The organism is Lentibacillus halophilus (assembly GCF_055395055.1).
In genome coordinates, this window is the sequence record NZ_AP043750.1 from 1,324,621 (window position 1) to 1,439,963 (window position 115,343).

104 protein-coding genes and 4 riboswitches (1 of these 108 running past the window's edge) are annotated in these 115,343 nt (G+C 43.8%); of the genes, 77 read left to right on the forward strand and 27 right to left on the reverse strand.

The annotated features are described in order from the left end of the window. On the forward strand, window positions 1–737 hold the 3' portion of the coding sequence (gene ltrA, locus ACZ5Q7_RS06500) for a group II intron reverse transcriptase/maturase (protein ID WP_464432767.1). The gene continues 718 nt to the left of window position 1, outside the view; only the last 737 of its 1,455 coding nucleotides appear in the window; its start codon lies beyond the left edge, outside the window; its stop codon occupies window positions 735–737. 185 nt (window positions 738–922) lie between these two features. After that, entirely contained in the window at window positions 923–1,399 is a 477-nt protein-coding gene (locus tag ACZ5Q7_RS06505; RefSeq protein ID WP_343751995.1) for a nucleoside deaminase, read from the forward strand. Window positions 1,400–1,685: 286 nt separating this feature from the next. Here the strand turns inward: ACZ5Q7_RS06505 and ACZ5Q7_RS06510 are convergent, their stop codons facing one another. Then, window positions 1,686–2,312, reverse strand: coding sequence for a Type 1 glutamine amidotransferase-like domain-containing protein (locus tag ACZ5Q7_RS06510; protein ID WP_343751996.1), 627 nt, complete (start codon window positions 2,310–2,312; stop codon window positions 1,686–1,688). 155 nt (window positions 2,313–2,467) lie between these two features. On the opposite strand from ACZ5Q7_RS06510, the gene rlmD (ACZ5Q7_RS06515) reads away from it, so the two are divergent. Next, window positions 2,468–3,955, forward strand: a complete 1,488-nt coding sequence (gene rlmD, locus ACZ5Q7_RS06515) for a 23S rRNA (uracil(1939)-C(5))-methyltransferase RlmD (protein ID WP_343751997.1) — start codon at window positions 2,468–2,470, stop codon at window positions 3,953–3,955. Window positions 3,956–3,968: 13 nt separating this feature from the next. Here the strand turns inward: rlmD (ACZ5Q7_RS06515) and ACZ5Q7_RS06520 are convergent, their stop codons facing one another. From ACZ5Q7_RS06520 to ACZ5Q7_RS06535, 4 genes are read right to left on the reverse strand one after another with little or no spacing between them, the layout of a single operon-like run. Next, window positions 3,969–4,640, reverse strand: coding sequence for an ABC transporter ATP-binding protein (locus tag ACZ5Q7_RS06520; protein ID WP_343751998.1), 672 nt, complete (start codon window positions 4,638–4,640; stop codon window positions 3,969–3,971). After that, window positions 4,633–5,748, reverse strand: a complete 1,116-nt coding sequence (locus ACZ5Q7_RS06525; RefSeq protein WP_343751999.1) for an ABC transporter permease — start codon at window positions 5,746–5,748, stop codon at window positions 4,633–4,635. The genes ACZ5Q7_RS06520 and ACZ5Q7_RS06525 overlap by 8 nt, the downstream gene beginning before the upstream one ends. Continuing rightward, window positions 5,745–6,965: an ABC transporter permease gene (locus tag ACZ5Q7_RS06530; RefSeq protein WP_343752000.1), complete on the reverse strand. Its 1,221-nt coding sequence runs from the start codon at window positions 6,963–6,965 to the stop codon at window positions 5,745–5,747. Before ACZ5Q7_RS06530 ends, ACZ5Q7_RS06525 begins: the two co-directional genes overlap by 4 nt. Before the next feature lie 16 nt (window positions 6,966–6,981). Further along, window positions 6,982–8,553, reverse strand: a complete 1,572-nt coding sequence (locus ACZ5Q7_RS06535) for a DUF6583 family protein (RefSeq protein ID WP_343752001.1) — start codon at window positions 8,551–8,553, stop codon at window positions 6,982–6,984. A gap of 569 nt (window positions 8,554–9,122) precedes the next feature. On the opposite strand from ACZ5Q7_RS06535, the gene ltrA (ACZ5Q7_RS06540) reads away from it, so the two are divergent. Beyond that, the gene (gene ltrA / locus ACZ5Q7_RS06540; RefSeq protein WP_464432767.1) at window positions 9,123–10,577 is read left to right on the forward strand and encodes a group II intron reverse transcriptase/maturase; all 1,455 of its coding nucleotides are present in this window, start codon (window positions 9,123–9,125) and stop codon (window positions 10,575–10,577) included. Between the two features lie 113 nt (window positions 10,578–10,690). On the opposite strand, the gene ACZ5Q7_RS06545 is transcribed toward ltrA (ACZ5Q7_RS06540), so the two are convergent. Both ACZ5Q7_RS06545 and ACZ5Q7_RS06550 read right to left on the reverse strand, forming a co-directional pair. Next, window positions 10,691–11,773 carry a GerAB/ArcD/ProY family transporter gene (locus tag ACZ5Q7_RS06545; protein WP_343751635.1) on the reverse strand — a complete coding sequence of 361 codons (1,083 nt, stop codon included), beginning with the start codon at window positions 11,771–11,773 and terminating at the stop codon, window positions 10,691–10,693. A 394-nt stretch (window positions 11,774–12,167) separates the two neighbouring features. Further along, window positions 12,168–13,031: an SDR family oxidoreductase gene (locus tag ACZ5Q7_RS06550; RefSeq protein WP_343751633.1), complete on the reverse strand. Its 864-nt coding sequence runs from the start codon at window positions 13,029–13,031 to the stop codon at window positions 12,168–12,170. Window positions 13,032–13,175: 144 nt separating this feature from the next. Here ACZ5Q7_RS06550 and ACZ5Q7_RS06555 point away from each other — a divergent pair, with 144 nt between their 5' ends. From ACZ5Q7_RS06555 to ACZ5Q7_RS06565, 3 genes are all read left to right on the forward strand, one after another. After that, the gene (locus ACZ5Q7_RS06555) at window positions 13,176–14,075 is read left to right on the forward strand and encodes a TetR/AcrR family transcriptional regulator (protein ID WP_343751631.1); all 900 of its coding nucleotides are present in this window, start codon (window positions 13,176–13,178) and stop codon (window positions 14,073–14,075) included. After that, a complete protein-coding gene (locus tag ACZ5Q7_RS06560) occupies window positions 14,069–15,523 on the forward strand; it encodes an MDR family MFS transporter (RefSeq protein ID WP_343751630.1) in 1,455 nt (484 codons plus the stop codon). The genes ACZ5Q7_RS06555 and ACZ5Q7_RS06560 overlap by 7 nt, the downstream gene beginning before the upstream one ends. Window positions 15,524–15,867: 344 nt before the next feature. Beyond that, window positions 15,868–16,278, forward strand: a complete 411-nt coding sequence (locus ACZ5Q7_RS06565) for a DoxX family protein (protein ID WP_343751628.1) — start codon at window positions 15,868–15,870, stop codon at window positions 16,276–16,278. Between the two features lie 91 nt (window positions 16,279–16,369). On the opposite strand, the gene ACZ5Q7_RS06570 is transcribed toward ACZ5Q7_RS06565, so the two are convergent. Further along, the gene (locus ACZ5Q7_RS06570) at window positions 16,370–16,606 is read right to left on the reverse strand and encodes a hexameric tyrosine-coordinated heme protein (RefSeq protein ID WP_343751627.1); all 237 of its coding nucleotides are present in this window, start codon (window positions 16,604–16,606) and stop codon (window positions 16,370–16,372) included. 287 nt (window positions 16,607–16,893) lie between these two features. On the opposite strand from ACZ5Q7_RS06570, the gene modA reads away from it, so the two are divergent. From modA to ACZ5Q7_RS06605, 7 genes are all read left to right on the forward strand, one after another. Continuing rightward, complete coding sequence (modA, locus tag ACZ5Q7_RS06575; RefSeq protein WP_343751626.1) at window positions 16,894–17,679, forward strand: molybdate ABC transporter substrate-binding protein; 786 nt, start codon at window positions 16,894–16,896, stop codon at window positions 17,677–17,679. A 5-nt stretch (window positions 17,680–17,684) separates the two neighbouring features. Continuing rightward, window positions 17,685–18,374 (forward strand): molybdate ABC transporter permease subunit, encoded by a 690-nt coding sequence (gene modB, locus ACZ5Q7_RS06580; protein ID WP_343751624.1) that lies wholly within the window; start codon window positions 17,685–17,687, stop codon window positions 18,372–18,374. A 15-nt stretch (window positions 18,375–18,389) separates the two neighbouring features. Continuing rightward, a complete protein-coding gene (locus ACZ5Q7_RS06585; RefSeq protein WP_343751622.1) occupies window positions 18,390–19,019 on the forward strand; it encodes an ATP-binding cassette domain-containing protein in 630 nt (209 codons plus the stop codon). Window positions 19,020–19,202: 183 nt separating this feature from the next. Beyond that, window positions 19,203–20,675: an aldehyde dehydrogenase family protein gene (locus tag ACZ5Q7_RS06590; RefSeq protein WP_343751620.1), complete on the forward strand. Its 1,473-nt coding sequence runs from the start codon at window positions 19,203–19,205 to the stop codon at window positions 20,673–20,675. 116 nt (window positions 20,676–20,791) lie between these two features. Continuing rightward, window positions 20,792–21,892: an amidohydrolase family protein gene (locus tag ACZ5Q7_RS06595; RefSeq protein WP_343751618.1), complete on the forward strand. Its 1,101-nt coding sequence runs from the start codon at window positions 20,792–20,794 to the stop codon at window positions 21,890–21,892. Next, complete coding sequence (locus ACZ5Q7_RS06600; protein WP_343751615.1) at window positions 21,889–22,245, forward strand: Rieske (2Fe-2S) protein; 357 nt, start codon at window positions 21,889–21,891, stop codon at window positions 22,243–22,245. Before ACZ5Q7_RS06595 ends, ACZ5Q7_RS06600 begins: the two co-directional genes overlap by 4 nt. A 629-nt stretch (window positions 22,246–22,874) precedes the next feature. Continuing rightward, the gene (locus tag ACZ5Q7_RS06605; RefSeq protein WP_343751637.1) at window positions 22,875–23,534 is read left to right on the forward strand and encodes a GntR family transcriptional regulator; all 660 of its coding nucleotides are present in this window, start codon (window positions 22,875–22,877) and stop codon (window positions 23,532–23,534) included. Between the two features lie 256 nt (window positions 23,535–23,790). Here the strand turns inward: ACZ5Q7_RS06605 and ACZ5Q7_RS06610 are convergent, their stop codons facing one another. From ACZ5Q7_RS06610 to ACZ5Q7_RS06620, 3 genes are all read right to left on the reverse strand, one after another. Continuing rightward, window positions 23,791–24,117, reverse strand: coding sequence for a cupin domain-containing protein (locus tag ACZ5Q7_RS06610; RefSeq protein WP_343751613.1), 327 nt, complete (start codon window positions 24,115–24,117; stop codon window positions 23,791–23,793). A gap of 63 nt (window positions 24,118–24,180) precedes the next feature. Further along, entirely contained in the window at window positions 24,181–24,738 is a 558-nt protein-coding gene (locus ACZ5Q7_RS06615) for an HD domain-containing protein (protein WP_343751611.1), read from the reverse strand. Window positions 24,739–24,767: 29 nt separating this feature from the next. Then, the gene (locus ACZ5Q7_RS06620; protein ID WP_343751609.1) at window positions 24,768–25,562 is read right to left on the reverse strand and encodes a class II aldolase/adducin family protein; all 795 of its coding nucleotides are present in this window, start codon (window positions 25,560–25,562) and stop codon (window positions 24,768–24,770) included. Between the two features lie 306 nt (window positions 25,563–25,868). On the opposite strand from ACZ5Q7_RS06620, the gene ACZ5Q7_RS06625 reads away from it, so the two are divergent. The 13 genes from ACZ5Q7_RS06625 to ACZ5Q7_RS06685 all read left to right on the forward strand — a co-directional run bounded on the left by ACZ5Q7_RS06625 (window position 25,869) and on the right by ACZ5Q7_RS06685 (window position 41,889). Continuing rightward, window positions 25,869–26,954 carry an amidohydrolase family protein gene (locus ACZ5Q7_RS06625; protein ID WP_343751607.1) on the forward strand — a complete coding sequence of 362 codons (1,086 nt, stop codon included), beginning with the start codon at window positions 25,869–25,871 and terminating at the stop codon, window positions 26,952–26,954. 821 nt (window positions 26,955–27,775) lie between these two features. Then, window positions 27,776–28,912, forward strand: coding sequence for an ABC transporter ATP-binding protein (locus tag ACZ5Q7_RS06630; RefSeq protein ID WP_343751606.1), 1,137 nt, complete (start codon window positions 27,776–27,778; stop codon window positions 28,910–28,912). Beyond that, a complete protein-coding gene (locus ACZ5Q7_RS06635; protein WP_343751604.1) occupies window positions 28,913–29,575 on the forward strand; it encodes an ABC transporter permease in 663 nt (220 codons plus the stop codon). A gap of 17 nt (window positions 29,576–29,592) precedes the next feature. Further along, window positions 29,593–30,480, forward strand: coding sequence for an ABC transporter substrate-binding protein (locus ACZ5Q7_RS06640; RefSeq protein ID WP_343751602.1), 888 nt, complete (start codon window positions 29,593–29,595; stop codon window positions 30,478–30,480). Window positions 30,481–30,492: 12 nt separating this feature from the next. Continuing rightward, window positions 30,493–31,128: an ABC transporter permease gene (locus tag ACZ5Q7_RS06645; protein ID WP_343751600.1), complete on the forward strand. Its 636-nt coding sequence runs from the start codon at window positions 30,493–30,495 to the stop codon at window positions 31,126–31,128. 402 nt (window positions 31,129–31,530) lie between these two features. Beyond that, on the forward strand, window positions 31,531–32,712 hold the full coding sequence (locus ACZ5Q7_RS06650; RefSeq protein ID WP_343751598.1) for a M20 metallopeptidase family protein: 1,182 nt from the start codon (window positions 31,531–31,533) through the stop codon (window positions 32,710–32,712). Between the two features lie 185 nt (window positions 32,713–32,897). Continuing rightward, a complete protein-coding gene (locus ACZ5Q7_RS06655; RefSeq protein ID WP_343751596.1) occupies window positions 32,898–34,067 on the forward strand; it encodes a Glu/Leu/Phe/Val family dehydrogenase in 1,170 nt (389 codons plus the stop codon). 36 nt (window positions 34,068–34,103) lie between these two features. Then, on the forward strand, window positions 34,104–35,810 hold the full coding sequence (locus tag ACZ5Q7_RS06660) for a thiamine pyrophosphate-binding protein (RefSeq protein ID WP_343751595.1): 1,707 nt from the start codon (window positions 34,104–34,106) through the stop codon (window positions 35,808–35,810). Between the two features lie 506 nt (window positions 35,811–36,316). After that, on the forward strand, window positions 36,317–37,453 hold the full coding sequence (locus tag ACZ5Q7_RS06665) for an ABC transporter ATP-binding protein (protein ID WP_343751593.1): 1,137 nt from the start codon (window positions 36,317–36,319) through the stop codon (window positions 37,451–37,453). Next, window positions 37,454–38,116 carry an ABC transporter permease gene (locus ACZ5Q7_RS06670; protein ID WP_343751591.1) on the forward strand — a complete coding sequence of 221 codons (663 nt, stop codon included), beginning with the start codon at window positions 37,454–37,456 and terminating at the stop codon, window positions 38,114–38,116. It begins immediately after the preceding gene. Window positions 38,117–38,134: 18 nt separating this feature from the next. Further along, complete coding sequence (locus ACZ5Q7_RS06675) at window positions 38,135–39,043, forward strand: glycine betaine ABC transporter substrate-binding protein (protein ID WP_343751590.1); 909 nt, start codon at window positions 38,135–38,137, stop codon at window positions 39,041–39,043. Window positions 39,044–39,054: 11 nt separating this feature from the next. Continuing rightward, the gene (locus ACZ5Q7_RS06680) at window positions 39,055–39,687 is read left to right on the forward strand and encodes an ABC transporter permease (protein ID WP_343751589.1); all 633 of its coding nucleotides are present in this window, start codon (window positions 39,055–39,057) and stop codon (window positions 39,685–39,687) included. Between the two features lie 735 nt (window positions 39,688–40,422). Continuing rightward, window positions 40,423–41,889, forward strand: coding sequence for a transposase (locus ACZ5Q7_RS06685; protein WP_464432927.1), 1,467 nt, complete (start codon window positions 40,423–40,425; stop codon window positions 41,887–41,889). On the opposite strand, the gene ACZ5Q7_RS06690 is transcribed toward ACZ5Q7_RS06685, so the two are convergent. Further along, the gene (locus ACZ5Q7_RS06690; protein WP_343750781.1) at window positions 41,875–42,726 is read right to left on the reverse strand and encodes a hypothetical protein; all 852 of its coding nucleotides are present in this window, start codon (window positions 42,724–42,726) and stop codon (window positions 41,875–41,877) included. The genes ACZ5Q7_RS06685 and ACZ5Q7_RS06690 overlap by 15 nt on opposite strands. Window positions 42,727–43,140: 414 nt before the next feature. Here ACZ5Q7_RS06690 and ACZ5Q7_RS06695 point away from each other — a divergent pair, with 414 nt between their 5' ends. The 6 genes from ACZ5Q7_RS06695 to ACZ5Q7_RS06720 all read left to right on the forward strand — a co-directional run bounded on the left by ACZ5Q7_RS06695 (window position 43,141) and on the right by ACZ5Q7_RS06720 (window position 50,138). After that, window positions 43,141–44,790: an Eco57I restriction-modification methylase domain-containing protein gene (locus tag ACZ5Q7_RS06695; RefSeq protein WP_343750780.1), complete on the forward strand. Its 1,650-nt coding sequence runs from the start codon at window positions 43,141–43,143 to the stop codon at window positions 44,788–44,790. A gap of 55 nt (window positions 44,791–44,845) precedes the next feature. Then, on the forward strand, window positions 44,846–45,838 hold the full coding sequence (locus ACZ5Q7_RS06700; RefSeq protein WP_343750779.1) for a sodium:calcium antiporter: 993 nt from the start codon (window positions 44,846–44,848) through the stop codon (window positions 45,836–45,838). Between the two features lie 88 nt (window positions 45,839–45,926). Then, a riboswitch (TPP riboswitch) is annotated at window positions 45,927–46,028 on the forward strand. 229 nt (window positions 46,029–46,257) lie between these two features. Then, window positions 46,258–47,535, forward strand: coding sequence for an acetylornithine deacetylase (locus ACZ5Q7_RS06705; protein WP_343750778.1), 1,278 nt, complete (start codon window positions 46,258–46,260; stop codon window positions 47,533–47,535). Window positions 47,536–47,578: 43 nt separating this feature from the next. Next, a complete protein-coding gene (locus ACZ5Q7_RS06710) occupies window positions 47,579–48,355 on the forward strand; it encodes an ABC transporter ATP-binding protein (RefSeq protein WP_343750777.1) in 777 nt (258 codons plus the stop codon). After that, window positions 48,352–49,104 carry an ABC transporter permease gene (locus ACZ5Q7_RS06715; protein WP_343750776.1) on the forward strand — a complete coding sequence of 251 codons (753 nt, stop codon included), beginning with the start codon at window positions 48,352–48,354 and terminating at the stop codon, window positions 49,102–49,104. Before ACZ5Q7_RS06710 ends, ACZ5Q7_RS06715 begins: the two co-directional genes overlap by 4 nt. Next, on the forward strand, window positions 49,101–50,138 hold the full coding sequence (locus ACZ5Q7_RS06720) for an ABC transporter substrate-binding protein (protein ID WP_464433173.1): 1,038 nt from the start codon (window positions 49,101–49,103) through the stop codon (window positions 50,136–50,138). Before ACZ5Q7_RS06715 ends, ACZ5Q7_RS06720 begins: the two co-directional genes overlap by 4 nt. 46 nt (window positions 50,139–50,184) lie before the next feature. Here the strand turns inward: ACZ5Q7_RS06720 and dapA are convergent, their stop codons facing one another. The 6 genes from dapA to ACZ5Q7_RS06750 form a co-directional block, all read right to left on the reverse strand. Beyond that, window positions 50,185–51,069, reverse strand: coding sequence for a 4-hydroxy-tetrahydrodipicolinate synthase (gene dapA, locus ACZ5Q7_RS06725; RefSeq protein ID WP_343750774.1), 885 nt, complete (start codon window positions 51,067–51,069; stop codon window positions 50,185–50,187). A 116-nt stretch (window positions 51,070–51,185) separates the two neighbouring features. Beyond that, a riboswitch (Lysine riboswitch) is annotated at window positions 51,186–51,368 on the reverse strand. A 252-nt stretch (window positions 51,369–51,620) separates the two neighbouring features. Beyond that, a complete protein-coding gene (locus ACZ5Q7_RS06730) occupies window positions 51,621–52,709 on the reverse strand; it encodes a sensor histidine kinase (protein ID WP_343750773.1) in 1,089 nt (362 codons plus the stop codon). Further along, complete coding sequence (locus ACZ5Q7_RS06735) at window positions 52,702–53,385, reverse strand: response regulator transcription factor (protein WP_343750772.1); 684 nt, start codon at window positions 53,383–53,385, stop codon at window positions 52,702–52,704. The genes ACZ5Q7_RS06730 and ACZ5Q7_RS06735 overlap by 8 nt, the downstream gene beginning before the upstream one ends. Window positions 53,386–53,425: 40 nt before the next feature. Next, window positions 53,426–54,007 (reverse strand): TlpA family protein disulfide reductase, encoded by a 582-nt coding sequence (locus tag ACZ5Q7_RS06740; RefSeq protein ID WP_343750771.1) that lies wholly within the window; start codon window positions 54,005–54,007, stop codon window positions 53,426–53,428. A 16-nt stretch (window positions 54,008–54,023) separates the two neighbouring features. Continuing rightward, entirely contained in the window at window positions 54,024–54,761 is a 738-nt protein-coding gene (locus tag ACZ5Q7_RS06745) for a cytochrome c biogenesis CcdA family protein (protein WP_343750770.1), read from the reverse strand. Beyond that, window positions 54,746–55,402, reverse strand: a complete 657-nt coding sequence (locus ACZ5Q7_RS06750) for a hypothetical protein (RefSeq protein ID WP_343750767.1) — start codon at window positions 55,400–55,402, stop codon at window positions 54,746–54,748. Before ACZ5Q7_RS06750 ends, ACZ5Q7_RS06745 begins: the two co-directional genes overlap by 16 nt. Window positions 55,403–55,749: 347 nt before the next feature. Here ACZ5Q7_RS06750 and ACZ5Q7_RS06755 point away from each other — a divergent pair, with 347 nt between their 5' ends. From ACZ5Q7_RS06755 to ACZ5Q7_RS06790, 8 genes are all read left to right on the forward strand, one after another. Beyond that, complete coding sequence (locus ACZ5Q7_RS06755) at window positions 55,750–56,904, forward strand: betaine/proline/choline family ABC transporter ATP-binding protein (protein WP_343750766.1); 1,155 nt, start codon at window positions 55,750–55,752, stop codon at window positions 56,902–56,904. 13 nt (window positions 56,905–56,917) lie between these two features. Then, the gene (locus ACZ5Q7_RS06760) at window positions 56,918–57,562 is read left to right on the forward strand and encodes an ABC transporter permease (RefSeq protein ID WP_343750765.1); all 645 of its coding nucleotides are present in this window, start codon (window positions 56,918–56,920) and stop codon (window positions 57,560–57,562) included. A gap of 71 nt (window positions 57,563–57,633) precedes the next feature. After that, window positions 57,634–58,518, forward strand: a complete 885-nt coding sequence (locus tag ACZ5Q7_RS06765; RefSeq protein WP_425542328.1) for an osmoprotectant ABC transporter substrate-binding protein — start codon at window positions 57,634–57,636, stop codon at window positions 58,516–58,518. A gap of 1 nt (window position 58,519) precedes the next feature. After that, on the forward strand, window positions 58,520–59,164 hold the full coding sequence (locus ACZ5Q7_RS06770) for an ABC transporter permease (RefSeq protein WP_343750763.1): 645 nt from the start codon (window positions 58,520–58,522) through the stop codon (window positions 59,162–59,164). A gap of 162 nt (window positions 59,165–59,326) precedes the next feature. Next, on the forward strand, window positions 59,327–59,872 hold the full coding sequence (locus ACZ5Q7_RS06775) for a GbsR/MarR family transcriptional regulator (RefSeq protein ID WP_425542327.1): 546 nt from the start codon (window positions 59,327–59,329) through the stop codon (window positions 59,870–59,872). Further along, window positions 59,865–60,758, forward strand: a complete 894-nt coding sequence (locus tag ACZ5Q7_RS06780; protein WP_343750762.1) for a beta-keto acid cleavage family enzyme — start codon at window positions 59,865–59,867, stop codon at window positions 60,756–60,758. The genes ACZ5Q7_RS06775 and ACZ5Q7_RS06780 overlap by 8 nt, the downstream gene beginning before the upstream one ends. Window position 60,759: 1 nt before the next feature. After that, the gene (locus ACZ5Q7_RS06785) at window positions 60,760–61,740 is read left to right on the forward strand and encodes a 3-hydroxyacyl-CoA dehydrogenase NAD-binding domain-containing protein (protein WP_343750761.1); all 981 of its coding nucleotides are present in this window, start codon (window positions 60,760–60,762) and stop codon (window positions 61,738–61,740) included. Between the two features lie 27 nt (window positions 61,741–61,767). Then, window positions 61,768–62,244 carry a thioesterase family protein gene (locus ACZ5Q7_RS06790; protein WP_343750760.1) on the forward strand — a complete coding sequence of 159 codons (477 nt, stop codon included), beginning with the start codon at window positions 61,768–61,770 and terminating at the stop codon, window positions 62,242–62,244. A gap of 416 nt (window positions 62,245–62,660) precedes the next feature. Here ACZ5Q7_RS06790 and ACZ5Q7_RS06795 read toward each other — a convergent pair whose 3' ends face one another. Next, window positions 62,661–63,146 (reverse strand): hypothetical protein, encoded by a 486-nt coding sequence (locus ACZ5Q7_RS06795; RefSeq protein ID WP_343750757.1) that lies wholly within the window; start codon window positions 63,144–63,146, stop codon window positions 62,661–62,663. Window positions 63,147–63,268: 122 nt separating this feature from the next. On the opposite strand from ACZ5Q7_RS06795, the gene ACZ5Q7_RS06800 reads away from it, so the two are divergent. The 10 genes from ACZ5Q7_RS06800 (at window position 63,269) to ACZ5Q7_RS06845 (ending at window position 76,869) form a co-directional block, all read left to right on the forward strand. Further along, on the forward strand, window positions 63,269–64,822 hold the full coding sequence (locus tag ACZ5Q7_RS06800; protein ID WP_343750756.1) for a spore germination protein: 1,554 nt from the start codon (window positions 63,269–63,271) through the stop codon (window positions 64,820–64,822). After that, on the forward strand, window positions 64,822–65,925 hold the full coding sequence (locus ACZ5Q7_RS06805) for a GerAB/ArcD/ProY family transporter (RefSeq protein WP_343750755.1): 1,104 nt from the start codon (window positions 64,822–64,824) through the stop codon (window positions 65,923–65,925). The genes ACZ5Q7_RS06800 and ACZ5Q7_RS06805 overlap by 1 nt, the downstream gene beginning before the upstream one ends. Further along, window positions 65,922–67,091, forward strand: a complete 1,170-nt coding sequence (locus ACZ5Q7_RS06810) for a Ger(x)C family spore germination protein (RefSeq protein WP_343750753.1) — start codon at window positions 65,922–65,924, stop codon at window positions 67,089–67,091. Before ACZ5Q7_RS06805 ends, ACZ5Q7_RS06810 begins: the two co-directional genes overlap by 4 nt. Window positions 67,092–67,102: 11 nt before the next feature. Beyond that, complete coding sequence (locus tag ACZ5Q7_RS06815; protein WP_343750751.1) at window positions 67,103–67,255, forward strand: hypothetical protein; 153 nt, start codon at window positions 67,103–67,105, stop codon at window positions 67,253–67,255. Between the two features lie 87 nt (window positions 67,256–67,342). After that, entirely contained in the window at window positions 67,343–68,842 is a 1,500-nt protein-coding gene (locus ACZ5Q7_RS06820; RefSeq protein ID WP_425542325.1) for an amidase, read from the forward strand. A gap of 93 nt (window positions 68,843–68,935) precedes the next feature. Continuing rightward, window positions 68,936–69,898: an AAA family ATPase gene (locus tag ACZ5Q7_RS06825; RefSeq protein WP_343750750.1), complete on the forward strand. Its 963-nt coding sequence runs from the start codon at window positions 68,936–68,938 to the stop codon at window positions 69,896–69,898. Further along, a complete protein-coding gene (locus ACZ5Q7_RS06830; RefSeq protein ID WP_343750749.1) occupies window positions 69,895–71,163 on the forward strand; it encodes a DUF58 domain-containing protein in 1,269 nt (422 codons plus the stop codon). The genes ACZ5Q7_RS06825 and ACZ5Q7_RS06830 overlap by 4 nt, the downstream gene beginning before the upstream one ends. After that, window positions 71,160–73,331, forward strand: coding sequence for a transglutaminase TgpA family protein (locus ACZ5Q7_RS06835; RefSeq protein WP_343750748.1), 2,172 nt, complete (start codon window positions 71,160–71,162; stop codon window positions 73,329–73,331). Before ACZ5Q7_RS06830 ends, ACZ5Q7_RS06835 begins: the two co-directional genes overlap by 4 nt. Window positions 73,332–73,542: 211 nt before the next feature. After that, on the forward strand, window positions 73,543–75,078 hold the full coding sequence (guaA, locus tag ACZ5Q7_RS06840) for a glutamine-hydrolyzing GMP synthase (protein ID WP_343750746.1): 1,536 nt from the start codon (window positions 73,543–73,545) through the stop codon (window positions 75,076–75,078). A gap of 76 nt (window positions 75,079–75,154) precedes the next feature. Beyond that, window positions 75,155–75,257: riboswitch (purine riboswitch) on the forward strand. Window positions 75,258–75,534: 277 nt separating this feature from the next. After that, window positions 75,535–76,869 carry an NCS2 family permease gene (locus tag ACZ5Q7_RS06845; protein WP_343750744.1) on the forward strand — a complete coding sequence of 445 codons (1,335 nt, stop codon included), beginning with the start codon at window positions 75,535–75,537 and terminating at the stop codon, window positions 76,867–76,869. Between the two features lie 125 nt (window positions 76,870–76,994). Here ACZ5Q7_RS06845 and ACZ5Q7_RS06850 read toward each other — a convergent pair whose 3' ends face one another. Continuing rightward, entirely contained in the window at window positions 76,995–77,429 is a 435-nt protein-coding gene (locus tag ACZ5Q7_RS06850) for an Hsp20/alpha crystallin family protein (protein WP_343750742.1), read from the reverse strand. A gap of 123 nt (window positions 77,430–77,552) precedes the next feature. Between ACZ5Q7_RS06850 and ACZ5Q7_RS06855 the strand changes: the two genes are divergently transcribed. Further along, window positions 77,553–78,179, forward strand: coding sequence for a DUF2179 domain-containing protein (locus ACZ5Q7_RS06855; RefSeq protein ID WP_343750741.1), 627 nt, complete (start codon window positions 77,553–77,555; stop codon window positions 78,177–78,179). Between the two features lie 32 nt (window positions 78,180–78,211). Here ACZ5Q7_RS06855 and ACZ5Q7_RS06860 read toward each other — a convergent pair whose 3' ends face one another. Then, window positions 78,212–78,376 carry a hypothetical protein gene (locus ACZ5Q7_RS06860; RefSeq protein ID WP_343750739.1) on the reverse strand — a complete coding sequence of 55 codons (165 nt, stop codon included), beginning with the start codon at window positions 78,374–78,376 and terminating at the stop codon, window positions 78,212–78,214. Beyond that, window positions 78,373–78,990 (reverse strand): nitroreductase family protein, encoded by a 618-nt coding sequence (locus ACZ5Q7_RS06865; protein ID WP_343750738.1) that lies wholly within the window; start codon window positions 78,988–78,990, stop codon window positions 78,373–78,375. Before ACZ5Q7_RS06865 ends, ACZ5Q7_RS06860 begins: the two co-directional genes overlap by 4 nt. Before the next feature lie 438 nt (window positions 78,991–79,428). Next, window positions 79,429–79,528, forward strand: a riboswitch (purine riboswitch). Between the two features lie 118 nt (window positions 79,529–79,646). On the opposite strand from ACZ5Q7_RS06865, the gene purE reads away from it, so the two are divergent. From purE to ACZ5Q7_RS06985, 24 genes are all read left to right on the forward strand, one after another. After that, complete coding sequence (purE, locus tag ACZ5Q7_RS06870) at window positions 79,647–80,138, forward strand: 5-(carboxyamino)imidazole ribonucleotide mutase (protein ID WP_343750736.1); 492 nt, start codon at window positions 79,647–79,649, stop codon at window positions 80,136–80,138. Continuing rightward, window positions 80,125–81,255: a 5-(carboxyamino)imidazole ribonucleotide synthase gene (purK, locus tag ACZ5Q7_RS06875; protein ID WP_343750734.1), complete on the forward strand. Its 1,131-nt coding sequence runs from the start codon at window positions 80,125–80,127 to the stop codon at window positions 81,253–81,255. The genes purE and purK overlap by 14 nt, the downstream gene beginning before the upstream one ends. Further along, a complete protein-coding gene (gene purB, locus ACZ5Q7_RS06880) occupies window positions 81,252–82,550 on the forward strand; it encodes an adenylosuccinate lyase (RefSeq protein ID WP_343750732.1) in 1,299 nt (432 codons plus the stop codon). The genes purK and purB overlap by 4 nt, the downstream gene beginning before the upstream one ends. 182 nt (window positions 82,551–82,732) lie before the next feature. Continuing rightward, window positions 82,733–84,955, forward strand: coding sequence for a phosphoribosylformylglycinamidine synthase subunit PurL (gene purL, locus ACZ5Q7_RS06885; RefSeq protein ID WP_343750731.1), 2,223 nt, complete (start codon window positions 82,733–82,735; stop codon window positions 84,953–84,955). Then, window positions 84,931–86,379 carry an amidophosphoribosyltransferase gene (gene purF / locus ACZ5Q7_RS06890; protein ID WP_343750729.1) on the forward strand — a complete coding sequence of 483 codons (1,449 nt, stop codon included), beginning with the start codon at window positions 84,931–84,933 and terminating at the stop codon, window positions 86,377–86,379. The genes purL and purF overlap by 25 nt, the downstream gene beginning before the upstream one ends. After that, on the forward strand, window positions 86,363–87,382 hold the full coding sequence (gene purM, locus ACZ5Q7_RS06895; protein WP_343750727.1) for a phosphoribosylformylglycinamidine cyclo-ligase: 1,020 nt from the start codon (window positions 86,363–86,365) through the stop codon (window positions 87,380–87,382). Before purF ends, purM begins: the two co-directional genes overlap by 17 nt. Next, on the forward strand, window positions 87,379–87,948 hold the full coding sequence (purN, locus tag ACZ5Q7_RS06900) for a phosphoribosylglycinamide formyltransferase (protein WP_343750725.1): 570 nt from the start codon (window positions 87,379–87,381) through the stop codon (window positions 87,946–87,948). Before purM ends, purN begins: the two co-directional genes overlap by 4 nt. A gap of 57 nt (window positions 87,949–88,005) precedes the next feature. Next, window positions 88,006–89,526, forward strand: a complete 1,521-nt coding sequence (gene purH, locus ACZ5Q7_RS06905) for a bifunctional phosphoribosylaminoimidazolecarboxamide formyltransferase/IMP cyclohydrolase (RefSeq protein ID WP_343750723.1) — start codon at window positions 88,006–88,008, stop codon at window positions 89,524–89,526. Between the two features lie 20 nt (window positions 89,527–89,546). Next, a complete protein-coding gene (gene purD / locus ACZ5Q7_RS06910) occupies window positions 89,547–90,806 on the forward strand; it encodes a phosphoribosylamine--glycine ligase (protein ID WP_343750721.1) in 1,260 nt (419 codons plus the stop codon). Window positions 90,807–91,033: 227 nt separating this feature from the next. Then, complete coding sequence (locus tag ACZ5Q7_RS06915; RefSeq protein WP_343750719.1) at window positions 91,034–92,776, forward strand: adenine deaminase C-terminal domain-containing protein; 1,743 nt, start codon at window positions 91,034–91,036, stop codon at window positions 92,774–92,776. Between the two features lie 75 nt (window positions 92,777–92,851). Then, entirely contained in the window at window positions 92,852–93,904 is a 1,053-nt protein-coding gene (locus ACZ5Q7_RS06920) for a DUF3048 domain-containing protein (protein ID WP_343750717.1), read from the forward strand. Window positions 93,905–93,922: 18 nt separating this feature from the next. Further along, window positions 93,923–94,222 (forward strand): YerC/YecD family TrpR-related protein, encoded by a 300-nt coding sequence (locus tag ACZ5Q7_RS06925; protein ID WP_343750715.1) that lies wholly within the window; start codon window positions 93,923–93,925, stop codon window positions 94,220–94,222. Window positions 94,223–94,476: 254 nt separating this feature from the next. Beyond that, window positions 94,477–95,163 carry a heptaprenylglyceryl phosphate synthase gene (gene pcrB, locus ACZ5Q7_RS06930; RefSeq protein WP_343750713.1) on the forward strand — a complete coding sequence of 229 codons (687 nt, stop codon included), beginning with the start codon at window positions 94,477–94,479 and terminating at the stop codon, window positions 95,161–95,163. Between the two features lie 46 nt (window positions 95,164–95,209). Continuing rightward, window positions 95,210–97,411 carry a DNA helicase PcrA gene (gene pcrA, locus ACZ5Q7_RS06935; protein WP_425542326.1) on the forward strand — a complete coding sequence of 734 codons (2,202 nt, stop codon included), beginning with the start codon at window positions 95,210–95,212 and terminating at the stop codon, window positions 97,409–97,411. Between the two features lie 15 nt (window positions 97,412–97,426). Next, window positions 97,427–99,430, forward strand: a complete 2,004-nt coding sequence (ligA, locus tag ACZ5Q7_RS06940) for an NAD-dependent DNA ligase LigA (RefSeq protein ID WP_343750709.1) — start codon at window positions 97,427–97,429, stop codon at window positions 99,428–99,430. A 10-nt stretch (window positions 99,431–99,440) separates the two neighbouring features. Beyond that, entirely contained in the window at window positions 99,441–100,685 is a 1,245-nt protein-coding gene (locus ACZ5Q7_RS06945) for a CamS family sex pheromone protein (protein WP_343750708.1), read from the forward strand. A gap of 202 nt (window positions 100,686–100,887) precedes the next feature. Further along, window positions 100,888–101,178 carry an Asp-tRNA(Asn)/Glu-tRNA(Gln) amidotransferase subunit GatC gene (gene gatC / locus ACZ5Q7_RS06950; RefSeq protein ID WP_343750707.1) on the forward strand — a complete coding sequence of 97 codons (291 nt, stop codon included), beginning with the start codon at window positions 100,888–100,890 and terminating at the stop codon, window positions 101,176–101,178. Window positions 101,179–101,190: 12 nt separating this feature from the next. Further along, a complete protein-coding gene (gatA, locus tag ACZ5Q7_RS06955) occupies window positions 101,191–102,660 on the forward strand; it encodes an Asp-tRNA(Asn)/Glu-tRNA(Gln) amidotransferase subunit GatA (protein WP_343750706.1) in 1,470 nt (489 codons plus the stop codon). Then, a complete protein-coding gene (gatB, locus tag ACZ5Q7_RS06960) occupies window positions 102,657–104,087 on the forward strand; it encodes an Asp-tRNA(Asn)/Glu-tRNA(Gln) amidotransferase subunit GatB (protein WP_343750704.1) in 1,431 nt (476 codons plus the stop codon). Before gatA ends, gatB begins: the two co-directional genes overlap by 4 nt. Before the next feature lie 262 nt (window positions 104,088–104,349). After that, complete coding sequence (locus ACZ5Q7_RS06965) at window positions 104,350–105,297, forward strand: diacylglycerol kinase (protein ID WP_343750702.1); 948 nt, start codon at window positions 104,350–104,352, stop codon at window positions 105,295–105,297. Between the two features lie 95 nt (window positions 105,298–105,392). Then, window positions 105,393–106,784 carry a 23S rRNA (uracil(1939)-C(5))-methyltransferase RlmD gene (gene rlmD / locus ACZ5Q7_RS06970; protein ID WP_343750700.1) on the forward strand — a complete coding sequence of 464 codons (1,392 nt, stop codon included), beginning with the start codon at window positions 105,393–105,395 and terminating at the stop codon, window positions 106,782–106,784. A 185-nt stretch (window positions 106,785–106,969) separates the two neighbouring features. Further along, window positions 106,970–107,539 carry a GbsR/MarR family transcriptional regulator gene (locus tag ACZ5Q7_RS06975; RefSeq protein ID WP_464433181.1) on the forward strand — a complete coding sequence of 190 codons (570 nt, stop codon included), beginning with the start codon at window positions 106,970–106,972 and terminating at the stop codon, window positions 107,537–107,539. Between the two features lie 282 nt (window positions 107,540–107,821). After that, a complete protein-coding gene (locus ACZ5Q7_RS06980) occupies window positions 107,822–109,081 on the forward strand; it encodes a YeeE/YedE family protein (RefSeq protein ID WP_343750698.1) in 1,260 nt (419 codons plus the stop codon). A gap of 116 nt (window positions 109,082–109,197) precedes the next feature. Continuing rightward, window positions 109,198–109,470 carry a hypothetical protein gene (locus ACZ5Q7_RS06985; protein ID WP_343750697.1) on the forward strand — a complete coding sequence of 91 codons (273 nt, stop codon included), beginning with the start codon at window positions 109,198–109,200 and terminating at the stop codon, window positions 109,468–109,470. A 37-nt stretch (window positions 109,471–109,507) separates the two neighbouring features. Here ACZ5Q7_RS06985 and ACZ5Q7_RS06990 read toward each other — a convergent pair whose 3' ends face one another. After that, window positions 109,508–109,726, reverse strand: coding sequence for a hypothetical protein (locus ACZ5Q7_RS06990; protein WP_343750696.1), 219 nt, complete (start codon window positions 109,724–109,726; stop codon window positions 109,508–109,510). Between the two features lie 117 nt (window positions 109,727–109,843). Here ACZ5Q7_RS06990 and ACZ5Q7_RS06995 point away from each other — a divergent pair, with 117 nt between their 5' ends. Further along, window positions 109,844–111,310, forward strand: coding sequence for a transposase (locus tag ACZ5Q7_RS06995; RefSeq protein WP_464432927.1), 1,467 nt, complete (start codon window positions 109,844–109,846; stop codon window positions 111,308–111,310). A 29-nt stretch (window positions 111,311–111,339) separates the two neighbouring features. Here the strand turns inward: ACZ5Q7_RS06995 and qoxD are convergent, their stop codons facing one another. The 4 genes from qoxD to qoxA are packed head-to-tail and all read right to left on the reverse strand — an operon-like array spanning window position 111,340 to window position 115,139. Next, complete coding sequence (qoxD, locus tag ACZ5Q7_RS07000; protein WP_343752548.1) at window positions 111,340–111,639, reverse strand: cytochrome aa3 quinol oxidase subunit IV; 300 nt, start codon at window positions 111,637–111,639, stop codon at window positions 111,340–111,342. Between the two features lies 1 nt (window position 111,640). Then, complete coding sequence (gene qoxC, locus ACZ5Q7_RS07005; protein ID WP_343752547.1) at window positions 111,641–112,246, reverse strand: cytochrome aa3 quinol oxidase subunit III; 606 nt, start codon at window positions 112,244–112,246, stop codon at window positions 111,641–111,643. A 1-nt stretch (window position 112,247) separates the two neighbouring features. Then, a complete protein-coding gene (gene qoxB, locus ACZ5Q7_RS07010) occupies window positions 112,248–114,185 on the reverse strand; it encodes a cytochrome aa3 quinol oxidase subunit I (RefSeq protein WP_343752546.1) in 1,938 nt (645 codons plus the stop codon). A gap of 21 nt (window positions 114,186–114,206) precedes the next feature. Next, window positions 114,207–115,139, reverse strand: coding sequence for a cytochrome aa3 quinol oxidase subunit II (gene qoxA, locus ACZ5Q7_RS07015; protein ID WP_343752545.1), 933 nt, complete (start codon window positions 115,137–115,139; stop codon window positions 114,207–114,209). Window positions 115,140–115,343 lie beyond the last annotated feature (204 nt).

Consider the following 115,343-nt stretch of genomic DNA (forward strand, 5'->3'; position numbering starts at 1 on the left):
AGGAAACCAAGCGATATAAGGAGGAGTTTGGCACACCACAGGGTGGTGTTGTCTCGCCTATTCTGGCAAATGTTTATCTCCATTATGTCCTGGACTTATGGTTTGAGCGTAAAGTACGTAAAGAATGTAAAGGACAAGCGTACCTCGTCCGCTATGCGGACGATTTTGTGTGCTGTTTTCAATATCAGCAGGACGCGTATAAGTTCTTTGAAGGCCTCAAACAGAGATTGGCGAAATTTAACCTTGAAGTTGCAGAGGACAAGACGAACATTATTCCCTTTGGCAGATTTGCGGAAAAGAACAGTAGGCGGAATGGAAATAGGAAACCCCCGACGTTTAATTTTCTGGGTTTCACGCATTACTGCAGCCAAAGTCAGAAAGGCAAGTTCAGAGTTAAACGGAAAACTGACAACAAGAAGATGAGAGCGAAGTTGCGTCAAACTAAGAAATGGCTAAAAGAAAACAGAACCGAAGGTGCCGAATTTATCATGGATAGAATTCGAAAGTCACTTATAGGATACTATAATTATTATTGTATTACAGACAATTCGCCAACGGTTGATTTGTTTCGTGACAATATAAGAACGTTACTCTTTAAATGGCTCAATCGAAGAAGCCAGAAGAAGTCTTTTACATGGGAGAAATTCGTTTTATTTCTAAAGAAATTTCCACTTCCAAGACCAACTGTGAAAGTGAATATATACCAACTTAGAGATCATATTAGTTACATTCTGTGAAGATGATAGGTGGAGCCGTGTGCGGGAAAACCGCTCGCATGGTTCTGAGAGGGGAGTGATACACAATCAGCCGTTAGGCTGAGAGGTTCACTCCTACTTGACCATACGCAATTCTGAATTGTGTATGTGCCTGGCATTTGATTATAATGGTCTAAGAACGAATATGACGAGGAGGACTCAAAAGTATGATCGATGAAACAGATATGAAGCACCTGCGCCGTTCTGTTGACTTGGCAAAGACTGCTTTGGAAAAAGGGGACGAGCCATTCGGTTCAGTCCTTGTCTCAGGCAATGGTGACGTACTCGCCGAAGATCATAACCACACTTCAGGCGGTGACCATACGCAGCACCCGGAGATTGCGCTCGCACGTTCGGCAGCTGAAAATATGTCAGCTAAAGAAAAAAGCGAGGCGACCGTCTATACCTCAGGTGAACATTGCCCGATGTGCGCTGCAGCCCATGGATTAGCTGGTTTGGACCGTATCGTTTATGTTAGTTCATCCGATCAGCTAGGCAGATGGTTCAGTGAAATGGGGATGACCGGATTGCCCCGTGTCCGCAGCCTTCCGATCGAGGATGTGATTCGTGACACGACAGTTGAAGGCCCTGTTCCTGAGCTTGCAGAAGAAGTCCGTGAGCTCCATCGTCAGTATCATATGTAAAGTTTGACTAAACGGGGCTGGGAAAAAGACTGAACAAATCGCTTCTAAATACGAACGATATATTTAAGGCGTGGCCATCGCTCCGGAAAAACACTGCGCTTTCCGCGGGCGCTGATAAGCCTCCTCGTGCTTACCGCACTGCGGGGTCTTATCTAAGCTTTTCATCCCGCAGGAGTCTCCGTGTTTTTCCTGCGCTAAGCGAAAAATCCGAACTGATTAATATTGTTTGTGAGTCATAGTTCGGATTTTTATTTGACTAAACGTCTTTTGTCCCAACCCCGTTTGTTTATTCGATAATGATGACTTCGCCGTCTTTCAGTGTTTTAAAGGGGGTGTTATGATTTTTTATATAGGCAATAGTCCGGTCGATATCCTCGGATTCCGGGATGCCTGACTGATAATGCGGAACAATGGTATAATCTAATATGTTTAGTCCATCCCAAACTGTCGGGTAATCTTCGCCATATGGTTTTTCATCTGGATCATCCGTTAAATGAAGACCTTTTAACGTCGGTCCAAGCATACAAATGCCTGCACTGTACCCGCCATATAAGACGTTTTTGTTATCTCTATAATATGTTTTAACAATACTGTCAAAACCACTTAATCTCGTGGCCTGTGCCAAAACAAACGTATTGCCGCCTCTAACCCAGAGGACGTCGTACTGATCAAGTTTGTCTTCCAGAGCCCCTGTATTATGGAAATATTGTTTCAGATCGATGATATCCACAGTAAAACCTAGACGCTCTAAATCGGCTGCGTTACGTGCATCACTTTGATTCTTCTGGTTGATATCTGTCATAAAATCCATGGCATTATTGATAAAAGCTACGCGTCTATTGCCATCCTTTGTCATGTCTTTGAGTTTTTGTTCCTCACGACCCACGTCTTGAGATGACAGGTAAAAGTTCATATGATCCTCCTGCTTTTCATTAAAATAAATCCTTATATTACGATGTTAACATTAAAGCATCAGCGTTGGGAAATGCTACATTAAAGCCTGCGTTTACGGCCGGCTTTGGGTGGTCTATAATAGATGTAAAGAAGAAGTAAAGATGGGAAGTGCCTATGTCTAAGCGAAAGAATAGTGGCTATAAAAAGCCTGATAAAAATAGCAAATCTGATAAATCCTACAAGAAGCCGAACCACGCAAAAGGAAAACCAAAAAGCGGAAAACCAAGAGGTCAGACTGCAGTAACTAATTCGCGCCAACATGGACAGAAGGCCACAACGGCGACAGTTACATGCTCAGGTTTGACCGGTGAGGGCAAGGGTCTTGTTAAGTGGGAAGGAAAGCAGCTGGAGGTTGCGCATCTGCTGCCTGGTGAAACGGCTGAGATACGTGTGTCCAAAAAAGGGCGGTATCGTAACGCAGAGCTAAAGCGGGTGGTCAAACAGTCTGATGACCGCGTCGATCCGCCTTGTCCGTATTACTACGAATGCGGGGGATGTCAGTTGCAGCATATGAGCAACCAGGCGCAAGGGCGTTTTAAACAAAACATCATCGATTCGATTATGAAACCGTTTGGCAAGCCGGAACCCATTTTGACGATGGACCATCCATATGACTACCGGAATAAAAGTCAAATGACATTTGGACGGAATAAAGAGCGGCAGATTATTGGTGGGCTGTACGCTCAGAACACCCACCGAATCATACCCATGGACCGGTGTCTTATTCATGATCCAAAAGCGGACGAGATCGTGCAAACGATTAGGGGCCTGATGAAATCCTTTAAAATGCAGCCGTACAACGAAGATACCGGCCAAGGCTTTCTAAGGCATGTCCTGATAAAAGTTGGTCAGGTCAGCGGTGAAATTATGGTGGTGCTAGTAGCGGCCTCACCTGTCTTCAAAGGCAAAAATAATTTTATAACGGCCTTTCGCAAAGCTCATCCTGAAATTACGACGCTTTTGCTGAACGTCAATAAACGGGATACCAGCGTCGTTCTGGGTAATCAGGAAAAGGTATTGTTCGGCAAAGGGACAATCACAGACACCCTCTGCGGAATGACGTTCGAGATATCAGCAAAGTCCTTTTATCAGATTAATCCGGTTCAGACCGAAAAATTGTATGCAAAGGCCATTGAAATAGCAGAGCTGACTGGCAAGGAAACGGTGGTTGATGCGTACTGCGGAATTGGTACCATTGGTCTGGTTGCCAGTCAGAAAGCTGGAAACGTTATTGGCGTTGAAATGAATAACGATGCCGTTCGCGACGCCATTCGCAATTCAAAACGTAACGGTGTAAAAAATGCCCGATTCTATCAGGGCGACGCTGGCGAGTTTATGATGCAAATGGCAGCACGCGGCGATAAAGCCGATGTGGTGCTTATGGATCCGCCACGAAGCGGAAGTGACGAAGCGTTTCTGTCAAGTGTGGTAAAACTCCAGCCAAAGCGAGTAGTATATGTCTCGTGTAATCCGGAAACACAGGCGCGGGACTTAAAGTACTTAACGAAGCATGGGTATGCGGTTGAAGGCATTCAGCCGGTGGATATGTTTCCGCAAACCTACCATGTTGAAGCCGTTACAAAATTAGTTTTGGAGAAATAGCCTGGGACTTTTTCTATAACAAAACGGGCTGTTCGCCATATGCTTGTAATACTTGGTAATAAAACGGATCATCACCCATACAGTATATTCGATCACAAGTTTGCGTAATTTGATCGAGATCGTGTGATGTATATAGAATCATTTTTTCTTGTGTTTTGGCCAGACCCGCTAAATAGGATGCAATGTCTTTACGGGATTTCAAATCAATGCCTGCGGTCGGTTCATCCAGAATCAGCAAGTCAGGGTCATGAATCAGGCTAACGGCGATATTCAATTTGCGCTTCATGCCGCCAGATAATTGTTTGACCGTTTCGTTCCATTTGTTCAATTTCATGTCCTGGCACAGTTGCCTGAGCTGTTCAGTGTTTTTGTGGTTCCATGACAGTTTTTCAAAAAACCTCATGTTTTCTTTTACGGAAAAGTCCTCCCACAAAGCAATATCCTGTGGCACAAAACCGATTTGTCTGCGAATGATTTTAACGTCTGTTCGGTAGGATTGATCATATAACATGATCTCGCCGGCACTCGGCTGGGACAGTGTAGCTAAAATCTGCAGCAGGGTTGATTTGCCTGCGCCGTTCTCTCCGACAAGTCCAATCACTTCCCCGGGGTGTACGGTGAAGGAAAGATCATTCAAAATTTGTTTTCTGCCATAGGCTTTGGACAGTGTCTGGACCTCAAGCATGATATTGCTCCTTTCTCATCAGCCATAATACAAAAGTCACCCCGATTGCCAGCGGCCACAGACTGAGTAAATTTCCAGCAAGCAGTGGGCTCAGCGGGCTTGCAAAATCAGGAAGCCAATCCGCTGTAATGCGTGTCGGAAGCAGGGCGCCAGTGCCAATACCAGCCAATAATACAAGCGCGAATGCCACTGTGTTATAGTAAAACGGACGTTTAAACAAATGGGCCAATAAAAATGCCGCTGTGCAAATGAGCAACCGATAAACCAGGAGATTGGCGGGATTGAGCCATTCGCCAAATATATAATACAGCGAAACAGCTGTCAGCATATCTGTCATAAACAGAACGAGCGTGTACAGCAGGGAATTCAGTAGCAAGTAGGATTTTAATGACCACCGGGAAAATGTCAGACGCCATATGGCTTTCGACTGTTTTTCTTTAATAACCCAATCAAACAGAAGCATAGCGGAAAGAAGACTGAAAATCCCCCACAATCCCCAGACATTAAATGGCCTCTGGGTGTCATTCATCGTTTCATGATCACCGTGGAATGTCAGATTGGTAGACAGCAGATCTTCCTCTTTTTGTATCGTTTTGCTCTTAGCAACAATGTCTTCAATTGTCGACTGTGTTTGACCTGAATAGCGCTTTTCAAGTTCCTGAATGGTAAAAGCTGCTTTAGCGCGGCCGGTTTCCTGCTGAACATACGAGACAATCATTTCTTTAACCGGTGAGTAGGCAAGCGATAGATCAGATTGATAAGCGGTGATCAAACGGCTCCTGTTATTCTGCTGAATCTTTTGCTCAAAGTTGCTATGAATTGTAAATACACTGTCCAGATCATGTTTCTCCAGGCGATACAGTGCTTTGTCTTCAGGCAAAATTGTCGTTCTGATAAACGGGGCCGATTTGATTTTTTGAACGAGTGCCTCTGAAGCATCTGTTTCCTCCTTCAGAACAACACCGACAGGGATCTGTGCATCATCCTGCAGTGCATCGGTGATCATGATCACGCTGACTGTTGCCACAAACGGGAACAAGAGCCAGAACATGAGGCTTACCCACTGTTTCTTCCAGTGCATTAAACGCGTTGTGATAATCTGTTTCATTTAACAGCACGCTCCTTCCAGACGGACGTGCCAATCAGAATCATAACAGTGCATAGCAGCATCAGCGTCATGGGTATATAGTCCGCGTAAAATCTGCCGTTTAATATGATTTCCTGCAGCCAGCGAAAGCCTTCACTGGCAAATAAATACGGGAGCAGATGCTGCATATACAATGGAAAATATAGCGTTGGTATAATGGCACCGCTTGCCAGCAGCACTAGCAGCGTCAGTAATGACTGCATAAGCAATCGAATTTTATGCCCTGTAAAAATGGTTTCCAGCATAGCAAGAATACCCAAGTAAATTAAGCAGTACAGCAGGGTAAGAAGAGCGATTCGAATGTAGTCCTCACTGTATAATGGAATGGCCATTATTGAGACATACAGATAAAAGGAAATGGCCCCCAAAACGCTCGTGATCAGACATGTGGCCGTGATTTTGGCCGTGAGCTGCTGAAGCACCGTCACCCCGTATAATCGCATTCTGTTTTGCATACGAATTCCGTCATCATTCGAAAAAAATGAGTAAAATGCCAATAGCCAGATCGTAATGATGATAAACCAGGCGGCAAGACCGTAGTAGTGAACAGGCGAGCTCGTGGCCTGATTGGTGATTTGTTCTTCGCTTAGCAGCTTGTCTTTACCGGCTGTATAGATGAGAAAGTCCTTAAATTGCTGCACCAGTATATCTTTTCGCTTGTCATCAGCAATGGGCAATGGTTTTAAATAATCATCAATGGTTAAAATGTTGGCTTGTGACGTCCGAATATGCCTGGCAAGGCTGTCGAGCAATTCTTTAACAAGATAGCTTTCTGTCCGTCTTCCGGCATTGCCAGTTACTTCCAGTGTGACGGAATCCCCGTTGTACAGACTTTCAGTAAACCCTTTCGGAAAACTGACATAGGCGCTTAATTGCTCGTTTATTTGTTCGCGGGCCTGTTCTTCTGTCAGGGCTTCCATTTTGATATAGTTCCCTGTTTGTGATGAGCTTTCGATTAACTCGATAACCATTTCCGTTTCCTGCGACTTATCAAGATCCACCAGTCCGACACGAAGCGGTTCATCTTCATCCGGCTGAATAATTGATATGGCAATGACAGCCATGAGGGAAACAAGTATAACAGGGAATAGTAAAAGCAGAGGAAGCACCGGCAGCTTCCTCTGCAATGTCTTCAGATTGCTTTTAAAAAACAGAAGGCTATGTCTGATAAACGTCATACCTGCACATCCTTAATTAAAAACCGTTCATGTTGCCGTCTGGAGCCCCCATAATCTCCGTAAGCCATTGTTGGTATTGTGGTGCTACCGTCGTCCGGAAATAATTCCTCAGCTCGCTGGGTGACATTGTGCCAAGGTCTTTAACGTTATTATCCTCTGGTTTATCTACTTGCTTAATAACTTTGGCATCCCGGCTGACAGTCAGACTTACCATATTCAATGCCTGTGGAAGGGTTGGTGTTTCCACTGTTATATTATGCTCCGAATTCATGCGATCATTGTCATAGGATGCCTCACCAGTCCAGATCACACTTCCGGTTTGATTTGGTCCGGTACCGTTAACAGAAATTTCACGTTCAAATTCCCTTGTACCGTCCTTAAGTGTGGAGGAACCCTGATATGATAAGTCAGCACCATCTGCACTGATGGATACAGAATTTTCGAGTTCGTTATCCTGGTTTGACATATCAGCCTTCACTGTTATGGCATTGTCATTGGCAGCCAGTGTATAATCCAAATCTATTGTCGTATCATTTAATACTTGTGTGCCATTCATACTGAGGTCAACCAGTTTTCCATTCTGAGCTCCCATACTGATGGCTGACTCGCGTTTAACAATCAACCCGTCTTTAACCCAGATAGTGGACGTTATTCCCTCAGGCATTCGGATTTCTTCCAAACTGTTAATGGCTTTGTCGATATTTTTTTCATAGTTTTTAAGGATGGGATCGGCATTGTTTTCCGATGCACTGGCTAAAGTCGTCGAATAACCATTCAGATCTTTAATAATGTCTTTTACTCTATCATCCTTTTTAACTTTTTCAAGAAGGGCACTTACTAGATCTTTCACTTCTTTTTCAGAAAGCTGTAATGATAACTTTTCGGCTTCAATTGAATTATCCTGGATTTTGACTGATTCATTGGCGGACTCAAACGAATCATCCGACAGTTCTTCGTAGATCATTTGTAAGTATTCTTCCCGTAGATATGATTTATCATCCTCTGATAATAAGTCATCCACATGATTGAAAAAATCTGCAAAATCGATGGATTCGCCATTGAACGTCAGGTTCATGTTCTCCATCAGCTGAGCCAGGTCATCATCCTTAACCTGCAACGTTTTTTGCATAAAGGGCAGCTGAAGCATTAAACGGTCGTCATCCAGATATAGATTAATATTTTTCAGTTCAATACCGGCAACGTTAACTTGTAAATCCGTTGCGAGCTGCTTGTTTTCTTTATCCGTTTGCGTCGTTAACTGCAGTTTGGAATTATTGATGATTTGGTCCGGACTTATTCCCATTCCGCTGCTGGGAGGACCATTATAGTTTCCGGATAATGTCACTGTGTTTTCAGTTGGCTTTTCTTTTGTTGTCTTTGCCCAGTCGAATTCCGGTTGATAGCTTGTCGTTACATTTTCGTTCATAAATTCGAGTGTATTTGTTTCAGCTTTGAAGTATTGTGTTTTTGGAGAGTTGTTCATCAGTGAAAACGCTACTATACCCCCAACAACAACCAATACAGTGGCTGCAATAATAGCTGTGATCTTTTTAGGAATACCTTTTTTTATTTGATTGTTTTCTGTCATTTGATATCAATTCCTTTCTAAGTCTTTTCTGAGTCCTTATGACTTATATGTATTTATAGAACCCATGTCTTAATACAACAATTCAATTATATACCATTCCTGGAAATAATGGTAGATTATGTCGAAAAATGCTTTATTATAGTCAGAAATAAGTGCCAGGCACATACGCAATTCTAAAGTGCGTATGTGCCTGGCAGAGCGACCGGGCTTAGGTCGTAACATATAGTGGGTGGGATGCCCGCCGAGTAAGAGTTAGCCACTCGCTCGTAGCAAGTTTTGGATGATGGAAGGTAACTTCCATCATTAAGCGTAAACTGTTAGCTAGTGGGCCGTAAACGACGGTTGAAGGGATTGAGCCCCGAAATACTCAATGAAAGGGCAGATGGTTTTGCCAGTCCAGAATGCAACATCTTGATAAGTGAAATAGGCGAGCTTATTAAGACCTTTCCGGGGTCGGTGACCACGGCACGCTAGACATGGATATGTTACGGCAACCCGGGAGGTCCTATCGGGTCTTCCTGCGGAAGCAGGGAGTATGGCGTACAAGCGATACAAAGTGAGGAAACCAAATGTCTGATAGGAAGTCGGAGGGCTACATAGTACCGTTGAAGCCGGGTAATTCCGGTGGAGGAAAGGTAAGCCCCCTATCATTTCTTATTAGGGACACATTATCTACACACAGAGGTGGAATTATAATGGAAACAAAACTATCGAGAATAGCGGAATTAGCTAGATCTCACCCCAGGATGCAATTCACATCACTGGCGCATTTGTTGGATGAGGAGTCTTTAAAGCAATGCCACTATGAATTACCCGGCAATAAAGCTGCAGGTATTATGGGGGTTACAAAGGAAGACTACGGTGAAGAATTGAATGATAATGTCGAGAACCTCGTTCATAGAATGAAGAAGAAAAGCTATCGCCCCCAACCGGTCAGACGAACCTATATTGATAAAGCTGGTTCAAGGAAGAAACGCCCATTGGGGATACCGGAGCACGAGGATAAAATCGTGCAGCGGGGGTTGGCTAAAATTCTTAACACAATCTATGAAAATGATTTCCTCGACTGCTCCTTTGGCTTTAGACCCAAAAGAAATTGTCATGATGCCTTGAAGATTCTTAATGTCTACATTGAACAGAGGTACACGAACTACATTGTAGATGTAGATATTAAAGGATTCTTTGACAATGTGGATCATGATTGGATGCTGGCATTTCTGGAACATCGAATTAAAGATCCCAGTATACTGAGGCTCGTAGCCAGATTCTTAAAGGCCGGATACATGGAGGAAACCAAGCGATATAAGGAGGAGTTTGGCACACCACAGGGTGGTGTTGTCTCGCCTATTCTGGCAAATGTTTATCTCCATTATGTCCTGGACTTATGGTTTGAGCGTAAAGTACGTAAAGAATGTAAAGGACAAGCGTACCTCGTCCGCTATGCGGACGATTTTGTGTGCTGTTTTCAATATCAGCAGGACGCGTATAAGTTCTTTGAAGGCCTCAAACAGAGATTGGCGAAATTTAACCTTGAAGTTGCAGAGGACAAGACGAACATTATTCCCTTTGGCAGATTTGCGGAAAAGAACAGTAGGCGGAATGGAAATAGGAAACCCCCGACGTTTAATTTTCTGGGTTTCACGCATTACTGCAGCCAAAGTCAGAAAGGCAAGTTCAGAGTTAAACGGAAAACTGACAACAAGAAGATGAGAGCGAAGTTGCGTCAAACTAAGAAATGGCTAAAAGAAAACAGAACCGAAGGTGCCGAATTTATCATGGATAGAATTCGAAAGTCACTTATAGGATACTATAATTATTATTGTATTACAGACAATTCGCCAACGGTTGATTTGTTTCGTGACAATATAAGAACGTTACTCTTTAAATGGCTCAATCGAAGAAGCCAGAAGAAGTCTTTTACATGGGAGAAATTCGTTTTATTTCTAAAGAAATTTCCACTTCCAAGACCAACTGTGAAAGTGAATATATACCAACTTAGAGATCATATTAGTTACATTCTGTGAAGATGATAGGTGGAGCCGTGTGCGGGAAAACCGCTCGCATGGTTCTGAGAGGGGAGTGATACACAATCAGCCGTTAGGCTGAGAGGTTCACTCCTACTTGACCTAGATAGTCCCTATGATTTCCGTGGTACTTTAAAGACTGCGATGACTAGTAACAGGAGCGGTATGATAGTTTGAAATAATACCGAGTAAATGATACTGGTTGTGGCGAAATACTGACTAATTTCCTGTATACCGGGTGCCCACACTGTAAAACCAATGATTAGAAAGCCAATTGGCCAGACAATCGGGCGATAATCATCGAGTTTCAACCAATGGGCAGTACCAAGAACCACTACGTAATAAAATACGGCGGTTTTGATGAAAATTCCGCTTACCCAAATGGCCATTACGAGCGCTTCAATGTGTTGGAAAAAATCAGCGATGCTGACGTAACGAGCAGCATCCATGACTGGGTAAAAAAATCTTGTTGTAATTTCTCCAAATATAAGTAGAGTGGCTAAGTTTGTAATGACCATCGTAAACAGCACACTGGTCACAGAATGCATGCCCCATTTTAAGCTTTTTTTATGATCTTCTATAAAGGGAAGTAAAAAGGCGACCATAATAAATAAGCTGAACCAGCTCTGAAGAATATATGCTCCTTTAATAGATGGCATCATGCCATCTCCCATAATTGGAAACATATTATTCGGTTCCAGTTCAGGAATCAGTAAAACGATAATGATTATCCAAAGCAGGAAAGTCACGGGTATAAAGATCTGAGCTGTTCTTGCAATGGTTTCCAAACCTCCTCGTACGGCAATTCCGCAGACAATAACCATTGCAATATTAACCACAATCATCGGTGTTTGAGGAAGAAAAATACCCGCGACAAACTCTCCGTACTGATTCACGACTAGGGATTCGTTGTGTAAAAAGTAGAAGATATAAAAAAAGCCAATAACTTTTCCTGGAATGAAGCCAATAATATGTTGGCTGTATTGAATCAATGTTTCCTTCGTGTAAAGTGTGTTTAGCTTGTATGCATTATACACAGCCAGATACCCAGCTAGGGAGCCCCAAACAGGGGACATCCACATATCATGGTCTGCGTATGCAGCAGTCGTTGCCGGTAAGGAGAGAATAGCGGTTGCTAAAACAGCTGGATACATTAAAACCGCCATCTGTAAAGCTGAAATCCTTCCTTTCTCCACCCTATTTCCCCCTTTATCATGGATGTGATAACCAGAATATTATTCTTTGGTTTTAAATCCGTCATAAGAATATAGGGACTCTGTACCTCTAGTCTTCTTTTTCCTCACTTATGGCTTTTATAGCCTGTCCGCTCTTATCATAGAATATTCATCATAAGAAACTTGTGTCGCAACCATCCAATTAGAAGTAAGTGCCAGGCATATACGCAATTCTAAATTGCGTATATGCCTGGCACTTATAATCCATGGAGAAGACAAAAAGAGATATTAAAGGGAGGTTTCAATCTCCCGTTAAAGGTCGTTTCATTGATTCTATACACAGAACCGGGTCAGTCTATCTGGATTTAATGGCGGTTCCTCCAATCATTCCTCTTTTCCTGTGCATGTCAGGCAACTATCGTCTTTCAAAAAACTCCGCATGATCTTCAACATATTGTCTGAACGTAATTGGTTTCCGCCCCAGTAATTTTTCTGCCTCATCGGTCACTTTTTCTGCTGTACCGAGTTTTGTCATTAAGTACAGCATCATCATCACATTAGCAAACGTTTTTGGTGTTCCTCTTTTTATAAATGCCTTCCTGAATTCAAGCAGTCCCGGATTTGTATAGATTATATCCCGGTGCAACACATCTGACATGATGGAAGCAGCCTGATAATAGGTTATCGCTTCATTGCCGGTTAGCGTATAAGCTTTGTTTATATAACCATGATCTGTGAGGCATACAGCTGCACAGGCTGCTATATCTCTTGTATCAATAAAATTGGTTTTAGCATTGCCGGCAGGTATAAATAATTCCCCTCGGTATAACAAATCCTTACGATGCGTCGTATTTAGATTTTGCATGAAAAAGCCAGGGCGCAAAAATGTATAATTAAATCCTAGATCACGTATGAACGACTCAATTTTTCGGTGTGGAACGAACGGATTTTTCTCAACGCCGAATAGCGAAACGAATACAATGTGCTCTACGCCAGCTGCTTTGGCGCTTTCTAAAAATGGAAGCATATCTTTTTCTGGTGAGGACAGGTGAGGCGGGCGCATAAGAAAAATTTTCGTTACATCTTCCAGCGCTTGTTTATAGGTTTGCGGGCGCAGAAAGTCGAATGCCGTCACTTCTGCATGGCTGTTTGAGAAAAATTGTTTTCCCTTTTTTACATCCCTGACAGCAGCCTTAACTGTCACCTCCTTCTGTAATAGTTGATCTACCACATAGCTGCCTATATTCCCAGTCGAACCTGTCACCAATATTTTTGTCATAACGTCGCCACCTCGCGTTTCATATAACTGCTTTAACTTCAAAGTACATACATATTGACAAAAATTCAAGTTCATTATAAGATACATTTTAGAGTTTGTGACCAACCGGTATCTAAATGTAACCGTACAGTACAAGGAGGATTTATGTCAACAAAAAAGCAAGAAATCAAAGATATGGCGATCCATCTGTTTGCGGAGAAGGGGTATTATGTTACATCAGTTCAGGAAATTGCTCAAACGTGTAATGTATCCAAAGGAGCTTTCTATAAGCATTTCGATTCGAAGGAGAATTTGCTTATAGAAATTATCAAAGATCATCATGAAAGTCTGTTCAAAAAAGCGCATTCCGTTCAATATTCCGATGCACTGTCCGCCACGGAAGTGCTGCAAAAAAGAATTACGATTGAATTAGAAGAAATGCAAAAGAGCAGCTCTATTTTTTTCATTGTGTTAAATGAATATTCACCTAATGACCAAAGTGAAGTAGCTGACATGATGGAAAACTTCCGACTGGAGTTAATGGAGTGGCATAAACAATGGTTATTAGAAGCGTTTGGTGAAAAAAATCACTCCATTATATGGGATTTAGTAGTTATTTACGAAGGCATTATGAAAGAGTATACATCATTATTTATTTTTCGAGGGATAACACTTTCCATTAATCATTTGGCGAATTTAATCACCTCTGTGTTAGAAGAAGCAGGAAATTCAATGCGAATGATGCACCCGATTCTCACGAAAGAAAAACTATTTAAACCAATGAATGAAGAAGAAAAAGTTTCATTAAAAAGCAAAATGAATCAGCAACTTTCTCAAATGAAACTATTGGTGAAAAGTCTTTCTTTACAAGAAAACGAAAAGGATAAATTTACACAGACGGTTAACCATCTAACAAAAGAGGTAAGTATGGCTGAACCAAAAATGTACTTAATAGAAGCGTTGATTAATTATTTGAAATCAGAAGAAGCGCTAAGAACCAGCGCTATCCGATTGGAACAGACGATAAATAATCATTTGCGAGGGAAGGGTGAACATGCATGGTGACAGAACAGTCGCAAGTTAGCCAGAAGCAAGAACGAATAGGACCAATGATTGCAGTGATGCTTATTGGCGCATTTGTTGGTATTTTAAATGAAACATTACTGGCAACAGCTTTACCATCCATTATGGATGATTTTGGTATTAATGAAAACAAAGCACAGTGGCTGACAACGGCTTTTCTATTAGCTAACGGGGTTATGGTTCCTATTACTGCTTTCTTAATTGAAAGGTTTCCCACAAGAAAACTATTCCTAACTGCGCTGAGTATCTTAGGATTGGGGACCTTAATCAGTGCATTTGCACATGTATTTCCACTATTATTAGTTGGCAGAGTGATACAGGCAGCAGGATCCGGAATCATGCTGCCATTAATGATGACTGTTATACTAACAGTGATTCCAAAAGAAAAACGAGGCAAAATGATGGGGCTTGCAGGCATTGTCATTTCATTTGGACCAGCTATCGGACCAACACTTTCCGGTTGGTTACTGCAGCATTTTTCATGGCGTGCGCTATTTTATGTAGTTTTACCAATTGTTGTCTTAACGTTTATTTTTGCATACATTGTTATAAAAAATGTTATCAAGCTTACACACCCGAAAATGGATATACTTTCTATAATCCTTTCTTCATTGGGTTTTGGAGGTCTATTATTTGGTTTCAGCAGTGCAGGAGATGGCGGATGGACCAGTCTGAAAGTGATTGTGTCACTGATTGCAGGAGTTATTATTCTTGGACTCTTTATATGGCGACAATTAAAACTGCAAACACCTTTGCTTCAATTCAGGGTTTTTAAATTTAAAGCGTTCAGTGTTTCTATTGTTATTACCATGATAGTAATGATGTCTATGATTGGTGCGGAGACACTCTTACCATTATATATCCAGAATTTAAGAGGTTTTACGGCTTTACAATCAGGACTTGTACTTCTTCCGGGAGCCGTTGTTATGGGAATGATGTCTCCTGTTACTGGTGCATTGTTTGATAAATTCGGTGCAAAGTGGCTGGCCCTTCCAGGGTTAACAATCGTTGCCGTAACGACGTTTATATTCACGGATATGACATTGGAAACGCCGCTGTGGTTCATAGCTGTTATATATGCAGTGCGCATGTTTGGACTATCTTTTGCTATGATGCCGGTTATGACATCAGGATTAAATCAGGTACCAATGAAGTGGAATGCGCATGGATCAGCTATGGCGAATACGATGCAGCAAGTATCTGCTTCCATCGGCACTGCAATACTAATTACAGTAATGACGTCGGGGGCTAAAAGTTACGAACCAGATGCGTCGGCACTTCAAGGCCTGACACAACAAGAAGCGAAATTGCAGATAGCTCATCAAGCGCAACTAAGTGGTTATAATGATGCGTTTATTTTTGCGACCAGTATAGCCGTTGCCGGGGCGGTCTTTTCTCTGTTTCTTAAAAATAAATCAGCTTCCGAATAACAAATGTACTTTACATTTCAAAAAATAATATTAACCTCTCATGTGTTAATGTTAGCTCATAATGGGACTTCTTTAATGTGTTCTTATGAGTACCGAGTAGCCATAACTGTAGTAAATGTTTTGCATGAGCCTCTTTCCGAATGTCGGTGTGGGAATAGCCTGGAAACTACCCATTTCAGGCATCATCTCCGAAACTTGGGTGATGTTTGAACATCCGATTGACACAAACACTTGTTACCACTGTCTTCATTTTTTTTGCACAGATATGTTATTCTTAACTTTAGTTACGCAGAAATCTAGTTATTAGAATAAGTAACGAAATACAGTTAAACGTTGGAGGTATTATGGAAGCTATTGGTTTTTTAATTATACGCGTTATTGTTGGTCTGTACTATTCAGCACATGGAGCCCAGAAAGCATTTGGATGGTTTGGTGGTAATGGCCCTGGCAAGACAGGTGCATTTTTTGACAAAATTGGCGTAAGGCCAGGTAAAACGATGGCTTTATTAATAGGGATAAGTGAATTTATTGGCGGTATTTTATTTCTATTAGGATTGCTGATGCCTTTGGCAGCTTTATTATTTGTTATTCCCATGATTGGTGCTATTAAAACCGTTCACGGAAAAAATGGCTTGTTTGTCGATAAAGGTGGCATTGAATATAATGTGGTATTAATCGCTGTTGCACTGGGTATCACATTGTCAGGTCCTGGGCTGTTAGCATTGGATACCCTTTATAATATTCATTTTTGGTAAACATTTGTTCGGATTAAAACGTTCAACTATCGTAAAAAGCATGGCAGCAATAAGCGGTTACCCCGTTTCGCAGCCATGCTTTTTGATTGGTCTAATTGGCTTTAGTATTCCAATAATTATTTGCAGCGGCCACTGTTTGAAAATGCATAGCTATAACATCCGAGGCAGCTATGAGACTATTGGCGTTTTTGGAATACTTGGGACGCAGTTTTTTTCTGATTTTCAAGGAAGGTTGTGTATATTCCACGCCTTTTTGAGCAAGTGTGATGGCCAATTCAAATCCTTCTTGTGGTGTGTCAGTTTTCAAACTTTTTATCCATTTTTCCACGAAACCCATCCCCTTATATACCAATTTTTATAGCGTATGAACGAACGGAACCAAATGTTATGTTGCTTACGTTCATCCATACATTTATACAGTCCAATAAGATGTTAATGACCAATTGGCCCGAATCCTCTTTTCAACGAGGGTCTCTCTGTCGTTGGAGGTTCGACAGGTTCTTGTATGCTTGAAACTCCCTCCCGCTTGTTTTTATTTTATCATTTACTTCTCTGTTTAAATCCAATTATAATTAACTATACCTGATTATAACTATTATAATTGGAGGGTGTAACATGAAGTATGTAAAATGGTTGATGATCGCCTTTGTCGCCGTGCTGGCAGCTTGCAGCAGTGATGGCGATAATAGTGATGAAGAAAAAGAGAACGTTGCTTTGACCATTTCCGCTGCTGCCAGTATGACGGATGCGATGAAAGAATTAAAAGATGTTTATGAACAGAAAGAGAACGTCGCATTGACGCTTAATTTTGCAGGATCTGGAAAACTGGCTCAGCAAATTCGACAAGGTGCGCCGGCCGATGTTTTTATTTCTGCCAATCAGGACTGGATGGACAGGTTGGAAAAGAATAATCGGATTATCCAAGAGACTCGAAAAGATGTAACCGGTAACAGCATTGTCCTTATTGCAGGGGAAAATTCTGATCTAGATTATCAATCGATGGATGCTATTGAACCGGACGATGTGGATCAGATTGCCATTGGCAACCCAGAAAGTGTGCCAGCGGGAAAATATGCCGATCAAACACTAAGGTCACTTGATATACGGAGTAAATTAGAGAAAGAACTCGTATTTGCGAAAGATGTGCGCCAAGTCCTTACATATGTGGAAACCGGAAATACAGATATTGGGTTTGTCTATAAGAGCGATGCACTCATTTCCGATAAGATTCAAGTGTTGACGAAAGCTGCCGCCGAAACACATGATGCCATTATCTATCCGGCTGCTGTTACAGCCGATACAGAGAACAAAAAAGCGGCCAAATCGTTCGTTCAATTTTTGCAATCAGATGACGCTCAATCCGTTTTTGAGGAATATGGATTTGATATGCAGGATGGGTGATGATAATGCCTGATGTAAACATTTCGCCGTTATGGCTTTCCTTTAAGACAGCCGCCATTGCAACAGTTATTGTATTTATTATTGGTGTTTTTCTAGCAAGGGTGATGGCACGGAATCACTTTTTTGGGAAAAGTGTTGTTGAAGCCATTTTTATGCTGCCACTCGTCTTGCCGCCCACCGTTGTTGGGTTTGGACTACTCGTTATTTTTGGGAAAAATGGCCCCTTAGGTTCGATATTGGAGACGGTTTTTGATATGCAAATTGTGTTTCAGTGGAATGCTGTTCTCATAGCAGCCGTTGTCGTAGCTTTTCCATTAATGTATCAAAGTGCCACGGCGGCTTTTCAGCAATACGATGCCAATGTGGAAAAGGCGGCATATACGATGGGGGCCTCAAAATGGAGAGTGTTTTGGACCATTTCCTTCCCCATAGCATGGCCGGGGTTGTTGTCCGGGCTTGTCTTAACGTTTGCCAGGGCGCTTGGCGAATTTGGTGCAACATTGATGCTTGCAGGCTATATCCCTGGTGAGACGAATACGATACCGCTTGCGATTTATTTTGAGGTTCAAGCAGGGAATACGGAAGTAGCCGCCTTTTGGGTGATTATTATTATTGCTCTTGGTTTCAGTGCTATATTGTGGCTGAATTGGTGGAGCAAACGAAATATGATGCGCTACAAAAGCAATTCCAGATGATGAGGAGAGTTCGATATGTTGGATGTGGCAATCGAAAAGCAGCTGGCCCATTTTACGTTACATATGTCTTTTCAGGCAGCGGATGAAATCATTGTCCTTTTTGGTCCATCGGGTTCAGGGAAAACAACTGTACTGAACTGTATTGCCGGTCTGACCAATCCGGATGAAGGGCATATCCGATTGAATCAGCGCGCGTTATTTGAAGCAGAAGGGAAGACGCTGCCGATTCAAAAACGCCATATAGGATATCTTTTCCAGGATTACGCATTGTTTCCTCATAAGACGGTCTGGAAAAATATTGCTTATGGTATGAAGAATGAATCATTGGTGCTTGACTTAATGCGGGAGTTGCGGGTTGAACATTTGCAGCAGCATTATCCCCAGCAAATTTCCGGCGGGGAGAAGCAGCGGGTGGCATTGGCACGCGCGCTGGCAACCGCGCCTGATTTATTGCTGTTGGATGAACCATTTTCAGCACTGGATGATAAAACACGTGAACGCAGTCACGCTGAGCTATTGCGTCTGCATCGAATGTGGAAAATACCGGTTATACTCGTAACCCATGCCAAACAGGAAGCGGAAAAATTGGGTGACCGGATACTGTATATGGAGGAAGGCGCGTTGCAATCCAACTTACCGAAGTAACCGGCACGACATTGTGCAGACAGACCACGTTATGACGATATGACCTTTATTTAATTGTCAACAATTGATCAATTTGACGATATGACAATATGGCGTTATGATAACTTACGGAAGCATGCTCATATTATAGATTCAAAGATTATTATGAACAGAAATGCGCGTTCGTACAAAAGGAGATAAAAAATGATAAACTTAAAAATGTACAGTAATGGCGAGTGGAAAACGTCAGCGAATGATGACTTTAATGAAGTGATTAACCCTGCTACCCAGGAAGTCATTGCAAAAGCACCGCGAGCGACAAAAGAAGAAACGGACGAGATAATCCAGATAGCTAAAGATACATTTGAAAGTGGCGAATGGGCAGACACCCCTGCGCGGGAGAGGGCTCGGTTTCTGTTTCAAATAGCTGATAAAATTGAAGAGAGACAAGACGAACTGGTAGAATTGGAAGTTATTAATAACGGCAAAACAAAAAGTGAAGTGGCATTTGATGTGGCCGATGCAGCCTTTTGCTTCCGCTATTACGCTGGGTTGATTACAACGCCGGATGGACAAACATACCACGTTCCTGATGCTATGCAATCCATGACAGTAAAGGAACCTATTGGTGTGACAGGATTGATTGTTCCCTGGAATCTACCATTTCTAATGAGTGTTTGGAAGATTGCGCCGGCGTTGGCTGCAGGAAACTCGATTGTATTTAAACCGGCCGAACTCACTCCGGTAACAGCCATGACATTGTTTGAAATAATGGATGAAACAGGAATACCCAAAGGCGCCGTTAATATGGTAATGGGTAAGGGATCCGTTGTTGGTCAGACGATAGCGGAAAGTCACCAGGTAGATGCGGTATCTTTCACTGGAAGCACGGATGTAGGCCGAGGTATTATGCAAGCTGCTACAGGAAACTTGAAAAAAGTGTCACTCGAGTTGGGAGGGAAATCACCCAATATTATATTCGATGACGCTGAATTTGAAACTGCGGTTGATTACGCTTTGTTTGGCATCTTTTTTGGCTCAGGTCAAAATTGTTCTGCAGGAAGTCGTATTCTTGTACAAGAGGGCATATACAATCAATTTGTCGAACGATTTATTGAACGAGCGAAGAAAATAAAAGTAGGACCTGGAATGGACGAAGGCGTTGAAATGGGAGCGATCGCAAGTCACGCTCAACTTAAAACCATTCTTAACTACATTGACGTAGGCAAACAAGAAGGCGCAACATTAGCGCTTGGAGGCAACCAGTTGAAAGAAAATGGGCTGGAGAAAGGGTTTTTTGTAGAACCAACCGTATTCACGGATGTTTCATCTGACATGCGCATCGTACAGGAAGAAATCTTTGGTCCTGTCGTAACGATACAAACATTTAAAGACGAAAAAGAAGCCATCGATTTAGCGAATGATACCGAATTTGGTCTGGCCGGCGCTGTATTTTCCCAGGACGGAGCAAAAGCTATGCGTGTTATTAAAAAAGTGCGTGCCGGTATCACATGGATTAACACGTATCATCCGACATATGTGGAAGCGCCTTGGGGTGGATACAAACAAAGTGGTATTGGTCGTGGCTTGGGAACCTTTGGATTAGAGGAATTTCAAGAGGTGAAACAAATTAATATCAATCAAGAAATGGAACCATCCGGCTGGTTTTCAGAGTAATAGCTGTATAATTTAATAGTATTGTTGACAATAAGACAATGTATGTTATAGTTTTTGTGGAAGTAGATTTGTTGGATCTCATGGAATAGATGAAATATGAAAGGAGATTATGGCCAATGGCAGAAAGCAAACAAAAGCAATCAAACAAAAAACGCCCAATCATCGATGTGGATATTCACGAAGGAGCTCTTTACGAAGACCTTCTTCCTTATTTGGATAATCCTTGGAAGAGGTATATTACCGATAGCGATTGGGTTATGGAAAAACATTTGCCTTATCCCATACCAGGGCCGGACGGATTGAACCGGGCAGACGCTAAGACACCAGACGGTCGTCCAGCGGGAACCGACCTTTCTTTCATGCAAGAACAGTTGCTTGATGAAGTAGGACATGAATATGGGATACTGACAAGTGCATTTGATCCATCTCCATCATCGATGCACGGCTGGTATGAAATGGCTCATGCATTAGCTTCGGCGTATAACGACTATCAAATAGATCATTGGTTGGATAAAGACGAACGATTGTATGGATCAGTCCATGTTGCAGCTCAAGAGCCCCAATCCGCTGTCCGTGAAATTGAGCGGGTCGGTTCTCACCCGAAAATGGTGCAAGTGATGCTGCCAATTGATGACAGACCATGGGGTGACCCATATTATCATCCGATTTTTGAAGCTGCCGAGCGTCACAACTTAATGATTGCTATGCATCATAACGAACCGCCATCCTATTATGGAAAATATCCGCGCTATTTTGTTGAATGGCATTGCGTAATGCCTAACACACATATGGTGCAGATTAACAGTATGGTATTCAATGGTGTTTTTGAAAAATATCCGAATCTGAAATTAATGATGGTCGAAGCAGGCTTTACATATGCTCCTGCGCTCATGCGGAAAATGGATCAGCAATATAAAGCCTTGCGTCATGAAGTACCGTGGATCAAACGGTTGCCAAGCCAAATCATTCGAGAGCATGTTTGTTTTTCAACTCAGCCTTCGGATGAATTGAGTTCGGAGGAATTTATGACATTCGTTGATCTTATGGGATCAGACGAAATGATTTGTTTTTCAACGGACTATCCACATTGGGACTATGATTCTCCATTCCAGGCATTGCCTTCACTCGGCGAGGATTTGGAAAACAAGATCTTTAGAGAAAATGCACGAAACTTTTATCCAAAACTACAAAATACGAGGAGGCCAGTATCCCAATGAAAGAAATCGTATGCAAAAAAGATGAACTGCAACCAGGTCAAACCATGAGAGCAAAGATGGGTCCTTTCCCTATTATTGTATGTCGTACACCAGACGGAGAGTATCACGCTTTTAATAATAAATGCGCTCACCAAGGCGCTCCCATGTCTGAAGGGGTAATGTGCGGAGCTTCCGTACCTACGGATACACCGGGGGAGTACGACTACCAGAAGGAAGGCGAGATTCTTCGTTGCCCTTGGCATGGAATGGAATATGATATAAAAAATGAAGGACGTATGCTAGCTGATCCTGAACAAAAACTTAAAGAATTCAATGTCTCTTTTGAAGACGATGATGTAGTCGTCTCATTATAACAATAAATGGTTGTTGTTTAATGAGTATACTAGGATTGGTCAACTTCTTCTGTCAGGCAACAAATGGATAGTTGGTCGAAAGGAAAAACTTTTAGAATACAAATAGATCCCGAAAATATGGTCTGAAGCCGTAGGACACGTTAAAATAGGGAGTGAGTGAACGCGGCCTTTGTTATTACATCACCTTGTATGAGTGAAAAGGCAACGTAATGCGAACTTTTTAATAACAATACTATTATTGCGGCCGTCGGTCATGTACGTACATTCATGAACAGGTTTTACAGCTCATTTAATAAAACTTACAAAATGGGGCAAGGCTGTAAGTAGAGATATTACCATTTTGCGATGTCGTGTAAAATGTTCACAATCATTTATGGATAAATCGGCCTTCAAGAATGCACTATGTAAAATGATGTAGTATCTAAAAGGACTTTTTTAGCAAAACTTTAGCCTGAAGATCGACTTTAGTCGTTAACGCATATGTTTGAATCCATCTGTTTAAGCAGGTGGATTTTAGTCCTTTTCTGATATGAGACAATTTGTTCCATAATGAAATGCTATCAGTTTGAAATGCTAATTCAACAAACATGGTGTTGATATTAGTTACGAAAGGATGTTTAACGGTGAATATGAATGTCAGAAAAGGGTCATTAAAACATCAGATTGCTGAAGAAATCCGCAAGGCCATTTTTCGCGGGGATTTAAAACCTGGCGAAAAGGTAACAGAATTAAAACTATCAAAGGATTTTGAAGTCAGCAGAGGACCTATCCGTGAGGCGATGCAATTATTAGTTATGGAAGGGCTGCTTGTTTCGACAACGTTTAAAGAAACGAAGGTGGCCAATATTACTTCTGAGGAAGCGAATGAATTGCTTGTTCCCATCAGAATAAATATTGAAACATTCGCTTTGAAAAAAGGTTTTCCACTTTGGGGTCAACAACACTTTGAACAATTTGAGGAAGTTTTGGAGCAGATGAGACGTGCGGCGAATTTTAATGACACACCTCTCTTCAGCGATTTGGATATGCAATTCCATGAGTTGATTGTTCGTTCGTCCAACATGTATAATGTGAAAAGTTTGTGGGATTCTGTTTTAAATCGAAGCCGTTTGCTGTTTATATATGAAAATGACTTACCCTTTGATTTGCAAAAATATACTGAGTTTCACCGCACTTTATTGGATTCGTTTAAAACTGGTGATTTAGATTTCGCCATTCGAACCTTAAAGGATCATATTATTCAATCCAACTCTCTTAACATTGAATTCCCTATCGAGGGCGACAAATAAGACCAGAAACATGAAAGATGTCTGGTTCTCATAATAGTAGAGATAGAGACGGTCCCAGTGATCGTCGTTTTTTAATTGGTATAACAAACTGACGACGTATGTATCAGCTTGAGAACCAGTCCCCCAAACCATATGCCAGTCCAACTTTTTTCATTCAATTATTTTAACATGATATCCAAAATAAAAAACGGACACGATTTAAGGGTTTGGTGTGCTATATCACGCATATCCAAGTTTAAATCATGCCCTGATAATGTTACCTAGTTTCAATTAGGATCAGAAAAGCACTCTTATTTTTAGGTAAGATATCATCTTTATTGGTTACTTCTTCATCTACGACATGCTGGGTTTTTGTTCCAACAGGTTCTTCTAAAAACCATGTTCCCATACCTGAGACTGTGGGGACATCCTGAATGGTGTAGAGAACCGCATTTTCATGATCCGATGTGTTACAATGTTCATGCTCTAACCAAGCTGGGGAGAAAAATACATCTCCTTTTTCCCACTCGAGTTTTTCCCCGTTAATAATACTATAACCTTCACCTTGAAAGACTATAAGTGTTAGCTTAGTAAGCTTAATCACGTAACATCAGGACTTTTTGTACTGATATAGGGTCTTTATAGGTGGATAACTTTTTGGTATAACTTATGCAAATTCAGGTGTACGCGTAAAGACGCGACGTACCATCGGTTCAAAAAACTCAACTGGATAATGAACATAATTCGGATCAAAACAGTTTTGATCATAGTTTTTACAGAAGTTAATGCACTCTTCGTAGTAAGGGCTGTCTTTAAAATAGTCACGCGCATTTTTTTCTTCTTCTGACATATGTGCCATATAGTGTTGTTGGAAAACACCATGATGTTTAACAATCCAAGCAGCCTTTTCTGAGACGAATGGTTTAAGGATAGCAGCTACCATTTCACCGTGTGTATATGGTGCAAGTTCATCGCCAATATCATGAAAAAGAGCGGCCATAACCATATCTTCGTCTTCATTATTTTCATAGGCACGTGTTGCTGATTGCAAGCAATGTTCGTAACGCGAAATGCGGTACCCACTGAAACTATCTTTCAATCCGTCCAATGTTTTCAAAAGCCGGTCAGGCAACCCCAGGTTAAACCCATCTTCTAATTCATCCAAAAACTCAAATTCCTCTTTTGTGCCATCTTCCATTCTTGTAAAGTCTACGATTTTTTGCATTCTAATATACCTCCTCAATCGATTTGTTACTAGGTTAATAAATCAGGTTGTTCTTCAGTAATGCGTTCCCACAATGGTTGGAAATTTTCCCAGCCATCCTTTTCCCGTCCAACTTGTTCGGCTGTTAAAGCAGCGTTCTTGTCGTCAATTGGATCGACAATGCCAGCTGATTCGGCTAATAATTGAGACTGACAGGAACGTTCCATTGTAATGAACCAAAAGGCCGCGGAATCAACCGATTGTCCAACGGTTAGTGGGCCATGGCTCTTTAAAAGAACCGCCTTATTGTCTCCCAAGGCTTTAGCAACCTTTTCTCCTTCGCTCTCATCATATACAACACCGGAGAATTCATTCAAAACTGAATGATCATTGAAAAAGGCACAGGAATCCTGTGTCAACGGATCAAGCAATCGTCCGGCTGCTGACCATGTCTTACCATGTATAGGATGAGCATGTGCCGAAGCTATCACATCGGGACGAGCCTGATGGACCGCCGAATGAATAGCGAAAGCCGATTGATGAACACCGTAGTTTCCTTCGACGACTTCACCATTATGATTGACAAGAACAAGATCCGAAGCCCGCATTTTCCCGAAGTGAAGGCCATAGGGATTCACCCATAAATGGTCAGTAAATTCGGGATCCCGATATGTAATGTGGCCGGCTGCTCCTTCTGAGAAGCCAAAGCGGGCAAACAAACGAAAAGCGGCAGCTACACGCTGCTTGCCGTGTTCTCGTTCTTCATCTATTCCATTAAAGGATGGCGGTTGAAGATAATTTTGAACATGTTTGCCACTCACATACTCTTTTGAAGCTTGATTCATTTAGATCCATACCTCCTTTTTATAATGAATTTTTATTTGTAACTGTTAGTCTAACATGTAATGTCCGATTGTCAACAATTATTTGGTCATATTGTTGACAATGAAATTAGACATGTTATGCTTTTTAATGAAGTTTGAAAAGTAGCGTAACTATAAACTTATGAAAATTAAACAATATTATCAGGTTGAAGGAGGGATTGGCTCGCGACGTATATCATTACATAGAACGTAAACATGCCGTCGTCATCGAGAGACATATGTAAAATGTTTTGAAGACTCTTCTATTATTAAAAGGAGTGATTAACAGTGGCAGGATCACAGAATAAAAAACAGATTATTGATACAGATATTCATGAAAGAGCAACATACAAAGATCTTCTTCCCTATTTGGATAATCCATGGAAAAGATATATTACCGACAGCGATTGGGTTCAGGAGAAACATCTGCCTTACCCTATTTTAGGTGCGGATGGTTTGGACCGTGCCGACGCTAAGCCTCCAAGTGGTGGTCCAGCAGGGAATAGCTTATCCTTTATGCAAGAGCAGCTTCTTGATGACATCGGTCACGAAGCCGGGATTTTAACCGGAGCATTGGACCCATCTCCTTCTTCCATGCACGGTTGGTATGAAATGGCGGTTGCATTGGCGACAGCTTATAATGATTGGCAAATTGAGAATTGGTTGGATAAAGATGAGCGAATATATGGATCTGTCCATGTCGCTGCTCAAGATCCACAAGCGGCCGTCCGTGAAATTGAACGCGTAGGTCCTCATCCTAAAATGGTGCAAGTGCTATTGCCAATTGATGACAGGCCATGGGGAGATCCATACTATCATCCTATATTTGAAGCGGCGGAGCGCCACGACCTTACGATTGGGATGCACCATAACGAGCCGCCATCCTATTATGGCCAGTTTCCTCGTTATTTTGTCGAGTGGCACTCTGTTATGCCTAATACGCACATGGTTCAGATTAATAGCATGGTTTTTAATGGCGTCTTTGAAAAATACCCAAATCTTAAATTGGTGATGATTGAGGCTGGCTTCACTTATGCACCGGCTTTAATGAAGAAAATGGATCAACAATACAAAGCGCTTCGCCATGAGGTACCGTGGGTTAAAAGACTACCGAGCCGTATTATTCAAGAACATGTACGGTTTACAACCCAGCCGGTTGATGAATTAAGCCAAAAGGAATTTATGCAATTTATTGAATTAATGGGATCAGAGGACATGGTTTGCTTTTCCACTGACTATCCTCATTGGGATTACGATTCACCATTCCAAGCGCTCCCTGCACTAGGCGATGACCTTGAAAGAAAAATCTTCCGGGAAAACGCCAGGGCCGCGTATCCAAAATTGCCACAAGCGGCGGGAATGGTCAATCAATGAAACTGTGATGTGTGAAAGAAACGTTTCCAATCAAATTGGCCAGGGTTTAAAGACGAAACAACCGTTGTCTTAAACACAGAATTACTCCCTTATTCAATTTTAGGAATGTGACTATTGACGAAAATATTGCAATAAAGGAAATGGGCTTAGACGCAATGCCCATTTCCTCTGAATTTTTTATTCTATGTCATACAGAGAAATTTTAGATAATGCCTTTAAAGATACGTACAATCTTGAATTCGAAAAGCAAACCAAATGGGGATAGGACTCGTTTATGATACTGTTAAAGAGAAAGATGTTGAAATTGATGGGAAGGATCCAAAGAAAGTAGCTTTGACCTATTTAAAAAATCAAGAAATATTGGATTAAAGGAAGATGGTTACACGAGAACAACAGAGAAGTTGGACCATGAGTTCTGTTTCGCTTTTCCTTGCCTCAGCCCCCTGAACAATAAAGTTTTTTATAAAGACTAGATTAATATTTATGCCATATTGTCAACAATAAATCAAACACATTGTTGACAATAAACTTAGACATGTTATGATTTTTAACATGACTTAAAAATCAAAAAATCAAAAACCTATAACAAACAAGCAGTTTTTGTTGAAAGAAGGAGGGATTGTATAAGAATAATTCCATAAAAGGTCAAAATGCCACGATCAGAGGATCAAATCTATTAGGAAGGCGGAATCACAAATTAATAGATGAGAACCAATCACACGATATGGACGATCTTATTGACAATTATGGATTTATTTCGTCTCTCTTGATCTCCCATGAACGATGAGACGACTAATTCGACAAAATGAGGTGTGCTGTGAATGATTCAACTTGAAGGAATTAATAAAACATTTGATGATGGGTCAGAAGCATTAAAAGATATTAATTTGCATTGTAATACTGGTGAAATCACGGTTTTAATCGGGCCGAGTGGCTGCGGCAAAACCACGACAATGAAATTGCTCAATCGTTTGATTAACCAGTCCGAAGGAAAAATTTATTTTGACGATAAAGACATAACCAATATGAATCCTGTGGAACTCCGGCGGGGGATTGGCTATGTTATCCAGCATGTTGGTCTGTTTCCCCATATGACGATTGAAAAAAACATCGGTGTTGTCCCGAGGCTGTTAAAGTGGGACGACGATCGCATCAAAACCCGGGTGAATGAACTATTAAACATGGTAGGACTGGACCCGGATACATACGGGCAACGTTACCCTTCCGAATTGAGCGGCGGTCAACAACAGCGAATCGGTGTTATCCGTGCGCTTGCCGCTGAACCCCCGATTATCCTGATGGATGAACCTTTCAGTGCCCTTGACCCCATCAGCCGTGAACAACTGCAGGATGAACTTATTCGTTTACAAAAAAATATTCAAAAGACCATTGTCTTCGTTACGCACGATATGGACGAAGCGTTAAAAATTGCGGATCAAATTGTGCTAATGAAGGATGGTGTCATCGTTCAACAAGGAACACCGGAAGAGATTCTAAGACATCCGGCTGATGACTTTGTTAAAGACTTCATCGGTCAAAAACGACTGCAACAGGTGCAGGATATACCGACCGTTGGCGAGGTTATGAATGAAAAACCCGTGACCATTGCTCCGGGGCGGGGGCTTGCTGAAGCTATGAAAGTGATGGAAAACAAACGCGTGGATTCCTTGATTGTCGTTGACGGAAATAATACATTGGAAGGCTATATTACCGTTTATGACGTCACACAGGCGTTTGATAATGAGGATCAGCGGGTTCACGATATCATGCACACATTCCGCCATACCATTCATACGGACCTGTTATTGTCAAACGCCATTCGTATGATGAATGAGCTTCAGACTCCGTACTTACCTGTTGTGAAAGACGAAAGTTCCTTAGTTGGCGTGCTGACACGTGGTAGTATTGTAGGCCATATAGGTACAGCGTATTCATCGATTAAGGAAGGTGTGGTATAAGTGTATGATTACAATTATTTTTCAGTCTTTTATAAACGCCTGCCAGATCTACTAGAAACACTTTACGAACATGTTATTATATCGGGTATTGCAATACTCCTTGGTTGTATAATTGCCATTCCGATAGGTATTTTTCTATCTTGGACTTCAATTCGATGGATAAAATCTACAATACTTAATATCACTAATGTTTTTCAGACGATCCCGACTTTAGCATTACTTGCCATGCTACTTCCTTTGTTTGGTATTGGAATGAAACCTGCTATTGTGGCATTGTTTCTGTATTCTTTGATGCCAATTATGAAAAACACATATGCTGGTTTTGAATCTATTGATTCAGAAATTATTCAATCAGCAGAAGGGATGGGATACAGCCCGTTGCAAAGATTATTACAAATTGAAATTCCATTGGCGGTACCTTATATCATGTCGGGTATCCGTTTAACAACCGTTTATATTGTTAGTTGGGCGGTGTTAGCTGGACTGATCGGCGGCGGTGGCTTAGGTCAACTAATTGTCACTGGTATGGGACTGAATGATCAACCTCTCATCATTGCTGCTTCCGTTTTTTCGATGATTCTTGTTTTAATCACCGATTTTCTTCTTGGAACGGTGGAGAAACTGTTTTCAAGAAAAGGACAACCTGAAAAACAAAATGTTTAAATGTGGAGGGTTTTAAAATGAAAAAAACCGTAAGTACAGTACTATTGTTGTTATTTTCCTCAACTCTTTTACTTTCTGCGTGTTCTGGAGAAAACACGATCACTGTTGGTGCTCAAACTTATTCAGAAACCAAAACTATTGGCTTTATGTACAAGGAATTAATCGAGGCAAATACTGATCTGTCAGTAAATGTGAAGACTGACATGTCTACTGATACCGTTATATTAAAGGCAATGATGAACGACGAAGTAGACATAGCTACTTCCTATACTGGAACTGCACTAACAAGTTTTTTTTCAATGAAATACCCAAAAGATCGTGATGCTACATTGAAACAAACTAAAAATGATTTTGCAGATGAATATAATATTAAAGTGCTAGATCCGCTTGGCTTTGCAAATACTTATGCCATAGGTGTAACGCAAGAATTTTCTGAAAAAAATAATATTAATGCCATTTCCGATTTAAAAGATATAGCTGGAGATTTAACGTTCGTGTCAGATACAAGCTGGATGGGACGTAAAGAGGATGGTTATAAAGCTTTTACTAAGTTATATGGTTTTAAATTCGGTGAAACAAAACAGGTGAATAATCTTCAATATAAGGCTTTAAAAAACAACGAAGCAGACGCTGGTCTGGTTTATTCAACGGACGCTCGTATTGATTCTTATAACCTTACGACATTAAATGATAACAAAAACTTCTTTCCACCATATGATGCAGTTCCTTTCGTTAGACAGGAAACTTTAGATAATCACCCGGAGATTAAAGAAGTGTTCAGCTCATTAATTGGAAAACTCGACCTTGATACGATAAGGAAACTAAACCACCAAGTAGATGTTGAGGGTGAAGACCCACATGATGTAGCTGTGGACTTCCTCAAGAAACAAGATATGTTAAACTAGGAGGATTTTAATATGGATATCATATTGCAATTTTTCGGCTACATCAGTGAAAATTGGTTTCATCTTATTACTTTAACATTTGTTCATATTTTGATGGTAATTATCGGATTGGGACTGTCACTGCTTATAGGGGTTCCGCTAGGTATTCTTAGTGCTAAAAACGAAAAATTTGCTGCTCCTATTTTAGCTTTGGCCAATATCATTCAAGTATTTCCGGCCCTTGCACTTTTAGCGATTTTGATGGTGTTTTTAGGTCTTGGTTTTAAAACGGTGATTGTCGCATTGCTTCTTTATTCATTACTACCGATTATTCGAAATACGTATATTGGATTAAAAGAAGTAGATGAGACTATATCCCAAGCTGGTATAGGGGTTGGAATGACACCCTTTCAACTTCTTTTAAAAGTACAACTCCCGTTATCAGTGCCATTTTTGCTAGCAGGTGTACGTGTTGCAACAATTGTTGCAATTAGTCTTGCAACCATTGCTCCTTTCATCGGTGGAGGAGGCCTTGGTGAAGACATTCTTTCTGGCATTAACACACATCAGCCAGTGAAAATGTATAGTGGTGGGATTCTTGCTGCATTGCTAGCAATCTTTATCGATCTTATTTTAGGGAAGGTCCAAGAACGAGTAGAATATAAGTAGTAGGAATTTATTATGATAAAGCTTTGTATAACAACCAGATCAATGAAACGATGTGACTCTAAGTAATAAATTAAATTTATCAAAGTGACTCTACACGGAAGTTTATTATAAAGGCAAATTACTGAGATACTTTTGAAAGTGTATGGGCTGGATCGTGTGTTCTGTTAATTGCCTCAATATGGATTTGCTTTGCTTGATTTTTGGTCTAGACTTTATCGATTTTTTCTTTGGTACTCATGTTTGTGAGTTTCCCTTTGCCTTTTAATGCATGGTCTCATAAAGCAAAGAAATGATGTCTGGGGAAAATAGATAGGATGAATGCGCCGGTGCTTTAACAGTCCCGGTTTTGAGTGAATGTCATTAGGGTAAATAACTAATTAATATAGTAAAGGGTGATATAGAATGAAAAAAAAGGCATTTAATAAACTTGAAGAACTTTTCAATGAGATGGTCGAACTAAGAAGGCATTTTCATATGTATCCGGAGTTATCATTTCAAGAAGAGAAAACAGCACAAACTATTGCAGAGTATCAAAAGAAACTAGGTTTAGAAGTACAGACAAACGTTGGAGGCAATGGTGTGGTAGCAACTCTAAGGGGGGGCAAACCTGGAAAGACCGTAGCCATTCGAGCAGATTTCGACGCTTTGCCAATTGAAGAAGAGAATAACGTTTCATATAAGTCAAAAAACCAAGGTGTAATGCACGCTTGCGGACACGATGCACATACGGCAATAGCTTTAGGTATTTCTAATGCACTTGCTAGTATGCAAGAAGAATTAGAAGGAAATGTAGTATTCATCCATCAACATGCAGAAGAAATGGGAACAGGTGGAGCGATACTGATGATTGAAGACGGCGCATTAACTGATGTTGATGCTATTTTTGCAACTCATGTTGCAAATGATGTACCTATTGGTAAAATGTTGCATAGCAATGATTCTATAATGGCAGCTTCGGATGACTTTACGATAGAAATCAAAGGCTTTGGTGGGCATGCTGGATCACCACATAATTCTATCGATGTAATATCAACTGGCTCTCAGTTAGTTAATAACTTACAACAAATTGTAAATAGGAAAATTGATCCAATAATACCTGCTGTGCTTACAGTTGGTTCATTTCACGCCGGAACAAGTACGAATATCATTCCGGAAAAGGCTACGTTGGAAGGTACAGTCAGAACAGCCGATGAACATATTAGAAAAGAAATCCCTGAATGGATAGAAGAAATCACCGAACACACAGCAAAAACATTTGGAGCAGATTATAACTTTGATTACCAATTTGGTTACCCAGTTACTAAAAACGATTACTCAATGAATCAAATATTGGTTCATGCAGCTAAGGAAACTATTGATGAAGAAAATATTATTGAAATGAACCCAGAAATGGGATCTGAAGATTTTGCTTACTTTCTGCAACATATTCCTGGTTCATATTTTAGAATAGGCTCAGCTAATGAAGAAAAAGACCTTATCTATCCTCATCACCATCCGAAATTTGATATTGATGAAACCGTATTATTAAGTGGTGCTAAGACGTTATTAGCTGCAGTATTTGCATACTGGGAGAATCAAAACTGAACATTTTCTTCTTCAAGAATGACAACCAAAAATAAAATAAAGAGCTTATTCATGAAAAAATAACCGAAGATCTTTCCTAGTAAAATGCAAATTTTAAGTTTGGAGTTTTTGAGAAATTAAACATCATGTCGTTACTTTGAATAGAATGAGTTTTTAAAAATTTACTTTAGAAAGAAGGTTTTATAATGTCAAAACCACATGTAGTCATAGAGTGGAATGATACTGAAACAGATGCAAAAGGTTGGTTAGTTGTTCATAATTTTGTGAAGGGTTACACAGGTGGCGGTACGAGAATGCATCCATCTGTGACTAAGGAAGAAGTTATAAGACTGGCTGAAACAATGGCTTACAAGTATGTGGCTTGTGAAAGTGATACGACTGGAGGATGTAAAGCAGGTATTGCTTATGATTACAAGGCACCAGATGCATATGATGTATTAAGAAGGTTTCTAATTGCCATGATGCCTTATATTGACACCGGCGTATCTTTAGGAGCTGATTTAGGGACTAACTATGAAGATATACTAAATATATTTAATGAGTTCGGCATTGATATCCCTCTAACCCCATCAATGAAAAATGATTTAAGCGTCCTTAAAGGGATTAAACAGTTTGATGATCTATTAGAAACAAGAGTTGATGGTATACCTTTAAATGATGTGGTTACCGGATATGGTGTTGCATTTTCAGCTGATGAAGCTTGGAAGTTTAAAAATGGGAAAGATGAAGCTAAAGTTGTCATTCAAGGATTCGGTTCTGTCGGCGCAAGTTGTGCATTAAAATTGTATGAATTGGGTTATCAAGTCGTGGGGATTTCGGATGCAAACTTATTGGTAACGTGTGACGAAGGATTGGATGTCCGGAAGCTTTTCAATCATAAAAATGAGCATGGAGAAATGAATCAGCATTATTTTGAACCGCATTATACTGTAATGTCAAACACAGAATGGCTCGATGTGGACTGCGATATTCTAATCCCATGCGCTTTAGAGGATGTTATTAATCAATCTAATGCAAATATTGTCAAAGCCAGTCTGATTGTGGAAGCTGCAAATATTCCGATTTCCACTGAAGGGGACGAAATCATCCAAAAAAGAGGAATTGATGTTGTCAATGATTATATTGTAAACATAGGGGCAACGAGATTTAGTGAGGCAGTTATTTTTGGGCTGATAGATTCAAATCCAAAAGCGGTGGTTGATGATATTGAAAAGCTATGCAGGAAAAATACGCATCATCTTTTTACAGAAGCTAAAAGACAAAACAGATATCAAAAAGATGTTGCTCATGAAATTTTTAAACCGGAAATTAGTGATTTACTGGAATTCTCTAAACCCTATGAATATTTAACATAAATTAAATATATTGCACAATGAGGAGGCTTATAACGCATGAAAACATCAGAAAAAGTAGAATTTACTGCCGCCGATTCCGTTGTACAGGAACTCGTAAAGGCAAATGTTGAGATCGTTTTTGGCATTGTGAGCATACATAACATGCCGATTTATGACGCAATTGCAAAGAATAGTGATATCCATATGGTGGCAGCACGCGGAGAAAGTGGCGCGGTCAATATGGCCGATGGTTATGCGAGAGCAACAGGGAAATTGGGTGTGGTAATAACAAGTACTGGGGCTGGAGCCGGTAATGCTGCCGGTGCACTGACCGAATCATGGAACAAGGGTACGCCATTGCTTCATATCACTGGTGAAGTGGCTTCGGATTATATTGGAAAAGGCAAAAGGTATATTCATGAATGCAAGGATCAACTCGCCATGATGGAAGGTGCCAGCAAACAAGCTTTGTTACTGCAAGAGCCTGAACAGACGTCTACCTTCATTCGTAAGGCGATCGGCAATTCAAAAACACCTCCTGTGGGTCCGATAACAGTACTTGTTCCAACCGATTTACAGACGGTAATTACCACAAATAGTGAAGTTATAAATCCAACTGAAGACACGTTGGAGGAATTTAAAGAACGTACCGCCTTTTTTTCCGAAGAAATGATCCAAAAAATTTCCGCCGCCAAACGCCCCATTATCTGGGCAGGTGGTGGAGTGATCGATTCCGGTGCCTCAGAGGAAGTTAAACAATTAGCCGAGCGAATGCAATCAGCTGTAATAACCAGTGAGTCAGGGAAAGGGTCCATACCCGAAAATCATCCACTATGTATCGGTAGTTTTACTTCGGAGCCACAGGTTGAAAAAATAATAAAAGAGTCGGATCTATTGATTAGTATTGGCACCCGTTTTCGTGGGGAAGAAACCAACGACTGGACCTTGCCATTTCCGGCGGAGCATATCCAGATTGATGCTGATCCAGAAGCAATCAATCTTAACTATCAAACAAGTTATGGACTTGTCGGTGATGCGAAGTCTATTTTACAAAACCTTGTTCATCAATTATCCGAGAAGGAAATGGCATCAGCTAAGTCTTATGCGAAAGAGATAGAATCCGTCCGGAACCAGGTGCGATCAGCATTGCGGGAAGCTGTTGCGCCCTATGATCAATTTGCTGATGAGATGCGTCGTTTGATGCCCAATGATGCCATACTCGTTCGTGATGTCACCATTCCGGCCTATCTGTGGGGAAATCGGTTAATTGACATTTATCAGCCGAGAACATCTATATCCGCTTCAGGTGGCGGAATTGGACAAGGTTTACCCACGGCGATTGGGGCCCAAATCGATGATAAAGATCGTACAGTCGTCTTAATGGCAGGTGACGGCGGGTTTATGGTGAATGTCGGTGAATTGGCCACAGCGGCCGAGGAAGAGCTTCCTTTGGTTGTTATTTTATTTGATGATGGTGGATATGGCATTCTGCGTTATCTGCAAAATGCTGCATATGGAAGATTGGCAGCTGTCAATTTAAATAATCCGGACTATGTCATGATGAGTCAATCAATGGGTTTTGAAGCTGAGAAGGTCCAATCTGCAGGCGAATTCACATCTGCATTGGAAACTGCGATTAAACGGAGAAGGCCATCGATGATTGTTGTTGATATGGATGCTGTGGGTCCGATGAATCACCCATATGAAGAATCGGCTGAATACATTGAGTCATTTCATCCGAAAAAGTTGTCGCATGACGGATAAGAAGACAAGTTTTAGCTTATACCGGATAGAGGAAACGTGAAACAGAACTCATTGATTCTTACAACCTGAGCGGACGATTGCGATAGAATCAAAATGTAATTGATCATACACAATATGCTGCAACACCCCCTGCACAAGGGTCTTTGTTTGTAAAGGCTGGATTAATATTCTATGTCATATTGTCAACAATAATTTGGTCATATTGTCAACAATAGTTTTAGACATGTTATGATTTTTAATGTAGTATAAAAACGGAAAAGTCAAAAACCCACGACAAATAGCAATTTTCGTTAAAAGGGAGGGATTGTATAAGAATAATTCCATAAAAGGTCAAAATGCCACGATCAGAGGATCAAATCTATTAAGAAGTCGGAATCACAAATTAATAGATGAGGACCAATCACACGATATGGACGATCTTATTGACAATTATGGATTTATTTCGTCTCTCTTGATCTCCCATGAACGATGAGATGACTAATTCGACAAAATGAGGTGTGTTGTGAATGATTCAACTCGAAGGAATTAATAAAACATTTGATGATGGGTCAGAAGCATTAAAAGATATTAATCTGCATTGTAATACTGGTGAAATCACGGTTTTAATCGGGCCGAGTGGTTGCGGCAAAACCACGACGATGAAATTGCTCAATCGTTTGATTAACCAGTCCGAGGGAAAAATTTATTTTGACGATAAAGACATAACCAATATGAATCCTGTGGAACTCCGACGGGGGATTGGCTATGTTATCCAGCATGTTGGTTTGTTTCCCCACATGACGATTGAAAAAAACATCGGTGTTGTCCCGAGGTTGTTAAAGTGGGACGACGATCGCATCAAAACCCGGGTGAACGAGTTATTAAACATGGTAGGACTGGACCCGGATACATACGGGCAACGTTACCCTTCCGAATTGAGCGGCGGTCAACAACAGCGAATCGGTGTTATCCGTGCGCTTGCCGCTGAGCCCCCGATTATCCTGATGGATGAACCTTTCAGTGCCCTTGATCCCATCAGCCGTGAACAACTACAGGATGAACTTATTCGTTTACAAAAAAATATTCAAAAGACCATTGTCTTTGTTACACACGATATGGACGAAGCGTTAAAAATTGCGGATCAAATTGTGTTAATGAAGGATGGTGTCATCGTTCAACAAGGAACACCGGAAGAGATTTTAAGACATCCGGCTGATGACTTTGTTAAAGACTTCATCGGTCAAAAACGACTGCAACAGGTGCAGGATATACCGACCGTTGGCGAGGTTATGAATGAAAAACCCGTGACCATTGCTCCGGGGCGGGGGCTTGCTGAAGCTATGAAAGTGATGGAAAACAAGCGCGTGGATTCCTTGATTGTCGTTGACGGAAATAATACATTGGAAGGCTATATTACCGTTTATGACGTCACACAGGCGTTTGATAATGAGGATCAGCAAGTTCAGGATATTATGCATACATTCCGCCATACCATTCATGCGGACATGTTATTGTCCAATGCCATTCGTATGATGAATGAGCTTAAAGCCCCTTATTTGCCTGTTATCACTGAACAACATTCATTGGCCGGCCTTATTACAAGAGGCAGTATTGTCGGTTATATGGGGGATACCTACCCCTCTGTCAGAAATGGAGTGGTATAAATGAATGATTACGGTTACTTGTCCATTTTTTCCGCCCGGGCCAATGATCTTCTCATTGCCCTTGGTGAACATATGCTGATCACGTTTGCATCAGTCATGCTGGGATGCTTGGTGGCCATACCACTCGGCATATTTTTAACGAAAACAGATATAGGATGGATCCGATCGATCACATTCACCATTACCAATGTGTTTAACACGATACCCAGCCTCGCTATGCTGGCAATGTTGCTTCCCTTGTTGGGTATTGGGCTGGTCCCTGCGATAGTGGCTTTGTTCCTGTATTCGCTCATGCCTATTCTGCGCAATACGTATGCCGGGTTCACATCCATTGACCCACATATTATTGAATCAGCCAGAGGCATGGGATATAGTACCACGCAACTTTTGTTTCAAATTGAACTCCTACTTGCGGTACCTTATATTATGTCGGGTATACGTCTGACAACGGTCTATATCATTAATTGGGCCGCATTGGCCACGTTGATCGGTGCAGGTGGCTTAGGGGAACTCATTGTCAGCGGATTGGGCGTTTATGATAAGCCGTTAATTCTTGCAGCGGCCATCCTGGCAATGCTTCTTGCGCTTGTCGCCGATTTTTCACTCGGAAAAGTGGAGAAGTTCTTTTTCAAAAGCGCACATTCGACGCAACAACAAAATTAAACTGGAGGTTAACCAAATATGAAAAAACAATTATCCATTATTCTTTCTGTGTTAATATTAATGACATTGTCACTTTCGGCATGCAGTTCAAGCGGAAGTGGCTCAGGCGGATCAATCACCATTGGCACGCAAACGTACACTGAAACTAAGATTTTGGCGGAAATGTATAAGGCATTAATTGAGGATAATACCGATGTGTCTGTGGATATCAAGACAGATCTAGAGACGAGTCCTGTCACACTTAAAGCCATGCAAAGCGGTGACATACAAATGTCAACACAGTATACCGGTACAGCGTTATCCGCATTTTTCTCGATTGAAAATCCTAAAGATCCTGAAGCAACATTGAAACAGGCCAAGGAGGATTTCAGCGGCGATAAATTTAACTTCAAATGGTTTGATTCTGTCGGATACGCCAATACGTACGCGTTTGCTGTAAGGGACAGCCTGGCAGAAAAATACGATCTGGAAACCATTTCAGATTTAAAAGGCAAAGCAAATAATATGACCGCTGCTTTCGATACAAGTTGGTTGGAGCGGGACAACGATGGCTATGATGCCTTTAAGAATACGTATGATCTGGAGTTTGGAAAGACCCGCCCAATGGAAATCGGCCTTGTGTACGATGCGGTTAAGGAGAAAGATGTCGATATTGCTCTTGCTTATTCTACCGATGCCCGTATTGAAGGGTTCGATCTCACCATTTTAGAGGATAACAAACAGTTCTTTCCACCTTACGACGCATCGCCTGTGGTCACTCAAAAAGCGCTTGATAACAATCCGGGAATTTCAGATGCCATCGAACCGTTGCTAGGAAAACTGGATGAAGCCAAAATGGGGAAACTAAACGGGAAAGTTGATCTGGATGGAAAGGATCCAAAGGACGTAGCTCTAAACTATTTGAAAGATCAAGGCATGTTGAAATAGGAGGCTGACCAATGGACGGTATTGTGTCATTGTTTCAATACTTTCAGGACAACTGGGCTGAGTTACTGTCTCTAACATATGATCATATATTAATGGTAGTTGTCGGGATGCTATGGGCGCTGGCCGTGGGCATTCCTTTAGGGATTATCTGTGCCAAGAACAGCAAACTGGCCACCATTATTCTGGCTGCAGCCAATATTATTCAAGTATTTCCGAGCCTGGCCCTTTTGGCTGTGCTCATGTTGATATTCGGTATCGGGTTTAAGTCCGTTGTGATTGGGTTGTTTTTATATTCCTTGTTGCCAATTATCCGCAACACCTACGTGGGGTTGAAAGAAGTGGATTCAAGTGTCATGCAGGCTGGTAAAGGCGTGGGCATGAATAGTCTTCAAGTCTTATTAAAAGTACAATTCCCACTGTCCCTGCCCTTTCTGCTATCGGGGGTACGTGTCGCAGCCGTCCTTGCGATTGGTGTGGCAGCTTTGGCCCCCTTTATAGGTGGGGAGGGCCTCGGACGGACCATATATTCCGGTATTAACTTACGGGATCCGATGAAAATATATAGCGGGGCCATGATTGCAGCCGTTCTTGCGATTGGCATTGATTACTTTTTAGGACGAGCGCAGGAAAAGTTAAGCAGGTGATTTTATTTACGCAGAAACGCCTGATGAGTCAATCAATGGAAACAGTATGCCTAATAAGTATGAAGAACGGTCTGAATATATTGAGTTTTAGAAACTGGTAAATTAGAAACGGTTCTTTTTGTTGGATTGAAAAAGTAGAATGGTTACAGTGACTAAAAAATTACGACGTTCTACCATAGAACTATTTTTGGAACTAAAAGCCGAACCTTTCCTACACTAGGGGAGGTTCGGCTTTATGAGTATGTTGGGAATGTGTTATGTCTAGGGAATGAAAGTCTCCTACTCGATGTAGTAATAACTGCTACAATGTTAATAGGAAAAACAAGCCTATTTAATGAAAAAATTTAATTGAAAACCCTGCAACCAACTAATCTGTTGCAGGGTTTTCAAAGTAAAGGCAATAGGGAGAGCCACCATGACGGATTCCTACTCCCATATAACTTAAGAGGAAATTTTATCCTCTTTAAGAGATTGCGTTCCCGCTAATACACATCTACTATCATAACAATTATTAAATAATAATCAACCCTGTCAAATGATTCAGTACCTGTGGTCACAATAGAGCCATTCAGTTTGACCCGGGTTGAACGGACGTCCCCGGATAGCATTTAATTCAAAAAAGACGTATTATTGAATCGTTCTAGAAGTCCGGTGAAAAAGTCAACCTGTTCTAGGAATTTCCTAGCTTTATGTCGAATATAGTCATACAGAACACTCTAGAAGGATGATCCATTTATGCATTCGCCAAAGCAAAATCACATTCAACCCAACATGTTTCAATATATTGATATGGAGGATCTCGTTCCCAGGCATCATATCCTGAGAAGGGTGAAAGATGTTATTGACTTTTCAGCTGTCCACGATCAGGTGAAACCTCTCTATTCCGAAAAGACAGGCCGACCATCCACGAATGCTGAATTGGTCGTGCGGCTGGTTGTACTTGAGTATCTATTTAATCACTCGGAACGGGAACTGTTTGAAACGCTCCCCATGCATGCAGGCTACCTGTGGTTTTGCGGCCTGGATTTTGAGTCGTCACTTCCTGATCGAACAACACTTGTTAAAACAAGAGCGCTTTGGCGTCGCCATGGTATTTTTGATGATATCATGATGCATGTCGTTAATCAGTGCATTGCTTCCGGCCTCGTTCGCCCAGACGTTCATGCCGGTGTGGATGGCACACAAGTGCATGCAAACGCGTCCATTCATAGTCTGGAAGAAATAGAGCTGGCCCCGGTTCAAACCATTGAAGCTTACCTGGAAGTTAAAAAGCAACGTGATGAAGCGTCTTTAAGACCATCAGGTAATCCGAACAGCGACGATGATGACCAAAACCCTCGGCCTCCGAAATCAAAGGAAAATAATAAATCGGATCAGCTTCAGGAAAATGCCAGCCATGAAGACTTTCACGGCAAAACGTTTTCCAATCAAACCCACCGGAGTACGACAGACCCGGATGCCCGTCTGTACAAAAAGAGCAAAGGACAGGAGGCCTATCCGCGTTACCTTGTGCACAACCTGGCAGACGTTGAGTCAGGCGTTATTTTAAAGACCAATGCAAGCATTGCTTCCGGTACAGCAGAAAGAGAAATAAGCCAACAACAGCTGGCAGCTGTTCGTTTTCAGCATCCACAAATCCATATTCAGACCTTGTCGGGTGACAAGGCTTATGGGACACCGGCGTATTTGGCCTATCTCATTTCGCTGGGCATCATCCCTTTGGTTTCTTTGCAGGACCACGAGTTGGAAGAGATCCCGACTTGGCAAAGGAAAACCCACAAGCCTGAGCAGCAAAGAAAGCGTCAGGAAAAAGTCGACAAAGTTGAGACCAAAAATCAAGCAAAACACATTCAGATTGACGGCAAATACCAGGCTATTCAGAACCAGCGTGTCCAGTGTGAACATGGATTCGCCGAAGCCAAGACAGTGCACGGGCTGGATCGTGCCAAAAGCAGAGGGCTGGACTGCATGCAGGAACAAGCACTCTGTACCGCCATCGTTCAAAATCTTAAGAAGTTAAGCCGGTTCAAAGGTAAAAGGCCCAGGACCGGCGTTTCAGCATGCGCTGAAACAACCAAATGGGATGAAAGACACCACCGTAATATCTTCATTTCTTTTGTTTTTAAGAGAATTAAAGAACAATTCAGGTTCTTGTTCGCATCTTTGATGGATCAAAACTGTAGTTTTTCACCAGTCTTCTAAATGGATGTCGATTAACTCACTGATAAAATTATCTGTCGATATATCTGCGAGTTCTGTATCATATGTTTGTCTGACGAGGCCATCTTCTTTTAATTCTTGAGTGGTTTTATAAACCTTGGCATGGGGTCGGCTAAAATCAATGATAACCAATGCACATCGTTCGTACTTATGCTTGTCCTCATCTATATCATCCCTTCCACTCAAAAAGTGGAAAAAATTAATGTATTTTTCCAAGTCGGTCTGGGATTGTTTAAATGCAACTCTGTTGTGTTTCATGGCAGTTTCATCATATTCATAAACAGGAATGATATAAATTTCCCCTAATACCATTTTAGGATATGTTATGTGTAAGTTAAGCGCTTCAGCAAACATTCGTTCAAATAATGTATCTGTGTTTTTGGCAAGGCTGCTTAACTGGCTTCGTACGTTGACGGAAAGAATCTGCTCAGATAAGTTTGGACCGTCTGCACAATATAAATTGGAATGAACCATTGGTCCCCAATTTACCAAAGTTTTCTCAGCTCCAATATTTGTGGGTTTTGCACAAATGTCCTGATCTTTTTGTTTAAACATACCAGTAACTTTTAATTCAGGTTTCGTTTGTCCCAAAGGTGGGAAAATCGTTTCCGATCGTATATTATTATCCACCATTTCATGTTTAACGAATTCATGTATGTAATTGATTAACGTGCTTTTCCTGATAAGAGAAGTTTTTGCTTCCAATCCATTATTAAAAGTATCTCCTTTGCCATTTTGGCGTGAGCCGTTGACTGTTAAGTTTGTAATCGCCATCTCCATGTCCTGTTGGATTAAGTTTGCTGCCTGATGAATGTTCATGGTACCACCCCTTATGATGAGTACTATTTTTTAGCCATACGAAAGTATTATCTTTAAAATAGGGATATTATTATAGACCAAGAGTCGCTTGTTTTGCAATTGTAGTTGATACGTTATAATTCTTGTTAGGTTGCCGTATCGTATAGGAAGGTGATGCAGATGCTCCAAAATTTTGAAGACGAGGATGTTCATTTTTTAGCGATTAAAAAGAATCTGCAGCGAATGACCTATGATTTTAAGGAAATACAATCCGAACTGGTCAGAGCTTATTTAACATATAATGAAATTGATGAATCCAGTGTCAGCAATCAACTTGTACGCGCATTGTTGCAACGGGAAAACAGGTTCATTCGTGAATACGTCCAAATGCTTCCTGTTCAATGGAATATTAAGAACTTGGAGTCCATGTTTTACATGTTCTTTGATAAGGATGCTGCTCGAACAAATGGCATTATTTTCACGCCGACGTATGTTTCCGATTATATCAATGAAGAACTTTTTAAGGATGCAACGCCAACGAGTACGGTTTGTGATTTTTCCTGTGGAGCTGGTGAATTTCTCATTTCAGCTTTAAAGCAATTTAAAAAATGGTTTCCAGCGTTATCCCGAATAGAAATCATTGAAAATAATTTATACGGAGCCGATATTCTGGAAGAGAATGTGTATTGTACAAAATTATTCTTAACACTGTATTCATTATACTTTAATGAGGATAAAGATGTCATTGCGTTTAATATTATAAATGCTGACAGTACTCAACCGAATGTACTGCCCAAATTTCATTCATACAGGGTTCAAAATGGGTTTGATTTTATTATAGGGAATCCTCCTTATGTCAGAATTCAAGATATGGATAAAGACCAACGAACAATGTTAAAACAACATTTTAAGACGTGCAATTCCGGAAGTTTCAATTTGTTTTACGCCTTTATTGAGTTAAGTTGCCAATCTCTGCGTGAGGATGGAAAAATGGGCTATATTATCCCCAACCATCTTTTTAAAATGAAGTCAGCACAGCCTTTAAGGGAGTTGCTCATCAATGATCAAGTAATCACGAAAGTTATTGATTTTAAAGATAATCAATTGTTTGAGAATGCACAAACATATTCAGCGATCGTATTTTTTGATAAGGCTCCGAAACATTATATGTATTATAAAACGATTGATGAACGTTTCAATAATATGGATATCCATCAATATTTGAATTCACGCGAATGGGAAAAGGTACCTTATAGTGGTCTTGACGCAGAAGCGATTCATTTACTTTCTGCAAAGGATTATAATAATGTGACCAAAATAGAAAATCAACCTTATTTGTTGGACATATCGACAGGAATTGCCACTCAAAAGGATAAGCTTTATATGATTGATATAACCCAATCAATGAATAAAAATGAAAATGATCCTTTTTATTACAAGGAATATAACGGAAAACTCCACAAAATAGAAAAAGGAATTACGATGTCCATTATTAAAGGCTCGGGCGACAAGAAAGTTGACTTAACAACAAACTTTTACGAATTTAATAAAATTATCTATCCTTATAACATAAAGAATGGGAAAGCTTCGTTGATTTCAGAGAAAACAATGGCGGACGTGTATCCCCATACGTTAGCGTACTTTAAGGCTATTAAACGGGAACTTAATAAACGAAACGGGGGAAACCCTTCAACAAAAGCATGGTATGAGTATGGACGATCGCAAGCCCTCCATAGTTTTGTACCAAAAATAATATTCCCCACTAACTCTGGAAAACCAAACTTCGCCTACTTTAATGATTTTGCATTGTTTCATAATGGTTATGCTATTTATGGCCTTAAAAATAATAAGGAAGGAATGGACCTCCCCTTATTAACCAAAATTCTTAATTCGAAAATAATGGATTATTATATTCAACTGACCAGTTATATGATCAGTGGCGGTTACTATTGTTATCAAAAAAAATATTTAGAGAACTTCACGATCCCTGATTTTTCAGAAGAAGAAAAGCAATATCTTAAAAGCATGACGTCAAAGGATGTCATTGATGAATTTCTTATCCAAAAATATGGGCTTGAACGATAATATACAAATAGTAGACAGGTAACAGGGGTTCGGGTACTTTGGAGGCGTTGTAACAGTGGTATTTGTTTGGTTTGTATCAGCGGCTGTATTAACGGTTTTTACAGCAAGAAAGTTATCACTCTATGCGGATGTGATAAGTGAAAAAACGGCAATGGGTGGCATGGTTGTCGGGACGATTCTTCTGGCTGGTGCGACATCATTGCCGGAAGTAACGACCAGTTTTTCCGCGGTAATGATTGATAATATTGATATAGCGATTGGAAATATGCTTGGTTCCAATCTGTTTAATGTGTTCATACTCGGCGCGTTGGACTTTTATTATAGAAAACGACGATTATTTCATCTTGCCAGCAGTAATCACAAATATACGGCGTCGTTAGGATTTGTCCTAATGATGTTGGTAACGCTGGCTCTATTGGTACGCATGGATTATGCCATCGTTGGAATAGGCCTGGATTCACTACTGATTGCAGCTGTTTACATAGTTGGGATGGCGATCATCAGAAAACTGCCGGCGCCTTCTCTCAGTCATGAGGAAACAGCGGATGTGGAAGAGACTGACGGAGATAGAGAATCCATCTCTGTTGGACATGCTTTTGCAGGTTTTACTGTTTCGGCATTGATTATCTTAGGAACAGGAACCCTTCTTTCAATAACAGGTGATGACATTGCAGTTATTACCGGGCTTGGGTCGAGTTTTGTAGGCAGTTTTCTCATAGCCGCGACGACCTCTTTACCGGAAGGGGTATCCGTTTTAGCAGCGTTACGATTAAAAAATGTGAATTTGGCGGTCGGCGCTATTCTCGGCAGTAATATGCTGAATATGTTGATTCTTGCTTTATCGGATGTGGTTTACAGACAAGGATCATTGTTGGCAGATGGAAGTGGATCGCATGCGTTGTCCGCGATTGGCGGAATGTTCCTTGTTTTCGTTGTCATCTGGTCTTTCATGCGGAAACAGTCGCCATCCATATTGGTTTACAGTATTCCGTCACTGGTCATTATCGTCGGCTATTTTCTTGTTCAATACATGATATTTACAAGTTGAAAAATAAATGTTGTTAATGGTGTCATTACTATTGACTTATATTCAAAATTATGCGACATTAATGAAGAGATAGTAAACAACTGCATAGAGATAACACTAGGGGCGCTGAAAAGCTGAGAAAGACTGGTTTGTCTTGACCCTTGAACCTGCACTGGCTAATACCAGCGAAGGGAAGTGGAACACGTTGTCATGACACATAACATGTATCTTAATGGAATGATACGAGGAACCGCTTCTGTTAGAAGAAGCGGTTCCTTTATTTTATCACGCATTAATGAATGGTCATACCTCACCTGTGAACGTGGGCAAACCATTTACGTGAAGGTTTGGGATAAACAACCCGCAATGTTTGATTCGTTCAACACCATTCAGTTGGTAAGGTGCCACCCAGTGACTTTACTTTAAAGGAGGAATAGTACATGCATCATTTACTGAATCATCTGGTAAATCAAGTTGACTATCGACAGGATGAGCTTGTTGATTTATTGAAAGAACTCATTCAATTTAAAACGCCCGCACCACCTGCCAGAAATACCGAGGAGGCGCAACAATTTATTGATTCATTTTTACAGGAAAAAGGGTTGAGTACGGATAAGTGGGACGTTTATCCAGGAGATCCGAATGTTGTTGGCGTTCGTAAAGGGACGCATTCCGATTCCCATAGGAGCCTGATTGTGAATGGGCATGTCGATGTTGCTGAAGTGAATGAGGATGAGGCATGGGTGAGCGATCCATTTACGCCATTTGTTCGAGACGGCCAGATAATTGGCAGAGGTGCAGCGGACATGAAAGGTGGTATGGCTGGTGCTTTATTTGCCATCCAGTTGCTGCATGATTCCGGAATTGAATTGCCGGGTGATTTAACGTTTCAATCCGTCATCGGTGAAGAAGTTGGCGAAGCTGGGACATTGCAATGTTGCAAGCGTGGTTATAAAGCCGACTTTGCGATTGTTGTTGACACAAGTGATTTGCATATACAGGGGCAGGGAGGTGTCATCACAGGCTGGATTACCGTAAAGAGCAAGGAAACGTTCCATGATGCTACGCGTAAAGATATGATTCATGCCGGTGGAAATCTGTTTGGCGCCAGCGCAATAGAAAAAATGACAAAAATTATTCAGGGGCTACAAGAACTGGAAAGACATTGGTCCGTTATGAAAAGTTATCCAGGCTATCCTGCTGGAACCAACACGATCAATCCGGCTGTTATTGAAGGTGGAAGACATGCGGCTTTTATAGCTGATGAATGCCATTTATGGATTACTGTTCACTTTTATCCCAATGAAACGCACGAGCAAGTGGCAAGAGAGATAGAGGACCATATCCGTGCCGTTGCAAATGGAGATCCATGGCTTCGGGAAAACCCACCTGTGTTTGAATGGGGCGGGTCATCCATGATTGAAGATCGTGGCGAAATATTTCCATCGTTGGAAGTGGATTATGACCATGATGCAGTCCAGACATTAATACAGTCGCATCAACGTGTACAGAATGAAGCGCCTACCGTCGATGTTTCTCCATCTGTAACGGATGGGGGCTGGTTTGGCGATGCAGGTATTCCTGCTGCTATTTATGGTCCGGGGAGTCTTCGGTACGCTCACGCAGTCAATGAACAAGTTTCTATTGAGCAATTGGTTGAATACACGAAAACGTTGTTAACGTTTATATATGAGTGGTGTCATACAGAAAAAGAATGAATGAAAACTAGTATGGTCATTTAAAGGGAGATGAGGATTGCAGATGAGTAAAGAAGCATTAGCGTTTAATGATGTGACATTTCGCTATCAATCAGAAAAAAGTGTAGAGTCCGTTTCCATTTTGGACAAGATACATTTTCATGTGGATGATGGTGAACTTGTCAGTATTATTGGGACCAGCGGATCTGGCAAGAGTACTATATTTCGGTTAATTACCGGGCTTGAACAGCCGGATGAAGGTGATATTTTACTGGATGGAAAGATAGCAAAAAGTCGATTAGGACAAGTAGGTTATATGCCCCAGGAAGATTTATTAATGCCGTGGAGAACGATTATGGAAAATGCCGCACTGCCATTAGAAATTAAAGGGACAAAAAAGGAAGAAGCCCAAAGCCGTGTATTAAAACTATTGGCTGATTTTGGTCTTGAAGGTGTGGAGCATGCCTTTCCTGGTAATCTATCAGGCGGTATGCGTCAGCGGGTATCTTTTTTACGAACGATTTTGAGCGGATCCAATCTTTTGTTATTGGATGAACCATTCAGTGCTTTGGATGCGATTACCCGGATAAACATGCAGGAATGGCTGCTTGAACAGTGGAAGAAATGGGAGAAAACGATTCTATTTATTACACATGATGTGGAAGAAGCGTTATTTTTATCTGATCGTATTTTTATACTGACACAAAAGCCAAGTAATGTCATCCAAGAGGTAAAAGTACCTTTAGAGCGCCCAAGGACGCTGCGTGATTTAAGCCAAACGGATGTTGTAACACTGAAAGAACATTTAATCGAACTGCTTCGTTCCAAGGTGAAAATATGAAAAATCTTCATTCGTATTTGTTATCGAGCTTACTGGTGCTTGTATTCCTGATTGTTTGGGAAATAGGGGCGAGCTTATATAATAAAAGTTTTATATTGCCAACGCCCACAGCAATAGCTGGAGAGTTATGGGAGTTGAAAACGGTTTTACTGTTGAACCACCTCCCATCGACTTTGTTAATCATCCTAATTGGCCTTGTGGTGTCCATCGTGATGGGTGTCACTTTGGCCGTATGGATGAATATGAGTAAAACAGCGGAAAAAACGTTCTATCCACTGATTATTACATCCCAGACAATACCGGTTATTGCGTTAGCTCCCATTTTTGTTCTCTGGTTTGGATATACGATTTGGAGCAAAGTCGTTGTTGCCATTTTAATCACGTTTTTTCCGCTTACAGTCAGTACATTTGATGGGCTACGTTCATCCAATAAAGATTTGAAAGAATTACTGCTTACAATGGGAGCTTCCAAAAAAGATATTTTCTTTAAATTGGATGTGCCATCTGCCTTGCCATCTTTTTTTTCAGGGTTAAAAGTTGCTGTAACGATGAGCGTGATTGGTGCGGCAATAGGCGAATGGTTAGGTGCACAAGCCGGGTTGGGATATTTTAGCCGCCGAATGATGACCCAATTTGATGGTGCAGCTGTATTTGCTCCAATCGTTTTATTATCAGCAGTCGGCATTTTCTTATTTTTACTAGTCATATGTCTGGAAAAAATTATATTAAAATGGAGGGAAAAGCAATGAAAAAATATATAGGGATAACTTTATGCTTATGGATTATTTTGTTACTGACTGCTTGCGGAGGCACTGATGCATCGCAGAAAACAGATAAAGAAAAAGGGACAAATGAATCATCGAACGCAGATGACCTAAAAGAAGTCAGTATTATGCTCGATTGGTATCCAAATGCCGTACATAGTTATATCTATGCAGCAAAAGAAAAAGGTTTTTTTGAAGAAGAGGGTATAAAGGTTGATATTCAGTTCCCGACCAACACGACAGATCCATTAAATCTGGCAGCCGCTGGTAAGGTAACATTGGGTTTATATTATCAGCCTGATGTTATAACCGCTCGTGCCAATGAAAATGTTCCTGTTAAATCGGTCGCCTCGATTGTACGTTCTCCTTTAAATCATGTTGTTTTTCTGGACGACAGTCCCATTCAGTCTCCTAAAGATTTAGAAGGCAAGAAAGTAGGCTACCCGGGAATACCACTAAATGAGGCATTATTGAAAACAATGGTAGAGCATGATGGTGGAGACTATAGTAAAGTTAATAAGGTGGATGTTGGATTTGAGCTTAGTCCTGCTGTGGTTTCCAAAAGGACGGATGCGGTAATCGGTGCCTACATTAATCATGAAGTACCTGTATTAGAAAATAAAGGATATGATATGCGTTATTTTAATCCAGTAGATTATGGTGTACCGGATTACAACGAGCTGGTTTTAGTAACTGGCGATGAGACCTGGAGTGATGAGAAAGATGCTATCCAGTCCTTTTGGAAAGGTGCTGAAAAAGGCTACCAGTTTATGAAGGACAATCCGGATCAAGCGCTGGAAATATTACTGAACAATCAAGATGAGTCGAATTTTCCATTAGATAAAGAAGTGGAACAAGAAAGCCTTGAAGTACTATTGCCTAAAATGGAAGCAAAAGGAGTGGAGTTTGGTTCACAGGATAAAAAATCATGGAGAGAAGTAAGGGATTGGATGTATCAGGCTGGTTTGATTGAAACAAAACCGAACGTCAATGAAATGATTGTTAATATGAACAAGTAATGCAATGGTAAGCCGGTTTGCATAAAGCAAACCGGCTTGATTGTTGCTAGCTGACCTTTTGTAAATGGGACTGCAGTATTTGTTGTAATGTTCGTCTCTCCTCTTCATTCAGAGGAATCATTGGCAGGCGAACATTACCGACCATAACCCCTTGCATGTTGAGGGCTTCTTTGAGTGGTGAGGGGCTTGGCTGGGCAAACATGGCTTTCATGATTGGGAGAATGCTTTGATGAATTGAAGCGGCTTGTTGCACATTGCCATTTTTATAGCTCGTGATCATATCCTGCATCTCATTCCCGATAATATGGGAGGAAACAGATACCACACCGGCTCCACCGACTGCCAACGTTGGCAACGTCAAGCTGTCTTCTCCAGTGTACAGGGTGAAGTCGTCTGTCGTTTGGCTGATGATGTTGGTCACCGCATCCAAATCACCGCTTGCCTCTTTCACTGCAACTATATTGGGAACCTTGGACAGTCTGACGGTTGTTTGAGCGGAAAGACCCACAGCACTTCGGCCGGGGATGTTATACAGCATAACAGGCAGTACTGTTGATTGAGCAATTGCTTGGAAATGCTGAAATAGCCCTTCCTGTGAAGGCTTATTATAGTAAGGTGTTACAAGCATAATACCATCGATTCCTGTTTTTTCCGCCTGTTGCGTTAAATCGATAGAAGCCTTCGTGTTATTAGAGCCTGTACCGGCCAAAACAGGTACCCTTCCATTGGCTGTTTTGGCAACGAAGGAGAATAAATCCAATTTTTCTTCTGTTGTTAATGTTGGGCTTTCACCGGTTGTGCCGGCTACAACCAAACCCTCTGATCCATTGGCGATTAAATGGTTAACAAGGTTCCTGGTTGCGTTAAAATCAATGTCACCGTGCTGATCGAATGGGGTAACCATAGCGGTTAATACTTGACCGAAATACATCTCTTCACATCCTTTAAAATTTTTTGCGTTGAATGGTGAAGGACTGTTTGATAACCGAACATAAAAAAGCAACAACGAAAGGCTTCGCTGTTGCAGTTAAGCATTGTTATCCGCAAACGTAAGATAGCCCTTCATATAGTTTCATTTCCTATATGACAGTCCTGTGTTTCTTCAACACAGTCCCAGCCTCAAGAGAATGAGCTCTTTCAGCTTCGGCAAATTCCCCTTTCCACAAACATCAACAGATCTCATTTTCTTCTGTTTGTGTACTAATGGTTTTTGCACCCTCTATCCTTACTTCAATCACATTGAAATAGGGATTATTTAATTATATTCATCTTAGCAAACATTAGATACAAATACAAGGTTTTTTTCACTTTTTTAGAAAATTTCAAGAATCCAGTGTGAAAGGCGGCCGATATAACCTTCTCATTCCACATTGTGATAACCCTTGATGGCGGGGCAATTCGATAAGGCTGTTTCATGCATTTGTCCGTCTCTGGTATTCACTCTCACGTCTCAAAAAGGGATACGAATCCTTGAAATATACGTCAATTTTGCTCGGAGAAGGGAAGAGTGACCCAGAATGTGTTGTTATGTTCGTCAGTTGTTAAACCAATCCGACCGTTATGCTGCTCGATAATTTCTTTGGCGATCGCTAATCCAAGACCACTGCCATTGGTTTGTCGGTTTTGTACGTCAGTGCTTCTGTAAAAGCGTTCGAATATCCGATCATGATCCTCGGCAGGGATGTGTTCACTTGGACTGCTTATGGATAAATAATAATAGCCATGTTCGATCTGTCCTGTCAGACGAATGCTGTCATTGCCTTGGTCATAATCAATGGCATTTTCAATTAAATTGTTGATAACTTGCCGTATGCCTTTTGCGTGAACAGATACTTCGAAAGATTCTACATGAGCATCGATGATCATTTGCTTTTGTTCCAATTTCCATTGAAACACTGTAATGCATTGGTGGACGAGTTCGGCGATATCGACGTCACTGTGTTCGGTATAAACGCGGGAGGACATATCGCCCCACTCTTTCAGCATTTCCATCTGTTTCGTCAACTCCATCAGATGCTTGGTTTCCTTGTGTAACGCTTCATATAACGAGTAATTTCCTTGCATATCTCCGTCCCGCAATGCTTGAAGATAGCCGTTCAAATTGGTGATAGGGGTACGTAATTCATGCGACAGGTCGGAGATGATTTTTTGTCGGTTTTCATCGTTGGTCTCCAGCTGACGGATAAGTGCGTTGAAGTGCGTTACCAGCTCGCCGACTTCCCCTTGAGCTGTATCCGGCGCTGGGGCTGGGTACGCCCCTTTTTTTAATTGTTTGGTCGCTTCAATCAAATGGTTAATAGGCTTGATAAGCTTTTTTGTTAAATAATAATGAAGCAGGCTTCCCGTAATAAACGTTAAAAGAGCGAACATCAGTAAGTATTGAAGCAAAGTGGCATTAAAACGTTGCTGTTGCGGCCTATTGAAATTTCCCATGGCATCCGCCAAAAAACAAGCCGTCTCGTAAATGGCCAAACCGCTCAGCAGAATAGCAGCGGCGATAATCATCATGTTAAGGGCGGATAGCCGCCATAAAAATCCCTTTGGCAGCAGAGACAAAAGTCGTTTAAACACGTGCAAATTTATACCCCATTCCCCGCACAGTCAAGATATGTTCCGGTCGGGAGGGTGCTGTTTCGATTTTCTCCCGGAGTTTTTTAATATGGGCATCAACCGTCCGGTCTAGTACAGTATGTTCAGCATGTGGATAGAGCTGGTCGATTAGTTTTTCCCGGCTGAATACAAAGCCTGGGTTCTGCATGAATAAATGTAGCAAATGGAACTCATGTGTCGTTAGCTGGATCGGTTCATTATTAAGATGTACTTCCCCTTCTCGTGGCTTGATGCACAATCCGTTATGGACCATGGCTTGGCAATGATGGCTTGTTCGGCGCAAGACAGCTTCGACATGGGCCACAAGTTCTTCAGGTTCAAAAGGTTTGGTGAGATAGTCGTCAGCTCCCATTTTTAAACCTGAAATTTTGTCATCGACGCGAGATTTTGCCGACAGCATAATAATGGATGGTTTCGTCTGTTCCTGAGCTTGAACCCATTCACAGAACGCTTCGCCGCTCATAGTCGGCAGCATCAAATCGAGTATGATTAAACACGGGTTGTATTTGCAATAGGCTTTTTGAGCTTCTTCTCCGTCGTGCGCTTCCACAACGTCATATTGATGCTTTTCCAGATGCATTCGTATCAATCCACGAATCATTGAATCGTCGTCCACGACCAAAATGGTTTGTTTCATTCAGAACACCTCTATGTTCCATTATAAGACAACGTGTTCATCATTTCATCTTTTCAAACTCCTGGACCATCTGTTCATAATTCATGGGTCCCAGCTGTTTATACTGAATGCGGCCTTCCGAATCAATCATATACGATGTGGGAATGGGCTTAATCTGATACGTATTGGCGACGTTGCTATTTTTATCCATCGGTATCGGAAAGGTGAGGCCGTATTCATCGACGAAATCCACCACATCGCTTTCACTGTTTTCGGCCGTTGTTAAGTTAACAGCTAAAATTTCAATATCTTTATTCTCATAAAATTTCTGCATATCCGGCATTTCTGCGCGGCAAGGTGCGCACCACGATGCCCAGAAGTTAACGAGAACCCGTTGCCCTCGGTAATCAGTCAAGGAAACCTTTTCTCCCTGCAACGTTTGCAGTTCAAAATCAGGGGCTTTTTTCCCGATTTGAAGCCCATACGAATCGGCACCGCTGTTGTCACCACTGTTTTCATTTTCCTCCGCTGTGGTAAAATCTGAGTTATCAGCTGTGTCCTTGTTATCGGAACTGAGTGCCAAATCATAAATAGCCCACACAAACATGCCTGCCAAAACGACGATAATAATGGTTTTTTTCATAAGCGAATCCTCCCGTTCATCCTAAATTTCCCATCCATGTCCCCTCGACCAACTTCAACAGATAACTGGAAATACGTGACATTTGTCCGGTGAATAATAATACCCCCATGACAATCATAACCGCGCCGCCAGCTTTCATGATCTTTTGGCTTTGCCGGACAATCCACCGTGTGGAACCAAGGAAAAACGTCAGTATGAGAAAAGGGAGTGCAAAGCCGATAACATACATGATCGTATAAATGGTTCCCTGTCCTGGGTTACTCGCGGCTATAACCAAGATGGAAGAAAAAATCGGACCGATGCATGGGGTCCATCCGGCTGCAAACCCGATGCCGACAAAAATGGTACCGATATAGCCAACCGGTTTTTTCGTGAATTGAAGACGTTTTTCCTTCATAAAACTGCCAATTTGCAGCCATCCCGCAACAAACAGTCCCATGACAATGATGAAAATCCCTGCTATTCGCTGCAGAAACAGACCGGACTCTCCTGTCAGAAGCCCCTGAATCCATTGTCCGAGAAACGATACACCGACACCGAGACTAATGAATACCAGGGAAACGCCAAATAGGAAAAAGACAGAGTGAAGAAGCAATTTGCTCCGAATCCTAATATCTTTGTTACCTTCTAATTCCTTTACACTCATGCCTGTAATATACGACAGATACGCCGGGAAAATAGGCAGTGTGCACGGGGAAAGGAACGACAGAATCCCGGCTCCTACTGCAAGCAAAATGGTTACGTCTGCAGACATGATGCCACCTTCCTTCTGTTAAAAATAAGTACGATGATACTCGTGATAAATACGGGAAGCAAAAACCAAACTGTCATCATATACCCGAATAGCGATGTGAATGGCAAAAAGAACGATAGGAGCAATTGCCCCGCGCTCCAACCGGCAAAGATCATACAGGCCATAGTGACGGGTGCAAGCTTTTCCCGCAGCAACATAAAAGCAACCATAAGTATGAGCAGCAGCCCTTGCTGCCATAGGGATAAATGATTGCCATGCCAAATAATATCCAGAAATTCATAGGAAAACGCTGCCCCTAGAAAAACGGGCAGAAAAGCTGTCAAAAATCCGTGGATATCCATCGCGTGGCGTTTAACCCGATATGCCACATTCACCACCATTAGGATAACAGCTGTGAAAAAAGCGGGTGAAGCGCTTGGGTAAGCCAGAACAGCCAGCGGATCTGACAGAAATATAGGGAGGTTCATTAATAGTTTGCCTGCCCATACAAACAGAATAAAATTGATCAAGATTGATACTATTTCCTCCCGTTCCTTCTTTTTTCCGGATTTGCGGGCGGAGGTGGCTATGTAATAAAACAAAAGACCGCCAGCCAAGCTTGCTATAATAAAAAATACGTTTTCCAGTGACCATGCATTCATTGTATTGCCTCCATTTGTATTTTATTATAAACCACTTATGTGAACGTTTGATGAAAATAGAGGATATTTTTAAAAAGAATTATTTCCTTTCATTTGAACAAACTAAAAACCATATTACCGAATTTCTAACTAGCACAATCGGTGTAACCAGTAATATATGTCTGAAAAGGTGTGTATTTCGAGCATTTTGGAGGAATTTTGCGATATAAACCTTGTAAACATTATAAAATAAAAAATGTACGGATTTTTAAAAGTTTATAAATGTATTTGCTTGTTTTCAGAATCGTGACGTTTCTTCTATACTAACCAACATGAGTTAAAGAAAGTCATTATGGAGGTGTGAACAATTGCTATCGTTTGAAAATGTGACTAAGCAATATACAGACGGAACACCGGCCGTCAAAGATCTTAATTTGAATATAGAAAAGGGTGAGTTTGTTTGCTTCATCGGACCGAGTGGATGTGGCAAAACAACCACCATGAAAATGGTCAATCGGTTAATTGATATTACCGGAGGCAACATTTATGTGGATGGAAAAGATATTAAGGAGCAAAATGCGGTTGAACTGCGTCGGTCCATCGGCTATGTGATCCAGCAGATTGGTTTGCTGCCGCATATGACGATCAAGGATAATATTGTCCTGGTCGGCACGCTTCTGAAATGGTCCAAAGAACAAAAAAATGCCCGTGCCCGTGAACTACTGAAGCTGGTTGACATGCCCGAAGATTATTTGAATAAATATCCGCATGAATTAAGCGGAGGCCAGCAACAGCGTATTGGCGTGTTGCGTGCACTGGCGGCGAACCCACCTTTGATTCTAATGGACGAGCCATTCGGGGCGCTTGACCCAATTACACGAGATTCATTACAGGAAGAGTTTAAGAAACTGCAAAAAGAATTGCATAAGACCATCGTTTTCGTGACGCACGACATGGACGAGGCTTTAAAACTCGGCGATCGCATCGTCATCATGAAAGACGGAGAAGTCGTACAAGCGGACACGCCGGAAGAAATACTCCGCAACCCCGCAAATGATTTCGTTGAAGCATTCCTTGGTAAAGAGCGTTTGATTCAGGGGCGTCCGGATGTCACAACGGTTGGTCAAATTATGGATGGGTACCCAGTGACAGTCCAAACCGGTACAACATTGAAATCTGCTATTGCCACGATGCGTGACAAGCATGTTGATTCGTTGCTTGTTGTTGATTCAAACAATACGCTACAAGGATTTCTGGACGTTGAGGCCATTAATCTTAATTATAAAAAAGCCAATACAGTCGAAGAGGTCATGGAGACGGATCTCTTTTACGTATCCGAGGATAGCCTGTTGCGTGATACCGTCCATAAAATCTTGCGCCGTGGTGTGAAATACGTCCCTGTTGTCGATGAAAACCAGCATTTGGAAGGCATTGTTACCCGTGCCACATTAGCAAATATTGTATATGACACGATTTGGGGCGATGGAACAGAATTAGAAGAAATAGCAACCACAACACAATAGGAGGTGAATAACAATGATGGATTTTTTTGCAGAACACGGTAGCAACCTAATGTACAAAACATGGGAACACTTTTATATTTCATTGGCAGCTATGTTGCTTGGCGTCATTGTCGCGGTACCATTGGGCGTAGCGCTTGCAAGAATTCCCAAATTCGCTGATCGCATTATTTCGCTCGTCGGTATTCTGCAGACCATCCCGAGTCTTGCTATTTTAGCGTTTTTCATACCGATCATAGGTATTGGGAAAATTCCGGCCATTATTGCCTTATTTGTTTATTCCCTTCTGCCGATTTTGCGCAACACTTATATTGGTGTACGTGATGTTGACCAAGGTGTAATAGAAGCAGGCAAAGGCATGGGGATGAGCCATTGGCAAGCTATCGCGAAAATGGAACTGCCGCTGTCCATCCCGGTTATTATGGCCGGCATTCGTCTGTCAACCGTTTATTTAATTGGTTGGGCAGCGCTGGCCGCATTTATCGGCGGTGGTGGTCTTGGTGACTTTATATTTGATGGACTGAATCTGTATAAGCCATCACTCATCCTGGCAGGAACCATCCCAGCCACTATATTGGCGGTGATAGCGGATCGTTCGCTTGCGCTTTTGGAAAGCAGTCTTACCCCTGAAGGGATGAAGGATACCCAGAACGCAACATAATAAACGTAATAATGGAGGTGAATACGGTGAAACGCGCACTTTATAAAGGGAGCATCCTTCTGATTCTCGTAATGGTATTAACAGGATGTTCCTTGCCCGGACTGTCCGGAACATCAAAAGAAACCATCAACATCGGATCACTGACGCAATCAGAATCCCAACTCATGGCAGAAATATTGTCGATCATGATTGAACGGCAGACCGATGCTCAGACGAATCTGGTTACCAAACTCGGTTCATCCATTGTGCAGCATCAGGGTATGCAACGTGGTGACCTTGATATTACAAGCACACGCTATACGGGGACAGATATATCCGGTGCTCTCGATATGGAGCCAATCAAAGACCCGGAAAAGGCGTTAAAAACCGTCAAACGCGAATTTGATGATCGCTTTAATCAAACGTGGGCCGAAACGTATGGATTTGCAAACAGTTATTCCATTGCTGTAACACAGGAATTCGCTAAACAGAATAACATTGAAACGATATCCGATCTGGAACCTTACGCTGACGATATGGATTTTGGCGTCAATAATGCCTGGATCAACCGGGAAGGTGATGGTTATGACGGATTCAAACAGACGTATTTTGACTTCGGTCAGGTTTTTCCGATGAATCTCGGTCTGGTATATCAGGCAGCGGCCAGCGGTAATATGGATGCTGTACTGGCGTATTCCACCGATGGGCGAATTAAAGAATATAATCTAAAAGTTCTCAAAGATGACAAACGGTTCTTTCCGCCTTATGATGCATCACCGGTCATTAATAACGAGACTTTGGAAAAATATCCTGAAATCCGCGAAATTACAAAACGGCTTAGTGGAGAAATTTCAACCGAAGAAATGCAGCAGTTAAATTATAAAATGGATGTTAAACGCATGAACCCACGCAAAATTGCAAAGCAGTTCCTTGAAAAGAATAATTACTTTAGAAATACCGGAAAAGGAGGGGAGTAGTATGGAGACATTGCAGGAATTTATTAATTATGCCAGTGCAAACGGAAATTACATTTGGACGCAATTTTACAGGCATTTTCTTATGGCCATATACGGCGTTCTATTTGCATCCATTATCTCTATTCCTCTAGGCATCCTCATTGCCAAATACACGAAATTAAGCAGTTGGGTGCTGGCTGTTGGAAGTATTATTCAGACCATTCCGGCATTTGGTGCTATGGCTGTCATCATGCTTATTATGGGACTTGGAACCAATACGGCTATTGTGACATTAGTGCTGTATTCCATCCTGCCGATCACACAGAATACGTACGTTGGTATGAAAAGCGTTGATAAAACAGTTGTTGAGGCAGGGCATGCTTCCGGGATGACCAAATTTCAATTATTGCGAATGATTGAATTGCCATTGGCGGTCAGTGTGATTATGGCCGGCGTTCGGACAGCACTGGTCTTAGGCATTGGAATTGTTGCCATCGGTGCATTCATTGGTGCTGGTGGACTGGGCGCCATTATCGTAACAGGGACAAACGCGACGGACGGAACACCTATTATATTGGCGGGAGCTATCCCGGCAGCATTGATGGCCATTATCGCGGACGTGGCTTTGGGATGGACAGAACGCTTATTGCAACCTGGTAAGACGTAAATGATATAAACATTATAAAATTTAAATTGTAAACAGTTTATGTTTTTCTTGCCTCTTTATGATTCCATATGTTTCTATGTAGACAGGTTCGGAATTTGATCGATGATGATTTATTAGGAGATGATTGGATAAATGAAGATGGGGGAAGAAACAGGTGATAACATGGAAAAAATTGAAGACATACGAACGCAATTTATTGAAAAAATAACAGATAATATGAATGCGTTCGGTGCACCAACAAGTGTTGGTCGTGTTCTGGGAATTATTTATATGAACGGGGAACCGATGACACTTGATGAATTATCCGATGAAACCGGAATGAGCAAAACTAGGATGAGTCAGGTTGTCCGGGAAATGATGGATATGAATGTGGCTGAACGGGTCTTTAAGAAAGGTGTCCGCAAAGATCTTTACCAGGTTGAAGAGGATTACTACCAGACGTTTATTTCCATTTTTACGTCGACTTGGCAAAAAGCCATCAGCCGGAGCCGTCATTTTGAACAGCGTTTGATGAAAAAACTGGACGAGCTTCAGCAACAGCCGGAATTGTCGGATGAGGACGAACAGGCGATTAATGACTTGTTAGCGGAACTCCATGAATGGACGGAATATTATGATTGGATACGCCGCGTAACCGACTTCTTTGAGAGCGGCGAAATATTTAATTATGTACCCAAAAAGCGAGCAGGAGGAGATTCGAATGAGTAAAAAAGTAATGCTTTCATGTGCATTGACAGGAGCTGGAGAGACGACGTCCAAAAATCCGGATGTGCCGGTGACACCGAAAGAAATCGCCGATTCAGCGATTAAAGCAGCGAAAGCCGGGGCCACAATCGCTCATATTCATGTGCGAGATCCGGAAACCGGGCAACTGAGTCACGACGTCAACTTGTTCCGCGAGACGGTGGAACGCATTCGTGAATCGGAAACGGATGTCATTATTAATATTACGTCCGGCGGCGGCGGTGACTGGATTCCAAGCGATGCCGATCCAACCAGAGGTGGCGAAGGAACGGATATACAGACACCGGAAGAACGCCATGAGCCGGTAGGTGAACTTCTGCCGGAGATGTGCACCCTCGACTGCGGCAGTACGAACATTGGCGATATGATGTATGTTGGCCCGACGGACTGGTTGCGCCGGCAAGCTAAACTCATCCAGGAAAGCGGTGTGAAACCGGAGCTAGAATGCTTTGACACAGGGCATGTACGTTTTGCGAACCAGCTCATTAAGGAAGGCCTTATCGACGAGGATCCGCTTTATCAATTTTGCTTGGGCATTCCATGGGGAGCAGCAGCTGATGCGGAGACATTGGCTTATATGAAAAGCCGCATCCCAGAAAACGGCAGATGGGCATCGTTCGGAATTGGCCGGATGCAAATGCCGATGGTCGCCGAATCCGTCCTGCAAGGTGGCAACATTCGTGTCGGCCTGGAAGATAACCTGTACTTGAAAAAAGGCCAGCTGGCAACCAATGAACAACTGGTTGATAAAGCGGCCGGCATTGTTGAAACGCTTGGATCAGATCTCATGACACCGGCAGAAGCCCGGGAAGAATTAAATTTGCGTAATCCACACGGAAAGGAAGACTAACATGACTGCACCATCATCCATCAAACAAATTACCATTGTCGGTACAGGTGTTATCGGCAATGGTTGGATCACCAGATTTCTGGCCAACGGTTACCGTGTAATTGCCTCCGATCCGGACCCGGAAGCGGAGGCGCGTACGCGGGATTCCGTTAAACGGTCTTGGAGCTCGGTGGAAAAAATGGGGCTCGCAGACGGGGCTTCTCAGGATAATCTCATTTTCGAGCCGGATTTGCAAAAAGCTCTGGCTCAAGCTGATTTTATTCAGGAAAATGTTCCCGAACGTGAAGAATTAAAACGAAGCGTGATTGCGTCAATTGATCACTATGCCCCGCAGAATGCTGTTATCGCGTCAAGCACATCCGGTATCCTGCCCAGTACATTGCAGGCTGATTGTGTGCATCATCCGGAGCGGGTCATCGTTGCGCACCCGTTTAATCCGGTTTATCTTATGCCGCTTGTTGAACTGGTTGGCGGTGAGAAAACGGATGATACGTTCGTTGAAAACGCTAGGCAGTTTTATGAAAGCATGAATATGAAACCACTCGTTGTTCATCAGGAAATTGAAGGGCATATTGCTGACCGCCTGATGGAGGCTATTTGGCGCGAATCGTTGCATATCGTCAATGACGGTGCGGCGACAACGGAGGAAATTGACGCGTCCATTGTGTATGGCCCTGGACTGCGCTGGGCATTGATGGGGCCATTCATGACGTTGCATATGGGCGGCGGCAAACAAGGCATGCGTCATATGCTGGAACAGTTCGGCCCGGCCTTGAAACTGCCTTGGACCAAACTCGAAGCACCGGAATTAACTGATGAACTGTCGGAAAAAGTTGTTACCGGCTGTGAAGCACAGACTGGTGATGTGGAAATGGAAAAACTGGAAGAACGCCGGGATGCTTTTCTAATTGAACTGCAGCAGCTTCTGGAAAAATACTGGCCAAGTGCCAATTTATCCGCAGGCGTGAATGAAAAGGCCTAACAGCAACTAAAAAGGGGGCAAATAGCGTTGAGCGATGGTAAGGTGATAATCCAACATCACGTACCCGACGAATGGATAGACTACAACGGTCACATGAACGACGCCGAGTATGTACGTGCTTTCAGTTGGGGCGTTGACCGTTTCATGAAACACATTGGTATTACTGATGCATTTCGTGAGCAACATATGTATACCATTTACACATTGGAAAGCCATGTATGTTATCTGGATGAAATGAAACAGGACGAACCGTTTGAGGTTCACTTGCAAATGATTGATTATGATGCCAAACGTGCTCATGTCTTTTTTGAGCTATTCGGCGAAAACGGCAAACGTGCCGCCACGAGTGAACAAATGCTTATGGGCATTGACCAGGAAAGCGGACGACCGTCTCCTTTTCCGGACGATGTATGGACCAATGTTGAAGAATTGGCGGAAAATCATACACCGGCGGAAAAACCGAAAGAAGCTGGCCGTGTTATTGGTATCAGACGAAAAAAATAGCAATGTACAACGTTTCCCGACCGAAATGCCGGTTTGGGAAACGTTTTTAGTACGATAACAACTGGAATGACTATGATTTTCTCTCAGCCACACGAGAACGTTTAAGGAGAGGAAATGTCCTTGAGGCCACTTCTCTCAGCCACACGAGAACGTTTAAGGAGAGGAAATGTCCTTGAGGCCACTTCTCTCGGCCACATAGAGAACGTTAAAGGAGGGGAAATGTCCTAGAGACCGCTTCTCTCGGCCACATAGAGAATGTTAAAGGGGAGAAATGTCCTCGAGAATGTCTCTATTGGACGTCATAAGAGAATCAAGGGCGCTAAACGTCGTCGAGACCGTCTTTAATATTCAGGCGGGTCAGATTCATCACATAGAAAAAGGGCTCTTATGCAGAGGAGTATATGAATCCTTTTTTATTATTTCGCTGATTGACCTCGCTTAAGTAATAGCCGGTGCATGATCCAGCCCACAATAAGACCGATAGGCAAAAACATTATTGGCAGCCACATCGGACCGATAAGGACACCAAATATGGTAAATGAAGGCGAAAAAATTAATCCCACGGTGACAAAGTAGGCAGCAGAAACGAATACTACAAAGATATATGGTTCACGTTCACCTGAAGCATCACGGTAGGCATCCCACATAGCAAAAAAATAAAGACACGGATAAAACATGAGCCATTGGTAATTGGTATGATCAATGGCTTGTTGAATGTCTCCATGGAAACTAAGGACAATGACCTCATTAAAATTTCCCATCACATTAATAATAATTTCCAACGCAATAAAAATAAACCCTTTGAAATAGTTGTTGTTCAGTAATTGAGCAAATCCGGGAAGGGCAATACTCCAGAGCAGCTTTTCGAGTTTATCATGCTTTTTTCCTGTCGCTGTCTTCATATGCCCGACCTCCTAAAAAACGTTGTACGGATAGTTTGGCTTATACCAAATGTCTTATACCGTATAAATAACCAACATTTAGGGAAAGCGAAGGGCAGCGGTTAAAGTTGGGAGGGAAACATATGGGACTTGGATCATTATTTAAACGAAAGGACAAACAGCCATCGAAGCAGGAGCCAACGATTGAATTTGATGCTGAGTTGAAGGCCAATCTGGATCAAAACCTTGAAACCTTGGAAATCATGCTGGAAAAACCGAACGACCTGGTCATCCGCCCATTTTCCCTTGGATCACAGGATCATCGCTGTGCGGTTGTCTATATTGATGGATTGGTCGACAAACAAGAAATAAACAATAATATATTGAAAAATCTGCAATACTATGCGGAGGAACAGGAACTTCCGACTAATAGCCATGCGTTACTGGATGAAATCGAAAGTGATCTTGTATCCATAGGTGATGTCAGTAAAGGAAAAACCCTTGATGAATTGTCATTTGCTCTTTTATACGGCAGCGCCATTCTTTATGTGGATGGTGTTGATCAAGCGTTAATGTTTGATTTAAAAGGGTGGGAGATGCGTGCCATCGAAGAACCTGTAACCGAATCTCTCATCCGTGGGCCTCGGGAAGGGTTTATCGAAAATTTACGCACAAATATGATTTTGATCCGGCGGCATATTCGCGATCCAAATTTGCGCTTTAAAACATATCAAATCGGGCGACGTTCCAAAAAGAATCTTGTTGTTACGTACATAGAAGGCGTCATCCATCCGGATATTGTAAAGGAGGTCAATCGGCGGTTGAAAACCATCGATCTTGATGATGCACCGGAATCCGGATACGTTGAGGAGTGGATCGAGGACAGCTTTTTATCGCCATTTCCGCAGTTGGCCAATACGGAACGGCCAGACCGGGTAGCCACATCGTTATTACAAGGGAAAATTGCCATTATGCTGGACGGAACACCGTTTGTTTTGGTTGCACCGGTTACATTGGGAAACATGCTGCAGTCACCGGAAGATTACTATGAGCGCTGGCTCATTGGGACGTTTCTCCGTTTCCTGCGTTATGGGGGAGCATTCCTGGCGATGTTTTTGCCGTCATTGTATATTGCATTAGTCTCTTATAATCCGGGGTTAATCCCTGCTAAATTGGCTTTTTCGATTGCAGCTACACGTGAGGGCGTTCCGTTCCCGGCAGCGATTGAAGCATTCATCATGGCCTTTACGATGGAATTGCTACGGGAAGCAGGTGCCCGCCTCCCGAAAACCATTGGCCAGACCATCGGTATTGTAGGGGGGCTGGTGATTGGTGATGCTGCAGTTCAAGCAGGGATTGTCAGTCCCATTATGGTTATTGTGGTGGCGGTGACCGCTATTGCATCATTTGCCATTCCTTCATACAGTGCGACGATTTCGTTTCGTCTTATCCGGTTTGGTTTTATGCTTGCGGCGTCGTTCCTTGGGTTATATGGTGTTATTCTCGTTTACATTATGATCAATATTCATATTGTCAATCTGAAAAGCATTGGGGTTCCTTATTCAAGTCCCTTTGCACCAAGCTTTTTCCACGATTGGAAAGACCTTGTACTGCGGACGCCGGTTACAATGCGGACAAGACGGCCGGCTTATATGCAGACGGTTGATAAAAAATCGAGGAATAAGGAGAAAAGCTGATGAAAACGTTTGAGTATGCGGATGATCAAATCAGTGATAAGGAAATAATGATTGCCACCCCATCCGTTGTTATCGGCGTTAGTGTTCTTTCGCTCCCAAGGACACTTACTTCACCGACCAATGGCATGGACGGGGTGATCGCGTTGGGGGTCGCAGGGCTGTTCGTGATAGCTTTGACGTGGCTGGTAGCGAAACTTGCTGTCCAATTTCCACACGAAAATTTTTATTCGTATGCGTCATCACTCATCCCGAAGCCCGCAGCCAGCATGTTTACGATGTTGTTTGCGGTTTATGGACTGTTGACCACCGCCTATGAAACGCGAGTCATCGCTGACGTTGCCGAGCAATATTTGTTCACCCGGACGCCGTTTGGTGTCATCGCTCTTACCTTTTTATTGGTTGTTATATACGCGGTTTCCGGGTCAAGGGCTGGGCTATTTCGGTTGCATATGATGTTTTTTCCGTTTATTGTTCTGATTATTTTAACTTTGGTACTGTTCACGTCTGGACTGTTTGACCCTGACAATCTGTTTCCCGTTTTGACGACCGGCGCCGGCAATCAATGGCCTGCATTCATTGGCAGCACGTTTTCTTTTATGGGATTCGCCCCTCTGCTATTTTACACATCATTGGTGAAGAAACCTCGTAACGTTCCGAAAAAAGCCGCCATTGGTATGTCTATAGCAGTGACGCTATATATGGTGATTGCTGTCATGAGCATTGGAGCATTTGGCAATCTGACAGCAGGCAATTTGCAATACCCGACGGTTGAGCTGGCTAAAGATGTGGAGATTCCCGGGGGGTTCTTTGAACGGTTTGAAACGGTCTTCTTTGTCATTTGGATCATGACTATTTTTAATACAACCATCATGTTTTTGGATATGGCTGTTTTTGCCATGAATCAACTGTTCACAAAAATTAGTAAAATGCAGCTTATTTTTATATGTTCCCCGTTTATATACATGGCTGGTATGATCCCAAAAAATAATGAGGACGTTGATGCACTTGGGACGTTTATCAGTATGTATGGGTTTACCGTTGTGATTCTTATAGTGGCGTTGTTCTTTATAGCACGGAAATGGAAAAGAGGGAAAAAACAATGAACCGTCAAACGTATTGCTATGTGCTCATGGGTCTGTTGATGATTCTGTTGCTTACCGGGTGCTGGGACCGGGTGGAGATAGAGGATCGCGGCTTTGTTGTTGGTGCAGCATTGGATTTGCCGGAAGACAGCGCACAAAGCAAAAAGGTGAAGCTTACGAATCAATTTGTCGTTCCATCCGGAATCGGAGCGCCCAGTCAGGGCTCATCAGGCGGACAGCCGGCTCATGCGAATGTCGCAGCCACCGGCAAAAGTCTGCTTGCGATCGAACGGGAAATGGGAGCTATGACGAGCCGTTCGCCGTATTTACCGAATATGAAGCTGATTTCCCTTTCCAGTGAGTTGGCCAAAACAGACATGTTTGAAAGCGTGCTGGATTTGTTTATTCGGGATCATGAAATGCGTCGAGGCGTTAAAGTGGCCATTACGGAGGGAAATGCAGCGGGGATATTTAATATTGATGCTAAGAATGCAAAGCTGCCAGTCAATCATATAGAATCGGTCATGAATAATCATTTCAAGTATTTAGGCAATATCAGACCACTACGGGTTGGGGGGTTGCATGAATATTTGCTGAAGAAAGAAAGCTTTCTTGTTCCGAAAATCACGAAACAGGGAAATGACATGACGTATCAAGGGGCGGGGGTTTTCCATGGGTATAACAATCGTATGACCGGCGTTATGAATGTGAAGGCGACAAAAGGCTATAATTTATTGACCGGCCAGGCCCACAGCGGCACGATAAAAATAAAGATGGACGATAGTCCCGTTACATTGGAACTTATGGAAGTGACTAGTTCAATGAAAGTCAGAAGCCAAGCACAATCGGCTATTAAAGCGTCGATCCAAACAGATGTCGAGTCGAGGGTAGCCGAAACATTTGCCAGCCAAAGTTTACAAAACGAAAAAAGACTCCAAACGATGGGAAAGAAAGCCGAAAAGAAGATGGAGAAGCTCATGAAAACAACTATAAAAAAAGCTCAGAACGAATGGAAGGCTGACATTTTGGGAGTGGGCCGGAAATTGCATAAATACCATTATGACGTGTGGCAAACAGTAAAGAAGGACTGGGATCGCGGACAAAATTATTTTTCTGAAGCGGACATCGATGTTGCATCGGATATCACCATTAAAACTACGGGGGTTACGGATCAGTCGAAAAAATAGGAGGTGTGGCCATGTGGCATGCGGTGCTTGAACACATTCCGGACATGTGGGTGTTTTTAAATGCGTTTCTTGTTTTTATCATCCCGTATACGATCTATAAAGTGAACCAAAAACTTCATCACTACGGCGATCCGCCCTGGAAGAAAGACAACCAGGACGAATAGATAAGGCAATCATTCATGCACGTCGTCGGAACTGGCTCTAACACGTGATACAATGGGATCATCTGATAAAGAAGTGGAGGAGTATCGTTGAAGTTCGAGACGTACGCACGTTTGCAAGCAAGAGATATGGCTGAGTTGGTGAACATGAAGGAGATTCGTCCTTGTGAGCTGTTGGAAGCGGCTTTCACACGGTTGGAACAAGTGAATCCGTCTTTAAATGCGGTCGTCCATGACCGGAAAGATCGGGTGATGGCTGAAGCGGATGACATAACGAATGGACAGCCTTTTAGCGGAGTACCGTTTTTATTGAAAAATTTGTCCCAGTCATTGGCCGGAGAACAAATTACATCGTCATCCCGATTGTTGAAAAAAACAGTCAGTAAAACGGATTCCCATTACGTCCGGCGACTCCGGGAATCAGGTCTGCTCATGATGGGGCATACGAACACACCGGAATTTGGTCTGAAAAATACGACCGAACCAGAGTTGCATGGTCCATCAAGAAATCCTTGGGATACGACGCATTCCCCCGGTGGTTCCAGTGGCGGGGCTGCGGCGGCCGTTGCTGCTGGTGTCGTTCCGGCTGCCGGTGCAAGTGACGGTGGGGGCTCGATTCGCATCCCGGCCTCATTTACCGGCCTGTTCGGGTTGAAGCCGACACGCGGACGTACACCTGTTGGCCCTGGTGCAGGACGGCAATGGCAGGGGGCGTCGATTGATTTTGCACTCAGCCGGAATGTGCGGGACAGTGCTGCATTGCTGGATGTGTCACAGGTTGTCCAGCCGGAAGCGGCATTTCAGACCCCTTTGTTTTCCGGTTCGTACCAAGAAGCGATAGCAGCCCCGTTTAAGCAGCCGCTTCGGATTGCCTATACAATGACGTCGCCGGTTGACACACCGGTTTCCAGAGACGCACGAAAAGCGGTGGAAAAAACGGTCGGATGGCTGGAGCAGCAAGGGCATATTGTGGAAGAAACAGATAATGGCGTGGATGGTATTCGGTTAATGCAAGATTACTATACTATGAACAGCGGGGAAATTTCATCCGTAACCCAGCGGCTGGAATACGCCATGGGACGAACACTCACTGCTGACGATATGGAAATCGAAACGTGGTTAATGCATGAGGCCGGAAAATCTGTGTCAGCTGCAGCCTTTTCCGACAGTTTGAAATCATGGGACACGGCAGCGGCATCCATGGAAGCACTGCATCGGACCTATGATTTGTATATAACGCCTGCCACAGCGTACACAGCACCGAAAATAGGCGAACTGTCGCATTCGCCGGCAGAACAGGAAGAATGGCGCCGAAAAATGAACGAAGCAGAGGGAAACGATCAGCAACAGTTGATTTGGGACATCTTTCTTCCAAGCCTGACGTACACACCGTTCTCGCAATTGGCTAATTTGACCGGCCAGCCGGCTATGTCGGTTCCGGTTCATCTGTCGGAAGAACAGCTGCCCCTTGGTGTCCAGGTTATGGCGTCCAAAGGTGACGAAAATAAACTGTTGCAACTAGCCTTCCAGCTTGAGCAATCGGATATTTGGGTAGGTCAGAAAGGGAACCCAATGATGACAAGTACATGAGCCGACTGGTGAGAATTCGCTTTTACTTTATAGGCCATTTTTAGTATGATAAAAAGTGTATACGTGCTAAAGATGGGGAAGGAGTTTTGGCTCATGCAGGATACTGCTGTTTATAATGAAAAAATCGAACGCGTGTTAACCAATATAAATAATGTCATCGTCGGGAAACAAAAAGAAGCGGTGCTGAGCCTGGTTGCTCTGTTGGCCAAGGGACACGTTTTGCTGGAAGACGTGCCGGGTGTTGGTAAGACCATGCTTGTCAGAGCCCTTGCCAAATCATTGGGTTGTGATTTCAGACGGATTCAGTTCACACCTGACTTACTGCCAACCGATGTAACCGGTGTTTCCATTTATAATCCGAAAGAAATGGAATTTGAGTTTCGGGCCGGACCAATACTCGGGAACGTGGTTCTAGCCGATGAAATCAATCGCACCTCACCCAAGACACAATCCGCCCTTCTGGAAGCCATGGAAGAAAAGAATGTAACGGTTGATGGTACCACGTTTTCGCTCAAGGAACCGTTCTTCGTTATGGCAACCCAAAACCCGATTGAGTATGAAGGCACCTACCCGTTGCCCGAAGCCCAACTTGACCGGTTTATTTTAAAAATGCGATTGGGTTATCCATCAGCTGAACAAGAGATGCAAATGCTTGGTTTGACGTCCAAAGACCACCCAATCGACTATCTGTCAGCTGTTATGAATCAGGAAGAATTGTTAGCTATCCAGGACGAGGTAAACCATATATATATGGATGAGAATGTACAGTTTTATATTATTAAACTAGTAACCGCTACCCGCGATGATGCATCTATTTATCTCGGTGCCAGCCCTCGTGGATCCATTGCTCTTATGAAGGCTGCGAAGGCCTATGCCTATATTCAGGGGCGTGATTATGTGCTGCCGGATGATGTCAAATACCTTGCGCCGTTCGTTCTGGCCCACCGGATTATTTTAACCGGTGAAGCTAAGTATGACGGTCTTTCAAGCCATCAGGTCATTGAAATGGTGATTAAAAATACACAGGTGCCGATACGGAAGGAATTTCATTCATGAAAGCAATAATCCAATTCGTGGGAAAGCTAGCGTTTGCCATTATTTTGTTTTTGCTTCTTTTTTCGTTTGCCATGTTTCAAGGTGGCTTTGTCAGCTGGTTTCTCTTTTTTGGTTTTTTGCCTATTTTTTTATATCATCTTGGCCTACTATTATATCCGATACAAAAGTGGAAGGTAACGCGGGAACTCTCCCGTCGTGTTATCCGTGCCGGTGACCGAGTTTCTGTGACCATCCGGATCAAGCGTTCCACTCCTTTTCCACTATATTATTGTATTTTTGAAGAGGTTTTTCCCGATACATTGCAGGAGGTGGGTGGTGCCCCAGAGCGTTATTCTGATCTGGACAGACCGGATAAGCGGCATGTGAATCGCACCATTAAAAAGATCATTTTCCCCGGGTTCCGGCGTACCATTAAACTTCCCTATGTGATCGAGCAGGTTCCGCGCGGGGAACATAAACTGACGTCAATTCGGATCCGGACCGGGGATATGTTTGGAATGGTGACGAAAGAGCATGTATTTCAAACAGCGGATCGGTTAACGGCATTTCCGAATGAGCGCCCTGTCCGAATTCCGGAAAACACCACCCGCGTTGAACAGGAAGCGGTCCCGTCCCAGGCCATGAGTGCGAAAAATACCAATGTGGCAGCAGGCATTCGCGAGTACACGCCGGGAGACAAGTTTTCCTGGATTGACTGGAAGCAGACAGCGAAAAAGAATACGTTGATTACCAAGGAATTTGAACAGGAAAAACGGACGGACACAGTGATTGTGTTGGATGCCTGTCGCTACCAGGGCATGAATGAACTGGCGTTTGAGGCGGCTGTGGAGCTGACGTTGTCCTTGCTCGGTGTGATACGTAAACAAACATCGCAAGCAGGCTTTTTGTCTGTGGGCGAACAAGCGGCATATTTTCCATTGACTCAGGACCCATTGAACCAGGATTGGATCAATCGGTATTTGACGAGGCTTCATCCGGGTGGGAACGTTTCGTCTCCGGTGAGATTGCGTGAAGAAATCATGCAGTTGCCCTCGAGTGCTGTCATGATTCTGGTGACAACTCATATGGATTCATCATTTCCGGAAATGATACGGCAAACCGGTCGACGCATGAAAAAAATAGCGGTTGTTTTGATTCAAGGATCTTCTTGGCTAACACACGATGTACAGATGATTATCCGGCAGCTTCGTTTGGAAGGCGTGACCGTTAATGTACAGACCGAAAACGAACTAAGTCAAAAAACGATTGAGGTGATGATGACTTGAACACAAAAGTTCCTTTTCTGTTCACCTCATTATTGTATATATGTGCTTTTCTTCTGTTTTTGGAATGGCTCTACCCGGTGCGGGAGATTGGTGACGTAACCAATCTGACTGTATTTATCTTATACACACTTTTTTGTTTTCTTTTATCCATGCTTCATGTGACTTGGTGGCTCTCCATTCCGTTAAAAGGAATTGGTATGCTTGTGATACTGGATGCCCTGTATTTGCCGGGACCATTTCTGGGCAGTCAGTGGATGACGGCGTTGGCAACACAGATCAGTTTTAATGTCAATGTGTTGTTTTCCGGGCAATGGCATGAGTTGACACCAATGTTCCGAAGTGTGCTGTTTCTCATCATGATCTGGATGTTGAGCTATCTGCTTTATTATTGGTTTATTGTCATGAAGCGCATTTTCATTTTCATTATGCTGACGTTTGTGTACTTGAGTGTGCTGGATACATTTACGGCGTATAATGCGAACATGGCCATTGTTCGTACCTTTATCGTATCCTTTGCCGCGTTGGGAATGTCCCATTTGTATAAGGTGGTTGATCAGGAATCCATCCGATTTGCGTGGTTAAAGAAAGCATTGTTTTGGACCGTTCCATTGGTCGCTGTTATTGCATTGTCCACATTGATCGGCTATGCGGCACCAAAGTTTTCCCCGCAATGGCCGGATCCGGTTCCATTCATCCAAAATGTTGCCGAAAATGGTCCTGGTTCCGGCTCCACCGTTCGGAAAATTGGCTATGGAAGCGATGATACCAGGCTTGGTGGCGGTTTCGTACAGGATGACACACCAATCTTTCATGCAACAGCGATGAATGATCATTACTGGCGGGTCGAAACAAAAGATATTTATACCGGGAAGGGTTGGAAAAAATCGGATAACGCAAGCTTTGAGCCACAACCGAATGGAAACATTTCATTGGACACGTTTCAGGATTCCGTGAAGACGGAGCAACGAATGACCACGGTGGATTTTCAAAAACAGGAAGCGATGCAAAAACTTGTTTACCCCTATGGAATCGACAACGTGGAAACAGCGCAACCGACAAAATGGCTGTTGGATAACACATTTGATGAAATAAGGCCGGAACGTAACGGAAAAGCGGTTGGTCTCAGCCAATATACCGTGACGTATGAGGCGCCGTCCTTTTCGGTGGATAAGCTCAGGGACGTGAGTGACAATGACAGCGGCCTTACGGAACGTGTGCAGGCACGTTATACACAGCTGCCCTCGTCATTGCCGGACAGGGTTGGGGAACTTGCTGCGGAGATAACGGCCCAGGATGATAATCGCTATGACAAGGCCAAATCGCTTGAAACCTATTTTGGCCGAAATGGTTTTACGTACCAAATACAAAATGTGCCGGTTCCGGATGAAGATCAGGATTATGTTGATCAATTTCTGTTTCATTCAAAGGAAGGGTACTGTGACAATTACTCCACGTCCATGACTGTTATGCTCCGTTCGCTGGATATTCCCGCCCGATGGGTGAAAGGTTTTACAAGCGGGAAGATTATTCAATCCGGTGATAAGCCAAATGACGACGATGTGTATGAAGTGACGAACGCTAACGCCCACTCTTGGGTGGAAGTCTACTTTCCGGGATCAGGATGGGTGCCGTTTGAACCGACACAAGGTTTTTCCAATCTGGCAGATTTTCATAACGACGATGGGGCGACAGAGGATGATGAGCTGAATGCACCGGATAACGAAGACCAGGAACAGCAACCGGAAGAGGAAACGGAACCGGAAACGTCGCAAAACGCCGAAAGTGCAACAGGGTGGATCCGGAACGGGTGGTATATACTGGCCGGTATCCTTTTGATAGCAGTTGCTGCATGGCTTGCCTACCGCTGGCGTTTTCGATGGATGACGGCATACGTATTCCGGAAACTGCAGCGGAAAAACGATGCAAAAGCATTCCAGGACGCGTATCATTATCTACTGAAGGCATTGGCCCATTATGGCATGCCGAAATATCCGGGGCAGACACTAAGGGAATTTGCTGAACAAGTTGACAAACACTATAATATGGAGGCTATGAAACCATTGACCCTATATTATGAACGAGTGCTGTACAATAATGAGCTGTATATGCGGGAAACGAATGACTGGTTGCAGTGGTGGAAACAGTTGATGGATCAGATACTTTCTTGACGTCCCATTGATTGCTTAGTAAAATATTGTTCGTTATGACGATAATAAACGATAAGCATCATATATCCTCGATAATATAAGCTGACATTTTTGCGAAAGCATCGGCCCCTGCCTTGATGCTGAAGACGGACTATGCTTTGACAAAACGATTAAGAAAAACAGGAAAAGCTAAAACGCAGATGGTAATTGCCATAGAATGGAGCGAAATGACATGGAACACAATGAAAAAGTTGTCGTGCTGGATTTCGGTAGCCAGTATAATCAACTGATTACAAGACGAATCAGAGAGCATGGTGTATATAGTGAGTTACATTCACACCGGATAAGCGCTGATGCCATTAAGGAGATGAATCCGAGTGGTATTATTTTATCGGGTGGTCCGCACAGTGTGTATGATGAACAGAGTTTCCGTTGTGACCCGGATATTTTTGAATTGGGTATTCCGGTGTTAGGTATATGCTATGGAATGCAGCTGATGGCATCGCATTTCGGCGGTGATGTGTCTAAAGCGGCTAACCGGGAGTATGGAAAGGCGGAGATCAATCTGCAGAGTGAGCCGACGTTGTTTCAAAACACACCAACGACGCAGACTGTTTGGATGAGTCATGGCGATAAAGTGTTGGAAGCACCGCGATCATTTCGGATCGATGCCACCAGTCCGTCCACACCGATTGCGGCGATGAGTGATCAAGACCATCGGCTGTATGGGGTGCAGTTTCACCCGGAGGTGCACCATACCGACCACGGCGATACGTTGCTGCGCCAATTTGTGTACAATGTTTGCGGATGCATCGGTGATTGGACCATCGACAATTTTATTGACATGAAGGTCGAGGAAATCCGCCATCAAGTGGGAGACCGGAATGTACTGTGCGCCTTGAGTGGTGGGGTGGACTCATCCGTTGTTGCTGCGCTTATTCATAAAGCGATCGGCAATCAGTTGACATGTATCTTTGTTGATCATGGTCTCCTGCGCAAAAATGAGGCTGAGGACGTGACAACAACCTTTTCAGACGACTTTGATATGAATTTTATTAAGATCGATGCTGCTGATCGGTTCCTGTCCAAGCTGGAAAATGTTACGGACCCGGAACAGAAGCGAAAAATTATCGGCAACGAATTTATTTATGTTTTCGACGACGAAGCGGATAAACTGACCGACATTGATTTTCTGGCACAGGGAACGCTGTATACCGATGTGATTGAAAGCGGCACGGAAACAGCGCAGACGATTAAATCCCATCATAATGTCGGGGGATTGCCGGAACATATGCAATTTGATCTGATTGAACCGTTGAATACCCTGTTCAAAGATGAAGTCCGTGAGCTTGGTCTGCAGCTGGGATTGCCGGAAACGATCGTTTGGCGGCAGCCGTTCCCCGGTCCGGGACTTGGTATTCGTGTTTTGGGCGAAGTCACCAGGGAAAAACTCGAGATTGTTCGTGAATCGGATGCCATTCTTCGTGAAGAAATTGCCGCAGCCGGGTTGGAACGCGACATCTGGCAATATTTCACTGTTCTTCCGGATATCCGCAGTGTCGGCGTTATGGGGGACGTGCGCACCTACGATTATACCATCGGCATTCGGGCCGTGACGTCGGTCGACGGCATGACATCGGACTGGGCGCGTATTCCATGGGAGATATTGGAGAAGATTTCCACAAGGCTCGTCAATGATGTTGAACAAATCAACCGCGTTGTGTATGATGTCACCAGTAAGCCGCCGTCAACCATTGAATGGGAGTAAAATACGAATGTTGAGACGAATAGATAAATAAAAGTTCGCAATTTATATTGACGTTTTCTCTTTTTTCACGTAAACTCGCCTCGTAAATAAAACATGGCGTATAACTTCGGGGATATGGCCCAGAGCGTTTCTACCGGATCACCGTAAATGATCCGACTACGCAAGCATGTCATTATGAGGCTGGTTGAAATGATGATGTTTCTAATGACTAACGCTTGTATTGCTTTTTCAGCCACTCTTGTCCCAGGGCAGGAGTGTTTTTTTATTTGATGTTTATACGTGAATAAATGGCATGTCTGTTTGTTCGGATGTTTATTTTATAAACGTGACGTAACCCTGAGGACATCGGCCACGAAGGAGAGAGTGGAGGCAGAAAACGCCCACGAGGTCACGTCTTTTGGCTGAACATTAAGAAATGCTATATAGGAATAAACAGAAAAGCTGGGGGGAGAACCTTTGAGGAAGTATTTTCGCTTTAACGAACTGAATACGAATTACAGGCAGGAATTTATGGCTGGCATGACCACATTTTTAGCGATGGCGTATATTTTATTCGTTAACCCTTCCACATTGGCTCTCGTCAGTGTCGACGAACTGCCGGAAGGGATGACACGGATTGACCAAGGGGCAGTGTTTACGGCGACAGCTATAGCTGCTGCACTCGGGACACTGATCATGGGGGTCTTTGCAAAATATCCAATCGCTCTGGCGCCCGGAATGGGATTGAATGCGTTTTTTGCCTATACGGTTATCTTGGGCTACGGAATACCTTGGGAAACCGCTTTGGCCGGTGTGTTGGCATCCGGATTAATATTTATTGTGTTGACACTGACCGGCCTCAGACAAAAAGTGATCAATGCTATACCATCCAATTTGAAAATGGCTGTTGGTGCTGGAATAGGTCTTTATATTGCTTTTATCGGCTTTCAAAATGCCGGCATTATTGTCGGTGATGAGGACACGTTGGTAGCCCTTGGGAACCTGACCTCGCCGACCGTCCTTCTCGCAGTCTTCGGTATCGTTATGTCGGTCATTTTACTGAGCCTGAATATAAAAGGCGGTATTTTTTACGGCATGATTATCACAACGGTCGTTGGTATGGTCACGGGCTTGATTGATCCGCCCTCGGGTCTTAGCGGGATTGTCGGTGATGTTCCAAGTGTAGCGCCGACATTTGGACAGGCGATTTCGCATTTCGATGATATTTTTACGCTTAATATGCTTGTCGTCATTTTAACGTTTTTGTTTGTTGATTTCTTTGATACGGCCGGTACGCTTGTTGCGGTTGCCACACAGGCGGGTCTGATGAGGAATAATAAGCTTCCGCGTGCCGGAAAAGCATTGTTTGCCGATTCGGCTGCGACTGTTGCTGGTGCGGTTATCGGAACATCGACAACAACATCGTATATTGAATCCACGGCCGGCGTTGGTGCGGGCGGCCGGACAGGGTTTGCTTCCATTGTAACGGCAGGATTCTTTCTTCTTGCACTGTTTTTCTCACCGTTATTAAGTGTTGTCACACCGCAAGTGACAGCACCGGCATTGATCATTGTCGGGGTGCTCATGTCTGCTTCCCTCAAAGACATCGCCTGGGATCAGTTTGAAATCGCGGTTCCGTCGTTTTTGACGATTGTTTCGATGCCCCTCGCGTACAGCATCGCCACAGGTATAGCGATTGGATTTGTTTTTTATCCGATCACGATGCTTTTGAAAGGACGCCGCAAGGAAATTAATCCGGTCATGTATGGATTGTTTATTATCTTTATTTTTTACTTTATATTTTTGAGTTAATAATAGAAAAGGCGCGGGACTATCATGAATTGGTTCCGCGTCTTTTTCCGATAGTCAAGACATGTTTGAATTGCTATTTTTTCCGTCATGAGGATACAATAAAATGAAAAACGTCAGTAAAACGGCTAGTCATCATCGTCCAATTGGATGGACACTTTGCTGCGGTTGGTTTCCTCCGATATAAGTCGGTGTAAATGAATGATCAGTAGGCCGTTGCGATAGTTGGCATGCACTTTATCTTTTCGTACGGGGAATGGCAACGTCACCTCCCGTTCAAAAACACCTTGAAGAATTTCGTCTTTAATAACCGTCCCGCCGGTATAAGCTATGTCAATGGCTCCCTTAAGTTCCAGGGTTGCATGATCCACATAGATGTCAATCTTGTTAAGATCTCTTAACCCCGGCATGCTGGCGATGCATATGATTTCATGATCGTACTGATACATATTGATGGCTGGTATTGTTGGTTTGACGATATGTTCAAATTCATTCCAGAATTGCTCACCGAAAAAGTGATCCATATTCCTTCGCCAGTCAGTCATTTGTTGAAATGGATCCATGATGATACCCCCATTCGGCAAATACTCTTTACAATCTATGCATAGGCGCGTCGTCCGGTGAATAAAATCGTGAGCTGTCGTTAACTGATTTCCTGTGTGACCATCAATGAAGGAGGGGTTATATTGCTTGATAATGCCATAGCTATGGTTACGATTATTCTGATCATCAATATTGTTTATGTGTCGCTTTCCACCATGCGCATGATTCTCACGTTGAAAAATCGTCGCTATATGGCTGCGTTTGTCAGCATGTTTGAGATTGTCGTCTATGTTTTGGGGTTGGGTCTTGTATTGGACAATTTAAATGAAATTCAAAATCTGGTTGCTTATGCGATTGGCTTTGGTACGGGGGTGATTGTCGGCACGAAAATTGAAGAAAAATTGGCGCTTGGTTATATTACCGTCAATGTCATTTCCTCCAATCCGGATATTGATTTTACAAGACAGGTTCGTGACAAAGGGTATGGTGTCACGAGCTGGTTCGCATATGGCATGGAAGGCGATCGTCTGGCCATGCAAATTTTGACACCCCGAAAGTATGAATTGCGATTGTACGAAACGATTAAGCAAATAGACCCGAAAGCATTTATCATTTCCTATGAACCAAAACAGATTCACGGTGGTTTCTGGGTGAAACAAGTGCGAAAAGGCCGGCTGTTTAATCAAAAAAAGAACGCAAAGGCCAGCGATGCGGTAGCTACGCAGCATTTACCTCAGTCAAAACCGGGTGGCGATCAAGAAGATCAATAGCTTTGTCGTGAATCTCTTTAGAGCAAGGGTTTTTATTGATACAACATATTTAAAAGCAGCCTGAGCACGTGACAGGTGCTCAGGTTATTTTCTTTATTATCATTATCACTGTCGGCATTTTGTTCCTCATTATTACCATTACAGGCAGCCAATACAAACAATATCAATGTCACTGTAACAAAAACCAATTTTTTCATGCATTTCGCTCATCATTATCTGATTGAGATTGAATCCATTCGATGGAATCATCCATTCGCTTCCTCCCGCGGCTGCGGGGTATTTTGTTTGGATAGCCAACTTGAAGCACTGCTATCAGACGTTGCTTCTCAGCCGATAACCCGACAGCTTTGATGAATATTTCATCGAGTAATACAGGTTTGGCCGTCCACATCGTTCCTATTCCTTTTTCCCATGCCAGCAACTGAAAATTTTGAATGAATGCACAAACTGCAGCATAATTTTCATCATCCTGATAACCGGCGTCATTTTCTTTATCCATGTAAAAAAGAATGTGATGCGGTATCGAATAAAAAAAGCGATCGTATTTCCGTCGGGCTTTTTCCAAGTCTTCTTTTGAAAGGTTGTTTAATAAACCAAGCCGTATGTAACTTTCAACGATTTTCCTGCCGAATACCAACCGTGCTTCATCTTGATATACTTTTAACTTCCACGGTTCTTTCATATGATGATTCGGTGCATATGCTGCATCATTAAATAAGGAAATAAGCAGATTGTGATCAATCTTCTCAGGCTTGTAATCAAAAATGGTACGTCTGCCCAGAATGCTGTCCCTTATATTTATTTTTCTCACCTACTTCGCATAGTTTGTACTGATAAAGATTATCATTATCAGTAATAATCATACGTTTCACCCGAAAAACTGTCAAGGATGTGTTTTTGAAATCACTTGCTTTTTTATTTTAAAAATAAATCCCCATCAGTCGCTCTGTTGATGGGGATAGTGTCCTATTGCATATTCTGGACGAAATAACACACACGTAAGTATACAGCCCAGTGCCCCAATTCTTTATATGTCCAGTTTATTTCCTAATTAGTCAGAAGTCGATGATTTTGAGAATCATTATCATTAAAACGCTGGGGAAACAGCATAAACGAGCATTTGGCACGTCATTAGCTTATTAATTATCATTAATTTTGACGTTTTCGCTCTAAAATACGAACAATAAGAAATGAAAACATAATAATATTCGATTTATATTGACTGAGGTTCAGATGCTTGTTATACTTGGGCCAATAACATACGGTACCTCATATATTTTCGGGAATATGGCCTGAAAGTCTCTACCCGGCACCGTAAATGCCGGACTATGAGGGGAGATGACTCATGGCTTGTGGGCCAATGATCTGTTTTGTCAGTGAGGAGTCCATTCATCTTCTCTTATGGATTTATGGGGAGGAGAATGGATTTTTTTATTTAAATAGTGAAGGATGAAAGAAGGGATTCAAGTGGCGCAAGTTGGTGTTATTATGGGCAGCATATCAGACTGGGAAACGATGACACATGCTTGTGATATGCTGGACGAATTGCAGATCTCGTATGAAAAAGAAATCATTTCCGCGCACCGCACCCCGCAGGACATGGCGACGTATGCAGCATCGGCACGGGAGCGTGGATTGCGGGCAATTATTGCCGGAGCGGGTGGCGCTGCCCATTTGCCGGGCATGGTGGCGGCGCAGACGACACTCCCTGTCATCGGCGTTCCGATGCAGTCCAAGGCATTGGATGGTCTGGATTCCCTCTTGTCCATTGTGCAAATGCCGGGCGGTGTGCCGACAGCTACTGTTGCCATCGGCCGTTCCGGTGCAAAAAATGCTGGTCTGCTTGCCGCTCAAATGATAGGTGCGTTTGATGGTACAGTGGCATCCCGGCTGCAGGAACACCGGGAGACGATGAAAGAATCTGTGACAGAAATGAGGGAGGAGCTTGACAAACAATAATGTCATTCTTCCGCCGAAGACAATCGGAATCATCGGCGGAGGACAGTTAGGACGTATGATGGCGATTTCGGCAAAATATATGGGATACAGGATTGCCGTTCTTGACCCGACATCGGATTGCCCTGCCTCTCAGGTTGCTGATGAACACATTGTTTCCAGCTATGATGACGAGGAAGGGATCAGACAGTTGACCGACATGAGTGCTGTTGTTACGTATGAATTTGAAAACGTCGATGCGGATGCAGCTGAATTGGTTAAACAGCAAGGAAAACTTCCGCAGGGGACGGATGCTCTGGAAGTAACCCAGAACCGGCAAAAGGAAAAATCGACGGTGGATGAGTCCGGTTTGCCGGTACCTCCCTTTTTCATTGTTACGAATGCTCAGGAATGCAAAACAGCTCTGGAAGACATGCGATTTCCGGCTGTTGTGAAGACACTCAGCGGTGGTTATGACGGCAAAGGACAGCAAAAGGTAACGGCTGAGGAAGATGTACCCGAGGCCTGTACATTTGCTGAAGAACATGATTCCTGTATTGCTGAGGAATGGATTTCATTCGACAAGGAAATTTCTGTTGTGTTCACACGAGGTCAGTCGGGTGATATCACGTATTTTCCGATTGGTGAAAATGAACACAAGGAACAAATCTTATACAAAACCACTGTCCCCGCGTCTATTAGTGAAACCGTGCACCGTAAGGCGATTGAAGCAGCGGCGATTATTGCCGAAAAACTTAATGTTGTTGGCACCTTTGCCGTTGAAATGTTCGTAAAAGATGATTCTGTTTATATCAATGAAATGGCACCGCGCCCACACAATTCGGGTCACTACACGATTGAAGCATGCAACGTATCCCAGTTTCAGCAGCATATCCGGGCTGTTTGCGGACTTCCACTTATGCCTGTCCGGCTGCTTAATCCAGCCGTAATGATTAACCTGCTTGGGGAAGAGACACATCCAGCATTGGCTCAGTCATCCGTATGGGAACATGCATTTGTTCACGTTTACGGCAAGGAAACAGTGAAACCGAAACGCAAAATGGGCCACTTGACGTTTACTGGCGAATCGTCGGCTGAAGTAAGCCGTAATGTTGCTGTCTATCAGGAGGAAGAGACATGATTGATCGTTATACACGAGAAGAAATGGGAACGATTTGGACGGAAGAAAATAAATATAACGCATGGTTGGAAGTAGAGATTCTAGCCTGTGAAGCGTGGAGCGAACTCGGTGTCATACCTGCCGGTGATGTGGAAAAAATCCGCCATAACGCTTCCTTCGACGTGGAGCGGATCCAAGCGATTGAAGCGGAGACCCGGCATGATGTCATTGCCTTTACACGGTCGGTTTCGGAAACACTAGGCAACGAACGCAAGTGGGTGCATTACGGTTTGACGTCCACCGATGTCGTGGATACCGCACAGTCGTATTTGCTGAAGCAGGCCAACGATATTTTGCGCAAGGACTTGCACCAGTTTTTGGACATTTTAAAGGAGAAGGCCATCGAGCACAAATATACGGTGATGATGGGACGGACACACGGTGTTCATGCCGAGCCGACAACATTCGGCCTGAAACTTGCCCTTTGGTACGAGGAAATGAAACGTCATCTCGACCGTTTTGAACAGGCCGCGAACGATATCGAGTATGGCAAGCTGTCCGGCGCGGTCGGCACGTATGCGAATATTGACCCGTATGTCGAGGAGTATGTGTGTGCCAAACTTGGCCTGACACCGGCCCCGGTATCAACACAGACGTTGCAGCGGGACAGGCATGCAGCGTATATTTCGGCACTGGGGCTCATTGCTGCATCGATTGAAAAATTTGCAACTGAAATCCGCGGCCTGCAAAAAACCGAAACGCGCGAAGTGGAAGAATTTTTTGCGAAAGGACAGAAGGGGTCATCGGCCATGCCGCATAAACGCAATCCGATTGGTTCGGAAAACATGACCGGCTTAGCCCGTGTGTTGCGGGGACATATGGTAACCGCAGCTGAAAATGTGTCTCTCTGGCACGAACGCGATATTTCCCATTCCTCAGCCGAACGGATTATATTGCCGGATACGACATCTGCCCTCAACTATATGCTGAACCGTTTTGCCGGCATTGTCCGCAACCTGACCGTTTATTCCGAAAACATGCGGGCGAATATCGACCAAACATACGGCGTTATTTTTTCCCAGCGTGTGCTGCTTGAGCTTGTAGAACATGGCATGACCCGTGAGAATGCGTATGATCTTATCCAGCCGAAAGCTATGGAGGCTTGGGAACAGGGGATTTCTTTCCGGGATTTGCTTGAAGCGGATGAACACGTCACTGACAAGCTGACATCGGCTGAATTGGATGCGTGCTTTGACCCGACTCATCATTTAAAAAATGTCGATCACATATTCCGTCGAATTGGACTGGATGGCTGACCTTGAAAGGAAAACTGCTGTGTGAAAAAAGCTAAAGGGGCTTGTCTTTGCAAACAAGCCTGGAGAACTTATCTACACTGATGCTTTGCGATATAACGCATGAGGACGCGACGACGCAGATGTGCACGATCATATTCGAATATGACTGGTCGCATGACTGGTCAACCATTGGAGGGATACCCATGCCGTCAACGCATGACGTTACACCGGAAAAGATTGAACAGGAAAAATTGTATTTGGATTCAGGATTGAGTAACGAGGAATACAGACGGGTGAAGGACATACTGCAGCGACGTCCAAACATGACGGAAACCGGAATTTTTTCGGTAATGTGGTCGGAGCATTGCAGCTATAAAACGTCCAAGCCGTTGCTGAAAAAATTCCCATCCAACGGTAAGCACGTTCTCCAGGGACCTGGGGAAGGTGCCGGCATTATTGACGTCGGTGATGGACTGGCTGCCGTTTTTAAAATTGAAAGTCATAACCATCCGTCTGCTGTTGACCCCTACAATGGAGCAGCTACCGGTGTTGGCGGCATTGTCCGTGACGTTTTTTCCATGGGGGCACAGCCTGTTGCTTTAATGAATTCATTGCGATTCGGCACGTTGGGAACGGAAAGAGTCAATCATTTGTTTCAGGAAGTCGTCCGTGGTATGGCGGAATACGGAAGTGGTGTCAGTATTCCGGCAATAGGCGGTGAAGCACAGTTTGATAGCACCTATGAAGATAATCCACTCGTTAATGCCATGTGTGTTGGACTTATCCGTCATGGCGATATCCAAAGAGGCATTGCAGCAGGCCCCGGCAATACGGTTTTGTATGCGGGGGCGCCGACAGGACGAGACGGTATTCATGGTGCAACATTTGCCTCCGGTGATCTGGCAGACGACGAATCGGATCCGGAACTTCCGACTGGGGACCCGGCCATGGAAAAACAGCTGATAGAGGCGTGCCTGGAGGTTATGCAGTCCGATGCGCTTGTCGGAATACAGGATATGGGTGCTGCCGGATTGACATCATCGGCAAGTGAAATGGCCAGTAAGGCAGGAACCGGTATCACGATGGACTTGGATTCGGTACCGAAGCGTGAATCGGATATGAATGCGTATGAATTGATGCTGTCAGAAACCCAGGAACGCATGCTGCTTGTCGTGAAAAAAGGTCGTGAACAAGAAATCATCGACGTATTTGCCAAGCATGGGCTGGACTGTGCCGAGGTAGGGAAAGTAACCGAAGATACATCGTTCCGGTTGCTTCAGCACGGAGAAACCGTAGCCGACGTACCAGCTGATGCTTTGGCCGAAGAAGCTCCAGTATACGACATGCCGTCGAGGGAAGCAGACTATTTCCGGTCATTTCAGCAGATGGAGGATACAATTCCTGATGTGGATGACCATCAAGCCATGCTCAGACAAATTCTCCAGCAACCGACCGTCGCCAGCAAAGAATGGGTGTATAACCAAATGGATTCCGACAGCCAGACGAATAACGTTGTCGCATCAGAATCGGAGGCGGCTGTCATACGTCTGGAAGGAACCGATAAAGCCCTCTCTATGACGACTGACTGTAATTCTCGTTATCTGTATCTTGACCCGGAAATGGGAGGAAAAATCGCCGTTGCTGAAGCGGCCCGCAATATTGTCTGTTCCGGTGCTCAGCCGCTTGGACTGACAGACGGACTGAATTATGGCAATCCGACCAATCCGGATGTTTTCTGGCAGATGGAACAAAGTGTCGATGGTATGAGTGCCGCCGCCAATGCTCTTGAAACACCCGTCATCAGCGGAAATGTATCTTTATACAACCAATCCAATGGGTATTCTATCTTTCCGACACCGGTTGTTGGCATGGTTGGTTTAGCCGCATCGCTTGATCACATTACACCAAGCTTTTTCCAACAAGCGTATGACGTGGTCTATTTGATCGGTGAAACAAAGGCTGAATTCGGTGGCAGCGAACTGCAAAACATCGTTTCCGGACGCTACGAAGGAAAGGCACCAGCAATTGATATGCAAGTCGAAGCCAATCGGCAGGAACAGTTGCTGCAGGCGATTCAAACCGGTCTGGTTCAATCCGCTCGGGATGTCAGTGAGGGCGGACTGGCTGCAGCACTGGCAGAATCCGTGTTCAACGGCAAAGGACTAGGTGTTAAAGCATCTGTCACAGGTGATGCCACGGCTGCCCTTTTCAGTGAATCCCAGTCACGGTTTCTTGTCACTGTACGACCGGAGAATAAAGATGCCTTTGAAAGCATGGTCGCCGACGCAGCACCTATTGGCTATGTGACAGACAATGATCGATTGGATGTCCATGTTAACAAAAGATCAATTATTGATGAATCAGCCAGCATGCTTGAGAACCTGTGGAAAGGAGCTATTCCATGCCTGCTGAACAAAAAAGCATAACCGAAGAATGCGGCATTTTTGGTATTTGGGGGCATCCAAAGGCAGCGGAACTGACGTATTATGGTCTTCACGCAATGCAGCACCGTGGACAGGATGGAGCCGGCCTTGTCGTCAATAACGGCAAGCGTCTCCTCTCCCATAAAGGACTCGGGTTGGTCAATGATGTATTCAGTTTTGCTGAATTTTCCCAACTATCAGGCAATGTTGCCATTGGTCATGTGCGAAGTGCTACGGAAGGAAGTCAAGTGTATGAAAATGTACAGCCGCTTTTGTTTCAGTCACAGATACAAAGCATGGCATTGGCGAATAATGGAAACCTCATGAATGCTGATAGGCTCCAATCCGAATTGGAACACAAGGGAAGTATTTTGCAGACATCATCGGATACGGAAGTGGTTGCTCACCTCATGAAACAACGAAGTATGGAAGTCAATGAAACAGCCATTGCCGATGCGCTTAATCAGACGAGCGGTGCTTACGGCTTTCTGATTCTTACCGATGACAAACTGTATGCGGCTGTTGATCCAAATGGTATCAGGCCATTGTCCATCGGCCGCTTGGGTGATGCCTATGTGGTGGCATCCGAATCGTGTGCGTTTGATCAGATTGGTGCTGTTTTTGAACGGGATGTGCTTCCCGGGGAATTGGTGACCATAAGCGACGATGGCCTCCAATCATCCAGATTCGCCATGCGGGGTCAGCGGAGAATGTGCGCCATGGAATATGTGTATTTATCAAGGCCAGACAGTGATGTGAACGCCGTCAATGTCCATGCGTCACGTAAACAGATGGGGAAGGAACTGGCCTCTGAAGCACCTGCTGCGGCTGATATCGTTGTTGGTGTTCCGGATTCCAGCATTTCCGCCGCTATCGGTTTTGCGGAAGAAAGCGGACTGCCATATGAGATGGGGATTATCAAAAATCGTTATGTCGGCCGCACATTTATACAGCCGTCTCAGGAATTGCGTGAACAAGGCGTGAAAATGAAACTGGCCCCTGTCAGAGGAATGGTTGAAGGCAAAAAGGTTGTCATGATCGATGATTCGATTGTGCGCGGGACGACGTGCAAACGGATTGTGCAAATGTTGAAGCATGCAGGTGCCAGCGAAGTGCACGTCCGCATCGCATCACCGACCATACAGCATCCATGCTTTTATGGTATCGATATGTCAACATACGATGAATTGATTGCAGCTAATTATTCGCTGGATCAGATACGAAGCATGATCGGTGCCGACAGCGTTTCCTTTCTGAGTGTAACGGGTCTGGAAAAGTCCATCATCAAAGATAAAACCATCCATCAAGGTATTTGTGCCGCATGTATGACAGGCTATTATCCGGTGACAACCGATTCAACCAATTCAGGAAATACCGGTTCACAAGTCGGTTTAAGAGGGGGTAGTGACCATGGAAAACAGATATAAACAAGCCGGTGTCGATGTGGAGCAAGGATATGAGGCCGTTAACCGAATGAAAACACACATCCATCAGACATCCCGGCCGGAAACGCTCGGTGGAATCGGTGCGTTTGCTGGTCTTTTCGATTTAACATCATTTTCATATCAAGAGCCCGTTCTTGTTTCCGGAACAGATGGTGTTGGTACGAAACTCAAATTGGCGGTACAGATGGGCAGACATGATACCATCGGCGTGGATCTGGTGGCCATGTGCGTGAATGACATTGTTGCCCAGGGTGCCGAACCGTTATTTTTCCTTGACTATATAGCAAGTGGGAAAACGGATCCCGAATGGGCTGAACAAATTGTCTCCGGCATTTCCGCCGGGTGTGTTGATGCTGGAGCTGCTCTGATTGGCGGAGAAACAGCAGAGATGCCGGGTATGTATGCGTCCGGAGCCTACGATTTATCCGGTTTTGCAGTAGGCATTGCCGAAAAGTCACGTCTCGTCACTGGTGAATCGATCGCTGTAGGTGATGCGGTCATCGGGTTACGTTCCAGTGGGATTCACTCGAATGGCTATTCCCTCGTTCGCAAGCTGGTAGAGGACCTTGAACTGACCAAAACATATGATGGGTTGGATGCTCCGCTTGGGGATGTGCTGCTGACGCCGACAAAAATTTATGCCACACCCATTCAGTCCGTCATGCAAGACGTGACAATCAAAGGAATGGCCCACATTACCGGCGGTGGTTTTCACGAAAATCTGCCCCGTATGCTGCCGGAAGGAATCGGCGTTGAGCTGCATACGTCGAGCTGGGATGAACCCGGTATTTTCACATTCTTGCAGGATATCGGCGACATGTCGGATGAGGAAATGTACCAAATTTTTAATATGGGTATTGGGATGAGTCTCGTTGTTGCACAAAAAGATGCGGACACGGTACTGCGTATTCTAGCTGATATCGGTGAACAAGCGTGGGTCATCGGTGAAACGGTGTCGGATGAAGGAGTGCATATCAAACGATGAAAAACATGCGTGCTGCTGTATTTGCATCTGGAACCGGGAGCAATTTTGAATCCATCATGAATGACACCGAACGTGCGGTCGACGTGGTCCTGCTAGTTTGTGATCGATCGGATGCACCAGTCCTTGAGAAAGCGGAAAAGTTTGGGGTGGAAGCATCCGTTTTTCATCCAAAGACGTTTGCCTCTAAAGCAACGTATGAACAGCTAGTGTTGGACAAACTGCGCGAAATGAACGTTGCATGGATTTTCCTAGCCGGTTATATGCGAATTATTGGAGAAACATTGCTGAAAAATTACGAAGGTAGAATTATTAATATTCATCCCTCCCTTCTTCCACAATTTCCCGGCAAAGATGCCATCGGCCAAGCTTACCGGGCAGGTGTGCGAACAACCGGGGTGACCGTTCATTATGTTGATGAGGGAGTGGATACGGGAGACGTGATTGCACAGCGGGAGGTTCCCGTTTTGCCTGATGATACGGAAGATACGTTGGCTGAACGAATCCAACAAACCGAACATCAGTTATATCCTGCTGTCATTCGGCAGTTGCTCGAACAACCGGAGTGACCGGAAAGCATGCGTTTTGATTTGTAAATCGATAAACAAAAGCGAGGAGTTCATGTTATGAAACGGGTACTGATAAGTGTATACGATAAACGTTATGTAGAATCGTTCGCGTCCGAACTGGCCGGATTGGGCTATGAGATTGTTTCTACCGGCGGTACGTTAAAAAAGCTTCGTGATGCCGGCGTTGACGCCACCGCTGCTGAGGACCTGACAGGCTTTGCGGAAATGCTCGACGGACGCGTGAAAACGTTGCATCCGGCGCTGCATGGCGGTATTTTAGCTGATCGCGGAAAAGATGTGCATCTGCGCCAGCTGGCCGACAATGACATAAAGCCTGTTGATATGGTCGTTGTTAATCTTTATCCATTTAAACAAACGCTTGATCAACCAAGTGCGACAGAAGAGACCATTATTGAAAACATTGATATTGGCGGCCCAGCCATGTTGCGCGCAGCTGCTAAAAATATGAATGATGTGACAGCCGTCGTTGATCCGGATGATTATGAAGACGTTCTCGATGCGATTCGTAATAACGCGCTCGACCGCAGCAAACGGAAAGCATTGGCTGCAAAAGTATTCCGCCATACGGCACAATATGATGCTTTGATTGCTGGTTACATGACGGAAGAGGCATTTCCAGAAAATTACACCGTTACCTATGAAAAAGTGCAGTCACTAAGGTATGGCGAGAACCCACACCAGCAGGCGGCATTTTATAAGAAGCCGCAGCAGACAGCAATGAGTCTGACCTCGGCGAGCCAATTGCACGGTAAACAGCTTTCCTATAATAACATTCAGGATGCCAATGCGGCACTGGCCATGATTGCTGAGTATGATTACCCGACTGTTGTGGCGGTTAAGCATATGAATCCGAGCGGCATCGGGGAAGCAGCCGATCTCAATGATGCTTTTGCCAAAGCCTACGATTCAGATCCGGTTTCGATTTTTGGCGGCATTGTTGCTTGTAATCGGACGGTCGATAAGGATGTTGCGAAAAAAATGGGAGAGATTTTTCTAGAAATTGTGATGGCGCCGCAATTCACCGAGGATGCGATAGCTATTTTAACTGAAAAGAAAAATATTCGTTTGCTGAAAGTGGATATGCAGCAAACAGAAACAGGGTCCCATGAGCTGACAGCTGTTCATGGCGGTGTGCTGATTCAGTCCGGTGATGACGGTTCCATTTCGGATAAACAGCTGGACTATCCGACAGAAAAACAGCCGACGGAAGCGCAAATGACGGACTTGGCGTTTGCCTGGAAAGCTGTGAAACATGTGAAGTCCAATGCGATTGTTTTGGCGAAAGAGAAGCAGACGCTCGGTGTCGGTGCCGGACAAATGAACCGGGTCGGTGCTGCGGAGATTGCGGTGACGCAGGCAGGCGACAAAGCGAAAGGTTCTGTGCTGGCGTCAGATGCCTTTTTTCCAATGCCGGACACCGTCGAAGCCGCTGCCAAAGCAGGTGTGACGGCGATTATACAGCCAGGTGGATCGAAGCGGGACCAAGATTCAATTGACATGTGCAACCAGTATGGTATTGCTATGGTATTTACAAGCATGCGTCATTTTAAACATTGACATGGGAAGTAGGTGTTTTTGTGAATTTATTGCTTATTGGACGAGGTGGACGGGAGCACAGCATTGCTAAAAAGTTGTACGAAAGTGAACGGGTGGACCGGATTTACGCGGCGCCCGGCAATGGTGGCATCCGTGATATTGCTGTTTGTGTGGACATTGATGAAATGGATACGAATGGATTGGTGGACTTTGCCACTGAAAACGTGATTGACTTGACGATTGTCGGCCCGGAAAATCCATTGCTTGCCGGCATCACGGATCGGTTTCATGAAGCAGGTCTGCCCATTTTTGCACCGACAAAAGCAGCGGCTATGCTGGAAGGAAGCAAACGTTACGCCAAAGACTTCATGTTGCACTATGATATTCCGACGGCTGCGTATGCTGGTTTTACCGAGCCAGCCGATGCCAAAGCCTATATCAATAAAATTGGCGTACCGGTCGTTGTGAAAGCGGATGGCCTTGCTGGCGGTAAAGGTGTCATTGTTGCGCGCACTATGGAGGAGGCACTTGAAGCCGTGGATCAGCTGTTGCCCCATGACGATCATTCGGATGAGGCATCGAGTATTGTCATTGAAGAATGCCTGGAAGGACCGGAACTCTCGCTCATGGCATTTGTCCACGGAAACCATGTGTTCCCGATGTTGCCTGCACGTGATTATAAACGGGCTTGTGATCATGATGAAGGACCGAACACGGGCGGAATGGGTGCTTATGCTCCTGTGGACGATGTGTCTCAGGAAACCCTTGATGACATAACAGAACACGTTTTACAGAAAGCCGCAGATGGCATCAGCCAGGAAGGGCATCCATTTACAGGCATTCTGTATGCGGGAATGATGATGACGGCGAAGGGACCGAAAGCCATCGAGTTTAATGCGCGATTCGGTGATCCGGAGACACAAGTCGTGCTGCCGCTGTTGGAAAATGACCTGCTGCAAGTATTGCTTGATGTACTGGATGGCAAGGATCCCAAGCTTTCGTGGGAATCAAAAAGCTGTGCCGGTATCGTCCTCGCATCCAAGGGGTATCCGGGTCCATATGAGAAAGGTGTTCCATTGCCTGATCAACTGACGGAAGATGGTGCATTCGTCATTCATGCCGGAACGCGCAAAGAATCTGACCAATTAGTCTCAGACGGCGGGAGGGTTCTTCTGGCAGGTGCCAAAGGAGATTCACTTGCCGAAGCTATCACAGATGCATACGAATGGATGGATCGTCGCATCCATTCCGACCGTTTCTATTACCGGAATGACATCGCACGATCTGCGGGAACAACATAATTAGTCGGTATGACAGTTTGCATTTTTGATACCCTATCCATTTCAAACAGCCCGCATGCCTTCTCAGGCGAATGTGGGCTGTTACATTTCCTGGACAGCTCTGATTATACCGGACTGCATATCAATTATGTCACAAAAGGTTCATTTTCTTTTATGAAAACGCTACCGCATACACGTGATATTTATGTTACGATGGATAAAACCATTTCTTTGGAGCATTGATTAGTATGTCAGAGAATAGATTTCAATGGAGAAACCGAGAATTGAGGGAACATGTCGCTGTTATGGATGGAAATGTTTCCCCAACGATTATCTTAAAAAATGGAATGTATTTAAATACGTATACGAAACAATGGCAACAGGCGAATATTTGGATTTTGTGCGACCGAATTGTGTATGCCGGTGATGCGATGCCGGAGAAGTACGACCGAGCGGAAGTGATTGATTGTTCGGGTCAGTATCTTGTTCCTGGATATATGGAACCGCATGCCCATCCATTCCAACTGTATAATCCGGAATCACTTGCACATCATGGTGCCGAATACGGAACGACAACATTTATCAATGATAATTTGCTTTGGAACTTTTTGCTGGACAAAGAGAAAGCGTTTTCCTTATTGAACGCTCTGGACCGATTACCCGTTTCCATGTACTGGTGGGCGCGACTGGATTCACAAACCGCGCTGCAGAAGGATGAGGATTTGTTCAGTACGTCGAGTGTCATGTCATGGCTTCAGCATCCTTCCGTTATTCAAGGGGGAGAGTTGACGGCCTGGCCAAGCTTATTGGACGGGGATGACCGTCTCCTGTACTGGATTCAGGAAGCTAAACGTCTGGGGAAACCAATAGAGGGGCATTTGCCCGGTGCATCAGAGCGGACATTGACGAAAATGAAATTGTTGGGCGTGTCAGCAGATCATGAAGCCATAACCGGAAAAGAAGTTATGACACGTTTGCAACTTGGGTACCAGGTTGGACTTCGTTATTCATCCATTCGGCCCGATTTGCCCAATTTGATTGACGAGCTGTTGGCCGAGGGGCTTCATTCATTCGATCATTTAATGATGACAACGGATGGATCGACACCGGGGTTCTATGAAAATGGTATCATGAACGTCTGCGTCGCTATTGCCATCGATAGGGGAATTCCGTTACCTGATGCGTACCGGATGGCTTCACACAATGTAGCCGCCTATTACGGCCTTATCGAAGAAGTCGGTTGTATTGCTCCGGGGCGGCTGGCAAATATTAACATACTGGAGGATCCAAACCATCCAACCCCGGCCGGCGTTCTTGCCAAAGGGGAATGGATTCATAAAGATCATCCCTCGAATGAGACAGTTTCGAGTGTTGACTGGTCCGGTCATGATATTCAACCGGTGACCTTCAACTGGGATCTGACGTTGGATGATATGCAATTTTCCGTTCCGCTCGGGTTGCAGCTTATTAATGATGTGATCATAAAAGCTTATGCCATTAATACGGATGTAACGCTTGATGTTATTCCGGACAATAACGATGATGCTTTTCTAATGCTTATGGACCGACAAGGGCAGTGGCGTGTGAATACTGCCATTAAAGGTTTCACTAATCGATTGGGTGGATTGGCAAGCTCATATTCAGCGAGTGGTGACATCGTCTTTATCGGTAAATGCAAGCAGGATATGTTATTAGCATGGCAACGGATGAAAGAGCTTGGGGGCGGTATTGTTGCTGCGCATGACGGAGAGATTTTATTTGAGTTGCCATTACCCCTTTCCGGAAGCATGTTCGCAGGTGGCATGCGGGAATTGATTGAGAAAGAAAAGACGTTGCAAACCCTCCTGCAATCGTTCGGCTATCCGTTTGACGATCCGGTTTATGCGATTTTATTTTTGTCGTCCACCCATCTTCCATATATCCGCATTACACAGCAGGGCATTATCGATGTAAAGAAACGGGATGTTCTCTTTCCAGCAACGATGAGATGACGTATAATAAATGTAATCAGTGATGGAAATCGGCTGTAATGCCGATTTCTTTTTGTCGAATAAAGGAGTGGGATTTTGAGACGAATTTTTATTTTTTTCGGACTGGTTGCGCTGTTCTTGACCGCTGCATGTTCGAGCAATGACGAGCAGCCGGCGGAAGATAGTGAAGCCAAAGAAAATGCTACTAATCAGAAGGCTGAAGCGTCAGGTGCGCTGCATACCTATCCTCTGACAGGGGTAAAAACCGATCAGCCTGTTGACAACCGGATGGTCGGTGTGATGGTCAACAATCATCGCAAAGCGCGTCCGCAGACAGGGATTTCTAAAGCGGATATTGTTTTTGAGGTGCTGGCGGAAGGAACGATTACTCGCTTTCTCGCCATGTATCAGAGCGAGACGCCGGATGTTGTTGGTCCGGTGCGTAGCGCAAGGGAATATTATTTTGAGCTCACCAGAGGCTATGGGGGACTCTACATTTATCACGGTGCAGCCCATTTTGTTAACGACATGATTCAGAACCGTGGCATTGAGCATCTGGACGGAGCTTTACATGACAATGACGGCCAATTGTTTAAACGGGCATCATTCCGGACTGCGCCGCACAATTCCTATTTGCAGTTCGATGGTATTGATGACGCTGCCCAGCAGAAAGGCTATGACATGACCCGGTCTTATGAGCCGCTCCCGTTCGCATCAGAAGAGGAAGCTGCGTCGATTAACGGTGATTCGGCTGAACGTGTTACAATTGTATATTCCAATCGTCCGAAAAATATTGTAGAATATCGGTATAATGCGGAAAATGGGACGTATACACGATATAGCGACGGAACGAAAACCGTGGAACGAAATGGAGAAACAGCTATCACGACAGATAACATATTTATTGTGGAGACCCCCCACCAAGTGATTGATGATGCCGGCCGCCGACAAGTAGACATAACATCAGGCGGTGATGCGTATCTCATTCAAAAAGGCAATGTCCAAAACGTCCAGTGGGAAAATCGTGATGGCCGGCTGATTCCGGTCAAAGACGGAGACCCTGTTCCGTTTGTCCCTGGCCAAACATGGGTTAATATTGTTCCATCAAGTCCGGGTATGGAGCAATCTGTCACGATTTCAAACGAATAGAAAGCGGGTGGTTCCAGAATGCAGATTGATAAGTTGCGCGGTGAACAACTCGATCAATTGTTTGATGCCATTCTCTCTTTGAAAAATCGCGAAGAATGCTATCAGTTTTTTGATGATATCGCCACTATGTCAGAAGTTCATTCGATTGCTCAGCGCCTGCAGGTGGCTAAAATGCTGCGGGAGGGCTATACGTACAATGTCATAGAAGAGGAAACCAACGCTTCCACCGCGACGATTTCGCGTGTGCGTCGATTCGTTAACTACGGCAGTGACGGTTACCAAATCGTTCTTGACCGTTTAATAGATATGGAGACATAATGGGTACATGGAGCGCTGTCTTCCCCCTTGTGATAGCGCTCTGCTACGCTCTTTCATGAGTCAAGCGCCCGCATACCTGTGTCAGTGGTTCAAATGGCCATGACATCACCCTCGAATACCCATATCCTCAAAAAATAGAGTCCGTTATCCCCATTCTGAGCGTTATTTTTGGTATACTTAGAACCGGTGGACTGGCAAATCGACTTGGTTATGCCTGATCCAATGATTATGGTCAAATTGATGGAGGATGAGCATTGAATTATTCTTTACACGAATGGAATCATATATTTAAACTGGATCCTGCTAAAGACATTGCTGATGACGACCTTCGAGACATCTGTGAATCAGGGACAGATGCTATTATTGTAGGAGGAACGGACGGAGTGACGTTGGATGGCGTGCTTGATTTGCTTTCCCGTATTCGCCGTCATACCGTGCCGTGTATATTGGAGATTGCCAACATGGAATCCATCACGCCAGGCTTTGATTATTATTTCATCCCAATGGTCATGAACACGACGGAGAAAAAATGGATGATGGATTTGCAGCACCAGGCCATCAAGGAATATAAGGAACTGCTGAACTGGGATGAAATGTTTGTGCAAGGTTATTGCATCCTCAATGAGGAATCCAAAGCATTTAAGCAGACCAAATGTGTCATGCCGGATGCGGATGACGTGGAAGCCTATGCCCATATGGCCGAAAATGTTTTTCATTTGCCCATTTTTTATATGGAATACAGCGGGACGTACGGGGATCCGAAACTGGTTGAAAAAGTGAGGCAACAGTTGACGACGACCAAGCTTTTTTATGGCGGTGGTATTGAAAATCAGTTCCAGGCTCAGGAAATGAAAGAACATGCGGATACGATCATTGTCGGCAATCTCGTTTATGATAATATCAAAAAAGCGTTAAAAACGGTCCAGGCCGTCAAGAAATAATAACTGCTCACATCTTGAAAAGGTGGTGTCTTGATTGAGTCAGACAATGGACGATTTACTAAATGGATTAAATAACGAACAAAAACAGGCTGTCAAGCATACGGAAGGCCCGTTGCTTATTATGGCCGGAGCGGGAAGCGGCAAGACACGTGTATTGACACACCGAATTGCTTATCTGCTTGGTGAAAAAGACGTCGCTTCGAGAAATATTCTCGCTATTACGTTTACGAATAAAGCAGCACGTGAAATGAAAAATCGTGTTAACCAACTCATCGGTGCGGAAGGGAAACAGATATGGGTTTCCACTTTTCACTCCATGTGTGTCCGTATTCTAAGGAAGGATATCGACCGAATCGGATACAGTTCGAATTTTACGATTTTGGACAGTAGTGATCAGCTATCGGTCATGAAGCAGATTTTGAAAGACTTGAACATCGATACGAAGAAGTTTGACCCACGTGCGATGCTTAGTCAGATCGGTGGGGCCAAAAATGAATTGACCACTCCGGAAGAATATAGCAAACAGGTGTCCGATTATTTCCACGAGACCGTGGCGCAAATTTATGATCGGTATCAAAAAACATTGCGGAAGAATCAGGCGCTCGATTTTAACGATTTGATTATGCAGACGATTCATTTGTTCAAGCGGGTCCCGGAAGTGTTGGAATACTATCAGCGCCGGTTTCAGTATATTCATGTGGACGAATATCAAGACACCAACCATGCGCAGTACTATTTGGTGAAGCAACTGGCGAGCCGGTATCAAAACCTGTGCGTGGTCGGTGATTCGGATCAGTCCATTTATCGCTGGCGGGGTGCCGATATCAGCAATATTCTGTCGTTTGAGGAGGATTACCCGTCATCACGGACGATCTATTTAGAGCAGAATTACCGGTCGACGAAATCCATTCTCGATGCGGCGAACCATGTTATTGACTATAATACCGGACGAAAACCGAAGAACTTATGGACAGAGAACGATGACGGAAGAAAAATCCGTTATTATCAAGGGGCGACTGAGCAGGAAGAGGCACTTTATGTGACGGATAAAGTCCAGGAACTCACAGAGGAAGGACGTTTTTCGCTGAATGATATGGCCGTGTTGTATCGGACCAATGCCCAATCACGTGCTATTGAGGATACGTTTAGAAAATCAAACATCGCGTATCAAATGATCGGCGGTACGAAATTCTATGAACGAAAAGAAATAAAAGATTTAATCTCGTATTTGCGGCTTATTACGAATCCGGATGATGACATCAGTTTTGAACGGGTCGTGAACGTGCCGAAACGCGGCATCGGCAAGACGACTATGGATAAAGTACGGGCGTATGCTTCTGACCATGACATCTCATTTGCACAAACGATTAAGGAGATCGACTTTACTGGTGTATCGAAAAAAGCTGCGCAAGCACTGTCGGAATTCCTGAATTTTATCAATAGCCTTGTGCAGCAGCAGGAATTTTTAACGGCAACAGACATGGTTGAGACGGTTCTCGAACGGACAAACTATGAAACCATGCTGAAAAATGAGCGTAGTCTGGAGTCACAGAGCAGGCTGGAAAACTTGGAAGAGTTTAAGACCGTGACCAAGGAATTTGAAGAGAGCGCTGACGATAAAACAGTTGTCGCTTTTCTGACGGACCTCGCCCTTATTGCGGATATTGACCGTGTTGATGAGGATGAAGCGGACGATGAACCCAAAGTGACGATGATGACCCTGCACGGCGCAAAAGGATTGGAGTATCCGGTCGTGTTTTTAATCGGTATGGAGGAAAATGTATTTCCGCACAGCCGATCAATGATGGATGATGAGGAAATGGAAGAAGAGCGGCGTCTTGCCTATGTTGGTATGACGAGGGCTGAAGAGGAACTGTTTCTGACCCATGCCAAAATGCGTACACTGTATGGAAAAACGAATATGAATCCCATTAGCCGGTTCATTCATGAAGTTCCGGAAGAGTTGGTGGATGGCGTCGAACAAATACATGCCACGATGTACGGCGGGACTAATAAATCCAAAGAACCATCTGAGCTAAAACGTCGTGCAGGCCGGATGCAGCAAACAACCGGGGCCGAATCCAACACATGGAGCCCCGGTGATAAAGCGGAACATAACAAATGGGGGGTCGGTACGGTTGTCAACGTAAAAGGCGAGGGCGAATCCATGGAATTGGACATTGCATTTCCGGCACCAACCGGGGTCAAACGGCTTTTGGCCAAATTTGCGCCGATTACGAAACAATAGGAGGTGCCTCCTGAAGTGGATAAAGACACAGCACAGCAGCAGATCAAGGCATTAAGGGAGCAGCTGAATCATTACAATTATGAGTATTATGTCCAGGATAACCCAAGTGTTCCCGATGCTGTCTATGATCAGCAAATGCAGGAACTCATCAAACTGGAAACGGATTTTCCTAGTCTGGTCACAGCGGATTCGCCTTCTCAACGGGTTGGCGGCGAACCGTTGGATGCATTCCAGAAAGTACAGCACCGCATCCCGATGCTTAGTCTCGGAAATGCTTTTAATGAAAGCGAGGTACGTGATTTTGTCCGCCGTGCCAGTCAAGGATTGGATGAGCCCATTTCGTTCGTTTGTGAATTGAAAATCGACGGGCTCGCGGTATCGCTTCTTTATGAAGACGGGATGTTCGTCCGTGGTGCAACTCGTGGCGACGGTACAACCGGTGAAGATATTACGGCCAATTTGCGCACCATCCGCAGCATTCCTCTGTCGATTCCAGAAAAAAATACGATGGAAATCAGAGGAGAAGTGTTCATGCCGCATCGCTCATTTCTTAAATTGAATGAAGCACGGACGGCGAATGAAGAGACACCGTTTGCTAACCCACGCAACGCTGCCGCAGGGTCCCTCCGTCAGCTGGATCCTAAAATAGCATCCAATCGCCATTTAGATATTTTTTTATACAGCGTCGGTGAATGGGAAGCGGGGTCGCTGACTACCCATAGCGAGCGGCTGACGTATTTGGAAGAGCTCGGGTTAAAAACGAATCCGGAATGGCGGAGATGCGCAACGATTGAAGACGTTTTGGACTATATACGTTACTGGGAGGACAAGCGTCCGTCATTGGATTATGAAATCGATGGCATCGTTATTAAAATCGATAACCTTGCACAGCGGGAAAAGCTTGGATTCACGGCTAAAAGTCCGCGCTGGGCAATTTCGTACAAATTCCCTGCCGAAGAAGCGCTGACCGTCCTGAAGAATATAGAATTGAGTGTGGGGCGTACCGGCGTGGTGACACCAACGGCCGTTCTTGACCCGGTACAGGTTGCTGGAACGACGGTGAAACGCGCTTCGCTGCACAATGAAGATTTGATCCGGGAGCGGGATATCCGTCTTGGTGATAACGTCATCATAAAAAAAGCAGGGGATATTATTCCGGAAGTTATTCGATCTGTCGAGGACGAACGAACCGGTGCCGAAAGTGAATTTTTGATGCCAGATGAATGCCCTGTATGCGGCAGTGAACTCGTCCGTCTGGAAGAAGAAGTCGCATTGCGCTGTATTAATCCCAACTGTCCGCAGCAATTGAAAGAAGGCTTGATTCACTTTGTTTCCCGGGAAGCCATGAACATTGATGGACTCGGTGAAAAAGTCATTAGCCAGCTGTTCCGGAATGATCTCGTTCATACCATTGCCGATTTGTACCGTCTGCAACGGGACGATTTGCTGCAGCTGGAACGCATGGGCGAAAAATCTGTGGATAACCTTTTGCGGGCTATTGATGCGTCGCGGACCAATTCGCTTGAACGGCTTCTATTCGGGTTGGGAATCCGATTTGTCGGATCGAAAGCAGCGCGGACCTTGGCCGCTCATTTCAAAACGATGGCGGGTCTTCAGCAGGCGTCATTTTCCGACGTTGTTGCTATCTATGAGATTGGTGACAAAATGGCTGATTCCATTACACGCTATTTTGCCGAAGATCACGTAAAAGAACTGATTCAGGAATTGAAAACATTGGGCGTATCGATGACGTATGATGAGCCAGGGAACCAGGACATAAACGAGGAGACACCATTAACCGGAAAAACGGTTGTATTAACAGGGAGAATGGAGCAATTTACCCGTTCGGAAGCGAAAAAAATGGTGGAACAGCTCGGTGGCAGCGTTACCGGCAGCGTCAGCAGCAATACGGACGTTGTGATCGCCGGAGACGATGCCGGTTCAAAACTGGAAAAAGCGGAACAACTCGGGGTTACGGTATGGAACGAACAACAGCTCAGGGAAGCTTCAGACGGATAAGGGGTGGAGAATGTTGAAGAACGTTGGAATCTGGCTGATGATCACCCTCCTGATTCTATCAGGCTGTGCCCCATCGCTAAACAAGAACGAAGATGAAGTGGTACAAAAGGAAGATAAACAAAAAAAGCAGGAAAAGTCCATCGTTCCCAGTTATCAACTGTCGGATGAAACGTACCGGACCATTCTGCCGTACCGCACCAGTGCTTCACGTGGGGTTATTACGAACCAGGTCATGAACCGGATGGACATTGGTGAAATGGAGACAGGATTACGACGCCTTTCCAAATCGTATTACGATCCAGAGAAATATTTTTTTGAAGAAGGACAATATTTAACGTCTGACATGCTTTACAAATGGCTGGGCAGGAAGCTGACGAAAAAACAGTTGAAGAAAGCAGTCCAGGATCGAGTAGCGTTTCTTCAAGAAAGAGGACAGAAGGTTGATGAGGAACGGAAGCAGGCCATTCGTCACGACTTCCAGCTTGGTTTGAATCCGACGATTGCGAATGATAAATCCAAGAAACAGCAAAAAAATAACCCGAAGTATTTAACGCACATTCTGGAACACAACTTTTTGAAGAGGAATGACGACGATACGGTTGAACTCATCGGGGCATCCATCGGCATTGCAATGAAGTCCGAGTATGCGTTTAAGACGGAGATCGGTGGACCGACGTATCATAAGACCATCGATAAAGAAACGATGATGAAAAAAGGCAAGGCCATAGCGCAAACGGTATTAGAGCGCGTGCGGAACATCGAGGGACTAAGCGATATCCCGATCATGTTTGCTCTTTACCGGGAAGAGGACAAGGGATCACCGGTACCGGGCAGTTATGTTGCCAAGACCCAAGTATCGGATGATGACACGAACATCGGTGACTGGGAAACGGTCCACGAAGAAAATATTCTTTTTCCATCGGACGAAGGAGAAGAGAAATATTATGATCAGCAGCAGCAAATAAAAGATTTCGCTGATAAAATCCAGGAGTACTTTCCCAACTATACAGGTGTTATCGGTGAAGGTTTTTATATCGATGAAGAACTGCAAAAATTGACACTGGAGATACCGCTTGAATTCTATGGGAAAGGGGAAGTGATTGGATTTACTCAGTATACGTATGGGTTGGTCCAGGAGATGTTCCAAAATTACTATGAGTTGGAAATAAAAATTAAATCCAATAAGAAAATGGAAAGCGTCATTTACCGGAAGGCCGGTGACAACGAACCGAAAGTCCATATTTTTAACAAGTGAACAAACGTAGATACATTTGCCTGAAAGGATGTTATCTTAGGCATTCTCACGTAAGGTGCCAATCTGACTAGGAATTCTCTCTTACTGATTGCGATTTTGCTTTATTTGCTGAGTGATGCGAACTTTGCTATTATCAATAGTGTCTTAACCATCATAATGACGATTGTGCTATATAAACGATTTATTTTGGAGGTGTCGAACATTGACCGATATATCAAAAGATCAGGTGAAGCATGTTGCGGATTTAGCAAGACTCGCTGTTACCGAAGATGAAGCTGACAAATTTGCCAAACAGCTCAGTTCCATCATTGATTATGCGGAGCAGTTGAATGAATTGGATACCGAAAATGTGGAGCCGACAACTCATGTCCTGGATTTGAAAAACGTCATGCGCGATGATGAACCAAAAGAATGGATATCCAAAGAAGATGCATTACACAATGCACCGGACAAGCAGGATGGTTACTTCCGTGTGCCGTCCATATTGGAATAAGGAGGGAACCGCATGGCTTTATTTGACCATAGCATCAAACAATTGGAACAAATGATTCATCGGAAAGAAATTTCAGCCGAAGATCTCGTTGAAGCCTCGTACAATCGGATTCATGAAGTCGATGATCAAATCGGGGCATTTTTGACGTTGGATGAAGAAAATGCTCGCAGTCAGGCGAAACAGCTGGATGCCGCTCCGGACCAGCAAGCACGTTTATTTGGCATACCGACTGGCATTAAGGACAATATTGTTACGAAAAATTTACGGACGACGTGTGGCAGCCAATTTTTACGAAATTTTGATCATCCGCTTTATAATGCAACGGTCGTGGACAAGCTGGATGTGGAAAAAAACGTCACGATCGGTAAATTGAATATGGATGAATTTGCCATGGGGTCATCGACGGAAAACTCAAGCTTTACACCGACCCGCAATCCGTGGAATACAGCGCATGTTCCGGGTGGTTCCAGTGGTGGCTCCGCAGCGGCAGTAGCGGCCGGCGAAGTGCTATTCTCGCTTGGATCAGACACCGGCGGATCCATCCGGCAACCGGCGTCGTTTTGCGGTGTGGTCGGAATGAAACCTACATATGGCCGTGTTTCCCGCTTTGGTCTCGTGGCCTTCGCGTCATCGCTTGATCAGATTGGACCACTTACTCGCCGCGTGGACGATAATGCACGTGTCTTGGAAGTTATTTCAGGCATTGATCAAATGGATGCCACAAGTGCCAATGTGGCTGTTCCTTCCTATACGGATGCTCTGACCGGGGATGTCAAGGGGCTGAAAATTGCAGTGCCGAAAGAATATCTTGGTGAAGGGGTCGCACCAGATGTGAAAGAAGCGGTTATGAATGCTTTGAAAGTCTATGAACAGCTCGGTGCCGAATGGGAAGAAGTATCCCTACCGCATTCCGACTATGCCATGGCAGCGTATTATCTGTTGGCATCATCGGAGGCGTCGGCGAATCTGGCTCGATTTGACGGGGTTCGTTATGGTGAGCGTTCCGATAACTCGGACAATATGATGGATATGTTTAAGTACTCCCGCAGTGAAGGGTTCGGCGATGAAGTGAAACGCCGGATTATGCTTGGAACGTTCGCTCTGAGCTCGGGCTATTACGATGCTTACTATAAAAAGGCCCAGCAAGTACGGACACTGATCCGCAACGACTTCGAAAGCATCTTTGAAAACTATGATGTCGTCATTGGCCCGACAGCACCGACACCAGCGTTTCAAATCGGCGAAAAAATGGATGATCCACTGACTATGTATACCAACGATATTTTAACCATACCGGTGAATCTGGCCGGTTCGCCGGGGATATCCATTCCGTGTGGTTTTTCCAATAACGGACTGCCCATCGGTATGCAAATTGTCGGCAAAGCGTTTGATGAACATACAGTTTACCGCACGGCTTATGCGTATGAGCAGGCAACAGACCATCATCTCAAACGACCGCAGCTGGGAGGTGCTGAAGCATGAATTTCGAAACAATCATTGGACTTGAAGTGCACGTGGAGCTGAAAACGGAAACGAAAATATTCAGCCCAAGCCTGAATGCCTTCGGAGATGAGCCTAACGCTAACGTGAATCCGATTGACCTTGCGTATCCCGGTGTATTGCCGGTCATGAACAAAGAAGCGGTGAATTATGCGATGAAAGCAGCGATGGCGTTGAATTGTGATATTGCCACTGATACCAAATTTGATCGGAAAAACTATTTTTATCCGGATAATCCGAAAGCTTATCAAATTTCTCAGTTCGATAAGCCGATCGGTGAAAATGGTTGGATCGAGATTGATGTCAATGGTGAGAAAAAACGCATAGGCATCACACGGCTGCACATGGAAGAAGACGCCGGTAAGTTGAATCACCAGGATGACGGCTATTCCCTTGTGGACTTCAATCGGCAGGGCACACCGCTCGTTGAAATTGTTTCCGAACCGGACATAAGCTCGCCGGAAGAGGCATACGCCTATCTGGAAAAACTGAAAAACATTATCCAGTATACAGGCGTTTCTGATTGTAAGATGGAGGAAGGCTCACTGCGTTGTGATGCGAACTTATCCATCCGTCCCGTTGGCCAGCAAGAGTTTGGTACTAAAACGGAATTGAAGAACCTGAATTCGTTCTCCTTTGTTCAAAAAGGACTGGAATATGAAGAAAAACGGCAGGAAGAGGAACTGCAAAACGGCGGCGAGATTCTGCAGGAAACGCGTCGGTTTGATGAAAAGATGAAAAAAACTGTCCTGATGCGCGTTAAAGAAGGTTCTGATGACTACCGCTACTTCCCTGAACCCGATCTCATTCCATTATACATTGATGAGGACTGGAAAGAGCGAATTCGTCAGCAGATTCCGGAATTACCTGATGCCCGGCTGCAGCGATATATCGATGAACTCGACTTACCGCAATATGATGCGGCCGTTTTGACCAATTCCAAGGAAATGTCTGATTTCTTTGAAGAGACGGTGCAAAACGGTGCCGATATCAAACAGGCGTCCAATTGGATTATGGGCGATGTATTCGGTTATATGAATAAAAACTACAAAGAACTTCATGAACTTGCTCTGACCCCGGAGGCACTGGCACGAATGATTAAATTGATTGAAGACGGCACCATTTCGTCCAAAATCGCTAAAAAAGTGTTTGCTGAACTTATTGAAAACGGCGGCGATCCGGACAAAATCGTGAAGGATCAAGGACTTGCCCAAATCTCGGATGAAGGGCAGTTGACGGAAATCATCACGAAAATCCTTGATGAGAACGAACAATCCATCATTGATTACAAAAACGGAAAAGACCGTGCCATTAAATATCTCGTCGGGCAAGTCATGAAAGCAACAAAAGGACAGGCTAACCCACCCATGGTCAACAAGATTTTGCAGACCGAGATTGATAAACGGTAAAAGGAAAAAACGCCAAATAATAGCACGAAATCGCCAAAGTATGTGCTGAAAACGCCAAATAACATGATAAAAACGCCAGACTTGATGATAAAAACACCAAATTGGGGCGATTTCCCCATCCAGTTAATCGTCATTGCCTTCATGACCGCTGCCATAAAACGGCAGCGGTCTGATTTCATTTCGGAAAGCTTTTCAAAACATATAAAAAGAGCTATGATGGATAGTGGTATACACCAACGATGAAGCAGTGGGGAGGAGCACTATGAAAAAAGCCCGTATCATTTACAATCCAACTTCCGGCAGAGAATCGTTTAAAAGGGAACTGCCGACTGTTTTGGAGCGATTGGAAGTTGCCGGGTTTGAAACATCCGCCCATGCAACGGTCTGTGAAGGGAACGCCAGCAGAGCGGCCAGGTTAGCTGCGGAACGACAGTTTGATTTGGTGATTGCCGTCGGCGGTGATGGGACGATTAATGAAGTTGTCAATGGAATGGCCGAACAGGAATACCGACCGAAACTCGGTATTATCCCGACCGGCACGACGAATGACTTTGCCCGTGCGCTTTGGATTCCCCGCGACATTGAAAAAGCAGTCGATGTTATTCTATCAGGGCAATCCATGCCTATGGATATCGGACGTGTCAATGATCAATACTTTATGAATATGGCTGGCGGCGGAAAGTTGACGGAATTGACATACGAAGTTCCGAGCAAACTGAAAACAATGCTTGGTCAGCTGGCTTACTATATGAAAGGGATTGAAATGCTTCCATCGCTAAAACCGACTCATGCTAGAATCGAATACGATGGGACGGTTATTGAAGAAGATATTATGCTTTTTTTGGTATCCAATACAAACTCAGTTGCCGGATTTGAAAAACTGGTGCCTGATGCAAAATTGGATGATGGGTATTTTGACTTACTCATTCTTAAAGAGATGAACCTTGCTGAATTCGTTCGCATAGCGACTCTTGCACAAAGAGGATCACATTTGACGAATCGAAAGATCATTTATACCCAGGCGGAATATATTAACGTCGAAACGGACGACGATATGCAATTGAATATTGACGGAGAGTTCGGCGGCATGCTTCCGGGGGAGTTTCTGAATTTGCAGCAGCATATTGACGTGTTCATACCGGAAAGGTTTTTGGAAAAAGATAACCAAAACGACTCACACCAAACCAATGGCATGTTTGATGACGAGTAATGCCTATTGGTGTCTTCTTTAACTCTTTTGTCCCGACATTGTCGGGATATGTTAAGAAGATATATACATACACGTACAAAAAGGAAGATCGTATAATGGCCAAACCATCAGCACCAGTCCAAAAAAACCAGACCGTTTCTCTTGCGTTTGAGGATTTGACTCATGAAGGCAATGGCGTCGGAAAAATCGACGGGTACCCATTGTTTGTCCCATATGCGTTACCTGGGGAAGAAGGCGACGTAAAAGTGGTCAAGGTAAAGAAAAATTTTGGGTTCGGCAAATTACTCAACCGGCGTCAAACCAGTCCGGAACGTGTGGAGCCGCCTTGTGATGTTTATTATAAGTGCGGTGGATGTCAGCTGCAGCATATGGGCTATGATACGCAGCTCACGATGAAACAGAATCAGGTCAAAAATGCAATGAAAAAAATGGCGCATTTGGACCATGTCCCAGTTCATCCGACTATAGGCATGAAAGATCCGTGGCGCTACCGCAATAAGGTGCAGATGCCTGTCGGGGCTAAAGCAGACGGCGAGCTTATTACCGGTTTTTACCAGAAGCGCAGCCACCGGATAATTGAAGGTATGGAAACGTGTATGATTCAAGATGAAGAAAATGACCGCATGGTGGAAGCGGTTCGTCGAATAGCAGATAGGCTTAACATGACGGCATACCATGAAGAAAATGACCGCGGTGTTCTTCGTCATATTATGGTACGGACAGGCGAAGAAACGAATGACGCGATGATTGTGCTTGTGACACGTACGCAAACGCTCCCGCACCAAGATGAACTTATAAAGGAATTGACGGAGACATTTCCCCATGTTAAATCCATCGTTCATAACGTTAATGATCGTCAGACGAACGTTATTTTTGGTAAGAAAACGGAAATCATTTGGGGCGACGGCTATATTTATGACAAAATCGGCGACATCACATTCGCCATTTCCCCGCACTCGTTTTACCAGGTCAATCCGAAACAAACGAAAGTGCTGTATGAGAAAGCGATGGAGTACGCACGGATTAAAAGCACAGATACCGTTGTCGATGCTTATTGCGGTATAGGTACGATTTCTCTGTTTCTTGCCCAGCAGGCTAAACAAGTCTACGGTGTGGAAGTTGTTTCAGAGGCGGTTCATGACGCTAAGGAAAATGCTAAACTGAACGGCATCACCAATGCGGCGTTCTATGTCGGAGAAGCGGAAAAAATTATGCCTTGGTGGACGGCTCAAGGCATGCGCCCGGATGTCATTGTTGTTGACCCGCCACGTAAAGGGTGTGACGAACAGTTGCTGACAGCCATGGCCGGCATGAAACCGGATCGGATCGTCTATGTCTCCTGCAATCCGTCCACACTCGCCCGGGACCTGCGAATACTTGAGGACAGCGGCTATGACGTTCAAGACGTGCAGCCGGTAGATATGTTTCCACAGACCATGCATGTGGAGTGTGTATCGCATCTAACGTTGAAAGACAAAGACGTGTAGTCGGAAGTGGATTGAAAAAAAGCGGCCCATAAAGCTGAAACGTTTGTCCTTTCGCTATAACGCAAGGACATCCGGAAAAGTGAATTTTGACAATAATCATGCCCGTGATATAATATCGTTGAATGATTCAAATGATATGGAACGTATTGTATAAAATGAGCTAGAGATATAAAGAAAGGAAGACGATGGTGGAACAAGATTCAGATATGCAACAGATTGAGGAATCGCGGGATATTTTGATCAGTGCCATTGCACAAACGATGGTTATTTATGGCGTCACCCCATCTGTTGGACGAATTTACGGTGTCCTTTATTTTGCCGATAAGGCACTCAGCCTGGATGACATAAAGGATCAGGTTGCCATGAGCAAAGGAAGCGTCAGTACGGGTTTGCGCGACCTTCTCGATACGGAGATGGTCATTAAAGTCTGGAAAAAAGGAAGCCGGAAAGACCACTATATAGCCGAAAAGGACTTCTTTAAAAACTTTTTCTCCTTTTTTATAAAAAACTTGCGCCAGGAACGTAATATTATTTCAAGGGCCAACGAACAGGTGGAAGACACTCTAAAGGATATTGCGGCCAATGGGACATCCGAGGAAGCTAAAAAAATGGCCCAGGGGGATTTGGAAGATATTAAGCAAACCATGATTTATTTTGAATGGACGATGAAATTAGCAAATGCCATGGAATCGCGGGAGATCTTTAAGTACTTTCCAGTTAACAATGACGACGATAACGATCATGGATCATCCTGAAGCCGTACATATTGATGCGCTCTATTCGAGTGACCCTACCTTGATCAACGTTTATTCACACTGTTATAGTTAGAGACACATAAAAATTAAAACCCGTCATGACAACGATTTCAAATAGTTAAGCAAGTCGCAAAACGCTCAGTTAAAGGCTGGGCTTTTTTTGTATGATGGGGGTTATGAAAGCCTTTGCCCAATTTTCGTAAAATATATTGACACAAAATAGCTGGTCAGCTATGATTATCGTATAATTCTTACTAAATTTATAGGAAAAGGATGATTACTATGGAATCCAAGACACTGGTTACGGCCATAGATGATAAAAAAACGTTAAAAAATGAAAAGGATACAACGTTAAATAGACCGCAAATGCCGCTCATTATTAGCGGATTGGTGATTGGAATGGCACTTCTGGTGTATCTGATGGCGACGCAAACGATTGTCCAGTCATTATTGCTCGTCATTGGTCTTTTGCTCGGCTATACGCTGTTTCATGCGAGATTCGGGTTCACATCTGCATTTCGTCGGTTGATGAGTGTTGGAAATGGGCGGGCACTGAGATCCCATTTGGTTATGCTGGCTGTCGCTGTTACGCTGTTCGCGCCGATTTTGGCTTTGGGTTATTCATTTTTCGGAGATACCGTCTCCGGCTATGTTGGACCGATTGGAGTTAGCCTTTTCGTTGGATCCTTCCTGTTTGGAATTGGCATGCAGCTTGGCGGTGGATGCGCTTCCGGAACATTGTATGCTGTTGGCGGTGGCCGTTCGGTGATGTTGGTAACATTACTATTTTTTATTATCGGTTCCACCATTGGTGCCTATCATCTTCCCTTTTGGACAGAAGAGTTGCCGTCATTTGAGCCTGTCTCCTTGGCGACGTCAACAGATCTTGGTTATGCAGGTGCATGGGCACTGTCGATTGCTCTGTTTGCCCTGATTGCCTGGGTAACGTTGGTTGTGGAGCGTAAGAAACGGGCGCCAAAAATGGCTTCGAACCCTTCTACGCATGGTTGGAGACGGTTATTCCGGGGGTCCTGGCCCTTATTCATCGCAGCCGTTGTGTTGGCCGTTCTCAATGCACTGACGCTTATGACCCGGGGTGCGCCATGGGGCATTACGTCCGCTTTTGCCTTGTGGGGATCAAAGGCGGCACAGTTTTTGGGAATGGACGTGGCCAGCTGGGGATACTGGCAGGGCGCCAATGCCGAAGTCCTGAATGCGTCCATGTTTGCTGACTCAACAACCGTCTTGAATATCGGTGTTATATTGGGGGCTTTTCTGGCCTCAGCGGCTGGTGGATTGTTCAAACCGTCCGCATTCACCGGAAAAAATGCAGCTGCATCCGTATTTGGCGGATTGCTGATGGGATATGGGGCTCGTTTGGCATTTGGTTGTAATATCGGAGCTTATTTCGGTGGTATTGCCTCATTCAGTCTGCATGGCTACATCTGGGGCGTGATGGCACTTGCGGGAACATTCGCAGCACTTTATATGCGGCCCAAATTCGGGTTGTCTGTACCGAAATCAAACGACTCATTTTGCTAACATCATCGTATGAAAATTAAATGAACAAATTGTGACCTTTTTGTGTATTTTTTATTAATAATTTGTTACAATGCAAATAGGAAACGTTTTCATGATTTAAAAGGAGATGTTACACAATGGGTATTATTCTTGCATTTATGCTGACATCAACACTGACACCCTTCTTCTTTTTACAGTTAAGAAAAAAGTCGTTTGCCATTGTACAAACCATACTGTTGATCGGCATGTGGGTTTACTTCTTTCAGGCAGCTTTTCAAACGGCACCGCCTGTATTGTCCGTTACATCGATCATGTTTTATGCAAGCTTGGTCATGGCGGAAGTCGGATGGATCATGTTTATTATCCATCACGTTAAAACAGCCTCGAATAATCAACAGGCTTATATATAAAAAAGCTCGCTCTTTCGAATGAGCGAGCTTTTTTATATCATGATAGTTGTTTTTCCATAGCAACCAGTTGCAGGATGGCCAGAGAAGTGGCAAGAACGGCGATGGCTGCTGCAATCCCTTTGAACGCATAATGAGAGTAAAAGAACGTCCATAGTGCAAAAGCCGATAAAATGATGCAGGCTATAAACCCGATCACGCATTTCCACTGCAACGCGTCCGATTGTTTCGTGTGTTCATCATCATTATGGTGTGGCATGTCATCACATCCTTTTATTCGTCTAGAAGTCCGGTGAAAAAGTCAACCTGTTCTAGGAATTTCCTAGCTTTATGTCGAATATAGTCATACAGAACACTCTAGAAGGATGATCCATTTATGCATTCGCCAAAGCAAAATCACATTCAACCCAACATGTTTCAATATATTGATATGGAGGATCTCGTTCCCAGGCATCATATCCTGAGAAGGGTGAAAGATGTTATTGACTTTTCAGCTGTCCACGATCAGGTGAAACCTCTCTATTCCGAAAAGACAGGCCGACCATCCACGAATGCTGAATTGGTCGTGCGGCTGGTTGTACTTGAGTATCTATTTAATCACTCGGAACGGGAACTGTTTGAAACGCTCCCCATGCATGCAGGCTACCTGTGGTTTTGCGGCCTGGATTTTGAGTCGTCACTTCCTGATCGAACAACACTTGTTAAAACAAGAGCGCTTTGGCGTCGCCATGGTATTTTTGATGATATCATGATGCATGTCGTTAATCAGTGCATTGCTTCCGGCCTCGTTCGCCCAGACGTTCATGCCGGTGTGGATGGCACACAAGTGCATGCAAACGCGTCCATTCATAGTCTGGAAGAAATAGAGCTGGCCCCGGTTCAAACCATTGAAGCTTACCTGGAAGTTAAAAAGCAACGTGATGAAGCGTCTTTAAGACCATCAGGTAATCCGAACAGCGACGATGATGACCAAAACCCTCGGCCTCCGAAATCAAAGGAAAATAATAAATCGGATCAGCTTCAGGAAAATGCCAGCCATGAAGACTTTCACGGCAAAACGTTTTCCAATCAAACCCACCGGAGTACGACAGACCCGGATGCCCGTCTGTACAAAAAGAGCAAAGGACAGGAGGCCTATCCGCGTTACCTTGTGCACAACCTGGCAGACGTTGAGTCAGGCGTTATTTTAAAGACCAATGCAAGCATTGCTTCCGGTACAGCAGAAAGAGAAATAAGCCAACAACAGCTGGCAGCTGTTCGTTTTCAGCATCCACAAATCCATATTCAGACCTTGTCGGGTGACAAGGCTTATGGGACACCGGCGTATTTGGCCTATCTCATTTCGCTGGGCATCATCCCTTTGGTTTCTTTGCAGGACCACGAGTTGGAAGAGATCCCGACTTGGCAAAGGAAAACCCACAAGCCTGAGCAGCAAAGAAAGCGTCAGGAAAAAGTCGACAAAGTTGAGACCAAAAATCAAGCAAAACACATTCAGATTGACGGCAAATACCAGGCTATTCAGAACCAGCGTGTCCAGTGTGAACATGGATTCGCCGAAGCCAAGACAGTGCACGGGCTGGATCGTGCCAAAAGCAGAGGGCTGGACTGCATGCAGGAACAAGCACTCTGTACCGCCATCGTTCAAAATCTTAAGAAGTTAAGCCGGTTCAAAGGTAAAAGGCCCAGGACCGGCGTTTCAGCATGCGCTGAAACAACCAAATGGGATGAAAGACACCACCGTAATATCTTCATTTCTTTTGTTTTTAAGAGAATTAAAGAACAATTCAGGTTCTTGTTCGCATCTTTGATGGATCAAAACTGTAGTTTTTCACCAGTCTTCTAGGGATTCATCGATTTGTAAATCAAGATTATTTACCAGCCAAACGTCATGGTAAACAAGGATCCCGCAACGATAATCGCTGCCATGACGAAACCGTGGAACATCATATTCCAAGGGACATGGCCATTACCACTGGCGGATTCGGTCACGTGCATGAACATAAATAACTGAATTCCGGCCTGCAGAACAGCCATTACCATAATGCCTGCAACGACCCAGGATACAGGTAAATCAGATCCTAAAGCGGTCCAAGCTGCGAGAATTGTAAGGACAATGGAAATGACGAATCCGACAATGTGTTTTATAGGATAACGTTCGGTACGTTCTGACATATTACATCACCATCCCAATCAAGTATACACCGGTAAAGATGAATATCCATACAACGTCAAGGAAGTGCCAGTACAGGCTTATGATAAAAACTTTGGTTCCGGTCGTCGGGGTTAATCCACGTTGGGCCAATTGAATGAGCAACATGATGGCCCAACCGATACCAAGTGTTACGTGCAGACCATGCGTGCCGGCCAGCACAAAAAATCCTGACCAATAGGCACTGGCTTGTAGAGTAGCCCCTTCCCCCGCATAATGGGCGAACTCATATATTTCAAAACCTAGAAAGCTAAGACCGAGTATAAGTGTTACGATCAGCCAGGTGAGCAATGATTTCAATGATCCATTCCGCATACTGTGAATGGCCAATCCACACGTGAAGCTGCTCGTCAACAACAAAAATGTCATCGTCAGTGCGGTTCCCGGTTCAAACAATTCTCCCGGTGTTGGTCCATTGGCGGTCCGTCCGAACAAAACAGCATAGGTGGCAAATAACGTTGCAAACAGTGCCATTTCTGCGCCCAAAAAGATCCAAAAACCGAGGATGTTCATTTGGCCGGTTTGTGTCCGATATTCCAGCGGTCCGGTTTTTGATTGAGGAGCACTCATGTTATAACCTCCTTGCTGATTGTTCATATTTTTTAATCTCATCGGTTTCGATATGGTAGCCTTCATCATAATCAAAGGACCGCAACCCCATAAAGATAAGTGTACCGATCAAGCCGATAATAGCCAATGTAATCCATTCAAATACAAGAGCAAAGCTTGCAAAGGCCAAAATCGCCATCATAAGAAACGGTCGTCCACTGTTGCTTGGCATGTGAATGGGTTCCACCTTGGCTTCATCAAACGTTGTTTCGCCCTTTTTCTTCATTGCCATAAACGCATCATGTTGATCGATGTGTGGCAACGTCGCAAAGTTGTAATGCGGTATTGGTATCGGTGTTGCCCATTCAAGCGTTCGACCATCGCCCCATGCATCGCCGGTGGTTTCACGTTTGCTGTGGCGATAGCTGTAATAAACGTTGTAAACAAATATCGCAAAACCAATTCCCATGCCGAATGCACCGACTGTGGCAATCACATTCAATGGCATCCATTCCGGAATGATCGTAAACACACGACGCGGCATTCCATCGAGTCCGGCAAAATAGAGCGGGAAGAAACAGACATGGAATCCAATGACGAAAAACCAGAATGCGTATTTGCCTATTCGTTCGTTCATTTTGTGACCGAATATTTTCGGGTACCAGTAAATCAAGCCGGCAAAACTAGCAAACACCGTCCCTGCAATGAGAACGTAGTGGAAGTGTGCAACTAGAAAATACGAGTTATGGAATTGAAAATCGGCAGCTGCCATTCCCAGCATAACGCCGGTCACACCGCCTATGACAAAGCTTGGGATAAAGGCAAGGGCCCACATCATAGGCACGGTTATACGTATTTTCGACTTATACAGGGTCGCCAGCCAGTTGAATATCTTTACTCCTGTTGGCACGGCAATCAGCATCGTTGACACCGAGAAAACTGAGTTGACGAATGATCCCGCACCCATGGTAAAGAAATGGTGTACCCAAACAAGGAAGCTTAGTCCAGCAATTATCACCATTGACCAAACCATAGCCGTATAGCCAAATAACTGTTTACGGGCAAATGTGGCGATAACCTCGGAAAAGATACCAAAAGCCGGTAAAACAACAATATATACTTCCGGGTGACCCCAAAGCCAGAAAAGGTTCGCCCACATCATAGGCAGTCCTTCACCTGTCAGTGTGAAGAATTGGGACCCGAATATCCGGTCGATGGTCAACAGGGCCAGTGCTACCGTTAAAATCGGAAAAGCAAAGACGATAATAAAACTTGTCACCAATGTTGACCACGAAAATATCGGCATTTTAAACATTTTCATGCCAGGTGCACGCATTTTTAAAATCGTGACCATTAAATTGATTCCCGTTGCCAGTGTCCCAATACCGGATAGCTGCAGCCCGAGTAGATAAAAGTTCTCGCCGGGACCGGGACTCATGGCTGCACCAGCAAGTGGCGTATAGCTTGTCCATCCCGCATCGGGTGAACCACCAATGACGAATGAAACGTTAAACAGCATAGCGCCAAAGAAAAATGCCCAAAAGCTCATGGCATTTACATACGGAAACGCAAAGTCGCGGGCGCCAATTTGAAGCGGAACGATAATATTCATGAGCCCGATCAGAAACGGCATGGCCATAAAGATAATCATGACCGTTCCGTGCGTGGTAAAAATTTCATCATAATGTTGTGCGTCCAGAAAATTCATATCAGGAAAAGCCAGCTGTACCCGCATCATCAGCGCATCAGCGCCACCGCGGAACAACATGGCTAATGCACTTAAAATATACATAATTCCTATTTTTTTGTGATCGACTGTTGTCAGCCATTCACGCCATAACCATCCCCACTTTTTAAAATAGGTTAATAGAAAGATAATCGCTGACGTTACAAGCGCAATCGCCACCATTCCGCCGTAAATTAACGGTTCGCCAGTGACAAAAAACTCATCTAATTTCATCGGTTCACCTGCTTTCTATGATTATTCATTGTTGTCATCGTCTTTCTCATTTTTCAGGTGTAATAATTGGTCGTACGCATCAGGGTGCCGTTTGATGGCATAATCACTTCCGGACATTGTTCCATGATCAACCCATTGAAGGTGCGTGGAAGAGAACGCCAATTCCTCCGATAAACCGGGAGCAAGCAATGAATTGTACTGCTTTTGTGTTAATGCCGGGGCATCGTCTTGGGTTTTTTCTACCCATTCCTCGAACGACGCGGTGTTCTCGGCGTGGACCTCAAACGTTTGTTTCGTGAATCCTTCCCCATTAAAGTTGGCATTGCGTCCGGTATAAACGCCACGGTCATCAGCCTGCAGATACAGAATGTTTTCCATACCAGCCATGTTGTACTTTTGTCCACCGAGTGCCGGAATCCATAATGCGGCCATCGAATCGGCCGAAGAAAGACGGAATTCCACTGCCCGATCGGTCGGTATATGCAAATAGTTTACCGTTTCAATGTTTTGTTCCGGGTAACTGAAAAACCATTTCCAGTCAGCAGATGTCGCATACACAACAAGTGGATCTTTATCCTGGGAAACGTCCGGTGGCTGCTCCAGATCAAACAATGTTTTAACGGTTGGAACGGCCAATGCAGTAACAATGATAAGAGGAATTATTGTCCAGAGCGTTTCTATTGCTAAATTACCATGGATGTGTGGCGCATAATCACCTTCTTTTCGATTCGGGTGATCACGAAAGCGTATCACCATATATGTGAACAAGCCGAACACAACTACAATGATGCCGAGCATGAACCACACAGAATACATAATCAGGTCTTTCTGACTGTCCCCGACCGGCCCTTTTGGGTCAAGCACAGTGATGGCATCACACCCACTTAAAAACAAAATGAAACCGAGCGGCAGAATCGCCAATAGTTTTTTAGCATGATGTTTAGTAACTTTCATCGGTGTATCACTCCATATCATTCATACTGATCGTTCGGTATTGAGTTTTTTATCAAAATACAGTATTGATTATAACAGACGAAAAGGAGGAACAGATGATAATAGCGGAAGTTAACCATCATCTTCATCGAATTGTGGATATTTCGAAATAAAATGTTCACAAAAAATACATTGACCTTTATTGATTTCGTATTACGATGGATG

What these genes read in the sequence shown, in the direction of transcription:
- ACZ5Q7_RS06915 (WP_343750719.1), top strand. Translation starts at nt 91,034, where the DNA reads ATGTCAGAGAATAGATTTCAATGGAGAAACCGAGAATTGAGGGAACAT.
- ACZ5Q7_RS06595 (WP_343751618.1), top strand. Translation starts at nt 20,792, where the DNA reads ATGGCAGAAAGCAAACAAAAGCAATCAAACAAAAAACGCCCAATCATC.
- ACZ5Q7_RS06975 (WP_464433181.1), top strand. Translation starts at nt 106,970, where the DNA reads ATGGTGGAACAAGATTCAGATATGCAACAGATTGAGGAATCGCGGGAT.
- gatA (WP_343750706.1), top strand. Translation starts at nt 101,191, where the DNA reads ATGGCTTTATTTGACCATAGCATCAAACAATTGGAACAAATGATTCAT.
- guaA (WP_343750746.1), top strand. Translation starts at nt 73,543, where the DNA reads ATGGAACACAATGAAAAAGTTGTCGTGCTGGATTTCGGTAGCCAGTAT.
- ACZ5Q7_RS06560 (WP_343751630.1), top strand. Translation starts at nt 14,069, where the DNA reads ATGGTGACAGAACAGTCGCAAGTTAGCCAGAAGCAAGAACGAATAGGA.
- ACZ5Q7_RS06660 (WP_343751595.1), top strand. Translation starts at nt 34,104, where the DNA reads ATGAAAACATCAGAAAAAGTAGAATTTACTGCCGCCGATTCCGTTGTA.
- ACZ5Q7_RS06685 (WP_464432927.1), top strand. Translation starts at nt 40,423, where the DNA reads ATGCATTCGCCAAAGCAAAATCACATTCAACCCAACATGTTTCAATAT.
- qoxD (WP_343752548.1), bottom strand. Translation starts at nt 111,639, where the DNA reads ATGTCAGAACGTACCGAACGTTATCCTATAAAACACATTGTCGGATTC.
- ACZ5Q7_RS06985 (WP_343750697.1), top strand. Translation starts at nt 109,198, where the DNA reads ATGGGTATTATTCTTGCATTTATGCTGACATCAACACTGACACCCTTC.
- ACZ5Q7_RS06520 (WP_343751998.1), bottom strand. Translation starts at nt 4,640, where the DNA reads ATGCTTGAGGTCCAGACACTGTCCAAAGCCTATGGCAGAAAACAAATT.
- ACZ5Q7_RS06965 (WP_343750702.1), top strand. Translation starts at nt 104,350, where the DNA reads ATGAAAAAAGCCCGTATCATTTACAATCCAACTTCCGGCAGAGAATCG.
- ACZ5Q7_RS06505 (WP_343751995.1), top strand. Translation starts at nt 923, where the DNA reads ATGATCGATGAAACAGATATGAAGCACCTGCGCCGTTCTGTTGACTTG.
- ACZ5Q7_RS06590 (WP_343751620.1), top strand. Translation starts at nt 19,203, where the DNA reads ATGATAAACTTAAAAATGTACAGTAATGGCGAGTGGAAAACGTCAGCG.
- modB (WP_343751624.1), top strand. Translation starts at nt 17,685, where the DNA reads ATGCCTGATGTAAACATTTCGCCGTTATGGCTTTCCTTTAAGACAGCC.
- ACZ5Q7_RS06780 (WP_343750762.1), top strand. Translation starts at nt 59,865, where the DNA reads ATGAGTAAAAAAGTAATGCTTTCATGTGCATTGACAGGAGCTGGAGAG.
- ACZ5Q7_RS06705 (WP_343750778.1), top strand. Translation starts at nt 46,258, where the DNA reads ATGCATCATTTACTGAATCATCTGGTAAATCAAGTTGACTATCGACAG.
- ACZ5Q7_RS06830 (WP_343750749.1), top strand. Translation starts at nt 69,895, where the DNA reads ATGAAAGCAATAATCCAATTCGTGGGAAAGCTAGCGTTTGCCATTATT.
- ACZ5Q7_RS06525 (WP_343751999.1), bottom strand. Translation starts at nt 5,748, where the DNA reads ATGAAACAGATTATCACAACGCGTTTAATGCACTGGAAGAAACAGTGG.
- ACZ5Q7_RS06615 (WP_343751611.1), bottom strand. Translation starts at nt 24,738, where the DNA reads ATGCAAAAAATCGTAGACTTTACAAGAATGGAAGATGGCACAAAAGAG.
- dapA (WP_343750774.1), bottom strand. Translation starts at nt 51,069, where the DNA reads ATGTATTTCGGTCAAGTATTAACCGCTATGGTTACCCCATTCGATCAG.
- ACZ5Q7_RS06745 (WP_343750770.1), bottom strand. Translation starts at nt 54,761, where the DNA reads ATGTCTGCAGACGTAACCATTTTGCTTGCAGTAGGAGCCGGGATTCTG.
- ACZ5Q7_RS06785 (WP_343750761.1), top strand. Translation starts at nt 60,760, where the DNA reads ATGACTGCACCATCATCCATCAAACAAATTACCATTGTCGGTACAGGT.
- qoxB (WP_343752546.1), bottom strand. Translation starts at nt 114,185, where the DNA reads ATGAAATTAGATGAGTTTTTTGTCACTGGCGAACCGTTAATTTACGGC.
- ACZ5Q7_RS06665 (WP_343751593.1), top strand. Translation starts at nt 36,317, where the DNA reads ATGATTCAACTCGAAGGAATTAATAAAACATTTGATGATGGGTCAGAA.
- ACZ5Q7_RS06715 (WP_343750776.1), top strand. Translation starts at nt 48,352, where the DNA reads ATGAAAAATCTTCATTCGTATTTGTTATCGAGCTTACTGGTGCTTGTA.
- ACZ5Q7_RS06690 (WP_343750781.1), bottom strand. Translation starts at nt 42,726, where the DNA reads ATGAACATTCATCAGGCAGCAAACTTAATCCAACAGGACATGGAGATG.
- qoxA (WP_343752545.1), bottom strand. Translation starts at nt 115,139, where the DNA reads ATGAAAGTTACTAAACATCATGCTAAAAAACTATTGGCGATTCTGCCG.
- ACZ5Q7_RS06535 (WP_343752001.1), bottom strand. Translation starts at nt 8,553, where the DNA reads ATGACAGAAAACAATCAAATAAAAAAAGGTATTCCTAAAAAGATCACA.
- ACZ5Q7_RS06740 (WP_343750771.1), bottom strand. Translation starts at nt 54,007, where the DNA reads ATGAAAAAAACCATTATTATCGTCGTTTTGGCAGGCATGTTTGTGTGG.
- ACZ5Q7_RS06825 (WP_343750750.1), top strand. Translation starts at nt 68,936, where the DNA reads ATGCAGGATACTGCTGTTTATAATGAAAAAATCGAACGCGTGTTAACC.
- ACZ5Q7_RS06600 (WP_343751615.1), top strand. Translation starts at nt 21,889, where the DNA reads ATGAAAGAAATCGTATGCAAAAAAGATGAACTGCAACCAGGTCAAACC.
- ACZ5Q7_RS06640 (WP_343751602.1), top strand. Translation starts at nt 29,593, where the DNA reads ATGAAAAAAACCGTAAGTACAGTACTATTGTTGTTATTTTCCTCAACT.
- ACZ5Q7_RS06695 (WP_343750780.1), top strand. Translation starts at nt 43,141, where the DNA reads ATGTTCTTTGATAAGGATGCTGCTCGAACAAATGGCATTATTTTCACG.
- purB (WP_343750732.1), top strand. Translation starts at nt 81,252, where the DNA reads ATGATTGATCGTTATACACGAGAAGAAATGGGAACGATTTGGACGGAA.
- ACZ5Q7_RS06650 (WP_343751598.1), top strand. Translation starts at nt 31,531, where the DNA reads ATGAAAAAAAAGGCATTTAATAAACTTGAAGAACTTTTCAATGAGATG.
- ACZ5Q7_RS06565 (WP_343751628.1), top strand. Translation starts at nt 15,868, where the DNA reads ATGGAAGCTATTGGTTTTTTAATTATACGCGTTATTGTTGGTCTGTAC.
- purM (WP_343750727.1), top strand. Translation starts at nt 86,363, where the DNA reads ATGGAAAACAGATATAAACAAGCCGGTGTCGATGTGGAGCAAGGATAT.
- ACZ5Q7_RS06735 (WP_343750772.1), bottom strand. Translation starts at nt 53,385, where the DNA reads ATGAAACAAACCATTTTGGTCGTGGACGACGATTCAATGATTCGTGGA.
- ACZ5Q7_RS06510 (WP_343751996.1), bottom strand. Translation starts at nt 2,312, where the DNA reads ATGAACTTTTACCTGTCATCTCAAGACGTGGGTCGTGAGGAACAAAAA.
- ACZ5Q7_RS06980 (WP_343750698.1), top strand. Translation starts at nt 107,822, where the DNA reads ATGGAATCCAAGACACTGGTTACGGCCATAGATGATAAAAAAACGTTA.
- pcrA (WP_425542326.1), top strand. Translation starts at nt 95,210, where the DNA reads ATGGACGATTTACTAAATGGATTAAATAACGAACAAAAACAGGCTGTC.
- rlmD (WP_343750700.1), top strand. Translation starts at nt 105,393, where the DNA reads ATGGCCAAACCATCAGCACCAGTCCAAAAAAACCAGACCGTTTCTCTT.
- ACZ5Q7_RS06775 (WP_425542327.1), top strand. Translation starts at nt 59,327, where the DNA reads ATGGAAAAAATTGAAGACATACGAACGCAATTTATTGAAAAAATAACA.
- ACZ5Q7_RS06630 (WP_343751606.1), top strand. Translation starts at nt 27,776, where the DNA reads ATGATTCAACTTGAAGGAATTAATAAAACATTTGATGATGGGTCAGAA.
- ACZ5Q7_RS06945 (WP_343750708.1), top strand. Translation starts at nt 99,441, where the DNA reads ATGTTGAAGAACGTTGGAATCTGGCTGATGATCACCCTCCTGATTCTA.
- modA (WP_343751626.1), top strand. Translation starts at nt 16,894, where the DNA reads ATGAAGTATGTAAAATGGTTGATGATCGCCTTTGTCGCCGTGCTGGCA.
- ACZ5Q7_RS06770 (WP_343750763.1), top strand. Translation starts at nt 58,520, where the DNA reads ATGGAGACATTGCAGGAATTTATTAATTATGCCAGTGCAAACGGAAAT.
- rlmD (WP_343751997.1), top strand. Translation starts at nt 2,468, where the DNA reads ATGTCTAAGCGAAAGAATAGTGGCTATAAAAAGCCTGATAAAAATAGC.
- ACZ5Q7_RS06555 (WP_343751631.1), top strand. Translation starts at nt 13,176, where the DNA reads ATGTCAACAAAAAAGCAAGAAATCAAAGATATGGCGATCCATCTGTTT.
- purF (WP_343750729.1), top strand. Translation starts at nt 84,931, where the DNA reads ATGCCTGCTGAACAAAAAAGCATAACCGAAGAATGCGGCATTTTTGGT.
- purL (WP_343750731.1), top strand. Translation starts at nt 82,733, where the DNA reads ATGCCGTCAACGCATGACGTTACACCGGAAAAGATTGAACAGGAAAAA.
- ACZ5Q7_RS06605 (WP_343751637.1), top strand. Translation starts at nt 22,875, where the DNA reads ATGAATGTCAGAAAAGGGTCATTAAAACATCAGATTGCTGAAGAAATC.
- ACZ5Q7_RS06750 (WP_343750767.1), bottom strand. Translation starts at nt 55,402, where the DNA reads ATGAATGCATGGTCACTGGAAAACGTATTTTTTATTATAGCAAGCTTG.
- ACZ5Q7_RS06720 (WP_464433173.1), top strand. Translation starts at nt 49,101, where the DNA reads ATGAAAAAATATATAGGGATAACTTTATGCTTATGGATTATTTTGTTA.
- qoxC (WP_343752547.1), bottom strand. Translation starts at nt 112,246, where the DNA reads ATGAGTGCTCCTCAATCAAAAACCGGACCGCTGGAATATCGGACACAA.
- ACZ5Q7_RS06675 (WP_343751590.1), top strand. Translation starts at nt 38,135, where the DNA reads ATGAAAAAACAATTATCCATTATTCTTTCTGTGTTAATATTAATGACA.
- ACZ5Q7_RS06765 (WP_425542328.1), top strand. Translation starts at nt 57,634, where the DNA reads ATGGTATTAACAGGATGTTCCTTGCCCGGACTGTCCGGAACATCAAAA.
- ACZ5Q7_RS06795 (WP_343750757.1), bottom strand. Translation starts at nt 63,146, where the DNA reads ATGAAGACAGCGACAGGAAAAAAGCATGATAAACTCGAAAAGCTGCTC.
- purN (WP_343750725.1), top strand. Translation starts at nt 87,379, where the DNA reads ATGAAAAACATGCGTGCTGCTGTATTTGCATCTGGAACCGGGAGCAAT.
- ACZ5Q7_RS06805 (WP_343750755.1), top strand. Translation starts at nt 64,822, where the DNA reads ATGAAAACGTTTGAGTATGCGGATGATCAAATCAGTGATAAGGAAATA.
- ACZ5Q7_RS06995 (WP_464432927.1), top strand. Translation starts at nt 109,844, where the DNA reads ATGCATTCGCCAAAGCAAAATCACATTCAACCCAACATGTTTCAATAT.
- ACZ5Q7_RS06850 (WP_343750742.1), bottom strand. Translation starts at nt 77,429, where the DNA reads ATGGATCCATTTCAACAAATGACTGACTGGCGAAGGAATATGGATCAC.
- ACZ5Q7_RS06760 (WP_343750765.1), top strand. Translation starts at nt 56,918, where the DNA reads ATGATGGATTTTTTTGCAGAACACGGTAGCAACCTAATGTACAAAACA.
- ACZ5Q7_RS06645 (WP_343751600.1), top strand. Translation starts at nt 30,493, where the DNA reads ATGGATATCATATTGCAATTTTTCGGCTACATCAGTGAAAATTGGTTT.
- ACZ5Q7_RS06655 (WP_343751596.1), top strand. Translation starts at nt 32,898, where the DNA reads ATGTCAAAACCACATGTAGTCATAGAGTGGAATGATACTGAAACAGAT.
- ACZ5Q7_RS06815 (WP_343750751.1), top strand. Translation starts at nt 67,103, where the DNA reads ATGTGGCATGCGGTGCTTGAACACATTCCGGACATGTGGGTGTTTTTA.
- purH (WP_343750723.1), top strand. Translation starts at nt 88,006, where the DNA reads ATGAAACGGGTACTGATAAGTGTATACGATAAACGTTATGTAGAATCG.
- ACZ5Q7_RS06710 (WP_343750777.1), top strand. Translation starts at nt 47,579, where the DNA reads ATGAGTAAAGAAGCATTAGCGTTTAATGATGTGACATTTCGCTATCAA.
- ACZ5Q7_RS06925 (WP_343750715.1), top strand. Translation starts at nt 93,923, where the DNA reads ATGCAGATTGATAAGTTGCGCGGTGAACAACTCGATCAATTGTTTGAT.
- ACZ5Q7_RS06670 (WP_343751591.1), top strand. Translation starts at nt 37,454, where the DNA reads ATGAATGATTACGGTTACTTGTCCATTTTTTCCGCCCGGGCCAATGAT.
- ACZ5Q7_RS06585 (WP_343751622.1), top strand. Translation starts at nt 18,390, where the DNA reads ATGTTGGATGTGGCAATCGAAAAGCAGCTGGCCCATTTTACGTTACAT.
- ACZ5Q7_RS06530 (WP_343752000.1), bottom strand. Translation starts at nt 6,965, where the DNA reads ATGACGTTTATCAGACATAGCCTTCTGTTTTTTAAAAGCAATCTGAAG.
- ACZ5Q7_RS06620 (WP_343751609.1), bottom strand. Translation starts at nt 25,562, where the DNA reads ATGAATCAAGCTTCAAAAGAGTATGTGAGTGGCAAACATGTTCAAAAT.
- gatB (WP_343750704.1), top strand. Translation starts at nt 102,657, where the DNA reads ATGAATTTCGAAACAATCATTGGACTTGAAGTGCACGTGGAGCTGAAA.
- ltrA (WP_464432767.1), top strand. Translation starts at nt 9,123, where the DNA reads ATGTCTGATAGGAAGTCGGAGGGCTACATAGTACCGTTGAAGCCGGGT.
- ACZ5Q7_RS06550 (WP_343751633.1), bottom strand. Translation starts at nt 13,031, where the DNA reads ATGACAAAAATATTGGTGACAGGTTCGACTGGGAATATAGGCAGCTAT.
- ACZ5Q7_RS06860 (WP_343750739.1), bottom strand. Translation starts at nt 78,376, where the DNA reads ATGAAAAAATTGGTTTTTGTTACAGTGACATTGATATTGTTTGTATTG.
- ACZ5Q7_RS06680 (WP_343751589.1), top strand. Translation starts at nt 39,055, where the DNA reads ATGGACGGTATTGTGTCATTGTTTCAATACTTTCAGGACAACTGGGCT.
- ACZ5Q7_RS06800 (WP_343750756.1), top strand. Translation starts at nt 63,269, where the DNA reads ATGGGACTTGGATCATTATTTAAACGAAAGGACAAACAGCCATCGAAG.
- ACZ5Q7_RS06990 (WP_343750696.1), bottom strand. Translation starts at nt 109,726, where the DNA reads ATGCCACACCATAATGATGATGAACACACGAAACAATCGGACGCGTTG.
- ACZ5Q7_RS06810 (WP_343750753.1), top strand. Translation starts at nt 65,922, where the DNA reads ATGAACCGTCAAACGTATTGCTATGTGCTCATGGGTCTGTTGATGATT.